At 44.5% G+C, this 115,343-nt stretch carries 100 protein-coding genes, 2 tRNA genes and 2 pseudogenes (1 of these 104 running past the window's edge); 33 read left to right on the top strand and 71 right to left on the bottom strand.

The window, feature by feature from the left end:
• The 4 genes from rpsB to C9991_RS01385 all read right to left on the bottom strand — a co-directional run.
• Positions 1-642: the 5' portion of a 30S ribosomal protein S2 gene (gene rpsB, locus C9991_RS01365; protein ID WP_106810845.1), read on the bottom strand. Its footprint begins 135 nt before the window's first position; the window shows 642 of its 777 coding nt (coding positions 1-642); its start codon is at positions 640-642; its stop codon lies off the left edge, out of view.
• 246 nt (positions 643-888) lie between these two features.
• Positions 889-1,275: a 30S ribosomal protein S9 gene (gene rpsI / locus C9991_RS01370; protein WP_106810846.1), complete on the bottom strand. Its 387-nt coding sequence runs from the start codon at positions 1,273-1,275 to the stop codon at positions 889-891.
• A gap of 10 nt (positions 1,276-1,285) precedes the next feature.
• Positions 1,286-1,747, bottom strand: coding sequence for a 50S ribosomal protein L13 (gene rplM / locus C9991_RS01375; protein WP_106810847.1), 462 nt, complete (start codon positions 1,745-1,747; stop codon positions 1,286-1,288).
• 704 nt (positions 1,748-2,451) lie between these two features.
• On the bottom strand, positions 2,452-3,477 hold the full coding sequence (locus tag C9991_RS01385) for an IS110 family RNA-guided transposase (RefSeq protein WP_106810849.1): 1,026 nt from the start codon (positions 3,475-3,477) through the stop codon (positions 2,452-2,454).
• A gap of 743 nt (positions 3,478-4,220) precedes the next feature.
• On the opposite strand from C9991_RS01385, the gene gdhA reads away from it, so the two are divergent.
• Together gdhA and C9991_RS01395 are read left to right on the top strand one after the other, a co-directional pair.
• A complete protein-coding gene (gene gdhA, locus C9991_RS01390) occupies positions 4,221-5,558 on the top strand; it encodes an NADP-specific glutamate dehydrogenase (protein ID WP_106810850.1) in 1,338 nt (445 codons plus the stop codon).
• 140 nt (positions 5,559-5,698) lie between these two features.
• A complete protein-coding gene (locus C9991_RS01395) occupies positions 5,699-6,193 on the top strand; it encodes a septal ring lytic transglycosylase RlpA family protein (RefSeq protein ID WP_232823219.1) in 495 nt (164 codons plus the stop codon).
• Between the two features lie 54 nt (positions 6,194-6,247).
• Here C9991_RS01395 and C9991_RS01400 read toward each other — a convergent pair whose 3' ends face one another.
• Together C9991_RS01400 and C9991_RS01405 are read right to left on the bottom strand one after the other, a co-directional pair.
• Positions 6,248-7,189 (bottom strand): glycine zipper domain-containing protein, encoded by a 942-nt coding sequence (locus C9991_RS01400; protein WP_106810852.1) that lies wholly within the window; start codon positions 7,187-7,189, stop codon positions 6,248-6,250.
• Between the two features lie 150 nt (positions 7,190-7,339).
• Positions 7,340-8,551 (bottom strand): glycoside hydrolase family 27 protein, encoded by a 1,212-nt coding sequence (locus C9991_RS01405; protein WP_106810853.1) that lies wholly within the window; start codon positions 8,549-8,551, stop codon positions 7,340-7,342.
• A gap of 105 nt (positions 8,552-8,656) precedes the next feature.
• Between C9991_RS01405 and C9991_RS01410 the strand changes: the two genes are divergently transcribed.
• Positions 8,657-9,412, top strand: coding sequence for a copper homeostasis protein CutC (locus C9991_RS01410; protein WP_106810854.1), 756 nt, complete (start codon positions 8,657-8,659; stop codon positions 9,410-9,412).
• 109 nt (positions 9,413-9,521) lie between these two features.
• A complete protein-coding gene (locus tag C9991_RS01415; RefSeq protein WP_106810855.1) occupies positions 9,522-10,217 on the top strand; it encodes an outer membrane beta-barrel protein in 696 nt (231 codons plus the stop codon).
• Here C9991_RS01415 and C9991_RS01420 read toward each other — a convergent pair.
• A complete protein-coding gene (locus C9991_RS01420; protein ID WP_157949333.1) occupies positions 10,194-11,123 on the bottom strand; it encodes a helix-turn-helix domain-containing protein in 930 nt (309 codons plus the stop codon). The two genes, C9991_RS01415 and C9991_RS01420, sit on opposite strands and share 24 nt — an antisense overlap.
• A 293-nt stretch (positions 11,124-11,416) precedes the next feature.
• On the opposite strand from C9991_RS01420, the gene C9991_RS01425 reads away from it, so the two are divergent.
• Positions 11,417-12,427: an aspartate-semialdehyde dehydrogenase gene (locus C9991_RS01425; protein WP_106810857.1), complete on the top strand. Its 1,011-nt coding sequence runs from the start codon at positions 11,417-11,419 to the stop codon at positions 12,425-12,427.
• A gap of 125 nt (positions 12,428-12,552) precedes the next feature.
• Here C9991_RS01425 and trxB read toward each other — a convergent pair whose 3' ends face one another.
• Positions 12,553-13,494, bottom strand: coding sequence for a thioredoxin-disulfide reductase (gene trxB, locus C9991_RS01430; protein WP_106810858.1), 942 nt, complete (start codon positions 13,492-13,494; stop codon positions 12,553-12,555).
• A 33-nt stretch (positions 13,495-13,527) separates the two neighbouring features.
• Entirely contained in the window at positions 13,528-14,076 is a 549-nt protein-coding gene (locus C9991_RS01435) for a glutathione peroxidase (RefSeq protein ID WP_106810859.1), read from the bottom strand.
• Positions 14,077-14,307: 231 nt separating this feature from the next.
• Here C9991_RS01435 and C9991_RS01440 point away from each other — a divergent pair, with 231 nt between their 5' ends.
• Positions 14,308-15,036 (top strand): hypothetical protein, encoded by a 729-nt coding sequence (locus C9991_RS01440; protein WP_106810860.1) that lies wholly within the window; start codon positions 14,308-14,310, stop codon positions 15,034-15,036.
• Positions 15,037-15,046: 10 nt separating this feature from the next.
• On the opposite strand, the gene C9991_RS01445 is transcribed toward C9991_RS01440, so the two are convergent.
• From C9991_RS01445 to C9991_RS01465, 5 genes are all read right to left on the bottom strand, one after another.
• A complete protein-coding gene (locus tag C9991_RS01445; protein ID WP_106810861.1) occupies positions 15,047-15,250 on the bottom strand; it encodes a histidine kinase dimerization/phospho-acceptor domain-containing protein in 204 nt (67 codons plus the stop codon).
• Between the two features lie 89 nt (positions 15,251-15,339).
• A complete protein-coding gene (locus tag C9991_RS01450; protein ID WP_106810862.1) occupies positions 15,340-15,624 on the bottom strand; it encodes a response regulator in 285 nt (94 codons plus the stop codon).
• A gap of 137 nt (positions 15,625-15,761) precedes the next feature.
• Positions 15,762-18,503, bottom strand: a complete 2,742-nt coding sequence (locus C9991_RS01455) for a substrate-binding domain-containing protein (RefSeq protein ID WP_232823220.1) — start codon at positions 18,501-18,503, stop codon at positions 15,762-15,764.
• Between the two features lie 505 nt (positions 18,504-19,008).
• The gene (locus C9991_RS01460) at positions 19,009-20,568 is read right to left on the bottom strand and encodes an OmpP1/FadL family transporter (protein ID WP_106810863.1); all 1,560 of its coding nucleotides are present in this window, start codon (positions 20,566-20,568) and stop codon (positions 19,009-19,011) included.
• A gap of 177 nt (positions 20,569-20,745) precedes the next feature.
• Entirely contained in the window at positions 20,746-22,797 is a 2,052-nt protein-coding gene (locus C9991_RS01465) for an HD family phosphohydrolase (protein ID WP_106810864.1), read from the bottom strand.
• Positions 22,798-22,920: 123 nt separating this feature from the next.
• Between C9991_RS01465 and gltX the strand changes: the two genes are divergently transcribed.
• Together gltX and C9991_RS01475 are read left to right on the top strand one after the other, a co-directional pair.
• Positions 22,921-24,438 (top strand): glutamate--tRNA ligase, encoded by a 1,518-nt coding sequence (gene gltX / locus C9991_RS01470; RefSeq protein WP_106810865.1) that lies wholly within the window; start codon positions 22,921-22,923, stop codon positions 24,436-24,438.
• Positions 24,439-24,450: 12 nt separating this feature from the next.
• Positions 24,451-25,665: a 3-deoxy-D-manno-octulosonic acid transferase gene (locus C9991_RS01475; RefSeq protein WP_106810866.1), complete on the top strand. Its 1,215-nt coding sequence runs from the start codon at positions 24,451-24,453 to the stop codon at positions 25,663-25,665.
• Positions 25,666-25,901: 236 nt separating this feature from the next.
• On the opposite strand, the gene C9991_RS01480 is transcribed toward C9991_RS01475, so the two are convergent.
• Positions 25,902-27,041 (bottom strand): AraC family transcriptional regulator, encoded by a 1,140-nt coding sequence (locus C9991_RS01480; protein WP_106810867.1) that lies wholly within the window; start codon positions 27,039-27,041, stop codon positions 25,902-25,904.
• Positions 27,042-27,116: 75 nt separating this feature from the next.
• The gene (locus C9991_RS01485; RefSeq protein WP_106810868.1) at positions 27,117-30,413 is read right to left on the bottom strand and encodes a glycoside hydrolase family 2 TIM barrel-domain containing protein; all 3,297 of its coding nucleotides are present in this window, start codon (positions 30,411-30,413) and stop codon (positions 27,117-27,119) included.
• A gap of 189 nt (positions 30,414-30,602) precedes the next feature.
• Here C9991_RS01485 and C9991_RS01490 point away from each other — a divergent pair.
• The 3 genes from C9991_RS01490 to C9991_RS01500 all read left to right on the top strand — a co-directional run bounded on the left by C9991_RS01490 (position 30,603) and on the right by C9991_RS01500 (position 31,717).
• Positions 30,603-30,684 (top strand) — tRNA-Tyr (locus C9991_RS01490).
• A 94-nt stretch (positions 30,685-30,778) separates the two neighbouring features.
• Complete coding sequence (locus C9991_RS01495) at positions 30,779-31,414, top strand: NanQ anomerase/TabA/YiaL family protein (RefSeq protein WP_106810869.1); 636 nt, start codon at positions 30,779-30,781, stop codon at positions 31,412-31,414.
• A 228-nt stretch (positions 31,415-31,642) separates the two neighbouring features.
• Positions 31,643-31,717, top strand: a tRNA-Val gene (locus C9991_RS01500).
• A gap of 478 nt (positions 31,718-32,195) precedes the next feature.
• On the opposite strand, the gene C9991_RS01510 is transcribed toward C9991_RS01500, so the two are convergent.
• Positions 32,196-32,585 carry an ISAon1 family transposase N-terminal region protein gene (locus C9991_RS01510; RefSeq protein WP_106810743.1) on the bottom strand — a complete coding sequence of 130 codons (390 nt, stop codon included), beginning with the start codon at positions 32,583-32,585 and terminating at the stop codon, positions 32,196-32,198.
• A 65-nt stretch (positions 32,586-32,650) separates the two neighbouring features.
• On the opposite strand from C9991_RS01510, the pseudogene C9991_RS01515 reads away from it, so the two are divergent.
• Positions 32,651-33,145: pseudogene (locus C9991_RS01515) on the top strand (IS982 family transposase); the annotation flags it as partial.
• Positions 33,146-33,410: 265 nt separating this feature from the next.
• On the opposite strand, the gene C9991_RS01520 reads toward C9991_RS01515, so the two are convergent.
• Complete coding sequence (locus tag C9991_RS01520; RefSeq protein WP_198643727.1) at positions 33,411-33,917, bottom strand: response regulator transcription factor; 507 nt, start codon at positions 33,915-33,917, stop codon at positions 33,411-33,413.
• 469 nt (positions 33,918-34,386) lie between these two features.
• On the opposite strand from C9991_RS01520, the gene C9991_RS01525 reads away from it, so the two are divergent.
• The 4 genes from C9991_RS01525 to C9991_RS01540 all read left to right on the top strand — a co-directional run bounded on the left by C9991_RS01525 (position 34,387) and on the right by C9991_RS01540 (position 37,532).
• A complete protein-coding gene (locus C9991_RS01525; RefSeq protein ID WP_106810871.1) occupies positions 34,387-35,205 on the top strand; it encodes a hypothetical protein in 819 nt (272 codons plus the stop codon).
• A gap of 308 nt (positions 35,206-35,513) precedes the next feature.
• Positions 35,514-36,020, top strand: a complete 507-nt coding sequence (locus C9991_RS01530) for a hypothetical protein (protein WP_106810872.1) — start codon at positions 35,514-35,516, stop codon at positions 36,018-36,020.
• Between the two features lie 170 nt (positions 36,021-36,190).
• The gene (locus C9991_RS01535) at positions 36,191-36,553 is read left to right on the top strand and encodes an ISAon1 family transposase N-terminal region protein (protein ID WP_007897329.1); all 363 of its coding nucleotides are present in this window, start codon (positions 36,191-36,193) and stop codon (positions 36,551-36,553) included.
• A gap of 10 nt (positions 36,554-36,563) precedes the next feature.
• Positions 36,564-37,532, top strand: coding sequence for an ISAon1 family transposase (locus C9991_RS01540; RefSeq protein ID WP_232823222.1), 969 nt, complete (start codon positions 36,564-36,566; stop codon positions 37,530-37,532).
• Positions 37,533-37,835: 303 nt separating this feature from the next.
• Here C9991_RS01540 and bamJ read toward each other — a convergent pair whose 3' ends face one another.
• Both bamJ and C9991_RS01550 read right to left on the bottom strand, forming a co-directional pair.
• Positions 37,836-38,471 carry a BamJ family beta-barrel-assembly machinery protein gene (gene bamJ, locus C9991_RS01545; RefSeq protein WP_106810873.1) on the bottom strand — a complete coding sequence of 212 codons (636 nt, stop codon included), beginning with the start codon at positions 38,469-38,471 and terminating at the stop codon, positions 37,836-37,838.
• Positions 38,472-38,518: 47 nt separating this feature from the next.
• Positions 38,519-40,060 (bottom strand): glycine--tRNA ligase, encoded by a 1,542-nt coding sequence (locus tag C9991_RS01550; protein WP_106810874.1) that lies wholly within the window; start codon positions 40,058-40,060, stop codon positions 38,519-38,521.
• A 206-nt stretch (positions 40,061-40,266) separates the two neighbouring features.
• Between C9991_RS01550 and C9991_RS01555 the strand changes: the two genes are divergently transcribed.
• Together C9991_RS01555 and C9991_RS01560 are read left to right on the top strand one after the other, a co-directional pair.
• The gene (locus tag C9991_RS01555) at positions 40,267-43,008 is read left to right on the top strand and encodes a DNA gyrase/topoisomerase IV subunit A (protein WP_106810875.1); all 2,742 of its coding nucleotides are present in this window, start codon (positions 40,267-40,269) and stop codon (positions 43,006-43,008) included.
• Positions 42,995-43,876, top strand: a complete 882-nt coding sequence (locus tag C9991_RS01560; RefSeq protein WP_106810876.1) for a DUF3316 domain-containing protein — start codon at positions 42,995-42,997, stop codon at positions 43,874-43,876. Before C9991_RS01555 ends, C9991_RS01560 begins: the two co-directional genes overlap by 14 nt.
• A gap of 55 nt (positions 43,877-43,931) precedes the next feature.
• Here the strand turns inward: C9991_RS01560 and C9991_RS16955 are convergent.
• From C9991_RS16955 to C9991_RS16810, 22 genes and pseudogenes are all read right to left on the bottom strand, one after another.
• Positions 43,932-44,168: pseudogene (locus C9991_RS16955) on the bottom strand (DNA translocase FtsK); the annotation flags it as partial.
• A 115-nt stretch (positions 44,169-44,283) separates the two neighbouring features.
• Entirely contained in the window at positions 44,284-44,586 is a 303-nt protein-coding gene (locus C9991_RS01570) for a hypothetical protein (protein ID WP_106810878.1), read from the bottom strand.
• A gap of 58 nt (positions 44,587-44,644) precedes the next feature.
• The gene (locus C9991_RS01575) at positions 44,645-45,841 is read right to left on the bottom strand and encodes a PM1201 family protein (protein ID WP_106810879.1); all 1,197 of its coding nucleotides are present in this window, start codon (positions 45,839-45,841) and stop codon (positions 44,645-44,647) included.
• A gap of 219 nt (positions 45,842-46,060) precedes the next feature.
• A complete protein-coding gene (locus C9991_RS01580) occupies positions 46,061-47,170 on the bottom strand; it encodes a hypothetical protein (protein WP_106810880.1) in 1,110 nt (369 codons plus the stop codon).
• A 286-nt stretch (positions 47,171-47,456) separates the two neighbouring features.
• Positions 47,457-47,660 carry a hypothetical protein gene (locus C9991_RS16585; protein WP_157949335.1) on the bottom strand — a complete coding sequence of 68 codons (204 nt, stop codon included), beginning with the start codon at positions 47,658-47,660 and terminating at the stop codon, positions 47,457-47,459.
• 29 nt (positions 47,661-47,689) lie between these two features.
• Positions 47,690-48,139, bottom strand: coding sequence for a hypothetical protein (locus C9991_RS01585; RefSeq protein WP_106810881.1), 450 nt, complete (start codon positions 48,137-48,139; stop codon positions 47,690-47,692).
• A gap of 2 nt (positions 48,140-48,141) precedes the next feature.
• Complete coding sequence (locus tag C9991_RS01590; protein WP_106810882.1) at positions 48,142-48,546, bottom strand: hypothetical protein; 405 nt, start codon at positions 48,544-48,546, stop codon at positions 48,142-48,144.
• 37 nt (positions 48,547-48,583) lie between these two features.
• Positions 48,584-49,120 carry a hypothetical protein gene (locus tag C9991_RS01595; RefSeq protein WP_106810883.1) on the bottom strand — a complete coding sequence of 179 codons (537 nt, stop codon included), beginning with the start codon at positions 49,118-49,120 and terminating at the stop codon, positions 48,584-48,586.
• 19 nt (positions 49,121-49,139) lie between these two features.
• The gene (locus tag C9991_RS01600) at positions 49,140-49,499 is read right to left on the bottom strand and encodes a hypothetical protein (RefSeq protein ID WP_106810884.1); all 360 of its coding nucleotides are present in this window, start codon (positions 49,497-49,499) and stop codon (positions 49,140-49,142) included.
• Between the two features lie 24 nt (positions 49,500-49,523).
• A complete protein-coding gene (locus C9991_RS01605; RefSeq protein ID WP_106810885.1) occupies positions 49,524-49,727 on the bottom strand; it encodes a hypothetical protein in 204 nt (67 codons plus the stop codon).
• Between the two features lie 12 nt (positions 49,728-49,739).
• The gene (locus tag C9991_RS01610) at positions 49,740-50,069 is read right to left on the bottom strand and encodes a sigma factor (protein WP_106810886.1); all 330 of its coding nucleotides are present in this window, start codon (positions 50,067-50,069) and stop codon (positions 49,740-49,742) included.
• 332 nt (positions 50,070-50,401) lie between these two features.
• Entirely contained in the window at positions 50,402-51,577 is a 1,176-nt protein-coding gene (locus C9991_RS01615; protein WP_106810887.1) for a VWA-like domain-containing protein, read from the bottom strand.
• 2 nt (positions 51,578-51,579) lie between these two features.
• Positions 51,580-52,644 carry an AAA family ATPase gene (locus C9991_RS01620; protein ID WP_106810888.1) on the bottom strand — a complete coding sequence of 355 codons (1,065 nt, stop codon included), beginning with the start codon at positions 52,642-52,644 and terminating at the stop codon, positions 51,580-51,582.
• Positions 52,644-53,486, bottom strand: a complete 843-nt coding sequence (locus C9991_RS01625; protein ID WP_106810889.1) for a hypothetical protein — start codon at positions 53,484-53,486, stop codon at positions 52,644-52,646. Before C9991_RS01625 ends, C9991_RS01620 begins: the two co-directional genes overlap by 1 nt.
• A gap of 16 nt (positions 53,487-53,502) precedes the next feature.
• Entirely contained in the window at positions 53,503-54,054 is a 552-nt protein-coding gene (locus tag C9991_RS01630) for a hypothetical protein (protein WP_106810890.1), read from the bottom strand.
• Between the two features lie 78 nt (positions 54,055-54,132).
• Entirely contained in the window at positions 54,133-54,705 is a 573-nt protein-coding gene (locus tag C9991_RS01635; protein ID WP_106810891.1) for a hypothetical protein, read from the bottom strand.
• A 97-nt stretch (positions 54,706-54,802) separates the two neighbouring features.
• Positions 54,803-56,080 (bottom strand): leucine-rich repeat protein, encoded by a 1,278-nt coding sequence (locus C9991_RS01640; protein ID WP_198643728.1) that lies wholly within the window; start codon positions 56,078-56,080, stop codon positions 54,803-54,805.
• A 252-nt stretch (positions 56,081-56,332) separates the two neighbouring features.
• Positions 56,333-56,782 (bottom strand): hypothetical protein, encoded by a 450-nt coding sequence (locus tag C9991_RS01645; RefSeq protein ID WP_106810893.1) that lies wholly within the window; start codon positions 56,780-56,782, stop codon positions 56,333-56,335.
• 20 nt (positions 56,783-56,802) lie between these two features.
• A complete protein-coding gene (locus tag C9991_RS01650; protein WP_106810894.1) occupies positions 56,803-57,267 on the bottom strand; it encodes a hypothetical protein in 465 nt (154 codons plus the stop codon).
• A gap of 13 nt (positions 57,268-57,280) precedes the next feature.
• Positions 57,281-57,559 (bottom strand): WXG100 family type VII secretion target, encoded by a 279-nt coding sequence (locus C9991_RS01655; RefSeq protein ID WP_106810895.1) that lies wholly within the window; start codon positions 57,557-57,559, stop codon positions 57,281-57,283.
• Positions 57,560-57,913: 354 nt separating this feature from the next.
• Positions 57,914-60,694 (bottom strand): FtsK/SpoIIIE domain-containing protein, encoded by a 2,781-nt coding sequence (locus C9991_RS01660; RefSeq protein ID WP_106810896.1) that lies wholly within the window; start codon positions 60,692-60,694, stop codon positions 57,914-57,916.
• Positions 60,694-61,974: a cell envelope integrity TolA family protein gene (locus tag C9991_RS16810; RefSeq protein WP_198643729.1), complete on the bottom strand. Its 1,281-nt coding sequence runs from the start codon at positions 61,972-61,974 to the stop codon at positions 60,694-60,696. The genes C9991_RS01660 and C9991_RS16810 overlap by 1 nt, the downstream gene beginning before the upstream one ends.
• 164 nt (positions 61,975-62,138) lie before the next feature.
• Here C9991_RS16810 and C9991_RS01670 point away from each other — a divergent pair, with 164 nt between their 5' ends.
• Positions 62,139-63,044, top strand: coding sequence for an IS982 family transposase (locus C9991_RS01670; RefSeq protein ID WP_106810622.1), 906 nt, complete (start codon positions 62,139-62,141; stop codon positions 63,042-63,044).
• 24 nt (positions 63,045-63,068) lie between these two features.
• Here C9991_RS01670 and C9991_RS01675 read toward each other — a convergent pair whose 3' ends face one another.
• The 4 genes from C9991_RS01675 to C9991_RS01690 form a co-directional block, all read right to left on the bottom strand.
• Entirely contained in the window at positions 63,069-64,385 is a 1,317-nt protein-coding gene (locus tag C9991_RS01675; protein WP_106810897.1) for an ATP-binding protein, read from the bottom strand.
• 282 nt (positions 64,386-64,667) lie between these two features.
• Entirely contained in the window at positions 64,668-64,889 is a 222-nt protein-coding gene (locus C9991_RS01680) for a DUF2795 domain-containing protein (RefSeq protein WP_106810898.1), read from the bottom strand.
• 129 nt (positions 64,890-65,018) lie between these two features.
• Positions 65,019-65,549, bottom strand: a complete 531-nt coding sequence (locus C9991_RS01685; protein WP_106810899.1) for a cob(I)yrinic acid a,c-diamide adenosyltransferase — start codon at positions 65,547-65,549, stop codon at positions 65,019-65,021.
• A gap of 78 nt (positions 65,550-65,627) precedes the next feature.
• Positions 65,628-66,200, bottom strand: coding sequence for a hypothetical protein (locus tag C9991_RS01690; RefSeq protein WP_106810900.1), 573 nt, complete (start codon positions 66,198-66,200; stop codon positions 65,628-65,630).
• Between the two features lie 384 nt (positions 66,201-66,584).
• Here C9991_RS01690 and C9991_RS01695 point away from each other — a divergent pair, with 384 nt between their 5' ends.
• Together C9991_RS01695 and C9991_RS01700 are read left to right on the top strand one after the other, a co-directional pair.
• Positions 66,585-67,142, top strand: coding sequence for a chromate transporter (locus C9991_RS01695; protein ID WP_106810901.1), 558 nt, complete (start codon positions 66,585-66,587; stop codon positions 67,140-67,142).
• A gap of 21 nt (positions 67,143-67,163) precedes the next feature.
• On the top strand, positions 67,164-67,736 hold the full coding sequence (locus C9991_RS01700; RefSeq protein WP_106810902.1) for a chromate transporter: 573 nt from the start codon (positions 67,164-67,166) through the stop codon (positions 67,734-67,736).
• A 129-nt stretch (positions 67,737-67,865) separates the two neighbouring features.
• On the opposite strand, the gene rodA is transcribed toward C9991_RS01700, so the two are convergent.
• The 6 genes from rodA to C9991_RS01730 all read right to left on the bottom strand — a co-directional run bounded on the left by rodA (position 67,866) and on the right by C9991_RS01730 (position 74,667).
• Positions 67,866-69,329 carry a rod shape-determining protein RodA gene (gene rodA, locus C9991_RS01705; protein ID WP_106810903.1) on the bottom strand — a complete coding sequence of 488 codons (1,464 nt, stop codon included), beginning with the start codon at positions 69,327-69,329 and terminating at the stop codon, positions 67,866-67,868.
• An 11-nt stretch (positions 69,330-69,340) separates the two neighbouring features.
• The gene (mrdA, locus tag C9991_RS01710) at positions 69,341-71,296 is read right to left on the bottom strand and encodes a penicillin-binding protein 2 (protein WP_106810904.1); all 1,956 of its coding nucleotides are present in this window, start codon (positions 71,294-71,296) and stop codon (positions 69,341-69,343) included.
• Entirely contained in the window at positions 71,293-71,796 is a 504-nt protein-coding gene (gene mreD, locus C9991_RS01715; protein ID WP_106810905.1) for a rod shape-determining protein MreD, read from the bottom strand. Before mreD ends, mrdA begins: the two co-directional genes overlap by 4 nt.
• A 65-nt stretch (positions 71,797-71,861) precedes the next feature.
• On the bottom strand, positions 71,862-72,722 hold the full coding sequence (gene mreC / locus C9991_RS01720) for a rod shape-determining protein MreC (protein WP_106810906.1): 861 nt from the start codon (positions 72,720-72,722) through the stop codon (positions 71,862-71,864).
• Positions 72,723-73,005: 283 nt separating this feature from the next.
• Positions 73,006-74,028 (bottom strand): rod shape-determining protein, encoded by a 1,023-nt coding sequence (locus C9991_RS01725; protein ID WP_106810907.1) that lies wholly within the window; start codon positions 74,026-74,028, stop codon positions 73,006-73,008.
• Positions 74,029-74,073: 45 nt separating this feature from the next.
• A complete protein-coding gene (locus C9991_RS01730; RefSeq protein ID WP_106810908.1) occupies positions 74,074-74,667 on the bottom strand; it encodes an IMP cyclohydrolase in 594 nt (197 codons plus the stop codon).
• A gap of 223 nt (positions 74,668-74,890) precedes the next feature.
• Between C9991_RS01730 and obgE the strand changes: the two genes are divergently transcribed.
• Genes obgE through C9991_RS01745 form a run of 3 tightly spaced genes read left to right on the top strand, consistent with a single transcriptional unit; the run spans position 74,891 to position 78,047 of the window.
• Positions 74,891-76,078, top strand: a complete 1,188-nt coding sequence (gene obgE, locus C9991_RS01735; protein ID WP_106810909.1) for a GTPase ObgE — start codon at positions 74,891-74,893, stop codon at positions 76,076-76,078.
• Complete coding sequence (gene pgeF, locus C9991_RS01740; protein WP_106810910.1) at positions 76,071-76,901, top strand: peptidoglycan editing factor PgeF; 831 nt, start codon at positions 76,071-76,073, stop codon at positions 76,899-76,901. The genes obgE and pgeF overlap by 8 nt, the downstream gene beginning before the upstream one ends.
• 15 nt (positions 76,902-76,916) lie before the next feature.
• On the top strand, positions 76,917-78,047 hold the full coding sequence (locus tag C9991_RS01745) for a M23 family metallopeptidase (protein WP_106810911.1): 1,131 nt from the start codon (positions 76,917-76,919) through the stop codon (positions 78,045-78,047).
• A 91-nt stretch (positions 78,048-78,138) separates the two neighbouring features.
• Here C9991_RS01745 and rplS read toward each other — a convergent pair whose 3' ends face one another.
• Positions 78,139-78,498 carry a 50S ribosomal protein L19 gene (gene rplS / locus C9991_RS01750; protein WP_106810912.1) on the bottom strand — a complete coding sequence of 120 codons (360 nt, stop codon included), beginning with the start codon at positions 78,496-78,498 and terminating at the stop codon, positions 78,139-78,141.
• Positions 78,499-78,724: 226 nt separating this feature from the next.
• On the opposite strand from rplS, the gene C9991_RS01755 reads away from it, so the two are divergent.
• Together C9991_RS01755 and C9991_RS01760 are read left to right on the top strand one after the other, a co-directional pair.
• Complete coding sequence (locus C9991_RS01755) at positions 78,725-79,495, top strand: 5'-nucleotidase C-terminal domain-containing protein (protein ID WP_106810913.1); 771 nt, start codon at positions 78,725-78,727, stop codon at positions 79,493-79,495.
• Between the two features lie 15 nt (positions 79,496-79,510).
• Positions 79,511-80,353, top strand: coding sequence for a bifunctional metallophosphatase/5'-nucleotidase (locus C9991_RS01760; RefSeq protein ID WP_106810914.1), 843 nt, complete (start codon positions 79,511-79,513; stop codon positions 80,351-80,353).
• An 83-nt stretch (positions 80,354-80,436) separates the two neighbouring features.
• On the opposite strand, the gene C9991_RS01765 is transcribed toward C9991_RS01760, so the two are convergent.
• From C9991_RS01765 to C9991_RS01795, 7 genes are all read right to left on the bottom strand, one after another.
• Positions 80,437-82,824, bottom strand: a complete 2,388-nt coding sequence (locus C9991_RS01765; RefSeq protein ID WP_106810915.1) for a glycoside hydrolase family 2 TIM barrel-domain containing protein — start codon at positions 82,822-82,824, stop codon at positions 80,437-80,439.
• A 24-nt stretch (positions 82,825-82,848) separates the two neighbouring features.
• On the bottom strand, positions 82,849-83,952 hold the full coding sequence (locus C9991_RS01770; RefSeq protein WP_106810916.1) for a glycosyl hydrolase 53 family protein: 1,104 nt from the start codon (positions 83,950-83,952) through the stop codon (positions 82,849-82,851).
• Positions 83,953-84,031: 79 nt separating this feature from the next.
• Entirely contained in the window at positions 84,032-85,087 is a 1,056-nt protein-coding gene (locus tag C9991_RS01775) for a glycoside hydrolase family 53 protein (RefSeq protein WP_106810917.1), read from the bottom strand.
• Positions 85,088-85,107: 20 nt separating this feature from the next.
• Complete coding sequence (locus C9991_RS01780) at positions 85,108-86,511, bottom strand: DUF5111 domain-containing protein (RefSeq protein ID WP_106810918.1); 1,404 nt, start codon at positions 86,509-86,511, stop codon at positions 85,108-85,110.
• A 90-nt stretch (positions 86,512-86,601) separates the two neighbouring features.
• Positions 86,602-88,185 carry a RagB/SusD family nutrient uptake outer membrane protein gene (locus tag C9991_RS01785; protein WP_106810919.1) on the bottom strand — a complete coding sequence of 528 codons (1,584 nt, stop codon included), beginning with the start codon at positions 88,183-88,185 and terminating at the stop codon, positions 86,602-86,604.
• A gap of 72 nt (positions 88,186-88,257) precedes the next feature.
• Entirely contained in the window at positions 88,258-91,230 is a 2,973-nt protein-coding gene (locus C9991_RS01790; RefSeq protein ID WP_106810920.1) for a SusC/RagA family TonB-linked outer membrane protein, read from the bottom strand.
• 564 nt (positions 91,231-91,794) lie between these two features.
• A complete protein-coding gene (locus tag C9991_RS01795; protein ID WP_106810921.1) occupies positions 91,795-92,190 on the bottom strand; it encodes a DUF805 domain-containing protein in 396 nt (131 codons plus the stop codon).
• 233 nt (positions 92,191-92,423) lie between these two features.
• Between C9991_RS01795 and clpP the strand changes: the two genes are divergently transcribed.
• The 3 genes from clpP (at position 92,424) to recQ (ending at position 96,565) form a co-directional block, all read left to right on the top strand.
• Complete coding sequence (clpP, locus tag C9991_RS01800; RefSeq protein ID WP_106810922.1) at positions 92,424-93,089, top strand: ATP-dependent Clp endopeptidase proteolytic subunit ClpP; 666 nt, start codon at positions 92,424-92,426, stop codon at positions 93,087-93,089.
• Positions 93,090-93,096: 7 nt separating this feature from the next.
• On the top strand, positions 93,097-94,326 hold the full coding sequence (clpX, locus tag C9991_RS01805) for an ATP-dependent Clp protease ATP-binding subunit ClpX (RefSeq protein WP_106810923.1): 1,230 nt from the start codon (positions 93,097-93,099) through the stop codon (positions 94,324-94,326).
• Positions 94,327-94,390: 64 nt separating this feature from the next.
• Positions 94,391-96,565 carry a DNA helicase RecQ gene (gene recQ, locus C9991_RS01810; RefSeq protein WP_106810924.1) on the top strand — a complete coding sequence of 725 codons (2,175 nt, stop codon included), beginning with the start codon at positions 94,391-94,393 and terminating at the stop codon, positions 96,563-96,565.
• A gap of 226 nt (positions 96,566-96,791) precedes the next feature.
• Here the strand turns inward: recQ and eno are convergent, their stop codons facing one another.
• The 6 genes from eno to C9991_RS01840 all read right to left on the bottom strand — a co-directional run bounded on the left by eno (position 96,792) and on the right by C9991_RS01840 (position 104,097).
• Complete coding sequence (eno, locus tag C9991_RS01815; protein WP_106810925.1) at positions 96,792-98,099, bottom strand: phosphopyruvate hydratase; 1,308 nt, start codon at positions 98,097-98,099, stop codon at positions 96,792-96,794.
• A gap of 592 nt (positions 98,100-98,691) precedes the next feature.
• Positions 98,692-100,140 carry an IS1182 family transposase gene (locus C9991_RS01820; RefSeq protein WP_106810833.1) on the bottom strand — a complete coding sequence of 483 codons (1,449 nt, stop codon included), beginning with the start codon at positions 100,138-100,140 and terminating at the stop codon, positions 98,692-98,694.
• 234 nt (positions 100,141-100,374) lie between these two features.
• Positions 100,375-101,178 (bottom strand): LicD family protein, encoded by an 804-nt coding sequence (locus C9991_RS01825; RefSeq protein WP_438269188.1) that lies wholly within the window; start codon positions 101,176-101,178, stop codon positions 100,375-100,377.
• A gap of 26 nt (positions 101,179-101,204) precedes the next feature.
• Positions 101,205-102,572: a bifunctional cytidylyltransferase/SDR family oxidoreductase gene (locus C9991_RS01830; RefSeq protein ID WP_106810927.1), complete on the bottom strand. Its 1,368-nt coding sequence runs from the start codon at positions 102,570-102,572 to the stop codon at positions 101,205-101,207.
• A 123-nt stretch (positions 102,573-102,695) separates the two neighbouring features.
• On the bottom strand, positions 102,696-102,899 hold the full coding sequence (locus tag C9991_RS01835) for a hypothetical protein (RefSeq protein ID WP_106810928.1): 204 nt from the start codon (positions 102,897-102,899) through the stop codon (positions 102,696-102,698).
• Positions 102,900-102,915: 16 nt separating this feature from the next.
• A complete protein-coding gene (locus C9991_RS01840; RefSeq protein ID WP_106810929.1) occupies positions 102,916-104,097 on the bottom strand; it encodes a phosphoribosylaminoimidazolecarboxamide formyltransferase in 1,182 nt (393 codons plus the stop codon).
• 104 nt (positions 104,098-104,201) lie between these two features.
• Between C9991_RS01840 and C9991_RS01845 the strand changes: the two genes are divergently transcribed.
• Positions 104,202-104,429 carry a hypothetical protein gene (locus tag C9991_RS01845; protein WP_106810930.1) on the top strand — a complete coding sequence of 76 codons (228 nt, stop codon included), beginning with the start codon at positions 104,202-104,204 and terminating at the stop codon, positions 104,427-104,429.
• A 51-nt stretch (positions 104,430-104,480) separates the two neighbouring features.
• Here C9991_RS01845 and C9991_RS01850 read toward each other — a convergent pair whose 3' ends face one another.
• The 3 genes from C9991_RS01850 to C9991_RS01860 form a co-directional block, all read right to left on the bottom strand.
• Entirely contained in the window at positions 104,481-105,218 is a 738-nt protein-coding gene (locus C9991_RS01850) for a LytR/AlgR family response regulator transcription factor (RefSeq protein WP_106810931.1), read from the bottom strand.
• Entirely contained in the window at positions 105,215-106,471 is a 1,257-nt protein-coding gene (locus tag C9991_RS01855) for a sensor histidine kinase (protein WP_232823223.1), read from the bottom strand. The genes C9991_RS01850 and C9991_RS01855 overlap by 4 nt, the downstream gene beginning before the upstream one ends.
• An 86-nt stretch (positions 106,472-106,557) precedes the next feature.
• Positions 106,558-109,968 (bottom strand): helix-turn-helix domain-containing protein, encoded by a 3,411-nt coding sequence (locus tag C9991_RS01860; protein ID WP_106810932.1) that lies wholly within the window; start codon positions 109,966-109,968, stop codon positions 106,558-106,560.
• Positions 109,969-110,108: 140 nt separating this feature from the next.
• Here C9991_RS01860 and era point away from each other — a divergent pair, with 140 nt between their 5' ends.
• The 3 genes from era (at position 110,109) to C9991_RS01875 (ending at position 113,110) form a co-directional block, all read left to right on the top strand.
• On the top strand, positions 110,109-110,990 hold the full coding sequence (gene era / locus C9991_RS01865; RefSeq protein WP_106810933.1) for a GTPase Era: 882 nt from the start codon (positions 110,109-110,111) through the stop codon (positions 110,988-110,990).
• Positions 110,991-111,323: 333 nt separating this feature from the next.
• Entirely contained in the window at positions 111,324-112,637 is a 1,314-nt protein-coding gene (der, locus tag C9991_RS01870) for a ribosome biogenesis GTPase Der (protein ID WP_106810934.1), read from the top strand.
• A 71-nt stretch (positions 112,638-112,708) separates the two neighbouring features.
• Positions 112,709-113,110 carry a hypothetical protein gene (locus tag C9991_RS01875; RefSeq protein WP_106810935.1) on the top strand — a complete coding sequence of 134 codons (402 nt, stop codon included), beginning with the start codon at positions 112,709-112,711 and terminating at the stop codon, positions 113,108-113,110.
• Positions 113,111-113,151: 41 nt separating this feature from the next.
• Here the strand turns inward: C9991_RS01875 and C9991_RS01880 are convergent, their stop codons facing one another.
• The gene (locus C9991_RS01880; protein ID WP_106810936.1) at positions 113,152-114,030 is read right to left on the bottom strand and encodes a carbohydrate kinase family protein; all 879 of its coding nucleotides are present in this window, start codon (positions 114,028-114,030) and stop codon (positions 113,152-113,154) included.
• A gap of 33 nt (positions 114,031-114,063) precedes the next feature.
• Entirely contained in the window at positions 114,064-115,275 is a 1,212-nt protein-coding gene (locus C9991_RS01885) for an MFS transporter (protein ID WP_106810937.1), read from the bottom strand.
• Between the last annotated feature and the right edge of the window lie 68 nt (positions 115,276-115,343).

The raw sequence follows: 115,343 nt of genomic DNA on the forward strand, positions 1-115,343 counted from the left end.
GAGAACTACGTTGATAGAATCCTTAGCATCGTCGTTAGCAGGGATGATGTAGTCGATATCGCGTGGGTCAGAGTTAGTATCTACCATAGCGAATACAGGAATACCAAGGCGGTTAGCCTCTTTCACTGCAATATTCTCCTTCATTACATCGATAACGAACAAAGCGCTAGGAAGGCGAGTCAAGTCGGCAATAGAACCGAGGTTCTTCTCCAGCTTAGCACGCTGACGTGTCACCTGCAGAAGCTCACGCTTAGAGAGCTTAGAGAATGTTCCGTCGTTCATGAGCTTGTCGATGTTCGCCATTTTCTTCACAGCCTTGCGGATTGTCGGGAAGTTGGTGAGCATACCGCCCGGCCAACGCTCGATAACGTAAGGCATGTTTACGCTCGCAGCCTTCTCGGCAACGATGTCCTTAGCCTGTTTTTTAGTAGCGACGAACAAAATCTTCTTGCCCGACTTAGCGATCTGCTTCAAAGCCTCAGCAGCCTCGTCAACCTTAGCTACAGTCTTGTGCAAATCAATGATATGAATGCCGTTGCGCTCCATAAAGATATAAGGAGCCATTGCGGGATTCCACTTACGACGGAGGTGGCCAAAGTGACAGCCTGCCTCTAACAACTGGTCAAAATTAGTTCTTGACATTTCTTTGTTTTGTTAAATTGTTTACTTTCCTTTGAGTTGAATTGAACCAGCCCACGAGTAACGATTGTTGAATTAGGAATTAAGAATTAAGAATTAGGAGTTATAATTAGTAACTCGTCATTCGTAACTCGTCATTCCATTTCGGTCTCGCGAGTTTGGATGCTAAACTTTGGAGATAGCTAAGCCACACATATCGTGCACGGTGTGCTATATATATAATAAGGTGTCTCAGCCAGAGTCCAAATATTAACGCTTGCTGAACTGGAAGCGACGACGTGCCTTAGGCTGACCTGGCTTCTTACGCTCAACCTCACGAGCATCGCGAGTGAGGAAGCCCTGTACCTTAAGTGTCTTCTTGTCCTCAGCGTCTACCTTAACGAGAGCGCGGGCAATAGCAAGGCGAAGAGCCTGGCTCTGGCCTGTAAAGCCGCCACCGTCGAGGTTGCACTTAATATCGTATTTTTCCTCTACACCGAGCAACTGCAGCGGCTGCTTAACCACGTACTGCAGAATTGCTGATGGGAAGTACTTAGCGAGTTCTACTTTGTTGATAGTGATCTTACCGGTGCCCTCTGTGAGATATACACGAGCTACGGCACTCTTACGGCGACCAATTGCATTAATCATTTCCATCTTCTATGCTTTATTTATACTGGTTAATATCAATAGCCTTTGGCTGCTGAGCCTCGTGCTTGTGCTCTGTTCCATCATAGATGTAGAGGTTGTCGAGGAGGCGACGACCGAGAGGACCCTTAGGAAGCATACCCTTAACGGCGTGACGGATAATCTTATCCATGCCATCAGGACGCTTGCGGAGCTCTGCAGGAGTATTGAAACGCTGACCTCCAGGATAGCCAGTATAGCGTGTGTAAACCTTGTCTGTTTCCTTCTTACCAGAGAAAACAGCCTTGGCTGCGTTGATGATGATTACGTTGTCTCCACAGTCTACGTTAGGTGTGAAGCTTGGCTTGTACTTTCCGCGGATTAATTTTGCTACTTTAGAGCAGAGACGACCTACTACCTGGTCTGTGGCATCGATAACCACCCACTCCTTCTTAGCTGTTTCCTTGTTTACGGAAATAGTCTTGTAACTTAAAGTGTTCATTGTTTAAATTAAAATATTACTACTAAAAAACATTCATTTTTTGCACGAGCGATTCACTAACCACGCCGCTTGGCCTATTCTTTAGCGCACGCTATTAACACTCTCATGCAGGGGACTCTAAGTGTATCCCCGATTAATCGGTCTGCAAAATTACTCATTTTTTATGACATGAAGAATAGAGATGTATAGAGGGATAAGAGTTTTATATTTATTTAACAAATTAAGACGTATACTATACTATTCAAATGTTCATCCGATATTTGGAGTGATACAAGCTGGAGTTTATCGTGGAAGTTGGCGTCTTGATGTTCGTATAATGGACGTACAATTTTACTTGTAGTTCTTTTGTATGCAGTTCCCACAGAATGCACAGACCACACAGAATCCTACGGGCTTAAGCTTTTCGAATCCACAGAATGGCCTACGCTTCGCGATGCAAGAATCCACAGAAATGATTGCTTGCGCCGCCATAGGCGGCGAACCATGCTTAACCTCAACGACACTATACAAGCAATCAATTCTGCTTTCTATGTTAAAATCCAAATGTTTTGACCATTATTTTCATTTTAAGCTGAGATTTTATATTCTGGGGTATAAAGCTGGCGGTTTCTGGCCATGGCAGTGACCAAATGCACGAGTTTGTTCTTCACATTGTTNTCTGCTTTCTATGTTAAAATCCAAATGTTTTGACCATTATTTTCATTTTAAGCTGAGATTTTATATTCTGGGGTATAAAGCTGGCGGTTTCTGGCCATGGCAGTGACCAAATGCACGAGTTTGTTCTTCACATTGTTCAGTGCAACCTGCTTCTTCTTTCCACGTTCCACGAGACGCATATAGTACCTTGCAATAACAGGATTGAAGTTCACGGCAGCCAGTGCAGCCTGCGTCAGCATGGACTTTATCTGACGGTTCGCCATATAGTGCACACGAGGATCTGAATGCACGCTGGTGCCCGAATCCTTGCCGAATGGGGCTATGCCGTAGTAGCAGGCAATCTTCCTTGAATCGTAGTTGAAACGACGGAAGTTGTCGGTGTATACCATCAGACAGACAGCATTCTGCGTTCCTATACCAGGCACCGAGGTCACGATGGTGAACACCTCGGTGAGTTCCTCGTCTGACTTGATGAGCTCGGCGATTCGCTTGTCTATTTTCTCTACTTCCTTGTTGAGTTCAGACACGATATGCCTTCCGCTCTGCGAGATCATTGTCTTGACAGGAGACTTCTCCATTGTGAGTTTCTTCTCGCCTCTGCGCACTTGAAAGCTGCATCTGTGTCTTATAACCATCTGACGATACAGAAACAGTTCGCGCAGTTGTGCAAGTGACTCGCTAAGTGGCTCGTACATAATGGCTCTGTCGTAATTCCTCATTGCGTATTCGGCAATCATCGAGGCGTCGGCGCGGTCCGACTTCAATCGTCTGAGACCTGATGCATCCTTGATGCTCTTGGCATTCTCAAGCCACATGTCGTAGCCTTTACCATAGAGAAAGTTGCACAGTCCCTTGCTGTAGTCGCCCGTATTCTCTCCACAGAAGAGCCACAGGGAAGAGTCGATGCCGTAGGAATTCTGCTCCACCCACTTGACCAGTTGCTTGTAGCCAGACACAGTTGTCTTGAACTCGTTAAACATTCGTGCAGCTGTTTCTGTCAGTCCATCTGCAAAAATGATAGCCACATCAACTTTTTCTTTCGAAAAATCAACTCCAATAAATAAATTCTTCATATCTTTGTACGATTTTAGTTATGTAGAATTGGTCAATAGTTGTATGGACTAACACTCTAACAAGGCTCAGAGCCGATAACTTTCTATCTGGTCTTTGCAACTATGTCGATGAGGTCCGAAACAGAACATAGTCTTCAGACTTGTGCGATCTTTGGTTTACCTCTTCGACAGACCGATTCTACCTTTTTACAACAAAGGTACGAAACTGTCTTTAGCAATCATAGTTTTACCTTGATTATTTAGCCTAATTGCTTTCTTCTGCAAACTTAGAGTGCCTTCTGTCGTATGACGCGCAGCGTCTATACGCTCTGTGGATTCCAAAACCTTAAGCCCGTAGGCTTCTGTGTAGTCTGTGCATTCTGTGGGAACTACAAGCAAAGTAGTTCAAGTACAAGAGCCTCTCCCCGATAAACGGCAATTTACACTTCTATCACTCCATATTCCGGATGAACCTATTTAAAATACTCAATAAGAATATTGACGACAAGCGCACACCATAAAAGGTAGAGACAAACACTTAAACAGCCGTAACAACCGAATCGGAGAAAGCACATATATAATAAGGTATAGGGATGCAACAGGTTTTTATGTTTACGCACACAATATTAGGTAGTATCTAAAAGTAAATTAAAAAAGCGAAAAACTCGGTTTTTTACTTGGTAGTAACAATCAAAAAAGCTATATTTGCGTTGTTGAAATGACACAACGATAATCTATATAAAACAACTAAAAAACCTTTTACTATGAATGTTGAAAAAATTATGCACGACCTCGAGGCTAAGCACCCGGGCGAAGCAGAGTACTTGCAGGCAGTTCGCGAAGTCCTTATCTCTATTCAGGACGTTTACAACCAGCACCCAGAGTTTGAGAAAGCAAAGCTCATCGAGCGCCTTGTAGAACCCGAGCGTATCATTACGTTCCGTGTGCCTTGGACAGACGACAAGGGCGAAGTGCATGTAAACATAGGCTATCGCGTACAGTTCAACGGTGCCATTGGTCCGTATAAGGGCGGCTTGCGATTCCATCCTTCTGTAAACCTCTCTATCCTTAAGTTCCTTGGATTCGAGCAGACATTCAAGAATGCCCTTACTACACTGCCTATGGGTGGCGGCAAGGGTGGTTCCGACTTCTCTATCCGTGGACGTAGCGACGCTGAGGTTATGCGTTTCTGCCAGGCATTCATGACAGAGCTTTACCGTCATATCGGTCCTGACGAGGACGTTCCTGCAGGCGATATTGGCGTAGGCGGCAGAGAGATAGGCTACCTATTTGGTATGTACAAGAAACTTACACACCAGTATCAGGGCGTGCTTACAGGCAAGGGCCTTGAGTTTGGTGGCTCACGCATCCGTCCTGAGGCAACAGGTTATGGCGCCCTATACTTTGTACAGCAAATGCTTGCCACACATGGTCTTGACCTTAAGGGTAAGACAGTGGCTATATCTGGCTTCGGCAACGTGGCTTGGGGTGCTGCAAAGAAGGCAACCGAACTCGGTGGAAAGGTGATAACAATATCTGGTCCTGACGGCTACATCCTTGACGAGGCAGGTATCGCAGGCGACAAGATTGACTATATGCTCGAGCTTCGCGGATCTGGCAACGACATTTGCCAACCTTACGAGGACGAATTCTCTGGCTCTAAGTTTGTTGCAGGCAAAAAGCCTTGGGAGGTTAAGGCCGATATATACCTGACATGTGCTACACAGAACGAGCTTAACGGTGCCGATGCTGACATGATTTTGGCACAGAAGCCATTGTGTGTTGCCGAGGTTTCTAACATGGGTTGCACAGCCGAAGCTGTTGACAAGTTTGTTGCTGCAAAGCAACTCTTTGCTCCTGGCAAGGCTGTAAACGCAGGTGGCGTGGCAACATCAGGTCTTGAGATGACTCAGAACTCAATGCGTCTGAGTTGGAGTGAGGCAGAGGTTGACGAGAAGCTGCACTACATTATGCACTCTATACACGAGCAGTGCGTGAAGTATGGCAAGCAGGCCGACGGCTACATCGACTATGTTCGCGGTGCAAACATCGCTGGATTTATGAAGGTGGCCAACGCCATGATGGCTCAAGGTATAGTATAACATTAATAAGGGTGTGTCAAGTCTCATTGGTTGAGCTTTGACACACCCTATTGCTTTATATCACCCCACATTTGCGCCCCACTCTTCAATGAAAACACAACCATATTGATATTATTATAGTGAATTTAAGTAGGATAATTTTGGCAACAGTTATTGCCCTCACATCACAGATAGCTATTCCCATCAGCGCACAGACGCAGAGGGGAAAGGCTTCCTTTTACTCTAAACGCGCCACTGGAGCACGCACAAGTAGTGGTGAGCGCATACACCATGACAGCCTTACCTGTGCACATCGTTCATATCCATTTGGCACATTGCTAAAAGTAACCAACGAGCGCAACGGTAAGTGGGTAATAGTAAGGGTTACTGACCGTGGTCCACATACACGCGGCAGAATAATAGACCTGTCGCATGGAGCGGCACGAAAAATAGGAATGATAGACCAGGGTATAGCGGTTGTTAAGGTAGAACGCTACAACAATAGCAAAATACCATATCTTCCGGAAAAGGAAGATATGCCAGAGATAGACTTCGAGGTAACCGAATATACCTTGCCGGAAAACGGCATACTCCACTTCCCCAAAAAGGGAAAACAATACAAGCAGTATGTGAAGACAGTGGACGATGACGACTGAAAAACACGACAATGAATATTCATCGAACAGCCATAGGCTATCACCGTGCGACAATTATCGCACAGTGGTAACTTTAACTACAGTGACATAAGATATAGGCTTGTCGTTTTTTTGCGCCGAAACAAGCAGGCGTATCTCTCCGTCCTTAATGCGACTGTCGGCCTTAACCGTAGCTGTATAGCGCAAGCCCTGACCAGGCATTATGTTCTCTACACGCACACTCGGCGATATATATATGCGCTTATTGGCCTCAACCTCAACAACTGTAGGCAAGAAGTCGTATATAGGAGCCTGTGTCTCGTTGTACATCTCGAACATCACCTTGCCCACTTCGCCTCCATGAAGCACATTAGGCTCTGCAGTATCTACAAACCGAACATTCTTGATTGTAATTCTGCTTACCTCGGCATTAGCCTTAGCACCATATATCTGCTCCACACGACTGGCATCAACCGACTCTTGCATGCCCTCGCTATGACTTGACTGTGCCGGCGAAGCCGACATATCAAAGTCGATACGATCGTCGCCCGAATTTGTGCTGTCAACCATCTGTGTAGGGTCAATATCGTTGGACGGTTGCTGATTATTGCTGTAAGGCTGTTCGTAAACAGGAGTAGTTGACCTACCTGTAGGCTCACCATTATCAGAATACGGCATATATGTATCGTCGGGCTGGGTATACGAATCGTTATACGACCTATCGCGCTGAGCCTTTTGGCGCTGTATACGCTGATTGCGTCGAGCCAAGTCATCGCTTTGGTCTTGATGCTGCTGTTTGTCGGCTGTATTGCCAATAACTGCACCCATAGCAGCACCACCTGCCATACCAACTATAGTGCCTACATCACTGCCATGCGGACCACCGACAATACCACCAATGGCAGAACCCAATACAGAACCGAACGAGCTGCCAGCATAGGCACCCGCTCCAGCTCCTGTAGTGCAACTGCTTGCAACAAGAGCCACACTCATTATAATAACAGAATACTTCTTCATAATAGTTCAGTTTTATATTGCAAAGATATTGTTTTCTGACATAAAAGACAATATTTAATCTATAAAAGTAATTTAAAACATTCTATAGAGAGCAATATGGAACAATTATAAAGAAGTATTCTACAATTTAAATGCAGCGATGTTGCTATATTACTTCAAACGGAACACCTTTGTCTCGTGAGCCTGCACCTTGCCCTTCCAGCTCTTGGCATTCTTGGCAATATCACGGTGCTGCCAAAGGTCGCGCACAGTATACTTGCCAGAAAGACCAAGCTTGGCAAAGTCGGCAGTAAGTGTAAGCGGAGCATCCGACACATTGAGCAGAGCCACAGCATAAGAGCCATCGGCAAGCGGTCGTACAAAGATTTGATGAGTATCAGTATTGACCTTGCGCTCGGCCACCTTTCCGAGAGGATCCTGGTTGATAGCAATAACCTCGCGGTTTAGCAATATGCGTCTATCCTCCTCGCTAACCTTGCGCATATCGTTGGTCATGGCAAGCGGCGACGAGAACATACACCATAGACTCATCTGTGTTTGGTATTCGGCCTGTGTACATCCCTTTCCGCCCAAAGCACTTGACGGACCACTGACACCATGCAAACCTACAACGAGCATATCCATATCAGGCCACTGACCCTTGCGTGCGTATGAAGAAAGCGGAGAAGTGATGTTGACGATATCGAGGATGCCCATGCCACCCTCATTAGTTACGTCCTTCCACATATCACGAACATCGTAAGTGGTACGCCAAAGTTGTCCGCCAACCTCCTCACACCATTCCTCGCACTGACGCTGTCCCCACTCGCAAATACCAAGAGCTATATCGCGTCCAGACTTTGACAGAGCATCAGCCATTGTACGATAGCGCTGGCGTGCAGTGGCACTGTCGATAGGAGCATTGCAATAGTCGTACTTAAGGTAGTCGATACCCCATGAGGCAAATGTACGGGCATCCTGCTCCTCGAACCCAAGACTTGCGGTCCATCCACCACATGTAAGCTGGGCAGCATCCGAGTATATACCAAGCTTCATACCCTTAGAGTGAACATAGTCGGCAAGTGCCTTGATACCGTTAGGAAACTTCTTTGGGTCGGGTATCATATTATTGTGAACATCGCGACCACCCTGCCACAGGTCGTCGATAAATATATATTTGTAGCCAGCGTCCACGTATCCGCCCTCCACCATGGCATCGGCAGTCTCGCGTATCAGCTTATCTGAAATATCACCCTGGAAGAGATTCCATGTCATCCAACCCATAGGAGGAGTGGGAGTAAGCTGATTGCGTGGTGTAGACTGTGCAGAGACTGACAACGAAGAGGCGAAAAGAGCCGCCGAAAGAATAAAAGATTTGTTCATAGTTATTAATAATATTATTTTGATTAGTTTTACGTTGCAAAGTTATTCAAAATATTTGCCATTCTCAACATAATTATGTATTTTCGTGAACAAAATCAATCCAAAATGCAAAACGAATCAAAAATATGTCTCTTTGAAGTATGCGCCAATGGTGTAGAGAGTTGTCTGGCAGCGCAAGAAGGCGGTGCCGACCGTGTAGAACTGTGTGCAGGAATACCCGAAGGAGGCACCACACCATCATACGGAGAAATAAAAATAGCACGACGTATGCTCAACACGACACGTCTGCATGTGATAATACGCCCACGAGGTGGCGACTTTCTGTACACGCCACTCGAAGTGGAACGCATGGAAGAGGATATACGCATGTGCCGCCAGCTCGGTGTAGACGGAGTTGTAATAGGATGCCTTAAGGCAGACGGCAGTATTGACATTGAGAACAACCAACGTTTGAAGGATGCGGCAGGCGATATGTCGGTTACATTTCACCGTGCATTCGACCGTTGTGCCAACCCTATGCTTGCACTCGAACAACTGTGTGAGCTTGGCATAGACCGTATACTGACATCAGGACAGCAACCCACTGCAGAGCAAGGCATCGACCTGTTGCGCAAGCTCAACAAGGCAGCAGCTGGACGCATAAAGATACTTGCCGGTTGCGGAGTGAACGAGAACAACATAAGCAAGATACACGAAGAGACAGGAGTTAACGAGTTTCACTTCTCGGCACGCATACCTGTAAAGAGCCATATGCAATATGCCAACCCCAACGTATATATGGGCGATAAGGATGCCGACGAGTCGACACTGATGTACACATCGGCAGAAAGGGTAAAGGCTACTATAAGTAAGCTAAAATAAGAAATGTGGGGTTTCCCTACTCTATTTTAGGGAAAATCCCTGTGATATTGTCGCATAAATTGCTACCTTCGCCGTTGAAAACAAAAGGAAACAATAAAAACAAGCAAAGATGAAGAAGATTTTACTGATGGCAATAGCAGCCCTTATGCTGTATATTGCACCTGCCAATGCACAGGCATACAAGAGTAGCCGCTACTACAACGACCGCACAGGACACCTTGACTACTCGCAGAACCATTACGACAGCTTCTTTGGCCAGAGAGCCAACTATTATGGCTTACGTATAGGTCCATCGTTCTCAACAGTCAATTCGGACGACCCTAATCTTGACGGTGGCAACTCGCAGACAGGTCTCAACATCGGTGCCGTTGTGGGATTTGCCCTTATCGACCAAGAGCCGCTCTACATCGAGACCGGACTATTCTATACCGAGAAAGGTGGAAAGAAGATGCTAAAAGACGGCAAGAAGATGACCTACGACCTTAACTACCTTGAGTTGCCAGCAGTGGTTAAGTATGCTATCGAGATAGACGACGACTTCTCTGTACAGCCTTTTGCAGGCTGCTATCTTGCATGCGGAATAAGCGGAAAGATACGCAACTATGAGGAGCGCAAAGCAGAAAGCTCATTCTCAAAACAATATTTCCAGAGATTTGACGGTGGTTTGCGCTTTGGTTGCGGCGTAGGTTACGACATGTTCTATGCCGACCTTACATACGATGTGGGCTTATCGAACATCTGCCACGATGAGTTCGACAAGTCGCACAACGGATGTCTAACACTAAACTTTGGTGTGAACTTCTAAAACCTCTTTTTTCATACTCTGTTGTCTACGGTATTCGGTAGGCGACACACCGAGATAGTTCTTAGTGAACTTACCAAAGAACGACAGGTTGGGGAAACCTAACCTGTCGGCTATCTCCTTAATAGACAGGTTGGAGTGCTTAAGATAGCGTTCAATAGCCTTAACCGTATACTCATGAATCCACTCAAGAGCAGTCTTGCCGCTGACCGACTTGGATATAAACGACAGATACTTGGGTGTAATGCACAATTCCTCTGCATACTTCTTGACCGAGCATGTCCTGCCCTCGTTCTTGGCAAGCAAATCAATGAACTTATGGAATAGCAAATTGGCCTGCTTCATAGTGCCACCGTCTCTGGTGTAATTGACATGTGGAGCAATAATAGCGCACAATTCGAACACGGCACATGTGAAGATGCTGTGCATAATCTCCTTGTGGAAGTATGCGCTGGGGTGCTGCACCTTATGCTCTATTATAGAATAGTACTTGTTGATGAGAGCCTGACGCTCCAAATCGAGATGTATAATAGGATTCTTTGCCACATACGACAGAAGGTCGAGAGCATCCTTTGTCATCGGGATGTTATGACGGATGGCATTATAGGAGAGTCCGATGATTTTCGACTCGAAGTCGGGCGTCATCATATAGTTGTTAAGATACGAGTTGGGCAGGCAAATCACCACATCGCCCTCCTCGGCAAGCCATGTCTTGTTGTCGATATCGCCCTGTATACGTCCTTTTTTACAGTATATCATCAACACCATATCCAGCTTGACCGTACCCTCAATAGGCTTAGCTCCAATTTTGTCAATTATCACTAAATCACCGTCAGAGTAGTCGGCTATACCCTTACCCAGGATAAAGTCGTAGTCTATATTCTGTTCTTTGTTATCGTTATTAGTCATACACTTCATTCTTTTATGCTTTGCAAAGATAGTCATTATTACCTTATAGTGTATGCCACAAAACACATATTTAATGTCCTATAATTCCGTTTTATATATTTCTAACATACTAAAGCACATATATAAGCCGTTTCGACTACTAACAAATTAGTATGCACTAATATAAAAAACACATAATAATTGTCACGTTATTATAGGAAAAATTGTAACTTTGCAACCAAATCCATAAATACGGATAACAAAGCGATTATATTCTAACATACAACAAATAACATTTTAAACAGATTTAAGACATGAATGTAGCTATTGTTGGTGCGAGTGGAGCTGTAGGACAGGAGTTCCTGCGCATACTTGCTGAGAGAGATTTCCCAATTGACAACCTTGTATTGTTTGGCTCAGAGCGTTCAGCCGGCAGCAAATATACCTTTAAAGGCAAGGAGTACGAAGTGAAGCTGCTCCAGCATAACGACGACTTCAAGGATATTGACGTTGCGTTCACATCTGCTGGTGGCGGTACATCAAAGGAGTTTGCCGAGACCATCACCAAGTATGGCGCCGTAATGATAGACAACTCAAGTGCCTTCCGTATGTGCGACGATGTGCCTTTGGTAGTGCCTGAGTGCAATGCAGAGGATGCTCTTAACCGTCCACGCAACATTATTGCCAATCCTAACTGCACCACAATTATGATGGTTGTAGTGCTTAAGCCTCTTGAGGCGCTTAGCCACATCAAGCGCATTCATATTGCCAGCTACCAGAGTGCAAGTGGTGCCGGTGCAGCAGCAATGGCCGAATTGCAGCAGGAGTACGAGGAGATTATCGAGGGTAAGCCAGTAACTGTAAAGAAGTTCCCACATCAGCTTGCCTACAACGTAATACCTCAGATTGACGTATTCACCGACAATGGCTATACTAAGGAAGAGATGAAGATGTTCAACGAGACACGCAAGATTATGCACAGCGACGTTCGTTGCTCAGCAATGTGTGTACGTGTAAGCTCATTGCGTTCTCACTCTGAGAGTGTATGGATTGAGACCGAGAAGCCTATCTCTGTAGAAGAGGCTCAAAAGGCTATCGCTGCAGCTCCTGGTTGTACACTTAAGGACGACCCTGCAAACCTTGTTTATCCTATGCCACTTGAGACAGCTGGCAAGGATGATGTTTATGTAGGACGTGTACGCAAGGACATTGCTGACGACTGCGGTTTGACATTCTGGCTATCAGGCGACCAGATTCGCAAGGGTGCGGCTCTCAATGCTGTGCAGATAGCAGAGTATCTGTATAAGGTTGGCAACTTGAAGTAACCAGAAGTAAATATACAACTAACGCCAATTATACGCTTATCATGAGCGCATAATTGGCGTTAATTGTTTAAATATATAATTGACGTTATTGCCTTATTCATTAATAAACATGTAATTGATACCAATTACATATTGCCCAAATAACGCTCTGCCTCCAATGCAGCCTTACAACCAGAACCTGCTGCTACAATAGCCTGACGGTATGTAGGGTCGGCACAGTCGCCTGCTGCAAACACACCCTCAACATTTGTTCGGGGTGAAGCACATACAGTCTTTATATAACCCGTTTCGTCGCACTCTACATATGGGCGGAATACCTCGGTATTAGGACGATGACCAATAGCAAGGAAGAAACCGTCTATAGGCAAGTCGTAGTGTTCCTCGTCTGCCTCGCCCTTGCGCTTAACAAGGTGAGCACCCTCAACACCATCGTCGCCATACAGACCCTCTGTATTGTGCTCGTAAAGAATCTCTATCTTATCGTTCTCCTCAACACGCTTGCGCATAACGTCTGACGCACGCAGATACGACTTGCGCACAATCATATACACCTTCTTGCACAATCCAGCAAGATATAGAGCCTCCTCGCATGCAGTGTCGCCACCACCAACTACAGCTACTGTGCGCTTGCGATAGAAGAAACCATCACATGTGGCACATGCGCTAACACCCTGTCCGTTATACTTCTTCTCGTCCTCAAGACCAAGATACTTGGCACTTGCACCAGTGGCAATAATCACGGTGTCGGCCTCAATCTCCTTACCAGTATCTGTTGTCAGTACATATGGCTTCTTCGAGAAGTCGACCTTGGCTATAGAACCTTCGCGAATGTCAGCTCCAAAACGCTCAGCCTGTTTGCGAAGGTCGAGCATCATCTGATTGCCGTCAACTCCCTCAGGATATCCAGGAAAGTTCTCAACGATAGTAGTCTGTGTAAGCTGTCCACCTGTCTGTATGCCGCAATACTCCACTGGAGCCAGATTGGCACGGCCTGCATATATGGCAGCAGTATATCCGGCAGGACCGCTACCTACGATAAGGCACTTTACGTGTTCTCTATTTTCCATTATTATAGTTTGCTTATTGGTTATGTATCGGAGTTACAGCAACTCCTCAATCTGCTTTGCTATGTTGTCAAGGCTTTCGGTAGGCTCAAAGCGGGCAACTACCTGTCCACGCTTGTTTGTAAGGAACTTGGTGAAGTTCCACTTAATGTCGCTTGTTTCCTTATAGTCGGGAGCATCCTTGGCAAGAATCTCCTCAAGCACTGGTGTAAGCTTGTGTGCAGGGTCGAAACCGGCAAATCCCTTTTGATCCTTAAGGAACTTAAACAGCTGATCGGCATCATCGCCGTTAACCTTAACCTTCTTAAAGCGAGGAAACTCGGTACCGAAGGTTGTCTTGCAGAACTGATGTATCGACTCGTCAGTGCCTGGGGCCTGTGAGCCAAACTGGTTGCAAGGGAAGTCGAGCACCTCAAATCCTTGAGCGTGATATTTCTCATACAACTTTTCCAGCTCCTCATACTGCGGTGTAAAGCCGCACTTAGTGGCTGTGTTTACGATGAGCAGCACTTCGTTGGCATACTCCTTAAGAGATACTTCCTTTCCCTTTCTGTCTTTAACAGAGAATTCGTATACAGTTCTCATTTTCTTATTTATTTGTGTTTATAAGTTTTCTTGTTCTTCTTACCTTATTATATATGAGCTACAAAATTAGAAAAAAATAATGAAAAACAAGAAATGAATAGGGAAAACCCTACTTTATAATATGGATTTTATCTATACTCATTCAAATTTGTTTTATTAAATTTGCAACATAAAACAAACAAGCACGTTATTATTAAAGCAAAAGTGCAACAATTTAAAACAAACAGTAATATGAAAAAGATTTATATTTACCTCACACTCTTTATGCTGGCTCTCTCGCCAGCTATGCTTACAAGTTGTGACAATGACGACCCTTGGTATGACGACTATTACGGTTGGTACGAAGATGAGGACGACCGATACAACAAGCCTTACGACCAAGGCAGCGACCAGTTAGTAGATATGGCACAGACGCTTAACGGTATGTGGAGAGGCGAAGCAAAGAACGTTGTATACGAGGACAACGTGGCATACGAGACCAAAATATTCGTCGACTTCACCTTCACACAATACTCGCGCAACTCAAACAATGGTGTTGGATATGAGACCGACTATGCACAGGCTTACGACAAAAACGGCAATCCGCTGTACAACCCAGACGGCTCACCTGTATACGACAATCAGACTATGCAGTTCAAATGGTACATCGACCCTCGCACGTACAATATATATATGGAGTATGTTGAATCGGGCGCAAAGTATCTACTCGACTTCAATGGCAACACTGACGACTCTGGTTTCATGCTTGGATGGAGCGACAAATATAACAAGGAGATATTTGATGGCGTAATGGAAGGCATCAACGTAGACGAGCGCGTATACTTCTCTTGCGACCGTGCAAACAACACACGTGCAACAAGCGACACTGCAACAACCAATACACGCAAGTTGTCGTTTGGCAAGGGCAAGGGTGTTAAGCTTGCTACAGAAGGTCTGAAGGCAGAGTTGCCCAAGAGATAAATACTTATAACTATACATGCTGTATATCCTCCAGCACATTGCCAACAATGTCAAGCATTTTGGCAGTGCTGGAGGATAATTGTTTGTAATACTCGGCTCTCTCCTCAGCAGTTGTTGAAGCATTGGCTTCTACTATGAGTTGCGCAAAACCAGCAACCGAGTTGAGTGGCTCGTTTATATCTGCGTTCATGTTCTGCAGCAAAGCCGTTTTCATACGGTCGGCAGCCTCAGCACGTTTGCTTGCATCCTTTAACTGGATATGCGTAATGGCAAGTTGGTTATGGGTTTCGCGCAGACGCCGTGTTATGCGTCGGTAGAAACCAAAATAGCATTAAGCGGTGTGCGTATCTCATGACTCATATTGGCACGTATGGCTCGTGTGGTTTCAAATCTGTTCATGTTAGGCATGAGGATATCCAGCAGAATGCAGTCGGGGTGCTCGTGTGTAAGGACGTCAAGTGCCTGCTGTCCGCTATTGGCGCTTATGACATTGAACTTTTGTTTTGCGAGCATTCCCTTAACCAGTAAGATATTTACTGGAACATCGTCCACAACGAGGACGGTATGTTGCGAATTGTCTGTTGCCATTGTGTTATAAAAAGTTTGGTATCTGTATTTTTTGGTATATCTATGCAAAGATATACCAAAATATTATTATGATAGAAAAAAAAAGAGACAAAAAACACTTATACACAGACTATTGTTCTCCAGTTCTGTTGATTTATCTAATCGCGCAACGCTCCCGGACTAACACCAAACTCGTCCTTAAAGCACTTGTTAAAGTAAGACGGCGAGGTGAATCCCACTTCGTATGCTATCTCAGACACTGCCTTGTCTGTATGTTCCACCATACGGCGTGCCTTTACAAGTCGTGCCTTGCGCAGAAGCTCTACTGGCGTCTGTCCGGTAAGTGCCTTCACCTTGCGGTATAGTTGTACACGCGACAAACCTATCTTCTCTCCCAATCGCTCGATAGAGAAATCGGAGTCGGAAAGGTTGTTCTTTATAATATCACGCAGACGTGTAACAAATCTTTGGTCTTGCTGTCCAAGTTGTTCCTCGTCAGCAGCCTCTTGTGCTCCACCCGAGAATATAGAGCGTAGCATAGTGCGCGAACGTAATAAATTGTCTATACGTGCAAGCAGCACCGAACCCGAGAATGGTTTGGTTAGATAAGAGTCGGCACCCTTGGCATATCCCTCCTCACGTTGCTCTGACAACGAACGTGCTGTAAGCAGAACAACAGGTATATGACTTGTAGCCGTATCTTCCTTAAGCCTTGCCGTAAACTCAATGCCATCCATAACTGGCATCATAACATCGCATACCACAAGTTGTGGCACATAACGGTGCGCCACCTCAAGTCCTTGTTTGCCGTCTGTAGCCTCAACCACATTATATTTCTCCGAAAGCAGCGAACGCAGATATGTCCTCATGCCATTGTTGTCGTCGATGATAAGTACAAGAGGGCGGTCGTTGTCAAAGTCCTCTGCATTGGTTATATGTTCGGTAAGCGTCTCTGCATTGGTATCAGCAGCAATATAGCTGTCGTCTATCATATTGCGATCTATAGCTTGCGATGTAGCAGGCTGATCCTTGGAAGCATCATATCCAGGCTGTGTATCGGGTATGCGCACAACAAAGGTAGTGCCTTTACCAGGCTCGCTTTCGGCATGCACATCACCATTATGCATGTCCACGTATGCCTTGACTAACGACAGACCTATGCCTGTACCGCCTATTGCTCCCTTTGCCTGATAGAAACGCTCAAACAAGCGTGGCAGTTCATCGGCACTTATTCCCTTGCCAGTATCAGCCACACGTAGTGTATAGAATCCATCCTTATGCTGCAGACTTGTTGTTATACAGCCTCCTTCGGGGGTATACTTAAGCGAGTTGGACATCAGGTTGAAGTAGATATGCTCCAACTTGTCGCGGTCGGCTATAACCATAGCCTCTGTATCTACGGCAGATGTATCCACCTCTATATTTATCTTGCGACGCATAGCCACAGCCCTGAAGTCATCTGCCCATGTTTGCAATTCGTTTTGCAAGGCAAAATTGTTTAGATGCAATGTCGCCTTATTGTTCTGTACCTTGCGGAAGTCGAGTATCTCGCCCACAAGCTGTATCAATATTCGTGTATTGCGCTGCACCATTTCGAGCATATTGCGCTGTGTTCCGCGCACAGTTGGATCTTCCAGAAGTTGTTCTACCGGACCAGATATAAGAGTTAGCGGTGTGCGCAACTCATGGCTTACGTTTGTAAAGAACTGTAGTTGCGTCTTTGTCATCTGCTCCATATCCTCTGTCATACGGCGCTGTTGTTCCATCGACTCCTTAAGCTTATTGTTGATACGTGCCTTGGTAAAGTAGGCACGTATAGAGTAGGCAAACGCTCCAATGAGCATCACCATGAATACAATCAGTATCAGCAGATAAAAGCGTTGCGTATTGAAGTCGTCAGCAGCCTTGTCCACACGCGAGCGCAGGGTGGACAAATGGTATTGCTGTCTTACGGTTTCATCGTTCTGCATAAGCAGCACACGTGCATTGTCGCTGGTAACAAGAGCCGACGATAGTTGGTTTTCGCGCTTATACTTCTTGCCGGTTAGTATGTTCATTGCCAGCTGCAACACCTCGTCGCCGCGTGTAGGATATATATACGATGCGAAGAGAGTGCCATCGTTTACAAGAGGCAGTCCGCCACCTTGCTGTGGCATAGCGTCGATACCGCAAAACTTTATCTTGCTGATATCCAATCCATGCTTCAAGGCTGCTCGTCTTGCACCCATAGCCATACGGTCGTTGTGTGCGAAGATACAATCGAAGGCATTATAAGGATGTGACAGCAAAGAGTCTATCACACGAAAGGCACCTTGTTCAGTCCAATCGGCATGTAGTTTCTGCACTATGCTTATAGCAGGACGTTGTGCCGCAACGCTGTCGAATCCATGCTGACGCTCAATAGCTGGCGATGATGTAGACAGTCCGCACAATTCAATAATTCTACTTCCTTCAGGCAGCGCACTTGACAGATATTCGCCCATCGTCTTGCCTATCTCGTAGTTGTCGGCACCAATATATGCCGTATACTGGTTGGAGCGTGTACGGCGGTCGAATATAATGACTGGTATGCCCTTCTCGTATGCACGGTCTATAGCAGGCGATATACTCACCTGACCTGGCGCAACGATAAGTAGATCGACGTCGTCATCGGCAAAGCGCTCTATCTGTTCGGTCTGCAAACGCACATCATCATTGGCCGACTGTATGCGCAGTTCCACATTATTATAATATAAGGCTGCGATACGCAGCTCCTCATTAAGTTTCTCACGCCACACGTCCTCAGAGCATTGCGACACGGCAATGACAAAGTGTTTCTTCTCACCATGACCGCAAGACACAAGCATGGCAAAAAGAACTAAAAGCACCGATAATCGCAACATATTGAGCATTTTGTTCATCTGATTTGTTTATTGGTTTAGGTTTGTTTTTGCAAATTTAGATAAAAATATTGAGTTATAAGAGGAATACGAAGGAAAACAAGCGACATTTTTTATATATACATATTTCATTTTATTATATATTTGTTTCCTGAAACATTCTTGCAACTCAAGGAACGATTATTTAAATTGTCTACCGCTCATTATTGCTAACTTTGCAATGTCAAAAGGAAAAATAATTGATATCAGGATATACACACCAGGCCAAAGATTAGTTATAAGATTTAAAGCTTCAAATTTTCAGCCCCATGCATGGGGAAATAGGTTCCATATTTAAGATTGTTGTTTTAGATTAAGTTGGTTATAGAGTTAGTTTAGGATTAGTAGACATTATGTGCCGGAGGTGAAGTGATTTCACTTCCGGTTCTTTTTTGTGGCTATAAAAAAGGGCAATCTTGCATCTCTGCAAGGTTGCCCCTTGAAATGAAATTATTTATGACATTTTAAATGGAATGGTTATGAAAGCTTAGAACTTAACATCCAATCCTACACCAAACACATTGTTGTTACGTGTATAGTCGGAAGTGTAGTTGTACTTGTTGGTACCAACGGTCGACTCCTCTGATGTCTTCTTGTGCTCGTAGAAGGTGTGGAAGTAGGCCACATTGAGCTTCATACGACTTGTAAGGCGGATAACACCACCAACACCTACCGAGTTGGAGCTTACAACAAACGACTTGTCGTCCATATACTCGTCGCTCAAGCCATAGCTTGTGCACTGCCAACCAGCACTTACAGTAAGGCGCTTGTTGATGTCGTACTCGGCACCGGCGTTGTACTCAAGAGTACCACGGTCGAGCTTCTTGTTACGGTTGTTGTATGATGTTGCGTTCTTGTCATCGAACCAGTGGAAACCAACGTTGATGCGAAGATCATCGGTTGGAGCATAGCCAGCACCAAGAGTGAGGTAAGCAGGGATGTCGCCAGCAATCTTCTTGCCATCCTCGTACTCGCCTACTGCTTCACCAAGAGCTGTATCAAACTTACTCTTAATGCCAAGCATTACAGCCTGCACCTTAGGATCGCCAAGGATTTTATTATCAACTACTACTTCTGGTACACCCTTAGCGATAAGCGCAGTGCGCAAGTTACCTGCGAGGTTACCAATAGATGGAGCCTGGTTTACCGACTTGTTCTTAAGACGCATACGTGTCTTAAACTCGTACTTAGCCGAGAAGTTCCAACGACCTGTCTTATAGTCGATACCAATGATTGGGGTAAAACCGAGTCCTGTCTGGTCACAGCTAAGAAGAATGTCGGCAGCATCGGTCTTTGAAGGGTCGAGAACTGTATAAAGCGGTGTATTACCTACCTTGATATCGCGAACATATCCATAGTAATTGCATGATGCATATACAGTACGCAAGCCGGCAAACGCGCTGAAGTTATCGCTCACCTTATAGGCAGCGCCAATAGAGATGCCATAGTAGTACTGACGGCCGTGCATATAGCTATCGTAACTATACTTGCCGTCTGAACCGAACATCTCTGAGAAGATATTTTTAGGATATGCAGCTCCCAATGCACCCTTAGCAGCTCCGTCTACAGCACCAGCTAGACCACAAGCGCCCATAGCAGTCTCACCTACAATCTTCTCAAACGAACCCAGTCCGTTGTCAAATGTACACTTGCCGCCACCGCCTGTCAATGCGAGGTTAGCCTGGAACGACCAGCGTCCCTTGTTGTATGCATATTGTAGAGAAGGGATAACGGGAGCGAAAGCCTCTCCCTTGAATTCACGTGGAGTAATAGGGTTGTTCACATTGTTTTTGAACAGATCGTAGCCGTTCTTGATAATACGGGTCTGGTAAGCCAACTGCCAGTTGAGAGACAAATGGTGTCCCTCGCCAAGAAATACAACACCAGCAGGGTTGTAATATACACCGTCAATACCAATAGAAGCCTCACGGCTCATCATACGGTTAAACGCTACATTCTGGTTTGTGTTTGTTAGCAGTCCTCCTGCAAACGATACGCTGCTTGATGCAATCGCTGCTGTCAAGCAAGCCATTTTTAACTTATTCATCTTAATTACCTTTAAAAAATTGGTTGCAAAGGTAAGTGAATTGTCCTATTCTTCCGAATAAGAGATAGGTTATTTAAGTTCTATTAACAGAATAATTAATAAAAGCTGCACAAACTAAAAGGTTTGTGCAGCTTTTTAGTTGATAGCTCTTGCTTTCAATGTTATATGCCACAACCCCTATTTCTTCATTTCCGGATAAGAGATACGGGTGTGGTATATCGACTTAAGACGTTCGATAAGCACAAGCTTGGCAAGGGCAATATCGCGGAATGTGATAGGACATTCCTTGAAATATCCATCAGCAACATCACCATCTATAATCTTGTTCACCAATTCGGCTATGCTCTCTTCTGTATACACTGGCAATGAGCGCGATGCCGCCTCTACCCCATCGGCTATCATAAGGATAGCTTGCTCGCGGGTAAACGGATTAGGACCAGGATATCTGAATGGAGCTGTGTCTACCTCCTCGTCTGGATGCTCGTTCTTATACTTTATATAGAAGTACTTGGTAAGGCCTGTGCCATGATGCGTAACGATAAAGTCGCGTATGATGGCAGGCAAATTCTCCCTTTCTGCCATCTTCACACCCTCGGTAACATGACTTATAACAATGCGCGCACTCTCCTTGTACGGCATATTGTCGTGCGGATTTACACCAGCCTGATTCTCGGTAAAGAACACTGGGTCTACCATCTTGCCTATGTCGTGATACAAGGCACCGGTACGCACAAGCAACGAATTGGCTCCTATCTTGTTGGCTATTTCTGCCGCAAGGTTACCCACGGTGATAGAGTGTTGGAACGTACCCGGAGCTACCTCTGAAAGGTTGCGTAACAATCCTCGGTTGGTATTCGAAAGCTCGAACAAGGTAACACTCGATACAAAGCCAAACATCTTCTCGATGATATACATCATTGGGTAAGATATGAGCAAGAACACGCCATTAACCACAAAGTGGTAGTACATATCGTGATCCATCAGCGTGAAGTCGTTGTCCTGTATCATCTGTAGTGCCAAATACACAAAGGCACTGCCCATTGCCACAAGGATTGCTGTCTTAAACACCTGTGCACGGCGTGTAAGTTCGCGCAGCGAATAGATGGCAATCAGTCCTGCTACAATCTGTATGATGATAAACTCGTACTGGTATCTAACCGCAGTTGTACATATCAATATCATGGTGATATGCGACACGAACGCTGTGCGCGAGTCCATAAACACACGCACAAATATCGGCGCCATGGCAAACGGCAATATGTAGACACTCATAAAGTTATGCCGCATCATAAGCGACACCACCACTGGGAATAGCGTTATAAGCGAGTAGAGCATGGCTATTGAACGCGGCTTATTGAAGTAGTCGCGGCGGAACAATGCCAGATACAACGTGAATAGCACCACCATAAGTGTTACGAATATTATCTGTCCGATGAAGGTGCTCGTTATCTCGCTTTGTGTTGCCGAGCGTCGCTTTATCTCGCGCTCAAACGAGTTGAGCACACGATAGGTGTAATCGTCCACAATGTCGCCACGGTCTATAACCTTCTGTCCGCTCATCACCATTCCACTTGCAGGCGGTATTGACGAGAGGAGGTCGTTCTTCTCGGTTTCCGACCGTTCCTTGTCGTACACAAGGTTTGGCTCAATGTAGTTGTTCAGGTTACAGCGTTGCAATATTGGGCGCACACTTGCTATATGCTCATCAAGAAACAACTGCTCGTAGGCAGACAGCGTAGAGTAGAAGTTGGAGAGAGGCACACCTTGCGCATTGTTGCCTATAACCACACGCACCATCGTAGTAGAGTCGCGATATATCTCGTTATACTCTGGCGTGTCCATTATACCTGCACTATACAGCTGACGCAGACGCTTTGCTATGATGTTGACATACTCGCCCGGCAAGCCTGGTATTCCGTTATGGAAGTCGGCAGTAAACTTGTCTATCTGCTTCTTCTCTACTGCCTGGTCGTAGTTGTAGTAGGGTTGATAGGTCTCAAGCAAGGAGTCTTCCTGAGCCTTTATGGCTTCATCGGTCTTGTAGATAGGAAAGTCGAACTTGGCTATAAACGAACCATACATCCACGGCTTGCCGATATCGTACTTAAACTTTTGGCTCTCGTAGCGTGGCAACGACCACACTATCACCGTAACCGTAACCACGATGAGTGCCAGACGGCTCATTAGGTTGCGCCAGAAGCGACCATTACTGTTGTCTAATCTATACATACGCGTAGTGTTTTTATATGCATTTTGGCTTTTCTTGCCCTTTGGACTGCAATATTACAAAAAAAATGTGAAAATCGGGAAATTTATAGTATCTTTGCACAGAAATAAATAACAAAATAAGTTATGTCAGATAGAAAAGTAAGGGTGCGCTTCGCACCAAGTCCTACTGGACCTTTGCACATCGGTGGTGTGCGTACAGCATTGTATAACTATCTTTTCGCCCGTCAGCATGGCGGCGACCTTGTATTCCGTATCGAAGATACAGACTCTCATCGCTTTGTTCCTGGAGCCGAAGACTATATCATAGAATCATTCCGCTGGCTCGGCATCAAGTTTGATGAGGGTGTATCATTCGGCGGCAATCATGGTCCATATCGCCAAAGCGAGCGCCGTGGAATATACAAGAAGTATGTCGAGCAGTTGCTTGAAGCCGGCAAGGCTTACATTGCCTTCGATACTCCTGAGCAGCTTGAGGCTAAGCGTGCCGAGATACAAAACTTCCAGTACGACGCACGCACCCGTGGTGAGATGTGCAACTCGCTTACTCTCTCTAAGGAGGAGGTTGAGCAGCGCATTGCCGATGGTCAGCAGTATGTTGTACGTTTCAAGATTGAGCCGGGTATCGAGGTTCATGTAAACGATATGATTCGCGGTGATGTCAAGATCAAGAGCGACATTCTCGACGACAAGGTACTGTATAAGAGTGCCGACGAGCTGCCTACATATCACCTTGCCAATATCGTTGACGACCACCTTATGGAGATTACCCACGTTATTCGTGGCGAGGAGTGGTTGCCAAGTGCTCCACTTCATGTTCTGTTGTATCGTGCTTTTGGATGGGAAGACACTATGCCTACATTTGCCCACCTGCCATTGTTGCTCAAGCCAGAAGGTAAGGGCAAGTTGTCTAAGCGTGATGGCGACCGCCTTGGTTTCCCAGTATTCCCATTGGAGTGGCACGATCCTAAGACAGGCGATGTATCTTCAGGATATCGTGAGAGCGGCTACTTCCCAGAGGCTGTAGTCAATTTCCTTGCTTTGCTTGGATGGAATCCCGGCACCGAGCAGGAACTATTCTCTCTTGACGAACTCGTAGAGCAGTTTGACATTCATAAGTGTTCTAAGTCGGGTGCTAAGTTCGATTTCCAGAAGGGCATATGGTTCAACCACGAATATATCTTGCGCAAGTCGAACGAGGAGATTGCCAATCTCTTTGCTCCTATTGTAGCCAACAATGGTGTCGACGAGACTATGGAGCGCATCACATTGGTAGTGTCTATGATGAAGGATCGTGTAAACTTCGTTAAGGAGCTTTGGCCATTGTGCTCGTTCTTCTTCATCGCTCCTACCGAGTATGATGCCAAAACCGTAAAGAAGCGTTGGAAGGAAGACTCAGCAAAGGTTATGGGCGAGCTTGCCGACGTGCTCGAGTCGATAGACGACTTCTCTATCGAGGGTCAGGAACCCGTTGTAATGAAGTGGGTTGAAGACAAGGGCTACAAGCTGGGCGACGTTATGAACGCCTTCCGTCTTGCATTGGTAGGCATTGGCAAGGGTCCGGGTATGTTCGACATATCGGCTTTCTTGGGCAAGGAGGAAACTCTGCGCCGTCTGCGCAAGGCTATCGAAGTGTTGAAGTAAGACACATAAAATATGTACAACATAGTAATATACCTATATTTAATAGGTGTAGCCATAGCCAGTCTGTTTAACGAAAAGGTTAAAAAGATGTGGCGGGGCGAACGACAGACCATAAAGCTGCTGCGCGAGCAAGTGGACCCTACAGCCAAGTATGTATGGTTTCATGCTGCATCGCTTGGCGAGTTCGAACAGGGGCGCCCCTTAATGGAGCGCCTTAGAGAACTGCACCCTGAATACAAGATTCTACTTACCTTCTTCTCGCCTTCGGGCTATGAGGTGCGCAAGGACTATAAGGGTGCCGACATTGTATGCTATCTGCCGCTCGACACAATACGCAACTCGCGACGCTTCTTGCGTACTGTGCGTCCTGTTATGGCGTTCTTCATCAAGTACGAGTTCTGGTACAACTACTTCCACATCCTTCAGCATCGTGGAGTGCCAGTATATAGCGTGTCGTGCATATTCCGTAAGAATCAGATATTCTTCCGCTGGTACGGCAAGCAGTATGCCAGGGTGTTACGTTGCGTCACCAAGTTCTTCGTACAGAACAAGGAGAGCCAACAGCTGTTGCATAGTATTGGCATCGACGCGTCAGAGGTTGTTGGCGACACCCGATTCGACCGTGTATTGCAGATACGCGATGCTGCTAAGCAACTGCCTATTGTTGAAGCTTTCAGAGGCAACCGCAAGACTTTTGTTGCGGGTTCGTCTTGGGGACCCGACGAGGATATCTTCATACGCTACTTTAACGAGCATCCCGACTGGCAGCTCATCATTGCGCCTCACGTCATAAGCGAGGAACATTTGCAGCAGATAATGTCTAAGCTCAACCGCAAAACGGTGCGCTATACACAGACATCACCCGAGGAGGCTGCCAATGCCCAATGTCTTATCATCGATTGCTTCGGCTTGCTGTCGTCTATATACAATTATGGTGACGTAGCTTATGTTGGCGGCGGTTTCGGTGTTGGCATTCACAACGTGCTTGAGGCTGCGGTATGGAATATGCCAGTATTCTTTGGCCCTAACAACAAACATTTCCAGGAGGCTCATTGGCTATTGCAGTCGAAAGGCGGCATAGAAATTAGCTCGTACAACGATTTTAAGGCTCAGATGGATGCCTTCGTTGCTTCGCCTGAACTTATAAAAGAACGAGGCATTGTGGCAGGCCGTGTGGTTGAAAAGCATACTGGTGCTACACAAAAGGTAATAGATGCTTGCTGGTAAAGCAAGCAGAATCATGAAAGATATAAAAGGGGTGTGTCAAAATAGAAGTTAAAGGAAGTTCTATTTTGACACACCCTCCTTTTTGTTTATAACTGAACTTTCGCAAGTTCAGAAAATTCAGTAGTTAAAGGAGTTAAGAAGTTCTTGCAAGCAAGCGGCAAAGCCGAGCGAAGCCAAATGCTTTTAATGCTATAAATCAGGATCGTCGCAAGTTTCATCCATATTTACAGGTATTCCTATAGTTGTTGTTGCCTAATACGGTCTCTCCACTGACTTGGCGAAAGCCCCGTTCTCTGTTTAAAGATGCGGTATATCTGTGTGTGCGATGAAAATCCGCACTCTGTAGATATGGTATCATTGTTATATTCGGGGTTGTTTTTTATTATTCGTATAGCTTCATTAAATCGTATATCGCTTAGCCATGTTCTGAAGTTGGTATGCTCCGAAAGATTGAAGTACTCGGTCAGCTCATACTTCTTGCAACCTAAGTTGGCAGCCAACGAGTATATGGTTACATTGCTGTCTTTGTACATTCCGTCTTCACACCATTTTCTTAGTGCCGTTTCTATCTGCTTCAAGCGCTCTGGTGATATCTGTTCGTGTGGAGCCAGTGGCTTAAGCTCTTCGTCTTTTATATCAGCGTTGTCTATCTGTTCTGCAAGTTCGTCTTGTTCGTTTAAAATATTGTCGTTAGGCGAGATATAATAGCCCAATGAAACGAAGCTATGAACTAAGAAGACGATAATGAGCAACATTAGCGGACCTACATATAATAATAAGGTGTTGAAGAGAATAACAATGGGCAGAAAGGCTGCCGAAATGTATAGCAGGGTTAGACTGGTCTGCGCATAACGCACGTATGGCATAAGGTCGGTAGCCGACTCCTCTAATAGCTTCTTCTTACGCTTTTGTATCTCATAGCGGATAGAATATATGAAGTAGGCCATACTTGCCACAAAGAGTGCAAGCATAACGTATAGCAAACTGCCTATACGTAGACTACCATTCTGTATTACTCCGCATACAAAGACTATGGCAATGAGCGCATAGGCCGCTGCTCCTCGCAAGCAGTAGCGAAGCACAATGTTTTGTGTGCTCTCCATATTGATGATGGAGAGGGCTATTATAAAAGATACGGGGGTATAGAACATTATATTGAACACCGCACCTACGTCTGCACCTTGGCCACGAAAGCCCAAAGTCATCTGCAAGAAATAGTGTATAGAGAACAGGAGCATTGCTCCACAAAGCAACCATCTTGATATCTCGTACCGCTGCTGCTTCCATCTTACTTGCAAACTTGCCATTGCCAGATGCAAAGCCAACATAGCAGTAATGGTGCAACATACCAGTTGCAATATAAATAATTGTGTCATGATATTTAGTTTTAAGAGGGTGTGGCAAAAGAGGAGTTATCCCCTCTCTTTGGCCCACCCTCTTAATTAATTTTCTTATTCGGCTGTCGGCTTAAAGCGCAACATTACCACATGCTCGCCTGTAGGGGTGAGGTATTGTGGCAGACATGAGTCGCCACCACAAGAGCGGTTGCCTATACCACGCTGCCAGAAGTCGAAGTGAGCAAATATCTGAGGCTTGCGTACAAGGTCGTATGGGTGCTTGCCACCATAGAACACGTCGTAGTCGAGCTGTGCATCGTCGATATGCGATAGCGAGAAAGCCAGCTGGCCTTCTGTCTGCACTCCAAGCTTAATGCCGTTGCCCGTAAGCTGCAAGTAGCGCAATCCCTGGCGATCGCCCATGGTCTGTGGGGCACTCAATTCCTCGAACATGCCGTCAACAGTTGTGTGATAGAGTCCGAGCAGCGAGCCACGCTGGCGGTCTATATAGTTAGACCAAGGACCCTTGGCATAATAGTCTACCTTCTCCATGCCTGGTGCAAACTGCATTGTAATGCCTACACGGCGGTTGTCGGCATTAGAGTTGTTGAAGGCTATGCGCATATCCACCGTACCGTCAGGGTAGATAGTATAGCGTATAGCATGAGTATCGACACTGTTGGCTACAGCTGTCTCAACCACAACATTCTTGCCTACCTTGCAAGGAGCCTTTACCAAAGTCTTCTTGCCAGTAATAGCACCACCTACAAGATTATCGTTCTTAGCCACACCACCAGTTGCTCCAAGCGACACATTATCGTTGGCTATACGGCGGAAACCGCTGAAGTCTGGACCTGTAGAAGGCTCTACAATCTGTGTACCGTTATATGTCCAATTGGCTATAGAGCCATCGGCGTCGAACGCAAGACTGAAGTTCTCGCCTGTAACAGTATTGCCCTTTACCTTAAGCTTGCCCTTTGCGGTTACTGCCGGAAGTGCCGCACGAGGCTGCTGAACAAATGTTGGGTCGGCAACCGACTTGGCTACGCCCCCTGCCGCATTAATGGCAAACTGCTGTGCCAACATCTCATATCCGCGTTCTGCCCATGTTGTAGCGTTCTTTAGGCAAAGGCTCAGCGTAACGACATATTCCTTGCCGTCGTCTGCCACGTCCTTATAAGGAATGTTTATAAAGGCCGATTGACCGGGAGCGCACGGGGGCAACACCAAGTTGCCTGTCTCTATGACCGAACCATTGGCAAGTACTGTATACTTAAGATAGAAAAGGTTGGCAATGTCGGTGAAACAATACTTGTTGCGCAATATAAGTGTATGTCCGTCGAGCTTATCAAAATCCACATAACGGTATACATACTTCACCTCTGTAAGCTTGGCTGTCCACTCTCTACCTGGTGTTATGATGCCGTTGCTCATAAAGTCGCCCTGGAAACCACGATATCCCTTGTTCATCTTGGTATAATCGTAGCCAGAGGTGTAATAGTGCAAACCTGTCTTTGGGTCTACAAGTGGCTGTCCAGCCTTTATACGACGTGTGTCGTAGATGCCCTGGTCTACCCAGTCCCATATACAACCGCCTATTATGCCTGTGCTGCCCTCTATAAGGTCCCAATATTCCTGCAGATTGCCCACAGCCTGACCCATAGCATGTGCATACTCGCATAGGAAGTAAGGTTTGCCGTGCAATCCGTCGCGCAGACCCTTTACCACATCTATCTTGCGATACATACTTGTGCCAAGGTCAGAATTGTTCTTGCCTTGCTCGCTGCCTTCGTAGTGTACAATAGCATCGCGTCCAGGCAACAGCTTCTTGACACAATCGTACGAAGCATCAAAGTTGCATCCGCCACCTGCCTCGTTGCCAAGCGACCAGAACACAACGCTCGGATGGTTGCGGTCGCGCAGCACCATGCGGCTGATACGGTCTACATAAGCGTTTCGCCAAGACGGAACGTTGGATATCTTCTGATAACCGTGGCATTCGATGTCTGCCTCGTCCATGCAATACAGTCCATAGTAGTCGAACATGGCATACATCTTAGGTTGGCGTGGATAATGTGATGTGCGCACAGTGTTGACATTGGCTTGCTTCATCAGCACTACATCCTTCAGCATTGTAGGCACGTCGATAGCGTGTCCGTATAGCGGATGTATATCCTGTGTGTTGACACCCTTGAAATACTCGCGCTTACCGTTTACATATATAAGGTTGCCACGACGCTCTACCTCGCGGAAACCATAACGTGTAGAGAACACCATCTCCTCGGCATTGCCATTTAGTTGGCGCACAATAACGGTGTACAGCGACGGACTCTCTGGCGACCATGCCTTAAGGTCCTTAAGGTTGTCTAAGTTTACTGTAATCTTGCGTGTAAGGTCAGCCGCATTCATTGCCACTGCCACCTGCTTGCTTGCCACACGCAGGTTGTTAGGGTCGAGAAGCTCTACCTCTATCTGCTTGGTTGTCTTCTTGGCAAGAGCGTTGTCTATGGTAAGCTCCACCGACATTGAACCAGCCTGGTATGTATCGTCAAGCTTAGATGTAATGTAATGGTCGGCTATATAGGTCTGCGGTGTAGCTACAAGATACACATCGCGGTGTATGCCTGCAAGGTGCCACATATCCTGACCCTCAAGATAAGAGCCATCGCACCAACGGTATACACGTACCGATACATTGTTCTCGCCTTTACGTACAAGCGATGTTACATCAAACTCTGCATCGGTGTTAGCTCCCTGAGAGTAGCCAGCATACTTGCCGTTTACCCAAACCACAATGGCACTGCACGCACCATCAAAGTGAAGGAACACGCGCTTGCCTTGGTTCCAACCCTCAGGCAGATTAAATGTGCGGCGGTATGAGCCTACTGGGTTCTTGTCGAAGTTATCATCAAAAGCCTCGATATGTGGAGGATTTGCCTTAAAGGGATATCCCACATTATTATATACAGGCACATCATAGCCTGCCATCTCCCAGTTTAGGGGCACCTTGATGTTATCCCAAGAGCTGACGTCAGCGTTGTCGGCATAGAAGTCGTTCTCTTCGGGCTTGCCCTTACGCCAATCAGGAGTGTAGCGGAATTTCCATTCGCCATTCAGCAAGAGATAATCGGCATACAGCGGTGTTGCCCATGCCAGACGATAGTGTTCGTCTTTCTGCATAAGTTTAGTAGACGAGTAAGGAATGAATGTAGCATGTGCCTTAAGCTTGCGATCCTCAAACTTTGTCTCGTCCTCCACCCAAGCATCAGTAAATACTGTAGCTTGCTGTTCCACGACATGTGTTTTGACTGCCTTGCGCTGTGGCTTGGCTACCTTAGATGTCGCGAATGCCGACGTGCTGACAACAAGTGCAGCTGCGGCAATAAACAATACTAATGGGTTTCTCTTCATTTTAATTTAGGTTTTTTTATATGATTTGTTTTAGTTTGAATTGCATTCGGTTTGCGCTATCTTCTGCAAAGATAGCTTAAATATCACACACGGGAAAGAAAAAAACTTGATATTTTAGAAAATAATTAAGCAAAAGTGTTGGAGTTTAAAATAAAATAACTACCTTTGCACTCGCTTTAAAAGAGCAACGGGTGGTTACCAGAGTGGCCAAATGGGGCAGACTGTAAATCTGCTGGCTATGCCTTCGGTGGTTCGAATCCATCACCACCCACATTTAAGATAATAATGAGAGAATTTAAAGAGGTGTGTCATTAGTGTGGCGCACCTTTTTTTCGTATTTACATTATACTAATAATTAAAACAAAATGAACAGACTACAGACAATGCTTGCGGCAGTCGCTATATCGTTTGCCGCATCTCTTACAACAATGGCGCAAGGCGTGTACACCAAGCCTTGCAACGACAAGAAACTTGAGAAGAAGGCCACTAAGTGGGCTGAGGCTGGCAAATGGCGGAATGGATTTGACGCTGCATCGCCCGATGCTACCGTCAACCTTCCTGAGTTTTACACCCAATACAAGAAGAATCCGCAGTGGAAGCAACTGTTTGCATGGCTTGCAAAGACCGATCTCTTGGCTTTACCAGCTGGTCAACATCCCATACCTGGCACTACCATGAAGGCTAATGTAGAAGATGGCGAGAATGGAGACCTTGAGAAAAGAGGCACCGAGAGCCATCGTCAGTATGTCGACTTCCAGTATGTAGTTAAGGGTAGCGAGCGTTTTGGTTTGCTCGACCACGTTACAAGCAAGCCTAAGGGTCCTTACCGCCCCGACATCATCAACTATACATACGAGGTGGACAAAACCAAGTTTGTTGACTCAGAACCCGACAAGTTCTTTATCTTCTTCCCTGGCGACTGGCACATTGCCAAGATTAAGACCGACAAGGAAGACCAAAACATACGAGTTGTTGTGGTGAAGGTTGAATACAAGGAATAATAATCTTCAACATATAATGAGGGGGTGTCAAAATAGGCCCCCTCTTTTTCGCCCCAAAACCTCATACAAGAGGGGATAAATAGCCTAAAAAGCAAGGAAAACCATATTTTTTGAAGTTTTTTTGAAAAAAGTCTTCAAAACATTTGGTGGTTACAAATAAATCCACTACCTTTGCACTCGCTTTAAAGAACTAAGCAATATTACAAAAGCAATACCGATAAGGTTATCGGGCGTTTAGCTCAGCTGGTTTAGAGCATCTGCCTTACAAGCAGAGGGTCGGCGGTTCGAATCCGTCAACGCCCACACAATGAGCGGACAAGTCATACAGACTTGTCCGCTTTTTTATTGTGCTGAATTGACAAGGCCTTGTATTATGGGATCAAATAATATTGTTGTGTTTTTAACAATCCAATATTATTGTTTATCTTTGCGTCATGAATAGAACTCAGCCCATAGATTACAAGTCCGTATTGTCCTTGTTTCTTNCATATTCAGAAGTGCTTCCGGTATATGCTTCAAGGCATTGATAACGTCCTCTGACTTAACACCCTTGACAATTGCAACCAGACATTGATCTTTTCCGTGTCTGTCCCTGTTGGTGACGATTGTGCGCAATTCACCGTTAGACATAGAGGTCTCGTCTATTGCCAAATTACGACCTACGTTGTCAGGAAAGACAAGCCATTCATCGGCATGTTCTAGTTCTGACCAGGTACGATAGTCACTCAAGACATCCTTGTATTGTTTATCCAACGTATTGGAGTTTACATGGTAGTATTGCTCAAGCGTACGGCAGGTCGTCGGGGATATGTCCATACGTCTCTTTTAAAAAAGCCGCAAACTCTTTCGAGTAGCGGGTTCCTGATTCGGTAACACTAATACGGTCGACAAATGTCTCTCCTGTTTCCTTGTTTCTCCATCTACGACGACGAAGTACAAGAATCACTTTATGGTCACGAATCGGAAAATCAGTTATGCGTACAGCATCCATAAAACCTTTGGATTCGTAGTCCTCAGATTTTTGGAGATAAGCATTCATACGCTCGTCTAGATAGATGGTCATACTCATTGAGTCAATATCAGACTCATCTGTTTCTATCTTGACGATATCGAAATTGTCCAGTATTTCTTTGGGAAGAACTATACGGGCTAATTGTTCAAGCATGTTCATAATGCAAAGATACAAAATACTATGAAACAAAAAAAACATCCACAGTACTTTTCCACTGAGCCATTAAAGGTATTGCTCAAAGAGGCAAATGTTCTATGGGATGGTTTTTCGGTTTTAAGCTTCACCTAATATGTAATGAAAAAGGAGAATTGCTTAACTTTATGATTACTCCTGGTGACATTGACGACCGTAAGCCCTTGGAATATAAAGCATTTGTCGATTTTATCTACGGCAAACTTGTTGGAGATAAGGGATATATAAGCAAGAATCTATTCGATAAACTTTTCGTTGATGGAATACAGCTTATTACGAAACTAAAAAGCAACATGAAAGGCTCTATTATGAAAATATCAGACAGGCTCTTGTTGAGAAAACGGGCTATCATTGAGACCGTAAACGATGAACTTAAGAATATCGCACAGGTGGAACATTCCAGACACAGATCTTTTGATAACTTCATTGTCAATACTCTTGGAGCTTTGGCTGCATATTGTTTCTTCCCTAAGAAACCAACAATTGCAGTCCAAAGGACTATAGATAGACAATTAACCTTATTCTAATTCGTCGAACTCACGTTATATTACGTTCCAGACATTAGTATTACGATTGTAAATGGTAACATATTTGCATGCATCGTTAGTTGTAGCCCTGTGTCGTCACAATTAATCACTCCATATTCCGGATGAACCGTAAAATAGTTACCATCAGGCTCTTTTGACGCAGTGAAATCCTGTCAACTCATATTTACTAGTCTGTATAATATGTCTACCTATATAAGTATAAGACAGTATCACTAATTCAAGCATGCCTTTTCCAAAAATTAAACTATAACAAGTCATAATCAACAACATAGGAAATGGCCTCAGAAATGTTCAAGACGCCTAGTTTTTTGAAAATTGCCTGCTTATGTGATTTTATTGTTGCTTCTGATAGATGCATAAAAGATCCAATTTGCATAGCACTAAGACCTGTTGTAGATAGTGATAATATCCTTGATTCAATCTCTGTTAATTCTGTATTAGTAGAAATATCCCAACATCCGTTATTATATTGATAATGAAATTTAGAACGCTTCATCTTTATAATAGCATTTCCTGTGTTTGCTCTAGAAGGAAATGTAAAAGCACACAATGAAAGCCAAACATCCCCATTGACATCCAGAGCATAAGGCGTTATTGTTCTATGTAACAGAGTTTTATTGCCATTTATAAACATGCATAAATCAGTATGTAATATGCATTGTGTTTTTTGCTCATTGCTTAAAGTCTTCAGGAATGAGTAAAATGCACTATCTATTTCTCTAATTTCCTTTATTTGTACTTCTGAAAACATATTCTTGACACAATAGTCTATGTCTTTCACAACGTTGTCATTCGAGAAGGGAAAATCATCTGGAACATATGGTAGATAGCCGTCGTGATAGTCTATCAATAATATTCTATTACTCACAAGGCAATCCATAGCTTTTGCAGACTTAATATAAAATGGGAGAAGGTCGGCAGTTTGATCAGAGATACAGTCTGCGTAATTTATTGTTGTTATGAAGTTCACTCTTTTCATGGTGCAAAGTTAATAATAAAGAGCGAAATACAACAACAGTTTGATACTAAAGTATGAAAAATAAGAGAAAAACTTCACTTATTTACATAAAACTATGTACGTTTGCTAATTTTAATCTATCTTTGTAATCGTTAGGTATTAGTAACCCTCATACATAACCTGAGCACAACAGATATTGTGTCGTTTAAGTAGATTCGTGAAAACCTGCATTGTTATGTTCTTTTTCTAAATCATATCACTAATGAAAAAGGTAGTTTTTTATTTCGTGAGCTTGTTACTCGTTTTCGCGAGTGTTAGTTGCTCATCTGAGACAGAATCTGTTGTGGCAGAAGAATCTGAAAGTAATCAAGAAGCAGTGTCTCTCCTAAAAGAGGATATTGCAGCTATCAACAATGCGTATCTCCCACAGCAATCATCAAAGGGAGTACGACGTATGCCAAAATGGTTGCGATGGATTATCAGTGCGGCAGCAGATGCTGGCGGAACTTTGCTAAGTGGAGATCTTAGTACAGGTATAAGTGCGTCTACTTTAATTTGGAATGTTACAAAAGAAGAAAAGTCTGTAGCAACTGATAAAAATTTTAAAACCGAGAATATAGGCTATATAGAGCCAAATTCTTTGGGAGACATGCACAATAGAATAACAAGGGAATTGTATGAGAAATATGGCGATAAGGTAGATACCATGTCTATTCAAACTATAGTTGAACGTGTTGCAGAAGTAAGTCATAAATCGATTTCTAGCACAGAGAAGGAGAAAATGATACGTATGTTAACAGTTGTAAAGGATAATTTCGATACAAATTCGTCCATATCTGAAAATATCAATCGTCTAAAAACGTTAGCTGATACACAAGACAAGAAAGATGCTTTGGAAATTAGCGGAATGGTGCTGGATGGTTTGCAGTATGTAGAAGATGCAGATACTACCTATATAAAGCGTATTGACCGAACTATCACAGACTCAAATATAAATCCTAATTTAAAAAGGATGGTAAAAGATGGAGTGTCTGTTGCTAATGCGAGTGCCCTTCTTTGGAATGGAGATGCTGTACGATAATAACATTTGTGAACAACATTTACATATAATACATATAAAATGCCAGTAAGCCATCTTGATTGTTGTGAAATAATATATAGTCACATAGCAACACTTTTGTGTTTATTATTCATACAGGTGTCTTATTGGCATTATTATAAGCTTTAGTATTTGAATGTGTTACACATGAAGATTTTTGACTTTTTAAGTATCAAGCAGAATATAATTAATTATAGAAGATTTTCTCTGTTAACTCCCATTAATAATGAGAATTGACTAGTATACCTATAACGAAGTATTGTGATTGATACGTATAAAGATTTAACAAGATGCGAAAAATTATTCTAATATTCTTTATATCTGCGTTCCCTATACTGGCCTTTTGTCAGACCGGAAAGTTTAATCTTGGTATCTTTACTCAAGGCGGTGGTTTCAATAAAGAGTTTACGCCTTATGAGGTAGGATTCGTCTTAGACTATGAAGTCTTGAAACGCTTTTCTGTTGGTATACAAGCAGAACACAATATTTCATTATTCAAAGAAAATAATATCCAGTCATATGCAACAAATGAAGTAATTCAAGGTCGTATTGGTTATTCGGCATACCATAGTGCAGAAAGTGATTTGTCTGTTTTTCTTGGACTTGGATGCCCTGCAAAATGTCATAACGACTGGAACTATATGTTCTATGAGGCTGGCTTGAAGTTTAAGTTAATGGCATGTCACAAGCTCAAGCCATTTATTAGACTCTCTGTAAGAGAATATGATTCTCACACTAAAGACATAAAAAGTAATCTACGTCTAATGGGATCTCTCGGATGTGAAGTTACTCTTTAAGACAATATAATTATGGCTGGCAGCCGTATAGTTTTTATAATATGGACTATGCGGCCGCTTACTTTTTAAATTGTGTTCTACCCAGGTTGGAAGATTATTTGATCCTTAATTGGGATCAAATAATATTGTTGTGTTTTTAACAATCCAATATTATTGTTTATCTTTGCGTCATGAATAGAACTCAGCCCATAGATTACAAGTCCGTATTGTCCTTGTTTCTTCCCGCAGGACTCCTTGACTATTTCGACATAACAGAAGCTTCCAACATGGGAGATTATTTTATGTTGGTCTTAGTTGAGAAAGATATTGTGCCTGAAAACTTACAAGACCTTCCTTTAATTTCCAATGGTTTCCACAAGCCAATAACAGTTACAGACTTTCCCGTCCGTGACCATACCATGTATTTCAGAATAAAGCGACGCAGATGGCTTGACAAGTCTACCGGCAAGAGCTACAGTCGCGATTGGAATCTTGTTGCATCTGGAACCAGAATTACCGCTGAGTTCGGAGCTTTTTTAAAAGAATTACCTTGATACCCATGCAGTGAGCATCAAGAGTGTAGCAGAGTTTACGCATTTGAAGGCAAATGTCCTAAATGACTACTACAAGAACCATCTGAGTGGATTTCACTCCTGGAATCAGAAAAAACATTCAGAGGAGTTTACGCTTTATGCCTGCAATCTCGGTGAACATCTTGCCATAGACGAGTCTTCACTGAGCAATGGAGAATTGTACACAATTGTGACCAATAAGGACGGGCATGGAAGGAAGGGTACGCTGGTTGCAATGGTAAAGGGAGTGAAATCAGACTTTATAATCAAGAAGTTACAGCGTCTTCCTGTCGGCAAACGTGCAATGGTCAAGTCTGTTACTATGGACATGTCAAACTCTATGTATAAGATAGTACGTAAGTGTTTTCCCAATGCAGAGCAGATCGTTGACCGATTCCATGTGCAGAAACTTATGTATGATGCTCTTCAGGACTTACGTATAAAGCACCGTTGGGAAGTGATGGCGGAGGATAATCGCATGCGTGCTTTGTACAAGGAGAAAGGGCTTGAATACAAGCCTGAAATATTAAGCTGTGGAGACACTCTTAAGCAGCTTATGGTAAGATGCAGCAGGTTGCTTGTAAGAAAGCCGAATGACTGGACCGAATCACAGGCAGAAAGAGCCAAGGTTCTGTTCAGTCGATTTCCGGACATGAAAGAGTTTTATTATCTTGCTTTAAGATTGGGTAAGATATATTCGGATTACGATAACAAGGACGTGGCACGACCCAAACTCGCATTATGGTTTAATCAGGTTGAGCAATGGAACTGTGAAGAGTTTAATACAGTCATCAAGACGTTTCAAAACCATTATGACAGAATACTGAATTTCTTCAATGACAAAAGAACTAACGCCAGTGCAGAATCGTTTAACTGCAAGCTAAAAACATTCAGGGCTGAATTCAGAGGAGTGAATGATCTGAAGTTCTATCTTTATAGGGTAAAACAGTTGTTTGCATAAGAAATACAGATTGTTAAAAACACAACAATATTATATGAGCCGTATTATGGCGGCTCAAAAAGAATATATATTACTTGGCAAAGTAACATAATATAATTGGCAAAAGAATATATATTACTTGGCAAAGTAACATTATATACTTGGCAAAGGATTATATACCACAATCCACCTTACATCTGCTTATAAGCGCAAAGCCCGTTTTGGTGGTGCGTATAGAAAAGAGTATAAAAGCAAAAAGGTGTACAGCTACTCCCAATCAAGAGTAGCGGCACACCTTTTTATATTATAGCATGCGACTCAGCCTTATTTTACACGACGTGCCACAACCTTAGGTTTGTTGTTGGCATGGCGATAGTGCACAAGCTCCATGTCGAAGATAAGCGTTGAGTAGGCAGGAACGCTGCCACTTGCCTTGTCATTATAGCCAAGCTGATAAGGAATGTATACGCGCCACTTGTCACCAATGTGCATGTACTGCAATACTGTGCTAAAACCATTGACAATATTGCCACCTACAGCAAAAGTACTTGGCTTGGCAGTAGCCTCATCAAAATCGCCTGTCCACGACTGGTCGAACAAATAACCGTCGCTATAGCTTTCGGACGGAATAAGTCGACCACTATAGTGCACATCAACCGTATCGGTATACAGAGGACATCCGGCTCCAGTGCCTTCCTTCAATACGTTGACAAGCACGTGGTCGTAGCTATGTGTAGCTACATTGCCCTCGTACGACCATTTGCGCAGAATCTTCCAGTCGGTATTGCCGGCATCAACGAGAGCCTTCACCTCATTGTACTTCTGGTCGAAATACTGTTCGTTGCGAGTCTGCCAATCGTTAAACTCCGTATCCTCTTCGTTGCTTTCGCTGCACGACACAAGCGCTGACGACAGCATCATGACGAGCAACGAAAGAAAATATAAGCTGAATCTCTTCATTTAAATGTATTGTGTCAAATATATGTTATTATGCTGCAAGCCAAAGCTTACTGAAGCTTCTTCAAGAGGCTTGTGATGCTAACCTTGTCCTCGATGATGTCGCGAAGCTGGTCTATGCTTACACGCTCCTGCTCCATAGTATCGCGGAAACGCAAGGTTACGGTGTTGTCCTTCAGTGTGTCATAATCCACAGTTACGCAATAAGGAGTACCTATAGCGTCCTGACGACGATAACGCTTGCCGATAGTATCCTTCTCATCATAGTGAGTATTGAAGTGGAACTTGAGATCGTTTACAATCTCGCGAGCCTTCTCTGGCAGTCCGTCCTTCTTTACAAGTGGCAACACAGCGAGCTTGGTAGGAGCGAGTGCCGGTGGCAAAAGAAGTACAACACGTGTCTCACCATTCTCGAGCTGCTCCTCACGATAAGAGTGACACATAACCGAGAGGAACATACGGTCGACACCGATAGAAGTCTCGATTACATACGGAGTGTACGACTCCTTGGTCTGTGGATCGAAGTACTTGATTGAACGTCCTGAGAACTTCTCGTGCTGAGAAAGGTCGAAGTTGGTACGGCTATGTACACCCTCTACCTCCTTGAATCCGAACGGCATCTTAAACTCGATGTCTGTAGCAGCGTTGGCATAGTGAGCCAGCTTCTCGTGGTCGTGGAAACGATAATTCTCTGCACCGAAGCCGAGAGCCTGATGCCACTTCATGCGCAACTCCTTCCATTTCTTGAAGTATTCGATTTCGGTACCTGGCTGTACAAAGAACTGCATCTCCATCTGCTCGAACTCGCGCATACGGAAGATAAACTGGCGTGCCACAATCTCGTTACGGAAAGCCTTACCAATCTGAGCGATACCGAAAGGAATCTTCATACGGCCAGTCTTCTGAACGTTGAGGTAGTTAACGAAGATACCCTGTGCAGTCTCCGGACGTAGATATATCTTGTTGGTACCATCGGCTACCGAACCCATCTCTGTAGAGAACATAAGGTTGAACTGACGAACGTCGGTCCAGTTCTTTGTTCCGCTTATTGGGTCAACAATGCCCTCGTCCTCGATAATTTGCTTAAGCTCTGCAAGGTCTGGACCCTGCATAGCCTCGGTGTAACGCTCGTGCAAAGCGTCGCGCTTCTGCTGATGCTCGAGCACACGACCATTAGTAGCACGGAACTGAGCCTCATCAAACGAATCGCCGAAACGCTTGCGTGCCTTGGCAATCTCCTTCTCTATCTTCTCGTCGTACTTGGCTATCTGATCCTCGATAAGAACATCGGCACGATAGCGTTTCTTAGAGTCGCGGTTGTCGATGAGAGGGTCGTTGAAGGCATCAACGTGTCCACTTGCCTTCCATATTGTAGGATGCATAAAGATAGCAGAGTCGATGCCCACGATATTCTCGTGAAGAAGCACCATGCTCTTCCACCAATATTCCTTGATGTTGTTCTTAAGTTCAACGCCGTTCTGTCCGTAATCATAGACAGCGGCAAGACCGTCATAAATCTCGCTGCTTGGGAATACGAAACCATACTCTTTGCAGTGACTCACGATTTTCTTGAAAACGTCTTCTTGTGCCATTGTTATATGTGTTTTATTATTCTGAAATTCTGCATTAAATTGCTTATAGGATGCAAAGATACGCTTTTTTGACTGATTTCGTAACGTTATTCAAGTTAAATGTTATGAAACTCAGCCCCGAAACACGTCTACATGCTTACAATTTCCATTTTTTTTAGTACCTTTGCTATTGACTATTAGCATAAAACAACGCACACGATATATTTATGGATGACGAGATAAAAGACATAGAGCAACATTCCGACTACAAACCGGTGAACCGATTCGACGCTTCTGCCGTACATCATCTTAGCGGTATGTACCAAAACTGGTTTCTGGACTACGCCTCATACGTAATCCTTGAACGTGCCGTGCCACATATCGAGGACGGTCTAAAGCCAGTACAGCGACGCATATTGCACTCGATGAAGCGTATGGACGACGGACGATACAACAAGGTGGCCAATATTGTGGGACATACTATGCAGTTTCACCCGCATGGCGACGCTTCTATAGGCGACGCATTGGTGCAGATGGGACAAAAGGACTTGCTTATTGACTGTCAAGGCAACTGGGGTAACATACTTACCGGAGACCGCGCTGCGGCTCCACGTTATATAGAGGCACGATTGTCGAAGTTTGCACTCGATGTGGTATTTAATCCAAAGACTACCAACTGGCAACTCTCTTACGACGGACGCAACAAGGAACCTATCACCTTGCCAGTCAAGTTTCCGCTCCTTTTAGCACAGGGTGCGGAAGGCATTGCCGTGGGCTTGAGCAGCAAGATACTGCCTCACAATCTTGTCGAGATATGCAACGCAGCAATACACTATCTGCGTGGCGAGGAGTTTAGTCTTTATCCCGACTTCCCTACAGGTGGCTCTATAGATGTATCGAGATACAACGACGGACAGCGTGGCGGAATGGTAAAGGTGCGTGCAAAGATTGAGAAGCTCGACTCGAAGACTATTGTCATTCGCGAGATTCCTTTCTCAAAGACCGCCACTACCCTTATCGACTCTATACTTAAGGCTATAGACAAGGGCAAGATTAAGGCTAAGAAAGTGGACGACAATACGGCTGCCGAAGTGGAGATTCAGGTACATTTGGCTCCTGGAGTGTCGTCGGACAAGACAATAGATGCCTTGTACGCATTCTCCGACTGCGAGATAAACATATCGCCAAACTGCTGCGTTATCGAGGACAACAAGCCATGTTTCCTTACCGTCAGCGATGTGCTGCGCCACAGTACCGATACTACAATGGGACTGTTGCGCCGTGAGCTGCAGATACGCAAGGCCGAACTTGAGGAACAATTATTCTTCTCGTCACTGGAGCGCATATTCATAGAGGAACGCATATACAAAGAGAAGAAGTTTGAGCAGGCCAAGTCGCAAGACGAGGTTGTGGCTTTTATCGCCTCCAAGCTTGAGCCTTTCAAGAATCAGGTGTTCCGTGTGCCTGCCGGAAACGCAAGCACTGGCAATGCCAACGTGTACGAATATACATTCCACCGCGACATCACACGCGACGACATTCTGCGTCTGCTCGAAATAAAGATGCAGCGCATACTGAAATACAACAAAGACAAGGCCGACGAACTTATAGCACGCATCAAGGCAGAACTTGCCGACATTGAGCACGACTTGGCTCATATGATTGACGTAACTGTGCAATGGTTTGAATTCATACGCGACAAATATGGCAAGGACCATCCACGCCGCACCGAGATAAAGAGCTTCGACACCATTGAGGCATCGAAGGTGGTGGAGGCTAACCAAAAATTGTACATCAATCGACAAGAGGGATTTATCGGAACCGGACTTAAGAAGGACGAGTTTGTGTGCAACTGCTCCGACATCGACGACATAATAGTGTTCTTCAAAGACGGCAAGTACAAGATGGTGCGTGCAGCCGACAAGATATTTGTAGGCAAGAACATTCTGCATGTGCAAGTGTTCAAGAAGAACGACAAGCGCACTATATATAATGTAGTATACCGTGATGGCAAGGCAGGTGCCGCATTTATCAAGCGTTTCTTTGTGCCTACAATGACGGTGGGCAAGGAATACGACCTGACGCAAGGCACGCCTGGCTCGCGTGTACTATACTTTACAGCCAACCCCAATGGCGAGGCTGAGGTTATAAAGGTTACGCTTGAGGCCAACCCTAAGCTAAAGAAGATATTCATCGACAAGGATTTCTCCGAGATAGCTATCAAGGGACGTGCATCAAAGGGCAACCTTGTAACACGAAATCCTATTCATCGTATAGGCTTGAAGAGTCATGGTCATTCAACCCTTGGCGGACGCAAGGTGTGGTACGATCCCGATGTAAACCGCCTAAACTACGACGAGCATGGAAGACTATTGGGCGAATTCTTCGACGAGGACTCTATATTGGTGGTTTTGGACGACGGCAACTTCTACATCTCTACATTCGATGCCAACAATCACTACGAAGACAATATCAAGATAATAGAGAAGTGGAACCCCGACAAGGTATGGACTGCCGTGCTGCTTGATGCAGACAATTCGGGCAATCTATATCTAAAGCGATTCCGCATGGAGGCAACCAAGCGTCCACAGAACTATATAGGCGAAAATCCTAACAGCAAGTTGCTGCTGCTAACAGATACACCTTATCCGCTTATCAAGGTGGACTATGCGCCCTCAACAGCACCTGATGGAACAGAAACGCAACGTCCGCCAATAGAGATTGATGCCGAAGAGTTTATCACCGTTAAGGGATTCAAGGCCAAAGGCAAGCGCATTACAACACTGGATGTGGCCGATGTAAAGGAACTTGAACCTAAACGACATCCAGAACCCGAATCGGACAACGACGAAAACGAAGACAACAACGAGCCCGAAAACCTTGACCCTGATGCAGGGAAAAGCCAGCAGCAGGTGATAGACGAAATGACAGGACAACTCAATATCTTTACAGAAAATGAAGATCTCTAAGCTTATAAGCATAGCTGCCCTATTGTTGGGCGGTGTTGTTGCGGCAGCCGCTTCAAACGGAGACGGCTGCCACAACAGCATTGGCATACAACAACCGCAATACAAAACCAATGCCCTGATGATTGGTGTTGGCTATACCAATATTCTTGACACATATCTCTCGCCAGAGAAATATCGTGGCACCAGCCTAACCTTTCTATCGCACACGCGTCGCGAGAACGACTCTACTGCCTGGGTTAACCAGTTTCAGCACGAGGGCAACGTTGCTTATGCCGACAATCGTTCGGGCAATGGCGGCGAGATGGCAGGCAATTATACATTCCGCTATTCGCTGTTGCACAAATGGACTATCAGCCTTTGGCGTCGTCCGCTGCGTATGCTTGCTGGTGGAACAGCAGCGGCAAACATCGGATTTGTATACAACACACGCAATGGTAACAATCCTGCCAATGCACGTCTTTCGCTTAACATAGAGCCAACCATAGGTTTTGACTATCCCATTGGACGTGCAAGTCATACACGAGGCATATCTATGCATCCCGGAGCATGTGCCCACTTTCCACTTATCCTGCATTACGAGGCTTCTGCCCCACTCTTCGGATTGATGTTCTCGCCAAACTATGGACAGTCGTATTACGAGATATTCAACCGTGGCAACTACGATCACAACTGTGTGCCCACAACCTTCGGCTCCACTCCATCCTTCCGCCAAATGCTTACACTCGACTTGCGTCTTGCCCACACCACATGGCGCATAGGATATATGGGCAACTACGAGCAGTCGCATGTCAACAATCTTAAGACGCACACCTATACACACTCTATAGTAATAGGTGTGGTCAAGAGGTTCAGAACGGTGAAGGAATAGATATGTCTTTGTATGCTTCTTCGTTAGTCAGAATGTTACTGATTTTAGTTATTCGGCGCAATGCCACAAGCAGATTCTCCAAGCTGTTCTCATCTTGAATCTTCACTTCTCGCGGCTTGCTTCCCTGTGCCGCGCCCACGATTCCAGCCTTTTCCAACTGGTCCATAATTCTGACTGCACGGTTGTAGCCGATAGACAAGCGCCGTTGAATCAACGAGGCAAAGCCCGACCGCATTGTTACGATTATGCGTGCAGCTTCCTCGAACAGAGGGTCGAGCGAACTGCTATCTATGACATTTTCTGAGTCAAGACCCTTTTCTACATGCATATCCATCATTTTATTTTTCTCCATTATTTTGTTTTTTTTATTATAGAATATTCTTGTAATTATAGCATAAAAGCAATGCTCATGTCATCTTTGCTGACTGTCCTGCTGTAATGATACGCTTCTGCTCTTCAAGCCACATTTTATAGAAGGTGATGGATGTGAGCTTCTCCAGAATGATGCATTCCTTTTCAGCATACTCGTGACCCTTTTCTTCGATAAGCTTACGCGAGGTAGAAGTGCTGGGTGCCTCCATCTTGCCGTAGACTTCGGCATAAGTGTCCGAGTAGCGTGAAGCAAATTGTGAATTGCTCCACCGCTTGGTGCCGACAAAGTCTTTTATCTTGTTCTGGAGAATGTCATTGAATGTTATCTTCTTTGGCATATCATTTACTATTTGTCAAACATGCTCTTATTTAATGAAAATCAGGGAATAATGATTCTTATACGGGGATGGATACTCTTGATATTTTGCCCAAAGTCTCTTTATCAGCAATACCGTCAATGGTGTTAATCTGATAGTTACCATGAAGCACTTCCTCCTCTTTACATGTAGGTTCATCCATTTCTATAGATTTCCAGTCATAGCTGTTATACTGATATAGCTTAGTAATGATTTTCTGTATTGTAGCTTTGAATGCTGAAGCCAAAGTTCCTTCTTCGTCTTTGTCCAACAAGTGGTTTGCCCATGCTGGAACTATAACGATATTCCAAAGGTTTGTAAAGTAACGAGGATCAATAGCATGCCCCCATATGTGCGAAATGATGAAGTTTCTGAAGTGCTTTTTGTTTGTTGTTGTTCCAAGGTCATACCCAGTACGATCCTTAATCAATTGGCACACTCTGGCATTGCCATTGCCACCTCCACAAGTGTTTCCACCACATTTTGTATTCTTACCCCTTGCTCCTTCTTGATAGATAACACAGAGACGCTGAGATTCTTTAGAAAGCTTGAAATAGACTTTGCCTAATGTTTGGTCACACTCATGTACACCATCTGCTGCGTCTGTCGAGTCTTCTTTCGAAGTGTATCGTGCAGGGAGATACTTGACAAAAGATTCTTTTTTATCTTTAAAAGCAGGATCTACATCCTTTTGTTGGCAAATGTATTCTTTAATCTCTTCAAACCTTTCTACCACAAGCTTAGGCGAGAAAAAGTAAGACGATTCTATTGCCAACTTTATAAACCGCTTTGTACTAATATACTCTATTAACGAATCCATACCATCTACTTTTGGATTCTGCGATTTGTCTATTGATTTGCGTACAGAGTCTATGTTGTTTAGAATTTCATTAAATCTCGCATTGTCCTCTTTGCTCAATCTTTTTTTACCATAAATTTTAGTTTCAACGAACTGTCTATATTTCTGGAGATAAGACAAGCGGTTAAGAGTGGTCTTAAGATTGTTTTGGTTTTTATTTTCAATAAATGCTTTCCACTCTTCGAAAAGTGCATTCACGTACAAGCGATCATTTTCTTTTGCAAAAACACCAATAAGATCAAAAAACAAAAACTCTCTACCATCATTACAGGTATATTTGTCTTGTGGACAATATGCTCCAGCTGACTTTATACCCAGATTACGCAACCATTCCTCGTATTCTTCTCTAAAAATAAATTGATTAGCGTCTTTTGCCATAATAAAATAATTTTATAAGTAAGTATTCATATTTATCTTTATATATGAACGGCAATCTGTAGGAGGGTATGGCATCACTGCCATACCCACTCTGCCATGATTGTACAGCCTATTTAGTGGGCATGGCAAGGATGCCATACCCTCCTACTATATGTAAAGATAATTCTGAACTGTTACTAAGTTAATAATATTTATGCTTCGTCTTCAAATGCCATTGATTTAAACATCTATGTAACCAAAAGTTCCCCATGTTGAATCTATTGTGCCTGTCTCTTTGTATATTTCAAAAAACATGCTGACGTAATGTTTTCCGAGATAATGTTTTCCGAAACGGTGTTCGAGCAGTTGCTTGTCTTCAGGACGAACTGTAAGCGAGCTTATCTGATGTCCTTCCCATAAGTCATTTTTCTCGAGGGTCATATCACTAGAGACAACAGTTTCCTTGAAGGTGCTTAGCTTCCGGGCTTCTGCCAGGTGCTGCTGCGCCCCCTCTACGTCATGACTTATCAGACAACTGTGGATGGCGTTAATATAGCCTCTGCCTTCTATAGCCTTGAAAAGCTCGCGATAGTACACAAAGTCGTTCTGGCTATTATCCAGCACACATGCAAAGATGCGCTCTTTCCATGTGTCGAATGTTGGCTCGGCATAGGAGATGTATTTTGGATGTCCAAAGTTCTCTATACAGCTGTTATTCTTGCATATCACTACTACATGCTTTCCTGAAGCTGCAAGCAGTTTCTCTGACAGTAGAATAATCTGATCGAAACCGTTTTGCAATCCTGTGCCATTATAGCATACAACAAATGCCTTCTGTGGCAAAGCTGTCATATGTGGGATTTGTGCCTCGAAGTCGACCAAAGCGTTCTTATCCACCATTAACTCCTTCACCTTTCCTTCGCCAAAAAAGCCCTCGCCTATCCTACTTATAGCATCGATATATGTAATGCTATCTCTTCTTCTGCAAAACGCCACAAGTGGCTTTCGACGTGGAAGCAGGAAGTATTCCTCAAAAACCATTTCGTAATTATATGGTGTGAAGATATGCAACTCGTCTTCTGGCAAAAGACAGTTGAGGTGATTTTCTGTCATATCCTTGTCTTCCACAGCTACTTCTCCGTTAAGACATTTCTCCGAGAATTCGCGGAAGAAGTCTCTATCAAGCAGCTTCGATACTTTCAGCAGCAAGTCGGTGTCGAGACTTGTCTTTCCGAATATCTCGTATGTGGCAGAGCTGGACTTGCACAGTTCTCTGGCAAAGGCAGCTACTGAAGGGTACTTAGCCTTTACCTCTTTCAGAATCTCTTGTCCTATATGATATTTCTCCATTGAATTGTATTATTATATTTTAATTATGTAAGTATTCATATTTATCTTTATATATGAACGGCAATCTGTAGGAGGGTATGGCATCACTGCCATACCCACTCTGCCATGANTCATATTTATCTTTATATATGAACGGCAATCTGTAGGAGGGTATGGCATCACTGCCATACCCACTCTGCCATGATTGTACAGCCTATTTAGTGGGTATGGCAAGGATGCCATACCCTCCTACTAAAGATAATTCTGAACTGTTACTTATTATGCCTACTGTTTCATACCGCGTTGGTCAGAACCATTTGAAATCCTTGTCAAACAAGTTGGATATTGGTTTGAATAGTCTGCACAGGATAAGTCCGACGACTATCAAGCATATACGCACAACTATAGATCCGCTCATCGTAAATCCGAACCAAACAAGGTACAGCGGCGAGCACATAACGGCTATGGTTATCAGCATCATTAGTGATGCAAAGAATGTTTTTATTCCCATGTCTCTATTTTTTTATCCTTTTAAATGGTTTAAGGAACAACGATGTAGTCGCTATGCAGACCATGGAAATACTTGCGGTAGGCATCGTTGGTGGTGTAAATGTCGCCTTCATTGTCTTCCGTAATGAAATATACTTTCAGGTCTTTATAGTGATTTTCAACCAGAATCTTGAAATCTGTGATGAATGCGACTTCCTCAGCTTCTATTTCGAGAACTCCGTTTTTAAGGTCACAATGGAGAATGTTACCACAAAGATTGCGGTCGCCATAGTCTATACCGAGTGCTAAAATAATGTTGCCTTCCCAACCTGGCTCCTCGTCATCTTCCATGGCGGGGCGTTTCTTGTCGGCAAATTCTTTGTAGAGATTGTATATTTCTTGAAGGTTCTCTTGTCTGCCCTCTATTTTATATACCACTCTTATCCAATGCAACTGTGACTTGACAAAAGTCTCCCAATCTATTGTTATGTCTTCTTCCATCTCTAATCAATTTTAAAGTTGTACAATGGTCGCAGACTGTCACCGACTATCTCGAAAGCCACAATGTCGCGAGCGTACTCGTTGCTTCCTACTTTAGCAGAGAGGAAGAACACGTAGGAGCGATTGCCGTATTCATCGTCAAGACTCACTATCTTCTGCACTTCATGGTGGCTGTAATCATCATTAGGATGGGCAAGTTGCAGCAAAGGTCTATGCTCCTCGTGCAGCTTGCCATCTTCTGATTTGAATTTAACCACACAATCTATGTCGGGTGCGGTTCCGCCTTCGCCTGTATTATACCAGATGGCTGTCACGAGACTGTCGTCAGAGACTATTGTATGGTAAATCTCGGTAGAGTCAGACTTACCATAGCTCTTATCGAGACTTGTATCGGAAGACTTGTTCAAACATGAAGAGCATATAGACAATGCCAACAAGGCTATGCTACAAAGCTGGAGTATCCTTTTCCCATTCCTCATAGTTTCCATTAGACATATATTCCCGTTTTAATTTTTCGTCTTCAAAATCACTCGTAAACATACATTCTGCCAAAACCTCACCATCCTCTGCGTATTCGGGGTCGAATACAAGTCCTGGGAGAGTAAGCGGTTCTTCTTGTTCATATATGTACGAACCGATATAGACGTATTCCTTTGGAGGTTCTACCTTATCTTTATCTAAAAATACATCTCTTTCGCGTGCAAAATCAGAGTACTCATCTTCGTATCCTTCGAAATCGTTTAATTCCCACACAAAGCAAAGCTCGTACATCAAACATTCGAAGAAGAAACGTTCGTTGTTTGCTTCTACAAAGTGGCTATGCGTATCCTCTTGATAAAACATAGGATATAACTTCGGCTCAAACATCCAATTCTTACTTACTTCTTTGACAGTTTCCAGAATTTGCTCTTTGATGAACTTGCTCCAAAGGCTGGTAACGCCATAGGCATAGTCTTTCTTTACTTTCAGATATATTTTCATTTTCTTTTCGTTTAGACCTTTATTCTGATGGAGGAAAAATCTGATTGATTACGATTTTATTGCTGTCGTCAAGATACGCTCCGTCTATATCATAAGAAATAGAGAAAAAATCATCACCTTCATCACTTGAATAGCAACCTATTCTTTCCCAAAATTCCTCGTGGAAGGCTTTCATTATTTTCTCATATAGGTCGGGAGCCTTCTCCTGCAACCAAGGGTCGAACTTCTCCCAATAATCTTCTTCCTCCATGTCTTTGAGAATTGTATCTTGGGCTTCTTTCCATAATGCCAGCAACTTCTCAGCTTCCTCGTCAGAGAATTTGACAGTAGCTCCGTTATTATCCCAATTTATATATATTTCTACATTAATCTCTTTCATTGTCTGTGATTTTGTTTAGTTACTTTATGATTGATTACTTGCCAGCCACTCTTTTGCAAGAGTGGTGGCAAAGCCGTAGAAGTCTTTCTTGTGAGCATCTGACCGTAGCTCTTCGTTGTTTTGAAGAAACTCCAGCAGTTGTTCTCTCAACTCTTGGTCCTCAGTCCTTTCAAGAACCACTTTGATGAGTGTAAGTGCACCGTCGTCACCCCAATTTTTGCGTATCATATTCTTCGTCGTTTAGTTGTTTTCTTTTTTACGAATCTCTTGCAGAATAGCTTCGCGCATCCACCATACGGCATACGAGGCAAACTTGAAGCCACGCGACTTGTCGAACTTATGGCTGGCACGTAACATTCCGTAACGACTGGCTGCAATGAGTGCTTCGTCAGAGAGTCCCTTGCCCACATACTGCTTTGCAACAGCCTTGACAAAGACAGAACCGAGTTCTGCCAACTCGTTCTCCGCATTGGAGTCGCCCTGCTGGATGAGGTCGATAAGACGCAAAGCCTCATCGTTGTCGATGATAGGCTTCTTTTCACTGTTTGTTGTAGAATTGTTGTTCATCATGTCTTTAATGTTTTTAGTTGTCGCGCGAAATTTACCCTGTTTTTCTGAAATAAAAAAATCAGACCATAGAAAATCAACAAAAAATCAACTTTTTGTTACTATCATATCTTATTCAAATATAGCCTGGATAATACAACCGATAATCATAAACGCGAGTTGTATGATACTTATCAGTATGTAGCCGCCAAACACAACTATCAAAATTCCGCATAGAAAGAGAAACATGTCTCATGTCTTTTTTAAAGTTTTGCCTACTCCCTTTACAGCGTTTCGGTTTTCTCTGTTATTGTCAGACTGCAATTATACCATGGAGATAAGATGTGTTTTGATAATCAGATATTCTGTATGTAACATAATCTCCCAATTTCTTTTAGTTTGTCACTATTATAACTATTCTTTATCAATGCCCACAGTATGGGCACACGGAAAAATGGAGGGAGCGTAGGTGTAGGAGCTTCGCCATCTGTCAAGATGATGAGTCCTTGGTAACGTGTCTTGCTCTGTGCAACATAGTCTATGACACATTGAAAGTCGGTACCACCACGTCCTATAATCTTTATACCACCCTTCTTTGCTTTCTTCAACGACATTGTCTCGCCATTGATTTCGGTGTCAACCATTACGACATCTATGGTTTCTATGCCATACTTGAAGAATCTATTGATTACGCCAAAGAAGTCGCTAAGCATATCGTTTGACACCGAAGCGCTTGTGTCTACTGCTATAAGCAAGCGTGACGTGAGTTGGTGTACACTGCCCATATAGTCGAAGCCGAAACGGCGACTGGGTCGCATACGGGTAAGTCGGCGCTTACTGCTGATTACCTCAGTACGAAACAACTGCAACACACGCCGATAGTCTATTTTTACTTTGGTTGAGGCGATGATGCTTTCAATCATGTTAGCCGATATGCTTCCCCAATGTTTATTGAACATAAGCGTGTCTATCATCTGGTTGATTTCGGCAACTGCCAATTCGTCTTCCTCCCATAGTTGGACAGAGTCTATGTCTCCACGTTCGGCACACCCCTTTACCTTTTGGGGGATTCGAGCCTTTGACGACTTTTGTTTGTTCTTATCCCCAGCAGTTTGCATCTGTTGCGCTTTCTGCAGCAATTTTTCTATTGCCTTGGCATAAAACTCAAAACACTCACCACGTTCCAACTTATAATCCTTGGGAGAGTCGAGTCGAATAGTCCATTTGCGATAACTGTCGCTAACCACGCAGTTGCTTCCTGCCACAATGGCTTGTGGCGAACAACCGACAGGCTGTCGTGAATAAGGATGTTTGAGAAGAATGCGTATGCACTCTACCTTCAAGTGGTCGCGCAACATCTCTTCGGTCATATCCTTGCATAGTATGGGATTGTACTCTATCCTTCGCTGTCCACTACGCATAGGGCAATTCATGTCTGTATTGGCTACGATATTATGCGAACACATCACCATAAACAGAGCAGGCTCCGTCAAGAACCACTCCAAACTTATCTTCTCTATCCTGCCTGTCATACTTACAGATTCCTAATAAACTCGATAACCTTTTTATATAGTTCTGGTGTCTTGGTGGATATGAACACTACAGCCTTGGGGTATTTGGAATCTGTGATGAGGTTGGTGAAATTGGCAAAGGCCTCCTTCTTTTCGTTGTTAAGTAACCAGGCGGTATAAGCCGTAAGATTGTCGGCACTTGTCGACGAGTCTTTATAGTCGTGTAATTGTAGACAACGGAATATGCCCTCGTTGATAACAGCTAAATGATGAAGTTGCAGACTCTTAAGCTTTCCCCTGACTTTGGCAAAGTCAACGAGCACACTCTTGCCATAGATAATGTTTTTCTCAGCCACCGACGCATAGAAAGCGGTTGTAGCAGCAACACCAATGATACCAGCAACAAACTTCTTGTAGTCGTCCAGACTGTCAATGCCCTTTATTAAATCAGACACCTTCTTCCATGCACGGCGGTCCGGACTCTTCTCCAGTCCCACATACTCATCTGCTTGCTTGATGTTTTCATCCAACCAGTCGGCATTGTTGCTGATAAAGTATATCACTCGCTCATCCAATCCATTCTCTTGTGCCCACAACAACCATTCTGCTGTAGTAGGACGAAACTGATAGATATTGAAACGACTTACAAGTGCAGGATCCAGGTCGGTAAGCTGATATTCGTCGCCTTCATTTACGGCAGATATTATCACGCTACCCTTTGGCAGTTGCCTACCGGCAAGTTTGCGGTTGAGCACAAGGTCCATTACCGTCTGTAATACTTCCGGTCGTGCACGATTCAATTCATCAAGGAACAACACAATCGGTTCACCATCCATTTGAAACCAATATGGCGGCATAAAGTCGGTCTTTCCTGTCTGCTCATTCTTATTGGGCAGACCTATCAAGTCACCAGGGTCAGACATCTGTCCAAGAAACAATGTCACCACCTTCATACCACGCTCCGCATAGAAATTGGTAAGGATTTCACTCTTGCCTATGCCATGCCTACCCGTAAGCATAATGTTCTGGTCTGTAGGCATGGCCGTGAGAAGCCGCTTCAGTTCGTCTATTGATATAGAAATGTTCATTATTCTGTCTGTTTTGTCAGCTTCTGTTGCTTGTCATAAACATCGTACATGGTAAAGATACTCTTCACTATGGTTTCCCAATCGTCTGTCGTATACGACATAGTGAGTTGCATGCAAACCCATTGTCCGAGTCTGATTGTACACGACATCTTGTCGCTGTTTTGTTCCACTTTACCTTCTGCTATATTTAATGTGCAGTCGCGTTCTTTCTTCTTATCATCAAAAAGAGCCTTGAAGGTAGATCGGGCTATCTCCTTTATATTATTATTGCCATACAACTTCAGCACGAGTTTGTCAAACTCTGGTTTCAATTCCGAACCTGCCTTCTCGTCAATCATCTTGAACCAGTCTGCTATCTCTTTTGCTGTTGATACATAGCATCTTAATGGAATGTAGTCATGAGAACCTGGGCAAAATACACTATGAACATCAGTAATGCCCGTATATACCACTACACTATCTTTTTTTTTATTGACGGATGCGATAAAGACGTATTCAGAATTCTTCATCTTCAAAGTATAGTCGTATCCAACACAGTTTCCATATCCACGTTCCTTGTAGGGCTTTAGTTTCCCGAAACCTTTCATCTCGGCATTGAATTCTTTAAAAAACTTATTTATACCTATGATTTCTCCTTTACCACTTAGGTGAGAATTAGGTTGATAACAATTCCACACAAGCGGATCATAGGATTTTCCTACAGCTTCTTCCAGTATTCCCAATCGGTGATTAAGCATGTAGTTGAAAACGTAGTATTTAAAAAAAGAGTTGGGCTTTCTGCCTTTCTCCAATGCACTCATAAGACTGCATTGGAATGCTTCTTGATTGAATAAGTATCCCATTTTTCAACATGCTTTTTTAATGCCAATATTCTTTTGTTACCTCATCAGCTTCCTCCTTTGTCATTGCTTTATCGATGTTGTTGGCTACGAATCTATAGAAGGCACGATAGTCTGGCTCATAAAGCTCTGTAACTTTGGTCCATTCCTGAGGGAAATCATCAGGGCCATGACCATAACCAATATTATCTACAACTGCGGCTACACAGATTTCATCATCGTCATCAAGTCCGATGCCAAATATTGACACTTCTGTTCCGTCACCATCATCGCCTTCACATTCGTCTTCCCAATCAGGCACGGCAATGTAGCGCTTGTCACCTTTCTGCTTGAGAAGACTGATAATTTCTTTGTATGCTTCTTCAATAACATAGTTAGAGAAAAGCGAGAAGAAGTCTCTTTTCAGTAACTTAGAAATCTTTAACAACAAGTCTGTTTCAAGACTTGTCTTATCAAAAATATCTTCAATCTCAGAACTTGCTAAATGCAAATTCTTTGCAAAATTCTCAATAGTGAGGCCCTGCTTTTGAACCTCTTGTTTGATTTCTTGTCCAATATGAATCTTTGTCATAAAGTATGATTTTATATTTTAAAAGCCTACTCCCTTTCCAGCGTTTCGGCTTCCTCTGTTATTATCTCGACAACTGCATCATCGTAAATCAACCTCATACTCATTGAAATAGATGAAGCCGTCCTTCCAATGCTCACAGTTCCACTTGTGGATGTCATCAACAGTAAGAGTGTCACGTTTCAAGACACGTGCGAAATAGGCTAATGCCTCATCCATACTGTTGAACCGCTCGTAACCACACAAAACCGGCTCTTTCAAATGAAAGTCCACACTGACGCGTGTCGGGAAATATTTCCCCTCTGCATCATTTGTTGCATAAGTCTCATCGCAATAACTTTCCACCATATAGTATATGGTCATACCTTCATAGTGGCTTTCAAGCGGATGTCGGAAGTCTGCCGTCACCCAATCTTCCTCGGCTTCAATACTCAATGAATTATCTACGAACTCACATTTTATAATGTTGCCCCGAAGATATTGTTCTTTGGTATCTACTCCGAGACTATACACCATACTTGCATAAGATACAGACTTGTCTTTACCCTCTTCAAGCAGTTTCTTGTTTAGAAGCGTCCTATACTGGTCATATATATCTTGAAGGTCATTTGGTTTGCCTTCAATGCGATAGTATACTGTGGCCAAATACTCCATAAAGCATGATTCTTTTTTTTATGTGACTTTCTTTTGTAGCGCATAGTCAGAACAGCATATCCCTTTCCAGCGTTTCGGCTTCCTCTGTTGTTACTTGTTATTTTGTCACTTGCTTACCCGTTTTGTCAATGGTAATCCAATCACCTCTTAGAGGCAAGACTTTCACAAATCCTTTTACGGTGAATTTCTTTACATCAACATACTGACAAGGAATTACTTCTTCTCCTTCTTCATTCACGAAGCCCCAAAGATTGTTTAACCTGACACCTGCATATCCATTCTTAAATATCCTTGCGTCTTCATACTTGTTGCAAGGAACGACAACTTTGCCAGTCATACTGACTAATCCCCATGTGTCATCCTTGTTTTCCTTGACGTAGGCGTATCCATTTTCCATGTCAGACACATCACTATACTTACAAGGAATTATCTCTTCTGAATTCATGTTAATCCATCCATATTTGAAATTCCGCTTAGCTCGAGCTATTCCGCCCTCTTCAAAGGACCAGAGAAAATTATATACGCACGGGCCCAATAATTTTGTTACGCTATTATATATTCCGTATTTTATATCGCATATCTCGCCTTTTGCGTATCGAGTAATCCTGTACAAGAAAATTCCGTGTCCTATACATTTTGGATAGAAATCTCCTACAAAGTCATACTTTGCCTGTAGTTCTGCAGCAATCAGTTCCTTTTCATCTTTTGTAAGCGCGTTGAATTCACCAATAGGACCTGTCAATGACGGATTCTCAAACCCAATCGTCATTAGTGAAGTGCAGCCAGCAAACGCCATTCGCTCCACAATCTTCACATTCTTGTTTAGATATACAGACTCCAGATGCTTGCAACTTGCAAAGGCTTTGTCATAAATACAGCATTCGCAGTCATCACTTATCACGATGTTGAGACTTTTCAGTCCGGAATTTCTGAACGCAGACTTGTCGATAATCTTCAGGTGACTTGGAATATTTATCTCTTCCAAAGCTTTGCAGTCAGCAAAGGCTGCTTTCCAAATCTTACCCAAAGTTTCTGGCAAGGCAATTTCCTTCAGATTTTCACAATGAGCGAAACTCTCTATTCCGATGAAATCTACTCCAGGCATTGTTATCTTGAAGAGCTTTATGCAGCTTGCGAAAGCTCTTGTGCCCAAGTCGGTAACTGATGCTGGCAATACCACCTCATGAAGATTGTCAAGTCCTTGGCATGCGTCATCGCAAATAGCCTTCACACCGTCTTTCACTTCAAGGTACTCTGGATTGCCGAGTACTTTCAACAAGCGAAGTCCATCCTCGCTGTAGATTGGTCCAGAAACCTTGTTGCGTCTGGCTTTCTTGATTATTGCTTGATCTTCTTTTGTCAATCTTGTATTCATATCTTCTGTAGTATTCATATGATTTAAGTATGTGTTCATATTTATCTTTATATATGAGCGGCAATCAGTAGGAGGGTATGGCATCCCTGCCATACCCACTCTGCCATGATTGTACAGCCAATTTAGTGGGTATGGCAAGGATGCCATACCCTCCTACTTTATTCTGGTGCAAAGGTATATGTTTTTATGCCTTTATCCTCTATAGTCATTATCGGACAAACAGGAATGGAGTGTCGGAAAAACCGGAAAAGCCTATAATTGCTCGTCTATGCTGGCTGACTCAATGTTACAGAGATAGGGACAGCGGCTCATGGCAATGTCCTCCACATAGTGGGTGTCTTCGTTGGGTCGCATCACGAAACGTTCGTGTGTAAGCACATCGGGTACGTCTGGCTTGCGTCCATAAGCGGTACAAAGCAAGCATCCCCTAATTTCGGGGTCTGTGGCAAGCATGCGTGTATCCTCTACTACGGAGCGCAGCTGCTCCACAAGTTCGTTTATCTCGCTCTCCAAAGCCTTAAGCTCGTTGCTTTTCTGCCGCATCTCGTTTACATAGTTGCGATAGAACATCTCCAGTTGTTCAATCGACTGCGTGCGGTAAGCGTCGGCATTATTGTCGTGCCATACGTTGAAGAGCAAGATGTTAAGGCGGTCGAGAAACTTGAAGTTCTCGTCAAAATCGGATATTTGTCTAAAAAACATACTGTTGTAGCTCCTCCCTTCTAACGTGTCTCTTTATAAGCCTCAAGCGCCGTGATAGTGCGGTTCATCTGATTCTGGCAACTGTCGGTCATGTTGATTACTTGCAGACAGAAGTTCTTGGTGTGCTGTTGGGCATTCTCCAGTTCGGTGTCAAGCTGGCGTATCTTGGCTTTTATGCTCTTCATAATATCCTCGGCCTTACTGATGTTTGCCTTGCAGTCCAAGTCGGTCTCGCCTATTTGACCTCGCGCACTTGGGCATTTGTCGAGAGCATAGTCGTAGCGTGATATTACAGAGTTTGCCTTATCCTCCACAAAATCCATAAACATCTGAGCCTCACGCTGCCTTTCGTTCAGGTCGTCCTTTATCTTGTCTATCTGTCTTGCCACAAGCAGCCCCACAGCACTTGTTCCAGTCTTGAAATCGTTTAGTTTGGAACAATACGCCCTGAGCACCTCAATCTCCTTTACATTTATGTCGTCCATAGCTCGCTTGCGGTTATCTTACGTTTCTGTAATCCTCAAGAACCCTTGCAAGGCGGTCTATATGGGCCGAGAATTCGCGCATCTCCTGAGATAGGCGTTCAATCTCGCGGTTGCGTTGGTCAAAATTCTGCATAAACTGTGCTGCCTTGTCGTCGTTCCACGATTCGCACACACGGTGGCACTCTGCATTAAGTTTTTGAAACAGATTGGTGCAGGCCTCGGCAGCCTGATTAAGTTTAGCGCCGAATTGGCGAAGTTCGGCAAGGTCTTTTACGCCAGCATCGTATGCCATAGTCTTTATTTTTTTTGTTAGTTTTTAATTATTTACCTTTACAGTTGAAATACCTATGTCTGTATTATAATATAAATCTCCGTTCCGTGTCACCGAATGTACGTTCCGTGTCGCCGAATGGCCGTTCCGTGTCACGGAATAGAGATTTATATTGTTTTAGCCAACAAATTTTATAAGTAAGTATTCATATTTATCTTTATATATGAACGGCAATCTGTAGGAGGGTATGGCATCCCTGCCATACCCACTCTGCCATGATTGTACAGCCAATTTAGTGGGTATGGCAAGGATGCCATACCCTCCTACTATATGTAAAGATAATTCTGAACTGTTATGCCCGATTAGAACGGCACACTAACGAATTAGTTTGTCTATCTGTTCTATAGAGGGCATAACATATGGTGTAAGCAGACTGTACCTGTTGCCGCTCTCGTTATAGTAGTAGGCTCTAAGTCGATCGGCATTGTCCTCAAGCGCTGCGGGGCTTATCTCGTCAGGAAGACGAAGATTCAACACATCTTGCTCGCCAGAGCGCAACAGAATGATATGCGCGAAGTGGCTGTATATAGTTTTAGCCCCTACATAACCATTTTCGTTGCCTATATAGTAGTTGTCCATGCGGTCCATCTGCATTACGGTGTGCACGGCGTTCTCGGGTCCGCGTTCAAGTATATATTTCAACGCACTTGCCACGGTCTTGATGTCTTTCAGGCCGTCGGTCTCGTTTACCGGATTGCTCAGCATATTCATCATGGCCAAGGCATCGTCGAACGACATATTGTCTGCCGATGACATTCCGTTGGTTTCGTTGGGTTTGGTGTTGGCGTCAATATCGAGAGACTCGTCAAACTTTAGTTCGCGGAAGGTCTCCTCGCCCAGTATAACGAGCACCGTGGGGCGTGCCGTGCCTGCGGCAATATCCTTGCACAGGCTGTAGAGCGTATGCTTGCGTTGGCGCGGGGCAACGATACGGCAGAGTCCACTTTGCTCCAAACTGTCGAGTATGTGCATATACGGCTCCTCTTCATCGCACTTCAAGCAGTCTATCACCACAAACTGGCAGTCGAGACCTTTCTTTCTTGCCGACGCTATCATCGACACAAGTGTGTTGATGGTTGTGCGTGTTACGTACTGCTTGTCGTTTATGCCAAGAAGCAGCATATTCTCGCCAGCCTCGTCGCGCAAAACTATCGACAATGGCGTTTGGGATATGGCTATGCTCTGTCCAGGCGACGCCACAATGTATCTTCTGCCTTTAGTGGCGAGAGCATCAATTGTGTCGCCGGTCATAGCATACTGCAACGAGCCGCTGAAGTATATCTGTCCGTTGGTTTCGTATTTGTCGGCCTTCTGCCTTGCCTTCTCTATAAGGCTGTCTTGTTGCTCGCCCTTGGCAATATAGTCGAATGTGAACATAAACTTGCCGTCGGCACCCTGATAGTAGCATTGGCCCTTGCCCTTTTCCATTTGTGCCACTACCCTTTCGGTTTCATTCTGCTCGTGTTCGGGTACAAGTCGGCGTGCATCGACAGGAAGGCAAGGCAGTATGTAATGCTCGCCTATCTGGTTGAGGATATCTGAACGCAGTTTCGGCGCATTGGTCAACGATTGTGTGGCAAGCAGCAGATGCACACCGTATGCACGTCCTTGCTGGGCAATGAGTGCAATGGTGGCAATCATCTCGGTCTGCAATTTTGTGTTCTTTGCATTATCTGTAAAGAGCGTCTGGCACTCGTCTGCTACCAGTATTATTTGTGATATATGGCTGTCGGCAGACATCTTGTTGTACTCGTCTACATCGCTTGCTCCTGCCGCAGCCAATATCTTTTGGCGCTCTTCCATCTTCTGCTTCAATTCGTGTATAACCTCGTAGGTTATGCGCTCGTCGGCACGGTCGACAAGTATTACACGCGAGTGCTTGATGTCGCGGTAAGGATTAAACTCAACACCCTTGAAGTCCATAAGGTATAGCTCTACGTCTTCGGGACTATACTTGGCTATCATGTTGATGATGATGTCGTGCAGGAAGCGCGACTTGCCCGAACCTGTCTCGCCTATTACAAATGCATGGTAATGGCCACGGTTTACATCTATCTTGAAATCTACGGTCTCGCCGTCGGTAGTCTTGCCTATCGGAGCCTCGATGGCAGATGTTGTGACGGCGTATTCGGTCTTGTCTATCTCTGGCTCGTCTATCTCTGGTTCATCTTCCGTTTGCAAGCCATTGTTAAGATATTCGATACACTTGCTGCGGAAGTCGGAATCTTTGGCTAAAGACAAATTGGCTAACGACAAAAAGACTTCTGTATAGTCAATTTCATCTTTAAGGGTAGTATATCCATTAATAAAACAGAATTTGTCTTCGTCAAGTATACCAGGATCGTATACACCTTCTTCAACCTTATAATCATTGAGGATAAATACGGTGTGAATATAGGCGAATGCCCCCTTTTCTATTATCTGTCTGTAAGCATTGCCAATCTTATTGTAATCGTTTAAGAAATCAAGAAATACGACAAAATCATATATATTATCCGACAGTTCGCCACGAAGTCGCTGCGCCATCTTTGTCTTCAACGATTCTGCCAAACCTTTTGCCGACTGTACATCACAATATATATTGCATACAGAACGGTCGAAGTTGTCGATAAAGAACTGTGCCTTGCATGAGAAGTTAAGGTCGATGAAGTGGAGTCTAACCTTGCCAAGTGGCATCGACAACAGTACAGACATGAGCAGGTGGGTCATCTTCTTTTGTGCAAATTCTTCCCAACCATTTATACCATAGATTGTCGCTCCTGGCGTTTCAGAAAAATCCACATACTTAGGCAAGCATACCGCAATATTCTGAATGCCAATGTTGCAAGTGGTATCAGTATAGATAGGTGGCATAGTTGTGCGTTTGGAAGCCGCACTTGCTATATTTCTAATTACCTCATCCTGCAAATCGGCTTTAGGTAGCCTGGGCAGTATAATAGGGTCTATATTGCTAATGCGCTCAGCAAGTTGCTTGAGCTCATCAACAATTTCTCCCCTCTCTATGTCGTACGCCTCCTTTGTGTCAGCCTTTATGTTGCGTATTCTATGCTCTAAGTATTTCACGAGCATATCTATTGCTGCTATTGTCTTTGCCATCAGTTTTCCTCCTTAATATAAACGAAACATGCATTCTTGTCCTGTTTCTCGTACACCTGCAAGTGTACAAGAGCGTGAATGTTCTTGTGCAGATACTCAAATACTATCTTTCCAGAATAGTAAGAATTTAGGTTTTCCAAGAATGTTCCCAATTCCTTTTGTGGCACAAAATCATTATCGTCGAAATCTGCTTCAGACGATTTGTTTACTACAGCATTCCATATTCGCTTAGTAATAGGGTTAGCTACATAATGTATTTTCTTTTTCTTTCCAAATATGATGCCGTCCTTATACTCACACTCCTTGATGTCGCTGACAAAGTCTTCTATCAGAGACTTATATGAATTATGCTCGGCCTCTTCCTTAGCTTTGCGCTCGGCATCTTCTTTGGCTTTGCGCTCGGCATCTTCTTTGGCTTTGCGTTCTGCCTCTTCCTTGGCTTTACGTTCTGTTTCTTCCTTGGCTTTACGTTCGGCTTCTTCCTTGGCTTTGCGTTCAGCTTCTTCCTTAGCTTTGCGTTCGGCTTCTTCCTTGGCTTTGCGTTCGGCTTCTTCCTTAGCTATACGCTCTGCTTCTTCCTTGGCTATACGCTCTGCTTCTTCCATAGCTTTGCGTTCAGCTTCTTCTTTGGCTTTGCGTTCAGCTTCTTCTTTGGCTATACGTTCAGCTTCTTCTTTGGCTTTGCGTTCTGCCTCTTCCTTGGCTTTACGCTCTGCTTCTTCCTTAGCTTTGCGTTCTGCTTCTTCCTTGGCTTTACGCTCTGCTTCTTCCTTGGCTTTGCGTTCGGCTTCTTCCTTGGCTTTGCGTTCGGCTTCTTCCTTGGCTATACGTTCAGCTTCTTCCTTGGCTTTACGCTCAGCTTCTTTACGTTCAGCCATATTCCTGCATTGGTCTATTTCCTCCTTAAAACTATAATAAGGAGTTACTCGCAAAGGCTCTTTATTATATTCAATGTCCATATCGACCATCTTAAACAGCTCTTTGGTTTTGGCAGTATCTCCATTTTGGATTTTGTCGAGCAAATCAATAATATTTGTGCTTCCTTCTACATTATGCCATTTGCAGTCTGTATTTCCTGCATCAGAGCCTGGGTCAAAGTTGTCACAAAAATAACGATCAATAACGGAATATGGATAGTAGTCACAAAAACCGTAATGCTCATTTAACGTATTCAGTCTAACATAAGCCTGATATAATTGCCATATAGCCCCACCATTATTAACCAATGCCTTGTTTAATAATCCTATATGATAGCCATATGTTAAATTAGCGAATTCCATAATCAAATATTTTAGTAAGTGTGCAGAATTGTTTATAGAAAGAAAGATGCATAAGTAATTAACGTGAGTTCGACGAAATATAAGTGTCTAAAAATTTGGTGATTAGCGAAAATTGTTGTAACTTTAATGTGCTAAAAATCAAAATTTTACAAACAATAATCGCTATGATCACCGAGGACAAAGTTACTGAAATTTTCTGTATTGCGGATGACTTCTGCAAAGTTTTTGATGCCCAAATGGAAAAATACACCATAAAAAGCAATTTAAAACGCAAATATCATCGTGAATCGACCATGTCAAAGGCTGAAATTATGGTTATCGTTATACTTTTCCACAGTTCAGGCTTTCGTTGCCTGAAACATTTCTATAAGGAATATGTATGTGTTCATCTTCGACATTTATTTCCAAATGTAGTATCATATAACCGTTTTGTGGAACTTCAGAAGACCATTGCCATTCTGTTGGCTATCTTTATAAAGAAGGTTCTTTTGGGAAAATGTACCGGAATAAGTTTCGTAGACAGCACACCTCTTCGTGTATGTAGAACCCAAAGAATCCATATTCACAAGACATTTAAAGGCATCGCACAAAAAGGCAAATGTTCTATGGGATGGTTTTTCGGCTTTAAGCTCCACCTTATATGTAACGAAAAGGGAGAATTGCTTAACTTCATGATAACTCCTGGCGATATTGACGACCGTAAACCATTAGAATACAAAGCGTTTGTGAATTTCATATACGGCAAGCTTGTAGGAGATAAAGGATATATAAGCAAGAACCTGTTCAATCGACTTTTCGTTGATGGAATACAACTCATCACGAAACTAAAAAGCAACATGAAGGGTTCTATTATGAAAATATCAGACAGGCTCTTGCTTAGAAAGAGGGCGATCATAGAGACCATTAACGACGAACTTAAGAATATTGCACAAGTGGAACATTCCAGACACAGATCATTCGATAACTTCATTGTCAACACTCTTGGATCTTTGGCTGCTTATTGTTTCTTTCCTAAGAAACCAACAATTGCAGTTCAAAGGACAGTAGATAGACAATTAACGTTATTCTAATTCGTCGAACTCACGTTAATATTATTATTTGTTCAACCATTTCATTGCCCACTCAGCTAAGGGCGAAGGACAAGCCAACATTCCGCAGTTTTGCTGTAAATTGAGAAACGAGAAACGTATGCGGTTCTTGGGCTGGTAACGCTCGTTATAAACAACAATACTTCTACCACTGACACAATTTTCGGCCTTTACCTCTACAGGGATTATCTCATCCTCTCGCTGTAACAGAAACTCAATCTCTGCCTTTCCTTCCGAAGACCAATAGTAAGGCATTGAACCATACGATGGCAACAGGCTTTGCAGCACTGCATTCTCCGCCATTGCGCCTTTAAATTCCGTGTAATTGGCAGTCGGGTCAATGACAATGCTTCCCGGTAGTCCGGCCAATCGTCGCAACAGTCCGCAATCACTGGCATAAATCTTGAATATGTCTGGTTCTTCGTAAGCACTTAAAGGCATTCCCGGTTTCGACACCGCATTCACGCGATATATCATACCAGCATCTTCAAGCCACAGCAAAGCGTCTTCATAATCACGACTTCTTGCTCCTTTCTTTATAATCTTATATATGAACTTTCTATTTTCCTTGGCAAGTTGAGATGGAAGTGAATGCCAAATAGCATGGATACGCGGTATCTCGCGAGGTTCTGCATACTTGGCAAAGTCAAGCTCATACAAATCTAATATGCCTTGCAATATGTCGTCAACAGCTTGCATGCCTTGATTTTCAAGCATACTCACGGTAGCTTCTGGCATTCCTCCAGACACCATATATCTGCGGTATTCAGACTTCAACTTGTCAAGTATAATAAGAGGCAATTTCTCTGGCTGTTCTATCTGTTCAACAAAATTGAATGTCTGGGAATCGCTGGCTCGCAGATACTCTTTGAACGTAATCGGATACATACGCATAACCTGCACCTTTCCTACTGGTACGGTCATTCTCCTCCTTTTAACAGCCACTCCTAACAGCGAACCTGCTGCAATAATATGCCATTCGGGAGCATCTTCACAAAAATACTTTAACGAATTGAGCGCTTCTTCACATTCTTGTATCTCATCGAATATGAGTAGTGTCTTGCCTGCAACAAGAGGCACTTGGCTATAAAGGGCGAGTTCCTTTATTATGCGTGCAGGTTCCTTTGACTCAGTGAAGGCAGACAGTAACTCTTTCTGGCGGTCAAAGTCAAATTTCGCCGTATAGTCGAAACATTCTCTTCCAAACTCCTCCATAGCCCATGTCTTGCCAATCTGACGGGCACCTTTCAGCAGGATTGGCTTATGCTTTTCAGCATCTTTCCATTCCTTGAATTTATTTATTATGTCTCTTTCAATTCTCATATTCGCACCGATTACTTCTGTTTTGTGCCAAATACGACACTTTTCCGAACTTGTCAGGTGCAAATATACAATATATAGAGGAATACTACAACTTTTCTGAAAGTTATTTTTATTTATTTTCCAATAATAACGAATCAGCTCATTGCATTAAATCCTTAGAGACACGGCCTTATCGTAAGGATAATCAAGTAGTACGTAAAAAGCGGTATAGGAATCATGCTGTCATATTCCCATACCGCTTATATTCAACGCCTTAAGCTGAAATACACAGCTCATCGGCGATTAGTATTCGTCATCGTTCCAAAGGAAATCGTCCTTTGAAGGATAGTCGGGCCAAAGGTCCTCGATGCTATCGTAAGCGTCACCCTCGTCTTCTATCTCTTGCAGATTCTCAAGCACCTCAAGTGGCGCGCCAGAACGCATGGCATAATCTATAAGTTCGTCTTTGGTTGCTGGCCAAGGGGCGTCTTCCAGTTTGGAAGCCAATTCAAGTGTCCAATACATAGTTGTAAGTTTTTTTTAATCTGTTCTACAAATGTTTTTCCAACGGGCTTAGTTCTTAAGGCTGCTGCATATGTGAATCGTTTAACAGCCATGCCCCGTTTTTCGGCTGCAAAAATAGCAATTTTTATGTTATTTGCAAGCAATATATAGTTTTTTTTCGGCTACACCCTCAATAAAGTTTAAATATAGCGCCAATGCGAAGAAATAATCGCTTAATCTATTTAGATATTGCGTATTTAAGGGGTTGAGCGCATAGCTGTCGTATACACATAGCAAGCTACGTTCTGCCCTGCGACATACAGCTCGGCACACATGTGCCTGTGCTGCAGCCTTGCATCCACCTGGCAATACAAATGTGCCAGGAGGCGTAGTTTGTGCTTGTAGATTGTCTATCTCATGCTCAAGCATTGCCACATCATCGGTTGTAGCACCGCCTGTGGTTGATGCAGATATTGAGGTGCCTATATGGAACAGGCAAGTCTGTATGGAGATGAGCTGTGGAGCAAGGTTGCTGGCAGTAAAGGTGTGCAGCAAACCAATGTGGGCATTTAGTTCGTCGAGGTCGCCACATGCAGCTATGCGTATATCGGTCTTAGGCACACGCTTGCCGCTGGCAAGAGATGTGGTGCCATGGTCGCCCGTCTTGGTGTAGTATTTCATATTGATGGAGCTTTTGCACGTTGTAATAGATTGTTATCTTGTTTAGAAGGATTGTTCTCCTTAGAATGGTTGTTCTCTTTAGAAATTTACGATGTAGCAAGTCTTGAACCTGTCGGTATCGAAGAAGGCAACGCCTGCCCAATAGAGGTCGTAGCAAACGCTAACCTTGGGATTGTGGAGCAACCCTTGCCATATGCGCTGTGCCATTGTGTTCTGGGCTATATCCTCCACTATCAGTATGGTATGGCTGTCGGTATGACTCAGCAGATGTTCGACATAAGCCTCGCATCCATCCACGGCACACACCCGGGCTATCTCAACGGTATTTATATCCGCATCCTGCCTATCATCTACACGTGTACGCTGGCATGCGCGTCCTACATATGAGGCAAGCAATGGCGTATCGGTTCCGTTGCTGAGCATGCGGGAAGCCTGACGATAGTTGGCTATGCGGAAGTACAGCTCCATACGCTTGCGCACAAGCCACGGCAACGAGGGGTGCTTGTGACGCAACTCATCGTAGCCGTAATAAGGATAATGCTCGCACAAAACATATCGTATAAAGCGGTAGGCCGACGGTGACTGTACCCCAAAGCCTCGGCTGTGGGACATACGGCGCAACCAAACAATATAGCGTTTCAATTTATTCATAGCCACAAAATTAGGCAAAATATGCGAGAAAAACAATAGAACATGGCTGTCTTTAGGCAAAGTTGCTGTAACTTTGCACCCGGTAAAGAAAGATTGTTAAATATCTAACTGATTTTTCGCATATCAAGAAGTTAAAGGAGTTAAGAAGTTAAGGAGTTAAGAAGTTAAGAAGTTAAGGAGTTAAGGAGTTAAGCCGTATGTCTTGCTGCTTAAAAACTATGCCAAAAGACTATTGGCCGTTCGCTCGACTTTGCCGCTTGCCTTAGCAAGAACTCCTCAGCGAGGAGTAGGGAGCGAAGTTCCCTTGAGCTTTACGAAAAACTTCTTTAACTTCTTTCGCTTGCGAAACTTGAATTAATAATAAGCAACAGAAAAGTAGACCGTATGCTTTGGAAATTTTTTATTACCTGCAACAAGATTGGTGCCTTTACTCTGGGTGGCGGCTATGCCATGATTCCGAGTATGGAAAAGGAGTTTGTAGACAACCATAAATGGATGGACAAGCAGGAATTTATGGACATTATGGTTGTGGCGCAAACCACACCGGGTATTTTCGCCATCGACATGGCAAGCCATATAGGCTACAAGCTGCGTGGCATTTGGGGTGGCATAGTGGGTGCAATAGGAATAGCCTTGCCTTCTATCATAGCCATACTTGTTATAGCCATGTGTTTTCACAACTATAAGGACAATCCATGGGTTGAGCGTTTCTTCATGGGTGTAAGACCTTCGGTTGTGGCTCTTATAGCCGCGCCTGTGTTTAAGATGGCAAAGACTGCCAATATTGGATGGAACAATGTGTGGATTCCGGTGCTGGCATGCTTGCTCATAAGCAATCCCTTTAGCAACAATCCCGCGTATAAGGTGTCGCCTATACTTATAATAATACTTGCTGGTGTGGCTGGATGGCTGTACGGAAAATGGAAAAGGAAGAATAACTAAAATAGGAAAGGTACAATATATATGATATTTCTAAAGCTGTTTATTATCTTCACTAAGATAGGAACTTTCAACTTTGGTGGCGGCTATGCCATGCTGTCGCTTATACACAACGAAGTGGTAGTTAAGAACGCATGGCTAAGCAATGCCGAATTTACGGATATTGTGGCTATAAGCCAGTCGACACCAGGTCCTATAGGCATTAATGCCGCCACCTATTCTGGATATGTTGCTGTATTGAACCAGGGCTATCCCGAATGGGCAGCTGTGCTCGGCTCTATTCTTGCATCGCTCTCTATAGTGTGGCTGCCGTTTATTATAATGATTCTGATATCACACTATCTGATGAATCATAAGGACTCGAAAATTGTGAAGGACATCTTTGCTGGTTTGCGCCCTGCCATCATCGGACTAATTGCCGCAGCCGCTGTGCTGCTTATGAATAAGGAGAACTTTGGCGACTGGCATACAGAGCCAATGACGTTTGGCATTAGCGTGGCTCTGTTTGCTGCCACATTCTACTTTACAAGGTTCAGAAAGGCTAATCCTATATTGGTGATGCTGATTTGCGGAGTGGCGGGATTGCTGATATTCTAAAAAAACAACGACAATTATACGGACCCAAACGTTGTATATCCGTATAATTGTCGTTTGTCGTTTTGAGGCTATTCCAAATAACAGAGTGGCAATTGTCACCCTTTTATCCTTGGTTCATATTGCGCCCTTTTATCCTTGATTCATATTGCGCCCCGCATCTATCCTAAGGAATATAAACATAAGTAAGGTAAATCCCCACAACGACGAACCGCCATAACTGAAGAACGGCAACGGTATGCCGATAACCGGCGTAAGACCCAACACCATGCCCACATTGATAAACACATGGAATAAGAATATCGATGCCACACTATAGCCATACACTCTGCCAAACGTAAATGGTTGGCGCTCGGCAAGCTTCATAAGTCTTAATATCAGGGCAAGAAACAGCAGAAGCACACTTGCCGAACCTACAAAACCTTCCTCCTCGCCTACGGTACAGAATATAAAGTCGGTATCCTGTTCGGGCACAAACTTAAGCTTGGTTTGTGTGCCATTGAGGAATCCCTTGCCTTTAAGGCCACCCGAACCAATGGCTATCTCGCTCTGATGTACATTGTATCCTGCACCTGCAAGGTCCTCGTCAAGTCCTAACAGCACATTGATACGCACACGTTGGTGTGGTTCCATTACATTGTTTAGCACGTAGTCGGCAGAATAGAAGAATACTACCGAGCCTATGGCAAATGTAAGAATCATATAATAGCTCATCAGACGGGTGCGCAGCGCATTGAGCAGCAAATAAACAAACATTGCCACACACACACCAAGCTGCACCCATGTTACGTCGAAACGTATAACGTAGAGCGAGAAGAGCATTGCCACAAGCGTAATACCTACACTATAACCTATAATGCTCATAGCCTGTCTGCGCTCATGAGTGTACACATAAACCATACAGGCCGTGAATATCTGCACAAGCAAAAGCACCACAAACTTACCTACAGAGGTTGGAGTATCGAGCAACAATACACTCTCGTACTTGATACCTACTACAAAGTAGAACACCATTGCTACACCCGTAAAGAGTATACTGCCTGGCATTCCCTCGCGATAAAGCACAAGGAAGAAGGTAAGGTATACCAAGGCCGAACCAGTCTCGCGCTGTCCTACAATGCAAAGCATTGGAATAAAGATTACGGCACATGCTGCGGCAAAGTCCTTGAGGCGATGTATGGAGAAGCCATAGGCACTCATAAGCTTGGCAAGGGCAAGGGCTGTAGCAAACTTACCAAACTCGGCAGGCTGTATACGTATAGGTCCAAGGACAAGCCAAGAGTGGGAGCCCTTGATGTCGTGCGGATTAAAAATGGTGGCAAAGAGCAACAACAGCAACACACCATATATTATATAGGAGAATGTGTCGAAGAATCTGGTATCCATCATCAGTATTACAAATCCCAGACAGATACTAGTTCCTATCCACACTATCTGCATGCCCGAGCGTGTGCCGAGGCTGAAGATATCGTTGTCGCCAAACGTATAGCTGGCACCGCAGATGCTTATCCATCCGAATATCATCAGCGCTATATAGATGCCTATAGTTATCCAGTCGACTTGCGACCAAATGCTTTGCGGTTTATTGGTTGGCATAATAATCTTAGTTATTCTTTAGCCGGAGCTTCTTGGGCCTCCGGCACAATCTTATCAACAATCTTATTCTTCTTGGCTGGCTTCTTTGTAGCAGTTGCCTTTTTTCCTTTCTCCTGTCCGGGGAATCGCGAACCGTAGCCTATACGACGATGTTGCATAGCTTCGGCCTGTATCTCAGACGATGGTGAGAGCTTGCCCATAATGTATTGTTCCATCATCAATCCGCCAATAGGCACACCAAAGTCGGCACCCCATCCACCATTCTCCACATATACGGCAATGGCTATCTTTGGATTGTTCATAGGGGCAAAGCCCATAAATACAGAGTGGTCGCGTCCATGGTTCTGAGCAGTACCAGTCTTGCCGCATGCCTCGAATGGCAAACGCGAAAGCATCTTACATGTTCCTTTCAAAGCCGACGACCTCATACCAGCCACAACATAATCGTAGGAACGGCGCGAAGCCTTGGTATAATGGCGATGTCGGTAGAGAGTGTCAAGAGGCAATCCCTCTACCTTGCGCACAACATGAGGCACATAGTAGTAGCCACGGTTGGCTATGGTTGCTCCAAGATTGGCTATCTGCAATGGTGTTAGCGTAACCTCGCCCTGACCAATGGAGATAGAGATAATGGTTAGTCCGTTCCACGAACCACGATAGTTGCGGTCGTAATAGTCGGCATTAGGTATCATGCCACGCTTCTCGCCCGGAAGGTCGATGCCAAGGCGATAGCCGAATCCCATACTAACCATATAATCGCGCCATACATTCATTGCCTCATAAGGGTTTTTGTATTTTGTGCGGTTGCCCATCATATAATACAAGCCCCAACAGAAGTAGGCATTGCACGATGTGGATATGGCATCAACTAATGCTATAGGCGCCGCATGCGAGTGACATCCCACGTGCAAACCACGACAGTAGAAGCCATGACTGCAAGGAAAAGCTGTTGAGGGCGTGATAATACCCTCGGTCATATAGGTAAGCGCTTGCGATGTCTTGAAGGTTGAGCCAGGAGGATACATACCCATAATTGAACGGTTGAGCAATGGTTTCCAAGCGTCTCTCGACAGCAGACGATGGTTCTTAGAACGCGAACGACCAACCATTATGCGAGGATCATAACTTGGCGAGCTTACCATAGCGAGCACCTCGCCAGTCTGAGGGTCAAGAGCAACGATAGAACCTATCTTTCCTTCCATAAGTCTCTCGCCCAAAGCCTGCAGTTTTTCGTCGATACCTAAGGTAAGATCGCGTCCTGCAACTGGCTTGCGGTCGTATTTGCCATTCATATAATTGCCCTGAATGCGTCCACGAGCATCGCGAAGTAGTATTTGTACTCCTTTCTCGCCACGCAGTTCCTTCTCGTACGACTTCTCCACACCAAGCTTTCCTATATAATCGCCAGGCTTGTAGTAGTCGTCATCCTCAATGTCAGAAGGCGACACCTCGGCAACATCACCAAGCACATGAGCAGCTACACCCGTCTGATATTGGCGTATGCTACGGTGTTGAACATAGAATCCGGGGAAACGGAACATCTTCTCCTGAAATATGGAGAAGTCCTCGTTGCTGAGCTGACTCATAAACATTTGCTGCGTGAAGCGCGAATAGCCAGGATTCTTAGAGTAATCCTTAATGTCGTTCATACGTTTTATGAAGAACTCCTTTGTTATGCCGAGCGCTTGGCAGAATTCGGTTGTGTCGATACGTCCCTTTGCCTCGTTCATAACAACCATAATGTCGTAGGCAGGCTGATTGTACACCATAAGTCGACCATTGCGGTCGTATATGGCACCACGCGACGGAAACTCCACTTTCTTCAAGAAAGCGTTGGAGTCGGCATTTTTCTTATAGTCATCGCTCATGAGCTGCAAGGTGAAGAGGCGTATTATATATACTGTAATGATAGCTATAGCCACTCCACCTAAAACATAGCGACGTTTTTCGAGATTGAAATCTGTCATCTTCTATTTCGAACGTTTTCTATTACCAATATCAATATGGCGGTAAGCACGGTACTGCCCAATATGCTTGTAACCAACTGCATCCAGTTGTAAAGGTTGAATGCCTCAAGCGAGAAGAAAGCAAGGCACATTAAGAAAACCAGTATGACTGTATAGCTGACATACTTGGACACGCCTAATGTTCGGAACGATGGTGTAAGGTCTTCGGCGCTGTCGCGTGGCACAAAAAGCTCAAGCAGATATGGCTGCAACATACCCACAAATGTCATTGAGGCAGAAGCCACACCCGGCGTATTTGAGAATATGTCGATAGCAAGTCCCATGGCAAAACACCACAACAGCGTAGCCCACTTGCCTTGTCCACGCTGCATAGGCAGCACAAAGTAGGCATACAGCAATGGGGTGGCACAGCCAAACAAGCGTATGTGATTAAGTACAAGCGCCTGTATCACGACCAATATGATGAAGAAAACTATGTTTCTGATGAAGTTCAAGTTCATATATATATTTGAATAGGATGAGACATTTGCGGCATAAGCCTTATGGTTATTGCCGTGGCTATACTCTACTGACGAGCCTTGAGCGAGTCTTCGGCAGCACGCAGAATCTCAAGTTTCTTGTCCATCTCGGTGTCGTTGATTACACAAACATCACGCAGACGTGCAAAGTCGGTAGATAGCGATATCTTGAGTCGATACGACATACCATTGTCTGAATTGTAGACATGCTTGATGCGTCCTACTACAATGCCGGCAGGAAATACCGATGAGTAGCCAGAGGTAATAATATAGTCGCCAAGCTTGAAGTGAGCATGACGTGGGATGTCGTCTATGTAGGCATATTCGGGCGATCCGCCTGTCCAATGAAGATAGCCAAAGTAGCCACGTCCCTTTATAGAGCAGCTTATGTTAGACTGCTGACTAAGCACAGGAATCACTACCGAATAGTGTTCGCTTGTAAGATATACTATGCCCACAACACCCGTTCCACTAACTACGCCCATATCCTTCTTTACACCATCGGCAGAACCTCGGTTTATGGTTATGAAGTTGTTGGCCTTGTCAAGCGACGAGCTTACCACTTGTGCAGGTATTGTCTGGAAACCTTGCATCACCTTGTGTTGCATACGCTCTATCAGCGTGGTGTCCTTGCTGGTCTTGCGCACTTGTTCTGTAAGCATTGCCACCTCTCGTTCCAGGTAGAGATTGCGCTGGGTAAGTTGTCGGTTAACGTCGGTAAGCTGGAAATATTGCGTTACAGCAGAGTTCCACTCAAACACCTTGCCACTAACGGCATTAGCCGACGAAAACCATACACTGCCCTGATAGCTATTGTAATGGAAAAGCAAAGCAAAGCTTGCCACTTCGAGCAGTAGGAAGACAAACCAATGGTTATGGCGTGCAAGAAAATCTAATAGGTTGCGCATTTTTTAAAAGTAAAAGGGTAAAAAAGTAAAAAAGTAAAAAGGTAAAAGAGAAAACAAGTAAGGCTACAACCTAAAGGTCTATCGCCAAGCAAGACTACTAAGCCTCGCAAAGCAACAGCATAAGCTATCACCAAGCAAGACCACAAGCCTCGCAAAGCAACAGCATAAGCCATCACCAAGCAAGACCACAAGCCCAGCAAAGCAACAGCATAAGCTATCACCAAGCAAGACCACAAGCCCAGCCTTTTTACTTTTTTACTTTTTTACTTTTTTACTTTTATATTTATCTCATCAAGAATGAGAAACGGTCGATGTTCTTCAGAGCCACACCTGCTCCCTTTGCCACACTGTGCAATGGATCCTCGGCGATGTGGAACGGAATATTGATCTTGTCGGCAAGGCGCTTGTCAAGACCACGCAACAAGGCACCGCCACCCGAGAGGTAGATACCATTCTTAACGATGTCGGCATAAAGCTCTGGCGGTGTATTCTCGAGAGCCGAGAGTACAGCGTTCTCAATCTTGGCTACGGTTTTGTCTATGCAGTGAGCTATCTCCTGATAGCATACAGGCACCTCCATAGGCAATGCCGTGATGCGGTTAGGACCATGTACTACAAAGTCTTCTGGAGCCTCGTCGCCAAGTTCGGTAAGAGCAGAGCCTACATGTATCTTTATACGCTCAGCCATACGCTCTGATACCTTTACGTTGTGCTGACGTGACATATACTCTTGAATATCAGCAGTAAGGTCGTCGCCTGCGGTACGTATTGAGTTGTTTGATACGATGCCGCCCAATGAAATAACGGCAATCTCGGTAGAGCCACCACCTATATCAACAATCATATTGCCCTCTGGAGCCTCAACATCAATACCGATACCAATAGCAGCTGCCATAGGCTCAAAGATAAGATATACATCACGTCCATCTGCATGCTCGGCACTATCACGCACAGCGCGAAGCTCAACCTCTGTAGAACCAGAAGGAACACCAATAACCATACGGAGTGACGGTGAGAAGAAGCGGCTTCCAGTGTGAACCATCTTTATAAGGCCGCGCATCATTTGTTCGCAAGCAGTAAAGTCGGCAATCACTCCATCGCGGAGTGGTCGTATAGTGCGGATGTTGTCATGAGTCTTCTCATACATCATCTTTGCCTTTGAGCCGACAGCAATCATTTTGTCAGTGCGACGGTCAAGTGCCACTACCGAAGGTTCATCAACAACAATCTTGTCATCGCTGATAATAATGGTGTTGGCAGTACCAAGGTCCATCGCAATGTCCTGTACGAAAGAAAAAAATCCCATTTAATGAATTTTGAATTGTGAGTTTTGATTTTTTAATTCCTAATTCTACTTAGCAAACCACTCATGAATAGCTGTATCGTAGTGGCTGCTTACACCGAAGGCGCGCTCAGCAAACATCTTGCGATCGGCAAGGTCGGTAGTAGCACCCTTCTTGTTGAGGATGTCGAGCAACACAGGATACTCGGCTTTGCTCGGAACAATAACAACATCCTTGAAGTTCTTTGCTCCGGCACGGATGAGCGAAATACCACCTATATCAATCTTCTCTATGATGTCGGCTTCGCTTGCTCCGCTTGCCACGGTCTGCTCGAATGGATAGAGGTCTACTATAACAAGGTCGATTTCAGGAATGGCATACTCAGCCATCTGCTGAAGATCGCCCTCGTTGTCGCGGCGTGCAAGTATACCACCAAAGATACGTGGATGAAGTGTCTTGACACGACCGCCAAGAATTGACGGATAAGATGTGACACTTTCTACAGCCTGACACTCATAGCCAAGCGACTCGATGAAAGCCTGTGTGCCACCAGTTGAGAGAAATTTAACTCCTTCTTCGTTGAGCTTCTTCAAGAGCTCGTCGAGGCCGTCCTTGTGGAATACCGATACAAGCGCGGTCTTGATTTTCTTTGTTTCAGCCATAAAACTTTTACTATAATCTTTTACCTTTAAACAAGTTTCATTATTTTAAAGTGCAAAGATAGCAAAAACAACGGATATTACATATTAATTAAAGTGAAAATAATTAGGGTAAGCCTTTTTGTTGACATAAAATACCCTAATAGCTAATAGACAATACTTATTTTTCATTTTTTTGTTGTATCTTTGCAAAATTCGATAACTTTTTCATCAGAATACAAAGACAATGGCAGAATCAAATTTCGTTGACTATGTGAAGATATATTGCCGCTCTGGCAAGGGCGGCCGTGGCTCTATGCACTTGCGCCACGTTAAGTACAACCCTAACGGAGGTCCAGATGGTGGCGACGGTGGACATGGTGGCAGCATATACTTACGCGGCAATCATAACTACTGGACTTTATTGCATCTTAAGTTCCAGCGACATGTCTTTGCCGAACATGGAGGCAACGGCGGACGCGACAAGTGTCATGGCAAGGACGGCAAAGATATATACATCGATGTGCCATGCGGTACAGTGGTGTACAATGCCGAGACTGGCAAGTACGTATGCGATGTTACATACGACGGACAAGAAGTATTGCTTCTTAAAGGAGGCCGTGGAGGATTGGGCAACTTCCAGTTCCGTTCGGCTACCAACCAAACTCCACGCTATGCACAACCTGGCGAACCTATGGAGGAAATGACTATTATTCTCGAACTTAAGCTTCTTGCCGACGTTGGTCTTGTTGGTTTGCCTAATGCAGGCAAGTCAACATTGCTTTCCGCTGTATCGAGCGCACGTCCAAAGATTGCTAATTATCCGTTTACCACTCTCGAGCCATCACTTGGCATTGTAGACTACCGCGACCACAAGTCGTTCGTAATGGCCGACATCCCAGGTATTATTGAAGGTGCAAGCGAAGGCAAGGGACTCGGACTGCGATTCTTACGACACATCGAGCGCAACTCGCTATTGCTCTTCATGGTGCCTGGCGATACCGACGATATAAAGCGTGAATACGAACTGCTGCTTAACGAGCTACAACAATTCAATCCTGATATGCTGAGCAAACACCGTGTATTGGCTATCACAAAGTGCGACTTGCTTGACGAAGAGCTTATAGAAATGCTTAAGGAAACATTGCCCAACGACCTGCCTGTGGTCTTTATTTCTTCTATAACAGGCTTGGGCATACAGGAACTGAAGGATGTGCTGTGGCGCGAGCTTAACTCTGAGAGCAATAAGTTACAGATTATAACATCCGAAGAATCGCTTGTTCACCGCGACAAGGACATGACACGATTTGCCGAGGAACTTATGGCTGAGGGCGAGGACGATATTATCTACCTCGAAGACGAAGACATTGAGGACATCGACGATATTGAGTACCTTGACGACTTTGAGTACGAGGAGGACCCTAAGAATGAGTAACAAGCAGCCTGTTCTCAACTATTACGAGCTGTCAAGTGATGTTACTGCATTCTCTACAACCCGTCATGGAGGTGTGAGCGATGGCAATTATGCCTCGCTCAACATCAATGAGTATTGTGGCGATAGCAAGGACAACACCGACACCAACCGACAACTGCTCGCCACCGAACTTGACATAGATGCCAATCGCATCATAATGCCACACCAAACACATGGTGTGGAGACTCGCATCATTGGCAAAGAATTTCTCTCCCTACCCAAAAGTGTAAAGAAAATGTTACTTGAGGGTGTAGACGCTGTAATGACAGATATTCAGGGCATATGCATTGGCGTGTCTACAGCCGATTGTATACCAGTGCTCTTATACGACGAGGAACATCATGCGGCAGCAGCCATACACGCTGGTTGGCGCGGTACACTTGCCCGCATTGTACACAAGACAATACAGGAAATGCGCATAGCATATCAAACCGAACCCACTAAACTAAAGGCCGTCATCGGTCCTGGTATATCGATAGAAAACTTTGAAGTGGGCGATGAGGTATACAATGCGTTTGACCAAGCTGCGTTCGACATGAACTCTATTGCCGAAGAACGCATCAAGCGCAACCCAAATGCCGATGATCCTTCAAAGCTGTTTGAGAAGAAATGGCACATCAACCTGCCACTTGCCAACCTCCAACTGCTAACACACAACGGTGTGAACGAGGCTAATATCATCAACACCGACATCTGCACATACGACAATGCCGACAACTACTTCTCGGCACGACGCCTTGGCATCGAGTCGGGACGCATTTATACTGGTATAATAATAAGATAAGAATAAAACAGGAGAATGAAAATACGCAAACTACTATTAATGCTTGCCCTTCCTGTGGTGCTAACCACAACAGCATCGGCTCCCGTAAAGCAGCAGTTTACAGCCGCCGAACAACAGCAAATAAGCATTGCAACACCAGGATTGTTCACACGTTCGGATGCCTTCAACGTAGACTTTAGTTTATTGAAGGCTTCCGAATACTCGTTTCCGCTACCAGTAGGCAAAGCTGTTATGCGCAAGAACAACTATATGGAGATTACAACCACTGAGGGTGATGCTGTAAAGGCTATGTTTGACGGCACCGTACGTCTTTCCCGTAAACAGTCTGAATTGGGCAATGTCATCGTTATCCGACACCGCAACGGCCTAGAGACTGTATATGGCAGCAATGCTCAAAACCTTGTAAACGTTGGCGACCATGTGCGTGCCGGACAAACAGTTGCTATTGCCGGAAGCAGAGATGGAAAGATTTTATGCGACTTTGCCATAATGGTGAACGGTTGCAGAATTAATCCTTCTACTATTATCGATATAAAGAGCCATCGCCTGCGCCGTCAAACCCTATTGTGCGAAAAAAATGGCGAGTTTGTTAACGTGAGCATCCTAGGTGACAAAACTGATATCGAGGAGAGTAAAAGCGATATGAAACTTGACGATGCTTTTGCCAAATCGGCCACATTCAAGTGGAATCTTGAGAAGATGGAAAAGGAACGTTGGGCTTATCCATTACCTGGCGCAAAGGTTATAAGTCCATATGGAGGCAAACGACGCCATGCTGGTGTAGACCTCAAGACCAAGCCTAACGACGAGATTGTAGCTGCCTTCGATGGTGTGGTTACACGCTCTTCACCTTACTCTGCTTACGGCAACTGCATAGTGATACATCATGCCAATGGACTTGAGACGCTATACTCACACCAGTCTAAGAACCTTGTAAAGGTAGGCGATAAGGTGAAGGCGGGTCAGGTTATCGGACTTACTGGACGTACTGGACGTGCCACAACAGAACACTTACACTTTGAGACTCACTTCAAAGGACGCCGATTCAATCCCAACCTAATCTTCGACCACACATCGCGCAAGCTACAGCAGTCTACCATTACGTTGACAAAGAATGGTGGCATAACATCGAAAAAGAATAAATAATTTACTTCAGGCGTATAGACACAAAAAGGGACTCTGCATAATACAGAGTCCCTTTTTATGTCTTTTACTTTTGGTTCTACCCAAGCAAGTATTAGTCGTTGTTAACAACACGACGCTCAGCGATACGAGCCTTCTTACCTGTAAGATTACGGAGGTAGTAAAGCTTAGCGCGACGTACCTTACCATGCTTGTTAACCTCGATGCTGTCGATGTTCGGCGACTCAATTGGGAAAATACGCTCTACACCTACAGTTCCAGACATCTTGCGAACGGTGAAGCGCTTCTTGTCTCCGTGACCAGAGATCTTGATTACAACACCACGGTAGAGCTGGATACGCTCCTTAGAACCCTCGATAATTTTGTAAGCGACTGTGATTGTGTCACCAGAACGGAACTCTGGGAACTTCTTGCCGGTTGCAAATGCTTCCTCAGCAACTTTAATTAAATCCATTGTAAATCTGATAATTAAATTTGTTTATCGTTCTCGCGCAACATAACTGGGCAACACTTCTTCCCGTCATCGGTTACGCCGAAAAGCGGGTGCAAAGTTACTACTTTTTTGTATAACCGACAAATATTTAACGAGTTAAGTGACATTGAAACATAAAAATAACCTCCATTCTGTGCTTATGAGCAAAAAATTAATACCTTTGCAGTTAAAATAAATAATACAAACAATGAACAAACAATTTGTTATACTATCGCTTGCCACGGCCGCGCTCTTAGCTACATCATGCGCGCAGCACCAATACTCGATGGCAGACGTACAGCGTTCACGCATCGTTATCGACCAACGCTACGATGCCAACCCTGATAAGGAGGCTACAGCTTTCCTTGCGCCTTACAAACAGAAGGTAGACGAGATAATGTCGCCCGTTATGGGTGTGGCTGCATGCGATATGCCACGATTCCGACCAGAGAGTCCTTTGTCCAATCTACTTGCCGACATCCTTGTATATAGCAGTACAAGGTTTGGCGAGAAGCCCGACTTTGCCGTTTACAATATGGGAGGCATACGCGCCTCGCTTAGCAAAGGCAATGTAACACGTGGCGATATTCTTGACATTGCTCCGTTTGAGAACAAGATTTGTTTTCTTACACTTAGCGGCACCGACGTTATGGAATTGTTTGGCCAAATGGCTATGGTTGGAGGCGAAGGCGTTAGCCACAGCATACGTCTTGAGATTAGCAAAGACGGCAAGTTGTTGTCGGCATCCATCAACGGCAAGCCTGTAGACCCTAATGCCTCTTACCGTATTACCACTATCGACTATCTGGCACAAGGCAACGACCACCTCGAGGCTTTCAAGAAGAAAACCAACTTTGTGTCGCCACAGAACGAGGAGAATAATGCACGTTTCCTTATCGAAGAATATTTTAAAGATATGCACGCCGAAGGCAAAGCTGTTGAGGCTAAGGTTGAGGGACGTGTAAGTGTTAAGAAATAAGATGTTTGAATTTATATGAAAAAGCTATTACTTATAATTTCGCTCTTCTGTATTGCCACTACAATGTCGGCTCAGAAGACCAAGACGTTGGAGATTCTTCACACCAACGATACGCACAGTTGCATATTGCCTCTCAACCCTAACCTTGCCGATACTGTTGTGGCAGGACGAGGTGGTTTCTTACGCCGCATTGCTATGCTCAACGAGGAACGCAAACAGAATCCTGACTTGTTGCTGTTCGATTCGGGCGACTTCTCTCAGGGCTCACCTTTCTATACTATGTTCAAGGGCGATGTTGAGATTGGACTTATGAACCGCATGAAATATGATGCCGTGACAATAGGCAACCACGAGTTCGACTTCGGTATGGAGAATATGGCTCGCTTGTTCCGTATGGCTGAGTTTCCTATCGTATGCGCCAACTACGACTTCACTGGCACACCTGTCGAGGGTACCGTTAAGCCTTACATTATCATCAAACGTAACGGATTGCGCATAGGTGTCCTTGGCATCTGTCCTCCATTAGAGGGACTGGTGGATGCCACTAAATGCGAGGGCGTGAAATATCTCGACCCTATAAAGACAGCCAACGATGTTGCTCATATGCTCAAGCATAAGGAGAAGTGCGACCTCGTGATATGCCTGTCGCATCTTGGTTGGATTATGAACCAGAACGTGGATGACCATAAGATGATTGCAGCCAACCACGACATCGACATTGTTCTTGGAGGACACTCGCACACATTCTTCCAAACTCTGCAATATATAGAAAATGCCGATGGCAAGAAGATTCCCGACGACCAGAATGGCAAGAGCGCCATATTCGTGGGCAAATTGCTGGTTAAGTTGACTAAATAATTAATAAGAAACAGAAGAAAAACATCTGCCGCGTACTAATAATAAAAGGCTATGGCGCAAATGTCATAGCCTTTTATTATTATTTATTCCACCTTAATAGGCAATGTCGCCATAGGCAAACCATCTGCCGATACACTAAGCATAGCTGTACCATGTCTTAATCCTTCTACAACCACAACCAATTCGCCACTGAATAGAGGCATCTCTGTAGAATTGAAAGCTACAAGCGAGGTTGCGTCACCATTGCAGGCTGCACGGAATTTGCCCGCTCCCGACACATTGAACTTCATATTGTTGGTTGCCGTAGGACACGGTGTGCCATTCTTGTCAACCACCGATACTGTTACAAACGAGAGGTCTTCACCTTTTGAAGATATGCTGTTGCGGTCGGCTTTCAGCACGATACGGGCAGGAGCGCCAGCTGTGCGTATTATCTTCTCGCCCTTGGCGGTTCCGTCATAGTCGTAAGCCACCACCTTTATCTCGCCCGGCTCATACTTCACATTGTTCCAACGCAAGCGATAGCGGTCGAGACGTGTGTTAGGATTCTTCAATATCCTACCCTGACTCTTGCCATTTACAAACAGCTCTGCCGATGGCCATGACGTATAGCAGTAAACTGGAGTTGTCTCTCCCTCTCTGCCCGGGAATGTCCAATGTGGCAATACATGCAGTGTTGCGTCGTCCTTGCGCCAATGAGAGCGATACAAATAATAGCGGTCCTTAGGCAATCCGGCAAGGTCGCAGATGCCGAAATAGCTTGAACGCGAAGGCCAATACTCGTCATATGGCGAAGGCTCACCAAGATAGTCGTAGCCTGTCCATACAAACTCGCCAATGGTGTAGTCGCGGTCGTCTTGCATTCGCCAATCATCATCTGGCAGATTGCTCCATGGACAATATTCCACATCATAGCTTGAGCATTGTCCGTCGGTATATGTCTTCGAGTCGGAAGCCTCAACAGGGAACTTATACACGCCACGTGAGCTTACTGTCGAAGCTGTTTCCGAACCAAGGAGGAATCCCTTAGGCAACTGCTTGATGTTATTATCATACTTATGCACACGATAGTTGAAACCAGGCACATCCATCACTTGGGCAAAGCCCGACTTCAAGGCATCCTCGGCACGATCCATACCTTGTGTCACTGGACGTGTAGGGTCAAACTTATGGCAAAGGTCCTGCAAGTGTTTCGAGATGTTTCTGCCTTCCTCGCTCCACTGCTCTGGTATCTCGTTGCCAATACTCCACATCACTATTGACGGATGGTTGCGGTGGTTGAGCACAAGATTTTCGATGTCCTTGTCTGCCCAATCCTTGAAGTTGAGCGCATATCCGTTCTTGCATTTAGGATAAATCCACATGTCGAAACTCTCTGCCATCACCATCATTCCCATTGAGTCGCATACTTCCATCTGCCATGTTGAAGGCATGTTGTGAGCCGTACGTATAGCGTCGCAACCCATATCCTTCATAGTGCGAATCTGACGTATAAGTGCTGCCTTATTTACTGCGGCACCAATCGGACCGAGGTCGTGATGCAGACACACGCCCTTTATCTTACGCGAAACACCATTCAACTGAAAACCGTCATACTGTGCCACACGCACTGTGCGTATACCTACCTTCTGCTGTGTCTGGTCTATGAGCTTTTTATTGCGATACAGACGTGTGACGAGCTTATATAAATAAGGTGTCTCTGGCGACCAAAGTTGCGCATTATCCACGGTTAGCGTCTTCACAACATTTCCCTGAGCATCAAAGTCACCATACTTAAACTGCGCCACTACCTTGCCTGTGGCATCCACAAGCTGATTTTCTATCGACAGTGTCTTGTCTACATTATTTATATTAGTACAGATGCTAACCTCAGCCTTGCCGTTGCCTATCGACTCTGTACGGAAATAGCAGCCCCACGGATTGATTGTTGCGGCATCGGCATTGGTTACAAGTTGTACCGGACGATATAAACCACCGCCTGGATACCAACGCGAACTCTCCTCGCGGTTGTTAAGGCTTACGCTTATCTCGTTCTTTCCTTTCTTTAAATATGGCGCTGCATCCACACGGAAGGCATTATATCCATAAGCCCAATGTCCGGCAAGCTTACCATTAATATATACATGAGGATCGGCCATGGCACCGTCAAACTCAAGGACAGCTGTCTTAGGCAACTTCTTCAAGTCAATTGTTGTCTTATAGAAGCCACGTCCTATCCAAGGCAGAGCACCCGAACGTCCCGACTTTTCTGTCTTCTCGGTCTCACCATTCTGCTCTATGGCAACAAACTGCAAGTCCCATTTCTTGTCGAAAGGTCCATTTATTGCCCAGTCATGTGGAATGTTGACAGGCTTATAATTTACGCTGTCGCGCGAGAACTGCCATGTCTTCAGATTTAATGTGTTGCGCTGGGCCGAGGCAGTAAGAGCCGATGTGGCAAGCGCAAGGGTTAGTAATGTCAATTTATTCATATCTGGATTTTGTTTGTCACATTATTAATCGTTATTGCTTCGATAGTCGGCAAAGTTTTTCATTGCCTTCACCACCTTTCCTGTGTGGTTGTTGAAGAGTCCACGGTTTATCCAACTGCCAATGGCTTTCTTTCCGCTTTCGTTCTCTTCGGGGAACCACCAGTATAGACCCGTTACTTTAGGATGTTTCTTAAGCATATCCACAAGTTCCTTCGTGAATTGCGCCTGACCATCTTCTGATATAGCATACAGGTCGGAGTGCTCATCGTTCGACTTTGCCCATTTGTCGTTGTCGTGAGAATAATAGAATGCAGTCTCTACTATCATAATATCCTTCTTCGGGAAATCAACAGCAAGTGAATCGAGTGTTCGCGATAGGTTGGGTATATCTTTATGCCACATAGGATAGTAAGACAATCCTATTATATCATAGTCTACATTATGGTTGCGCAGGCGCATATAATAGTTCTTTGTAGCGTCCCAATCTCCAGCATGCTCAGTATGTATAATAATACGTGCATTAGGGCACACCTCGCGACAAGCACGCACACCACTCTTCAGCAAATCAGTTAGCACATCCCAATTCTTTTCGTTAAAGGGGTCGGTCTTTGCCGTAGGCCAAAGCATACCGAAGGTTATCTCGTTGCCCACTTGTATCAAGTCTGGGGCACAACCGTTCTTTTTAAGATGTCTCAAGGCATTTGCGGTATGCTCGTAAACCGAATCACATAGTTGGACTGGTGAGCATTTCATCCATGCTTTAGGAGTGAACTGCTTGCCAGGGTCTGCCCAAGTGTCGGAATAATGAAAATCGAGCATCAGGTTCATACCTGCTTTCTTAATCTGCTTGCATAGCGGAGTGATATAGTCGAGATCTTGGCAAACACCCTCGTCTTTATTTTCTGCTGGAGCATCTGCTGGATTGACAAAGAGGCGCACACGAGCCGCGTTCCATTTATTGTCTTTCGCAATATCAAGCAATGGTCGAGCCTTGCCATTAGCGTCAATAAACTTTGTTCCTGCCTTTTCGTAGGTAGGAAGAAGTGAGATGTCACCGCCAAGCAGACGTGTCTGTGCTTGGGTTGTCGAGAATGACAATAGGAGTAAAAATGATAGAATAAACTTCATTGTTTTATTGTTAGGTAATGTTTAGGTGGCTACGACAATTGTCTGCCGCAGCCACCAGTAACAACTCTCTCATAACCTTTTATTTCACCACATTGCTGCCGAACGCGTCTAATACAGCAGTAGGTTTGCCGTTAGAGTCGAACGCTCCCTTATTGTAGCCGTTCCATCCTCCGTAGCATTCCGGTTCCCAGTAGAATATGCCCAGGCATTCTGTCTTTGCCTTGCATCCGTCTACCATTTTCTTCATCATTGCATTAGCATTATCCGAGTCCCAAGGCATGCCTATCTCGCATATCATAACCTTAGTATTATAGCGCGAGGCGAGTGTCGATATGTTTGCAAGACAATCGTCGGTTGCCTTCTGCCAGTTGTCGTCCTCCGGATAGAGCGACATGCCTATAACGTCCCACTTGGCTCCAGCTGCCTTCAATCCGTCAAACATCCAGGTGAAGGCACCAATCTCATTGCCCTTATCGATGTGTATGATACACTGCGCTTCGGGATAAACCGACTTGGCAGCATCATATCCAGCATTGTTGAGGGCGGCATAATTGTCAAACTTATTGTTGCTAACAAGACCGAGCGGCCAAAGCATGCCCACACGTGTCTCGTTGCCTATCTGTATCCACTCCACGTCAATTCCGTTGTCCTTAAGATACTTAAGCACATCCTTGGTATGGTCGGCTACGGCTGTCTTCATTTTCTCAAGGTCGTCCTTATAGTCGTTCCAAGCAGCAGGAATATTCTGCTGTCCTGGGTCTGCCCATGAGTCTGAGTAGTGGAAGTCAACCATTATGCGCTGACCAAGATTCTTGGCACGCCATGCCTTTAACAGCACATCTTTCTTGTTGCACCATCCGTCTGAAGGGTCTACCCATACACGAAGACGGATAGAGTTGACGCCGAGGTCGCGCAACAGAGCCATACAGTCTTGCTCAGTACCCTTGGCATTGTAGAACTTCTTGCCTGATGCCTCCATCTGTGTTAGCCAACTTACGTCGGCACCCTTGGCAAAACCAGTCATGTCGTAGGTTGGTTCTGTCTGTGGAATTGTATCGTTGTCGTCGCTGCACGAAGAGAACGTGAAAAGCGCCAAAGCAGCGAAGATAAGCGGTTTAAGGAATGATTTCTTCATAATTTATTTTTCTTTTATTGTTATTTCACCACGCTGTAACTCCATTTCAAGGTCTTCAGGTCGACTGTTACTGTCATGGTCTCGCCTGCCTTTACACCATCGTCAAACCATATGTTCCATGCTCCGGCATCCGAAGACAGTGTATAGAGGTCGCTTGGATCGGAACCATATACTACAGAGTTCTCGCGGTCTACAATCTTGAAGTTCTCCCAATCGGCGGTCAGAGTATATGTTCCGCTGTAGGTTGTGTCGCCTGTCTTGGCTAGACGTGCGAGGTCCAAAGAAGCGTCATCCTTGTTCACCATGAATAGTTCTGCCGGATATTTTGTCTCAGGCTCGTCTGTTGCAGTGAAGTCTACCTTGCCCTCAACCACCGAATATGTAAGATATCCGTTGCCATCGGCAGCAACAATCACTGTATATGTACCAGCCTTGGCTATGTTTATTTCTGTTGATGCAGAAGCCTGCGACAGTTTTCCGTCGGCAGCCGCAAAGTGCAGAGTCTTCTCCTCGGCATAGTCGGTGCGTGTAGTCTTGTTATATTCCTTTGCATCGGCATCAATTGTCACCTTCTCGTTAGCTGCAGTAGTTGTGATATAATAGCCCCATTGCTGACGCTTATTATAGTATGTCATGTTGTTGCCGTTAGCGCGTAGCTGCGACAGTAAGGTTGCGCTCCACTCCATCTCCTTTGTGTCCACCTTTACAAACCACGCTCCAGTTCCGTCAGCAAACCAGCAGTTCCATGCATCGCTTGCACTTGATATCTCGAAGGCATGACCGTCTACTGCATAGTTGCCCCAAGTGTCGCCAGAATATTCGTAGAACCAGCAGTTTAGCCAAGGAGTTGCGTTCATATAGCCAGTATATACCCCGTCAGCCTCGGGCGAATGCAGGTAGGCAATAGTATCGGTCTTGTTAAAGGCAAGCACGGCAAGCTTGGTCATATCCACAAAGTAAGGTGTTACGGTTACTGTACACACATTGCTATATTGTGGCTCCATGTTGTCGCCCTGCATCGACTTGATGCGGAAATATATCTGTCCGGCAGTATTAACATTGATGCCAAGGCTCTTGGCAAGTGTGTTGAGCTCGGTACCTGTATATGCTTTTGACAGCGATGTAACTGCTGTTGATGTTGCGTTGGCGAAGTTCTCCGAGGCTGAAGCCTCAACATATGTCTTAAGCAAATCGCCCGTTACAGGATTATTAACATCGCTCGACAGCAAGGTAGGATTCTTCCATCCAAGCTGCAACACTATCTTGGCACGCTGACTAATATCAAGTTTTACGTCTGATGCAGTGGCAATAAGCTCCGAAGGCGCCATGCCATCTACATAAACTGTGTCGCCGTCGTTGTCGCAACTTGCGCAGAACAACGCTACACAAAGGTATAGAAATATCTTATTGAATATCTTGTTCATAATTACTATTATTGATTTAGATTATGTAAACGATTGCAACACCCATGCCACTCCCCTTCATATGGGGAGTAGCTAAGGTTTGGCTCTCTATTAATATCCCTTGTTCTTCAAGTTTGGATTGGCTGTAAGGTCGGTCGACGGTATTGGATAGTAGTTGTACTTATTGTCTACAGCCATACCATCCTTGGTTCCGCCTTTCCACTCCCATATATAAGAAGAGGTGGTAAACTGACCAAAACGAATAAGGTCGGTGCGGCGATAACCTTCCATATAAAGTTCACGGGCACGCTCGTCTATGATAAACTCCTTGGTTAGCTGACTCTCCTTTATGTTTCCGCTTGCGTCGCCATAGGCACGTTTGCGAAGATCGTTGATATACTGAAGTGCCTGTTCGCGGCTTCCACCGTTGCCTCCACGTACTACGGCCTCGGCATACATCAGATATACATCTGCCAGGCGGAACAATGGGAAATCGGTTGCAGCTCCATAAGATGCTGTATTTGATGCCGCCTCACCGTTATCCTTCAGGTTGGTCCATTTGGTAAATAGATATCCATCCTGCTGATTGGTAAAGTCGTCGATATATTGCTGCTGTCCGTCTGTGAAGAACATGTAGCGATGATCCTTATCTCCATCGGCAAACTTTGCAGTCAAGTTGCCACGCGAACGGAAGTTGCCCCAAGGCGAAGCCACGCCAAGGTCGGCTGCATTCTGCGAATTGGATGTGCTGCTTGTCGAGCCACAGATAAGATATGTTGTAGATCCATAGGTCATCAAGTGGTCTGGGTCTTGCGGCAATGCAAAGATTATCTCGTTGGTACGCTTGTCGTTGTCGGCGTTAAAGAGCTGTGCATAATCGCTGTTGAGCGAGTAGCCCTGTGCTATTGCCTGCTTGCAAGCCTCTACACACTCGGTATACTTGGCTGTACCGATATAAGTCTCGGCATTGAGATAGAGCTTTGCAAGCAATGTATAGGCAGCTCCCTTCGATGCCTCACCGTAAGGACAATCGTCTTTTGATGCCATATTGTCAACACATGCTTTAAGCTCCGACTCGATATAATCGAATGTTTGCTGCGGTGTGTAGCGTGGTGGAACATAAGAGCCTATAGGGTCGTTCTCGGTTACAAACGGTATGTTGCGGTAGAGGTCGAGAGCATGATAGTAGAACAAGGCACGCATGAAACGCGCTTCTGCCTGATAGCGGCGCAACTTCTGCTGGTCGGCATCCGAGAAAGAAGATATCTTTGAGTCGGAACAGTTGCGCAAGAACTCGTTGCACAATGTGATATTGTAGTATATGCGATAGTACATATCGCTCACCCATGTGTCGTTGGCGTCCCACTTCATAAAGGATATATTGGTCATATCGTCGCCCGTAAGCCACGAGTATGCCATCTCGTCGGTTGGTCCTTCCTGAAGGTTGATGTACATACGCATATAGTTCTCGCCATGATTTGATGAGAAGTCTGTGCCAGAGCTTTCCTGGCCTGTTGCAGTCATCGAGGCATAAATCTTGCCAAGTACCGACTCATAGTTCTGAATATTGGTATACACTTGCTCAGAGGTGGTTTCGTTGTGTGGATATTGGTTTAGGTCATCGGTGCAAGCTGTGTTAAGTGTCAGCAGCGATGTTCCCATCATCACACCATATAATATATTCTTTAGTTTCATTATGTTTCTTTTTAATATATGTTTAAAGCATTAGGATTTTTCACTTTTCCCTTTTCCCTTTTCACTTTTCCCTTAGAACGTCAGTCCCAAGCTCAGTGTGTATGTTCTTGGTCTTGGATAGAAGCTGCTGTCTACTCCGTTTGGCACCTCTGGATCGGCACCCGAGTAGTTGGTTATGCAGAATACATTCTGCACCATAGCCGATAGCGACAACGAGCACCACTTGGTTATCTTGCCAAAGTTGTAGCTCAAGTTGATGTTGTCAAGCTTAAGGAACGAGCCGTTCTCCACATAATAGTCTGAAAGATACTGGCGTGTCTTGAAGCCTGTCTTCATATAACTGCGGTTGAGATTATTTAACTGCAATCCGTCGGCCCAAGTCTCCATCTCCCATGCTCCGGTGTTCATAGCTGTAGAATTGTATACATAGTTGCCTATGTTGGCGCGGAAACTCATGCCGAGTGTCAATTGCTTGTAGCGCAAAGATGTAGATAGACCCATGATGTAATCGGGCATCGGCGAGTGATAACGATAACGGTCCGACTCGTTTATTACGCCATCGTTGTTAAGATCGGCATATGCTCCCTCGATTGGCTTTCCGCTGCGGTCGTACAGCTGCTTGTATACGTAGAACATATTAGGTGTATAGCCCTCGGTTAGCACTTGAATCTGGTTCTGGTCCTTAACCGTTGGACCTACAATCATATTGGTCTCGCTGTCGCTCTTAACCAATGAAAGGTTCTTAACCTTCATCTTCTGCCAAGTGAAGTTGTACGAAAGATTCCACTCCCAATCCTTGGTCTGCACTGGTGTGGCATTGAGTGTAACCTCAATACCATGGCTGTCCACATTGCCCACATTCGTGGTGATGGTCTTGCCAAACTGTGTGCCAGCTGCTGCTGGAACTGTTGCTATAAGGTCCTTTGTCTTGCGTGTATAGTAGTCAAACGAACCTGAAATACGGTTTTTAAGGAATCCGAAGTCGAAACCTACGTTCCAAGAATCGGTTGTCTCCCATTTAAGGTTAGACACATATGCCTCTGGACGATAGGTGTTAATCCATGTTCCATTGACATAAGCCTCGGCTCCCGATGCGCTGTATGTATAAACAGGCAGATAATTATAATTGCCGCCTACCTCCTGCTGACCGGTTACACCGTATGATGCACGCAATTTGAGGTTGCTAAGTATCTTGTTGTCCTTAAGGAACTTCTCGTTGCTGATGGTCCAACCCAAGCCTACTGAAGGGAATGTACCCCAACGATAGTCGCTGCCAAAGCGTGAGCTGCCGTCACGACGCATGGTTGCTGTAAGGAGATAACGTCCATCGTACGAGTAGTTTACACGTCCATAGTATGACAACAAAGTATGACGATAGTCCTCTGCCTTGTGGGTTTTGAGCTGCGAGCCAGCCATATTATACTCTACTGTCTCTGGCGATGTCGACTTCCAATACTGATAATCGTAACCTATTGTTGCGTCGACATTGCTCTTTGTCTCCTCAAAGTAGTGACCGTAGTTGGCGTAAACGGTAAGCAGATTGTTCTGCTTCTTCTGTGGACCGTAGTTGTAATTGTATCCGCCATCAAAGTAGTTGGATGCCGCATAGTCGGGTATGCGTGTGTGTCCCTTGCCTTCTGCCACGTCGGTGCCAACTGTTGCATGCAGCTTTACATCTGGAAAGAAGTGGAGCTTGTAGTCAACATCAAAGTTGCCTATAAATCGCTTTACATCGCTGCCAGCATCATACATGTCGACAAGTCCACGCGGATTGCGCTGTCCGGCTGATGTATTGATAGGGTTGCCGCTTGCATCTAACGACTCGGTATAACCGCCAAGCTTGTCCGAACCAGAATATACTGGCAATGTGGGGTTGAATGTAGCCGCTGCCCAAATAGCATTGCCGTTGTAGAACGAGTTCTTGGCTATAGAGCCCTTGGCATTGAGTGTAAGCTTTAGGTGGTCGTTAAAGAAGCTGGGGTTGAGCACAAGATTACCGGTAAAGCGCTCCGACTTGTCGCCGCGAATGATACCATTCTGGTTGGCATAACCTATGGATGCACGGAACGGAAGTCCCTTTACGATGTTGCCCGAAAGCGACAGATTGTTGTCGGTAGATAATGTTGTGCGATATACCTCGTCAAACCAATCGGTGTTGGCATTGCCAAGCAAAGCCTTCTGAGCATCGGTGCCCTGGGCATTTATAACATTGCGAAACTCGTCGGCACTCAATACATCCACCATCTGTGCACGTGTCTGCATGGTGTTGGTAGACGAGAATTGTATGTTGAGCTTCGAGTCGCTGCCCTTCTTTGTTGTTATAAGAATAACACCGTTGGATGCTCGCGAACCATAAATAGCCGTAGATGCAGCATCCTTTAATACAGTCATCGACTCGATGTCTTGCGGGTTAATCATGCTAAGGAAATTGTCGGCACCCGATATGCCACCAAGCTCCAAAGGCACACCATCTACAACTATAAGCGGGTCGTTAGATGCATTCAACGAGGCACCACCACGTACGCGAATAGTGCTTCCTGCGGTTGCCGAACCAGAGTTCGACATAATCTGCACACCCGAAACCTTACCATTAATAAGTTGCTCGGGCGATGATATAGAGCCTTTGTTGAAATCCTTGGCCTTGACAGTGGCAACCGAACCCGTAAGGTCGCTTTTGCGTGTAGTACCGTAACCAACAACCACCACCTCGCCTATCTGCTTGTCGTTAGAGTCGAGCTGTATGGTCATAACACCGTTCTTTAGTTGCACGGTCTTGGCTACATATCCTATATATGATACAGAGATTTGCTTGGTTCCTTCGGGAACTGTAAGCGAGAAATTGCCGTCTATATCTGTAACGGCTCCAGTTTTGCCACCATCGAGCATAATAGTGGCGCCCATAAGAGGTTCTTGATTGTTGGCATCCACAACGCTGCCCTTTACAATGCGGTTCTGCGCAAATGCCGACAAGCTTGATGTTGCAAGCAGTCCGGCAAGAAGTAGCGCGAAACGTCCTGTGGATTTGTTTCCTTTTGTTTGGTTCATGTTCAAAACGTTTAGGTAAATTATGGTTTGGTTTAAATTTTGTCTTTTACTGAAAATGGTTGTCTTAAAGAACAACCTAAGCTGATCTTGTTTTCTTACTCTTGAAGATTTGAAACGGATAGGTTTTTATTCGGTTGCAAAATTACAAGCATTGACTAATATGGAGCGTCACAAATTAGACAAAAGACAAAACAAAACGGACAAACACGCGGCTAAACGCCCATAAACAAAGGATTTGGCAAATATGTAAAGGCTTTTGGAAGAAAAATTTTTATGCCTAACACTGAACTATAAGCAAACAAGATATGAACAAAAAAGCACGAGGAACCCTCATCGATAAACCGCAATTTATGGATGAAAAGCTTGGATAAGAAGAACGGGGAAACAAGAGGATTTATTTGCTCCCAAAGTAATATAATATTACTTGCACATTTAAATATATATTACTTTGCATTTTAATATAATATAACTTTGCATTTTAATATATATTACTTTGCATTTTAATATATATTACTTTGGGACAGCATATAATGTCAGTAAAAAATAGTCTATAAAACGGCTTTATTATTTTTCTGGCTCTGGTCCGTAAGCATTATCGCCAGGATTGCTGCCAGTGGCAAAGTATACTATAAGAAGAATAGCTCCAATGATAGGCAGGAACATCCAGAAGAGGTTGAATCCCGAACGTCCGGTATCATGAAGACGGCGCACCGAAACTGCCAAGCCGGGTATAAACGCAGCAATGGCGTAGATCCAATAAAGAATGGTGCCAACCATATAGCCACCAGTAGCTCCGTCTAAGCCCTTGAAGATAGCACCGATAATAGAGCATACGGCAATAAGGGCAAAGCTCATGATAATATTGAACAAATAGAAGAACCAATACTCCGAACGTGTGGCTCGACCACTAAATGTTGCATACTTTGAAAAAACTGATACAACTGCTTCTTTTAATCCCATAGATTTAAATTTTTAAAGGTTTATAAATAAATTTGACAGCAAATCATTAATATTGCTTGCACAAAGTTACATATTTTTTTTAATACCCTTATGCAAAGAATAAAAAAATATATGGTAAGATTATAAGCGAACCGACTTTTTTTTGTATCTTTGTATATAGATAGTTGCTGTTTGGCCTTCTATCATTACTTATATATATACAACATACAGAAAAACAATAAGAAAAACAAGATATGAACGACTTTAGAAAGTACGCAACACAGCACCTTGGCATGAACGGTTTGGTGCTTGATGACGTGATGAAGGCGCAGGCTCAGTACCTCAACCCTTACATCCTCGAGGAGCGTCAGCTCAATGTTACACAGATGGATGTGTTCTCACGATTGATGATGGACCGTATCATCTTCCTCGGTACCGAGATTAACGACTATACAGCCAATACACTCTCGGCGCAACTCTTATACCTTGACTCGGTAGATCCTGGCAAGGATATCTCTATCTATATCAATTCGCCTGGCGGAAGTGTTACAGCTGGTCTCGGCATCTACGACACTATGCAGTTCATTACATCCGACGTGTCTACCATGTGTACTGGTATGGCTGCATCTATGGCTGCCGTATTGCTCGTGGCTGGTCAGGAAGGCAAAAGATATGCCCTAAAGCATAGCCGCGTGATGATACACCAGCCTCTTGGCGGTGTACAAGGACAAGCTTCGGACATTGAGATTGAAGCAAGAGAGATTCAGAAGTTCAAGAAGGAACTCTACACCATTATCTCCGACCACTCGCATACTCCATTCGACAAGGTTTGGGCCGACTCTGACCGCAACTACTGGATGAATGCAGAAGAGGCTAAGGAGTATGGAATGATTGACCAGATAATGATTAGAAAGAAATAATATAGCAATGCCAAAGAAAGTATGCAGTTTCTGCGGAAGAGCAGAAAAGGATGTCAACTTTATAATTACCGGACTCAACGGCTTTATCTGCGACCAATGCGCACAGCAGGCATATCAGATTGTGGTTGAGGCTGGGCTCGGACCCGATGGTGGCAAGCGTAAGCGCGGCGGAAAGTTTGATGTGGAACTTGCCGATGTGCCTAAGCCTACGGAGATAAAGGAATATCTCGACCAATACATCATCGGACAGGACGAGGCCAAGAAGTTTCTGTCGGTTGCAGTATACAACCATTACAAGCGCCTGTCGCAGCCTGACGACGAGTCGGGTGTTGAGATTGAGAAGAGCAACATCATTATGGTGGGCTCTACTGGTACGGGCAAAACTCTGCTCGCACGCACTATAGCCAAGTTGCTAAAGGTGCCTTTCACCATTGTAGACGCAACTGTGTTTACCGAGGCTGGCTATGTGGGCGAGGATGTAGAAAGTATTCTCTCGCGCTTGCTTCAGGTTGCCGACTACGACTTGCCGGCTGCCGAACGCGGTATTGTATTTATTGACGAGATTGACAAGATAGCACGCAAGGCCGACAACCCAAGTATCACTCGCGATGTTAGCGGCGAGGGTGTGCAGCAGGGTTTGCTAAAACTGCTTGAGGGAACAATGGTGAATGTGCCGCCAAAGGGTGGACGCAAGCATCCTGACCAAGACTATATACACGTAGATACTCGCAACATATTATTTATATGTGGCGGTGCATTCGACGGTATAGAACGCAAAATTGCTCAGCGTCTTAATGCTCACACCGTTGGCTTTAACTCTGTACAGAACGCAAGAAGCATTGACAAGAGCGACCTTATGAAGTATATATTGCCGCAGGACCTAAAATCATTCGGTCTTATTCCGGAGATTATCGGTCGTCTACCCGTGCTTACATACCTCAATCCTCTTGACCGCGAAGCCCTGCGACGCATCCTTATCGAGCCTAAGAACTCTATCATCAAGCAGTATAAAAAACTGTTCGAGATGGACGGCATACAGCTTAACTTCACCGACGACGCACTCGACTTCATCGTGGATAAGGCTGTAGAATACAAACTTGGCGCTCGTGGACTGCGCTCTATCGTAGAATCGATTGTTATGGACGCTATGTTCGAACAGCCTTCAAAGAAGGTGGACAAGTTTGACGTTACACTCGATTACGCTAAGCAGCAACTTGAGAAGTCGCATCTAAAATAGAATAGAAATCCTCTCCACCCCGCTGGAGGGAGTGGAGAGGATTTAGCTTTTAAATCTTACTACTATGACTGGGACAATTAACCTCAACGAACAACTAAAACATTACTTCGGTTTCGACTCGTTCAAAGGCGAACAAGAAGCAATAATACGCAACTTGCTTGAAGGCAACGACACATTTGTGCTAATGCCTACAGGTGGCGGCAAGAGCCTTTGCTATCAATTGCCATCGCTTATTATGGACGGTACGGCGATTGTTATATCGCCGCTCATAGCTCTTATGAAAAATCAGGTCGACGTCATTAACGGCCTTAGCGAGGAGCCGGGAGTTGCCCATTATCTCAATTCCTCACTCAACAAGGCTGCCATACAGCAAGTATACAAGGATGTTCGTGAAGGACGCACCAAACTGTTGTATGTGGCTCCCGAATCGCTGAACAAGGAAGACAACCTTGAGTTCTTCCGCTCTTTCAAGATTTCGTTCTATGCCATTGACGAGGCTCACTGTATTTCGGAGTGGGGACACGACTTCCGCCCCGAATACCGAAACATACGCCCAACAATACAGAAAATAGGCAACGCTCCCGTCATAGCCCTTACTGCCACTGCCACAGACAAGGTGCGCATGGACATTAAGAAGAGCCTCGGCATTACTGATGCCAAGGAGTTCCGCTCGTCCTTTAATCGTCCTAACCTATATTACGAGGTAAGACAGAAGACTAAGGATATAGATAAACAGATTATCAAGTTTATTAAACAGCACCCCGGAAAGAGTGGTATTGTATACTGTATATCACGCAAAAAGGTGGAGGAACTGGCGGCTGTACTGCAAGCCAACGAGATTAAGGCGGCTCCTTATCATGCTGGACTCGACTCGGCAAAGCGATCGCAGACACAAGACGACTTCCTTATGGAGCGCATCGACGTTATTGTTGCTACCATAGCTTTTGGCATGGGCATCGACAAACCCGACGTACGATTCGTTATACACTACGATATTCCAAAGAGTTTGGAAGGATATTATCAGGAGACAGGACGTGCCGGACGCGATGGTGGAGAGGGTATGTGCATAGCCTTCTACTCGTATAAAGACTTGCAAAAACTTGAGAAGTTTATGGAAGGTAAGCCTGTTGCCGAGCAAGACATAGGCAAACAATTGTTGCAGGAAACTGCTGCTTATGCCGAGTCGTCGGTATGCCGACGCAAGATATTGCTGCACTACTTTGGCGAGGAATATCCTAAGGACAACTGTGGCAATTGCGACAACTGCCGACATCCTAAGGTTAAACGCGAGGGCAAAGAGGCTTTGCTCATAGTGCTACGCTCTATTCTTGCCATGAAGGAGGGATTCCGTCAGGATTATGTCATCGACTTTGTTAAGGGACGTGCTACTGATGATATTGTATCGCATCACCATGACCAGCTCGAGGAATTTGGCATGGGCGAGGATATGCCTCCTAAGACATGGAACCCGGTTATACGTCAGGGTATGATTGCTGGATATATACACAAGGACATAGAGAGTTATGGATTGCTTAAGGTTACGGCTGCCGGCAAGCGATTTGTGAAGAATCCTACTGACTTTACATATGTGGAGGACACCGACTTTACCGAAACTAACGACGACGTAGAGGAGGAGCATGGAGCATCGGCACTGGATCCTACACTATATAGTATGCTGCAAGACCTTCGTAAAAAGACGGCTAAGAAGCTTAATCTACCAGGTTATGTCATCTTCCAAGACATATCACTCGAGCAGATGGCCACTCTATATCCGGTTTCTGTAGAAGAACTTCGCAACATTCAAGGCGTTGGCGTAGGCAAGGCTCGTAGATACGGCAAGGAGTTCTGCGCACTTATCAAGCGCTATTGCGACGATAACGAGATTGAACGTCCTGAGGAGATGTTTGTCAGAACCGTGGCTAAGGACTCGATGACTAAGGTTAAGATTATTGGTTACCTGGACCGTCGCATGCCGCTTGACGACATTGCATCGGCTCTGAACCTCGACTTCGACGACTTGCTGGACGAGATTGACGCTATTGTATACTCGGGCACTAAGGTAAACATCGACTATTTCCTTGAGGATGTAATGGACGAGGATCAGGTGGACGATATATACGAATACTTCCGCGAATCGGATACCGACAATATCGACGACGCTATGGACGAGCTTGGTGACTACGAAGAACGCGATATCCGCCTTGTCAGAATCAAGTTCTTGTCGGAACAGGCCAACTAAAGATGGTTAATCTGGAAGACTTAACCTATCACTTATCTAGCACTAAAGTATCACAAGGCAAGCAAGCGTATCCGCAATGCAAGTGTTGATATATAGAAATAATTAATAATTCCTCAGAAGCAATTGAGTGCTTACGTTTGAATATATAAAATATGGGCATGTTCAACCATCACGGTTGTTCATGCCCATTTATTTCGATTATGATTTATTCAATAATTAATCACGTCTACTTTAGTTTTTTGTAACCGTAAGATGCGTTATTTCCCAACTGTTCTTCGATACGGATAAGTTGGTTGTACTTTGCCATACGGTCGGTACGGCTCATCGAACCAGTCTTGATTTGACCAGAGTTTGTTGCCACAGCTATATCAGCGATAGTAGTATCCTCGGTTTCACCAGAACGGTGTGATGTAACAGTTGTATAGCCATGGCGATGAGCCATCTCTATAGCATCCAAAGTCTCAGTAAGCGAACCTATCTGGTTCACTTTGATAAGGATAGAGTTAGCAGCACCCATTTTGATACCTTTCTCCAAGAACTTCACGTTCGTCACAAAGAGGTCGTCACCAACTAATTGGCAACGGTCGCCAATGGCAGCTGTAAGCTTCACCCAGTTGTCCCAATCGTTCTCATCAAGACCGTCCTCGATGGAATCAATAGGATATTTGGTGATTAGTTCTTCCAAGAACTTTATTTGCTCTGCAGCTGTGAGTTTCTTGCCGTTGGGATCCTTCTTCTTACCGTCCTTCAGCTGGCGATAATCGTAATACCACTCACCATTCTCTTGAACAGCAAACTCGCTGGCAGCGCAGTCCATTGCTATCTTCACATCCTTTCCCGGCTCATAACCAGCATCCTTGATTGCCTGACAAATGCTCTCAAGCGCATCCTCTATACCATTGAGTGCCGGAGCGAAACCACCCTCGTCGCCGACAGCAGTAGAAAGTCCGCGGCTCTTTAGGAGCTTGGCCAAGGCATGGAACACTTCTGCACCCATACGGATGGCCTCTTTCTCATTAGAAGCTCCGACAGGACGTATCATAAACTCCTGGAAAGCGATTGGCGCATCAGAGTGAGCACCTCCATTGATGATGTTCATCATAGGAACGGGAAGGGTGTAAGTGTTGCAACCACCAATATAGCGATACAACGGCATGTGGAGATACTCGGCTGCAGCATGAGCCACTGCAAGCGATACACCAAGAATAGCATTGGCTCCCAGGTTTGACTTGGTCTTGGTGCCGTCCAGCTCTAACATCTTATGGTCGATAGCACGCTGTTCCAAGGCTGAGAAACCGACCAAAGCCGGCGCAATCACGTTATTCACATTCTCTACAGCCTTTAATACTCCCTTGCCACAATAGCGGCTCTTGTCGCCATCACGAAGTTCCAAAGCCTCATTCTCACCTGTTGAGGCACCAGACGGGACTGATGCACGACCAACGATGCCAGACTTTAATGACACCTCTACCTCTACTGTAGGATTGCCACGAGAATCCAAGATTTCTCTTGCATGAACTTTTTCAATAATCATAATACAATATTATCTTTACAATTATAAAACTTTTATATAAACCGCATGAACACAACATCGGCCGCATAAATACGATTCTTTTCTGAGTGCAAAAATAGTAATCATAAGAGAAACCACCAAATTAGGAGCGTCATCAAAAATAGGTATTCCACTAATAATACCGAAATGTAGGTATGGCATTTCAAAATATCCACAAAATAGATATCTTTGCATTAATACAAAATAATTCAGTAACTTTATAAGATGCCTCGTAGCATCTGCCACCAAACTTGCTTGCTCGGCGAACAGGAGTTCGCCGTTCCATAGGTGGAGCGTCGCCGCCTCGGCGACGTAAGCAACACGGTGTTTTGTGGTTTTTTGTTAAAGCCCTGCCATATAGTCACACTTGCGTGGTACAGTTCGGAGACGAGGGCACTGAAAAAGTTAGCCCTTTAAGACTTTATTCCACTCTTTTAAATAAAAAAGCAGATTGCATTAAACATTATGTCGGTTTTGCAATCTGCTTTTAATTTGCTTTGATATGGTCTAATATACAGCCTTATAGAGGATGTAGGGCACTTATGTCACAAGTGTATAATTCTTCTAATTATTCTTAGCTTAGTCTCAATATTCTTTTGATATTTACGGCAAATATTGTCATTGCACCTTGCATTTGCATACAATCTAGCCCATACGACAATGCCTTATCATAGCCGTATACCTGTTTTAACTCCGAATTTTTTGCCTCTATCTTGTATCTCTGGCGGGCTATTTCTTTAAATTCTTGTGTCTTCTGAAACTCCAGTTGTCTTTTATGTTCTCCTTTCTTGATAGGTACACTATAGGTCTTGCTTTTAGCTCCATCCTTGTAGCATCCGTTTCTTCGTGAGCAAGTCTTGCATTTATCCACATCAAAGAAATAAGTCATGGATTGATTCCAGTTCCTATTCTTTCCCATTATTACTTTTCTGATTGCCATATGGCCAGCAGGACAAACAAACATGCCTGCATCCTTGTTGTAATCAAAATTGTCTTCACTCTTTCTAAATCCACTACTAATAGACGGATGTAATTTGGACACCAAACGAAATCCCCTCTCTTCATCTTCTGCCAGTTTGAGGTTCTTGCAGCCAGAATATGCGGTATCACCAACAACCGTGTCAACCTCCATTCCGTTCTTTCTGCTTTGCTCAACAAGCTCTTCCAACTGAGGCCCGTCACCCTTCTCGCCAGATGTGACTGTGGCAGCAGTTATGATACGCTCATCACTCATTGCGATGTGAGTCTTGTAACCGAAGAACGACGTGTCTTCTGTCTTATGCCCAACACGTGCGTCTGTATCCTTTGAGGTTGTATAGTGGTCTTCTATGTCCGCAAGCGTCTCCTTTAGCATATTTAGTCGCTGTTTTACTGCGGGCACTTCCGAAAGGCAGGAATCCGAGGTGATATGATTTAGAAGGTCCTTGGTATAATCCAACTCATGAACAAGGTCATCGTCTTCATTCTTAGCCGGAAGTGTTTCCTTTATATTATCATCCATGGCATAAAGCGCCTTGCGGAGTTGCTTCGAACGGAGTTTCAGTATCTCAACTGGTGAATACGGATTTGACCTGGCTTTTGTATGAGTCGAATCTACAATAATAGTCTTTGATGTGATGATTCCTTTCTCTATTGCTATCTCTACAGTTTTTTTGATAAGCAGGTTCATAAGATCCGTGTCTTTCAGGCGTAATCTGCGAAACTTACAAAGACTGCTTGGATTGATAACGCCTTCCTCAGGAGTCATATCAAGAAAATACTTAAACGACATGTCATAACGGGAACGCTCTACAACATCCACGTCAGATATATCGTATATTGTCTTCAATAGAAGATATTTGAACATACGAATGGGCGATTCAGCTGTACGGCCGTTATCAGGACAATATTTATTGACCAGTTCCTGATAGACAAAGCTGAAGTCTATCAGGTTATTAATACGGCGGAGAAGGTTGTCCTGGGGGACGACTATATCATAAAGTGAGCTATATTCACTGAGTGGAAGTTGTTGTTGTGACAGCATAAGTACCTTGGATTTTATTCCTTAAAGGTACAAAAAAATCTGCACATAGCCAAATTATGTGCAGATTATAATTGATAAATATATCGCAAGGGACTTTTTCAGTGCCCTCTTCGGAGACCGTACCTCCTACGATTTCTTAGGTTCATCACACCATATTCTGGATGAACCAGAAAACAGGCTTACCAATCATGACAGATAGCATGGTAGATAAGCCCATTATTTTAGATTATTAGTTTAAATCAAATCGGGCATAATAAACACCGAATGAACCACCTGCTTCTCCTTTGGCGGAATCTGCATATAGTTCTTATAGAGATCGGTTAGATAGGCATCCGGATTGGCTGGAGCAGCAAAGGGTTTACCCTCAAAGTTGATAGTAGACAGCGGGAAGATAGAGTCTTTGCGGTGCATAATGCCGTAGCCATTGTTTATAAGGATATTTGACATATATGTGTCTTTGCCGCGAGTGGCAAATGCAATCTTCCAAAGCAATTTGTACCACAGATATTTAGCACCAAAGAAGAAGAACTCGAAGAAGGCTCGCCACGAATACTGATGCGAGTGATGCAGTATGGAATAACACTTAGACATGCCCTTGCCATACTTCTTGCAGAAACTCTTCGACACATTGGGATAGTCAATCATCGGGAATATGTCGACAAACAAACCCTTTGAATAATCCTTCGAGAAATCCTCATTGCCCTCAACATAAAAGGAATTAAGGTCGCGTACCTTCATTATAGGCTCGCGTGTCTGCTCAGTTTCTGGTGTTTGCAGACGCAATCCCTCACGCAGTTCTCCTGGTGCAATCTCGGCAAAACGTCGTGCATCGTCTAAAGGCATAGCAATATCTATGTCGTCGTCCCATGGTATAAATCCCTTGTGACGCACAGCACCTAAGAGCGATCCACCGTCAAGCCAATACTTGATATTATGGTTACGGCAGATGCGGTCTATTTCTTCGAGTATTGTCAGTTGCTTAAGCTGAGCGCGGCGCAACTGCTGTTGCTTGAATTGTTCAAGATAATTCATCTTTATTCTCTTGTCTTAAAAATATCGCCCTATCAATCCTTCTGTCTTCTTACATCTATAACCTGACCCGTGCAATCGGATGCCAAGGTCTGAAGTGTTGCCTCTGCCACCCTCTCTGGCATAAGCAGCGAGTCGTCGGGTTCTATACCAAAGTTCTGCTGACGCATAGGAGTTTTTGTGCGCTCAGGGTTGATACAGTTAATCTTAATACCATCTCCATCCCACTCTTGCGCAACTGCCTGTACAAAGTTTACGATAGCCGCCTTGGTAGACGAGTATATGCTGTAGAACGCCCTACCCCTTGTATACGAGCTTGATGTAAAGAATATCAGCTTGCCCTCTGTTTGTTTCAGGTACGGATAGGCCTCAAGAGCCACGTTCACAGTGCCGAGATAATTGGTTTGTATCGCATTCTGTATTGTTTCGTAATCCATTGTGGCAAGCGGTTCCTTATTGAGCACACCTGCTGTGCACACAACATAGTCGATATGGCCTGCTGTCTCATGTGCATCGGTCATTGCCTTTGCCACACTGTCGCGTTGTGCCACATCCACCTTGTTCTCCGAACGCGAATACGAGAAAACAGTGGCTCCACTCTCGCGCAACATATCTACCACATATTTGCCTATGCCGTAGCTTCCGCCAAACACTACAGCAACCTTGTCGCGGAACACGTCTGACACATGTTCTGTATTCTCGGGCTCAGTGTTCTTGAGTTGAAACAACTTGTCGAGCATATAGGTATCCTCGCGGTATGTAAGCTTCATATTGCTCTCCTCACCACGCACAACAAACACAGGTTCATCGGTATACTTGCGCACAACACCGCAGTCGTCGGTTGTCTTGAATTCAGGATCTTTCAATGCACGCTCGTAAGCATCGGCAATAACTTGGCGGTCGAAAGCCTGTGGAGTTTGACCGCGACGCAAGCGCGAACGGTCTGGAATGGATGTTATGCAGTCGTTGCCATCTACCTCGATAATAGTATCTGCAGACGGGATGGCTACGTCAATGGCACGATGAGACGCTAAGGCATCTATCACGTCATTTACGATACGCTGGCTTACAAGCGGGCGTACCGCGTCGTGGAAAATTAGGTTGACGTCCTGGTTAGCGTATGCCTGTATGGCAGAGAGCGATGAGTCGTAACGCTCTTTGCCACCTTTGAGTATCTTCTTTACCTTATGCCACTTGTTGCGCAAGACAATATTCTCGAAGTCGCTTATAAGCATAGGGTTTGCCACAATAGCAATCTCGTCGATATGCTGATTGCGCTCGAACACATCGACAGTGTGCTCTACCACCATTTTGCCTGCCACCTTAAAGAACTGTTTAGGTGTAGACATTCCGAGGCGTGAGCCTACGCCACCGGCAAGTATAACGGCTATATTTCTTTTCATACGTTCCTGTTGTTAAGTACTTATTTGCAAAGGTAAGAAAAATCCCGGCAAAACATCAAAAGTTATTGATGTTTTGTCGGGATATGTCATTATTCAAATACTGCACAAGTTATACTTGCGACATTACTTTTTGTGCCTATTGGCACGCTGCTCGCGGTATTTGGCCTTTTGCCTTGCCGATCCGCTGCCGTGGGCACCGGTGATGTATTGCTTCTTCTTTGCCTTTGTCTTCACTTTGCCGTCGTCTGTCTTCGCCGAAGAAGCACCGCCACGTCCCCATGAAATGCCATTGGCAATGATTGCGTCGATATCGTCGCCTTTGCTCATAGTTGTATATATTTAATTAATGGTGGAACAAACGTACACCTGTAAACGACATTGTTATACCATACTTGTCGCATGTTTCGATAACATTGTCGTCACGCACCGAGCCGCCAGCCTGAGCTATATACTCAACACCGCTCTTGTGCGCACGCTCAATATTGTCTCCGAACGGGAAGAAAGCGTCTGAACCAAGAGCTACACCACGGTTCTGGGCTATCCAAGCCTTTTTCTCCTCCATGGTCAATACCTCTGGCTTCTTCTTAAAGAATAGCTGCCATGTACCATCACGCAGAACATCGTCATGATCCTCAGATATATATACGTCAATGGTATTATCGCGGTCGGCACGGCGTATACCGTCAACAAATGGAAGGTTCATTACCTTCGGGTGCTGACGCAACCACCATATATCAGCCTTATTGCCAGCAAGACGTGTACAGTGAATACGGCTCTGCTGTCCGGCACCAATACCAATTGCCTGACCATCCTTAACGTAGCATACAGAGTTAGACTGTGTGTACTTAAGTGTGATAAGTGATATGATGAGGTCGCGAATAGCCTCAGGAGTGAAATTCTTTGCCTTTGTAGGTATGTTCTCGAACAATGCAGGATCGTCGAGCTTAACCTCGTTGCGTCCCTGCTCAAATGTTACACCGAACACCTGCTTGTGCTCTATTGGAGCCGGAACATAGTTGGGGTCTATCTTTATCACATTGTATGTGCCCTTGCGCTTTGCCTTGAGTATCTCAATAGCCTCGGGTGTGAAGTCGGGAGCAATAACACCGTCGCTCACCTCACGCTTAATGAGTGTAGCTGTAGCTGCGTCGCAAGTGTCGCTCAATGCAACAAAGTCGCCATACGAACTCATGCGGTCGGCACCGCGAGCACGGGCGTATGCGCAAGCAATAGGTGATAGTTCAATCTTTACGTCGTCAACAAAGTAGATTTTCTTAAGGGTGTCGCTCAATGGCAAACCTACTGCAGCTCCTGCAGGAGATACATGCTTGAACGATGCAGCTGCTGGCAGACCAGTTGCAGCCTTAAGTTCCTTTACAAGTTGCCACGAGTTGAGAGCGTCGAGGAAGTTGATGTAGCCAGGACGACCGTTAAGTACTTCGATGGGGAGTTCGCCTTCTTCCATATAGATACGTGAAGGCTTCTGGTTCGGATTGCATCCGTACTTAAGTGCTAATTCTTTCATACAGTGATTATAAGAATGAAAAATATGTCTGCAAAATTACTATTTTTCCATTAAAAAGCCGTACATTTGCCCCGAAATATTACATTATCAGTAGGTTGTGAATTATGAATTACGCACTGAAGAAACTTTTTGATGCGGCTGAGCACAAACTTGAGCTCATTCCGCAGAAGATGATTGCCCTCGAAAAATTGTCTAAATACATCAAGGGCACAGAGAAACCTAAGCGTGAGATTCTTGATAAAATCTCGCTGCTTGTGGGATATCAGGATTGGGAAAAGTTTAAAGAAGCCCTGCACGGAGAAACTGACGGACAGGACAACTTTAAAGAATAGTATGGAATCATCCCAAATAAGATTGGGACAAGACCCACTATCCCTCTGCTACTATCTGCCAAGATACTTGTCGGCAAGATATGTCGATAACGACTCCTTATATATGTCGCCAACGGGCAGATAAGTATCTGCATCCATAACGATACGGTTCTTGGTAACCTCCATCACCTTCTTCATATTGACAATATACGAGCGGTGAATACGCAAGAAATAGGCGGGCAAGCGTTCTTCAAGCTTCTTCATACTGAGAAGTACGACTAAAGACTTTTGTCCATCAAGATGTATTTTTAGGTATTCTGCCATTCCTACAACGTATCTTATGTCATTGATATCGACCCTTACCACACGATGGTCGGTCTTAAAAAATATGGTGTCGTCCTCGTTCTCGGATTGTATAGGAGCGGTATGTGCAACCGATGGCATTACATTCTCAAGTTCGTAACGCTTCTTTACACGTTGGGCAGCACGGCGAAAATCGTCTAAACTAAATGGTTTAAGCAGATAGTCTACGGCATCTACCTTATATCCGTCTACCGCATACTCGGAGTAGGCTGTAGTGAACACAACTATAGGAGGTGCCTGAAGCGAGCGCACAAAGTCCAAGCCGTTGATATCGGGCATATTGATATCAACAAACAAAGCGTCTATCTGTTCTTTCTCCATTATCTCACGAGCCTCAATAGCACTAAGACATTGTGCTACAAGCTCAAGGAATGGTATCTTTGCTGTGTAGGCGGCGAGCTGCTGCAAAGCAAGAGGCTCGTCGTCGATAACGAGTGTTCTTATCATTTTAGATTCTGTTTTTGTTGGTTATTGTTTTGCATATCGGTTGACAGTTGTCTACCATTAGCTTGAGTGATGGGTGACGTTAGTGGTAAGTCTAGACTTACCTCATACTCGCTCTCACCATCTTCGATATTGAGTGTGTATGTATCATGAAACAGAAGGTCGAGTCGACGGCGCACATTCACCAATCCCATACCACCTTCTTTCTTCTCTTTCACCGTAAGCTGTTGCTTACTATTGCTGCATACAAACTTCAGACGGTCGTCCTTCACATCTATTGTTATGTATACAAACGACTCGGTAAGATAGCTTATACCATGCTTGAAGGCGTTTTCCACGAACATGATGAGCAACAGTGGAGGTATCATCTTATCGGGTAGATTGCTTGGTGCCGACAGACGGATGCTTACCTTATCTGTATAACGCAATCTCATGAGTTGCACATAATTGTTGAGGAATTGTACCTCGCGTGGCAATGGTATTAACCTATTGCTTCCCTCGTACAAGATATACCGCATCATCTTAGAAAGCTCCACTATGGTGGTCTTGGCACGTTCAGGGTCGATGTCCACAAGAGCATGAATATTGTTGAGCGTATTCATAAAGAAGTGTGGATTGACCTGATACTTAAGATACTCCAATTGACGCTCCAGGTTGTGCTTGTCTATCTGCGCCATAAGTTTGGAGTCTTCTTGCGACTTGAAATATAACTTAACACCAAGATTCATACCAATAAGCAATATTCCACCAAAGGCAGTTACAAGTTCGCCAGGTCCTAAGAAAGGGAAAGGCTCGTAAGGTCGCAGATATGAAAATCGACGAGGATAACGCTGACCTTTAGCTTGTTCTTTAGATGCATCATCAAACATCTCTTCGGGTTCATCTTCAGGTCTAAAGTCTGGTATATTGTCTCGGTATAACACCCTTTCGTGCCTGCTATATCGAGGCAATCGGTGGTGATGAAACTCGGGACGCATAAACCACAGCGTAACCATTGCCACAGCTACAACAGTAAAGCTAAGTACAACATATAATATGGTGCGTCGTTTTAGGATGAGCAAAGGGGCAAGCAGAAAGTTGTGTACGGCAAACAAAACAAGCCATACAGTATAGAATTTCCATGCACTGAATATCTCGTACCATGAGAACTCGATATGTGGATTGGATGACATTCGCATATATAACCCCATCACTGGAGATATATATATCAATATCCACATCAATGTATAAATGAAATGTTCCTTGCGGTAATTCATCTTTGTCGTTTTAGATGAAGCAAATGTACGCATATTATATATAGTATAGAAAAATATTCAACGAATAGAAAAGTTTGTTATATGAACTAATGCTTGGCTGTGCTCCATGCTGTTGGTGTTATGCCATAAGCTTTTTGGAAACACTTGGAGAAGTAACTCGAGTTGGAGAATCCTACCATGTACATCACTTCGGATACAGAGAACCTGCCCTCTCTTAACAATATGGCAGCTCGCTGCATACGTATCTGGCGTATAAACTCAACCGGTGTCTTGCCCGTCATCTGCTTAACCTTACGGTACAGCAACTTAGAACCAAGTCCTAAGGTTTCCTGCAAACGTGTAACATTGAAATCGGAATCGGCCACATGAGCCTCAACAGTTTCGGTTATCTTGGCAAGCAAACGTGCATCGGCACTGTCGATGTCGGGTGTTTGTGTTGCAACTGTTGTATCCGATACAGATGCATTGTGTGCCGTTGATGTCTGCACCGTGGCAAATGCAATATTAACTACAGTACCTTTATCATCGCTTTCTACCATGGCATGTCCACTGTTATGCTCGGCATACTCGTGTATTATGGCAAGGGTGTTGCCACCTGCTTGCTGCTTGGAACCTGTTACATGGAAGTAGCGGTTGAATACAAACGGCATGTCGGCCTTAGCTATAATCATACCGGGTATGCATATACCTACCGATGTTTTGCCTTCGGCTGAGCTTACGCTAACAGATATTGGCATGTCGGCATTATGGTTGTCGGCGGCAAAGACTATCAGTTCGTCTAACACAGATTGCATACCAACCACATCAATACATACAAATGCCGTTGGCGCATCAGTGTGATATTCTATGTCAAGTGACTTGCCATATCTTTGTCGGGCATCATCTACTGCACGCCTACAGAAGTCGGCTATGTCTACAGTTATCATTGCAGGCTTATCGTTATTAGATATGGTCTGTACATCGAGAGCCTTATACACCAACGAGTTCATATTTACAACATCACGGCGCATCTTTTCAAGAAGGCGCACGTTATTGGTGTCGTTCTCATCATGAAGCATACCAAGTATAGAGCCGAACAATGAGCCAAGTGGTTGCTTAAGTTGTCTGGACAAATTGTCGAAGAAAGCCGAACGAGCCGCTGATTCTTGCATAACTTGCTGCTTGGCTTCGCGCTCCTCACGTAGACGTCGACGTATCATATAGAAGTTTACCGCCCATGCTATCAATGCCATAACTATAATCAGATACAGCAACTTTGCCCATAACGAGAGATACCACGGTGGAAGAATCGTTACATGCAATTGATAAACCATACCTTCGGCCTTGCCCAAGCCATCAACCTCGCGCACTTCAAGTGTGTACTTGCCCGAAGGCAACGCGCTATAGTTTATTTCCTGTCGCTCTCCGTGCATATACTGCCATTGATGGTCAACACCCTCAAGTCGGTAAGCATACATACGCGGTTGTTTACCCGACATTGGAAGGTCGGACAACATGAACGATAGATTGTTCTGTCGAGCCGTAAGTGTTATCTCAGACAGATAAGTAGGCGCTCCATATTCGGATATATATGGTTTGCCATCAACCATCAGAGCCGACAAAAGGAATTGCGGACGCTTGGTCTTGGGTTGTAGATTATGAATGTTTTCTGTAGGAACAGCAACTATAGCATCGTTGCCTCCAAGCAACACATGACGTGAAGTACGATCGTACCATACTGCAAGCGGTCGGAATCCAGGAATAGAGAAGCATGTAGACGTGCCTTTCGGATTAAGTATACAGCAGTCTTGCCCCATAAATATCCATATATTGCCTTCTACCTCGCACAGCATGGCACCATCTGTATAGCCCTCAATGCAGAAACTCTCTGACTTTCCGTTGGCTCCAAAACGTCTTATCTCGCCTTGCATTGCAGCCCACACATTGCCATTATTATCGGTGCATATGTTGTTTACGTTTTGATCTTTGCCAACAATATGCTCCACATGCAATGTGTTAATATTGATACGGTCTAATCCGCTGTCGTACATTCGTGCCCACACATATCCATGTCCATCGGTCACAAGTTGCCATACATGTATGCCTTGAAGTTCCTTCAGAAAGTGGCGATCGGCAATTATTGTTGGATTTGTTGCCGTCAATAGTTTATGCTTGTCTATAACAAATACGCCACCCATATACGAGCTTATCCAGTATCGTCCCTTTCCGTCGTCCACAATATCATAAGCCCATGCCGTGTTATAACGGTTAGAATGGTCGGTAACGACAATGTTTCGCATCTGTCGTGTAACAGGATTGTATATGTTAAGTCCATGGTCGGTACATATTATCACCGTACCATTGCTGTCAGAATAGACACGTCTAACACGGTTGTGCGACATATAATGTGTAGGCGAGTTCTGACGATACCACGTTACATCGCCATTATTGTCAGGCATAAAACCTTTTGTGGCATTATAGCTTATAAGTCCATTTGTTCCGCCAAGCCACAAACGTCCGTCTGGGCTTCGGTATATAAGGTGAAGACAGTTACCATCGCCCGTTTGGGTTATGTCGCCAAGCGGAATATAATTGAAGAACTTATATCGTTTGATGTCTGATACACCCTGATCGGTTCCAGCCCATATGTTACCCCAACAATCAGTAAATACTGCCCATACAATATTGTTGGCAATAGAACGTTGCGATCGCGAGTCGTGTAAGGCATGCGATACAATAGTGCCGTTAAGCTTGTTGTATGTATATAGTCCGTTATCAGTTCCGGCATAAATCAGGTTGCCGTAAGCAGATAGCGACTTAACCGAATTGCCCGATAATGCCGGTACAGCCTCGAGATGCTTTCCGTCATATTTATATAGCGCACCCTCGGTTCCTATCCATACGGCATTGCCGTCACTAAGAAGAGCGTTGACAAGTGGTTGCATTCCATTGCCTATGCGTATAGGCAATGCTGCCTTGCCGTGGCGAAATAGTGTTAACCCTGATATTGTACCAACAAGCAAACCATACTTTGTGGCAAGCAGCGAGTATACATTATGCAATGTCTTGCTCTCTATGCGTATATCGCCCATCTGCATATTACAGCTAAACAGACCTTGAGCTCCGCCAAACCACAGCCGACCATCATAATACGTCACGGCACGAATATCGCCTTTTGCCTTCTCAGGTTGCGCTTCATAGCGTCCGTTTCTTATATTGTATACAATAAGTCCACGCTCTGTAGCCATATACAGTTTATTATGCTGCATATGTATTGAATGGATGCGTGTGTTGACAGCCGAGCCATCTGTAGCGATGTTATGTGGTATAGTGCGGTAGCCATCATATGAGTAGAGTCCGTTGTCGCTGCCAAACCACAATATACCTTGTTCGTCTTGTGCAATAGAACATACGGAAGAGGCGTCGGCAATACTGACATTGTCGAACTCCTGGGCTGTAACATTAGATGACAACAGCAGTGCAAAAAGCGCTACGATTGCTGTATATAGATATCTCATTCTTAGTTTTATAGGTAATGTATATGCAAATATATCTTTTTTTTCTCATACTTCACACTATTATTTCAACTTTTTGCTATTAATAATTATGTATATGTAAAAAAATAACTAACTTTGCATAAAGTACTTTTTTTGAATATATGCACAAAGCAGGATTTGTAAACATAGTTGGCAATCCTAATGTAGGCAAGTCGACACTGATGAATCAGCTTGTTGGCGAGCGTATAAGTATTGCCACATTCAAGGCGCAAACAACGCGCCATCGTATCATGGGTATTGTCAATGAAGACGATGCCCAGATAGTATTCTCAGATACACCTGGTGTGTTGAAACCAAACTACAAGCTTCAGGAATCAATGCTCGCTTTCTCGGAATCTGCACTTCAAGATGCCGATGTACTGCTATATGTTACTGATGTTGTGGAGAACCCAGAGAAGAATATGGACTTCCTTGACAAGGTTAAGAAGATGACCATACCTGTGCTCTTGCTCATTAACAAGATAGACCAAAGCGACCAGAAGACTCTTGGCGATACTGTAGAGAAGTGGCATACGCTATTACCTAATGCCGAGATTCTACCAATATCTGCAAAGAACAAGTTTGGTGTCGACATGCTTATGCGACGTATCAAGGAGTTGTTACCCGACTCTCCCCCATTCTTCGACAAAGACCAGCTGACAGATAAGCCTGCCCGCTTCTTCGTATCGGAGATTATACGCGAGAAGATTCTACTCTACTATGATAAGGAGATTCCTTATTCGGTTGAGGTTAAGGTGGAGTCGTTTAAGGAGACCGACCGCAACATCGACATCCATGCTGTTATCTATGTAGAGCGCGACTCGCAAAAGGGTATCATCATCGGACATCAGGGCGTAGCTTTGAAGAAGATGTCGACAGAGGCACGCAAGTCGCTTGAGAAATTCTTCGGCAAGAGTGTGTATCTACACACATTTGTTAAGGTTGATAAGGATTGGCGCAGCTCGAAGAGAGAGTTGGATAACTTTGGGTATAACCCGGAGTAAGAGTTTTGAATTTTGAGTTTTGAATTTTGAGTTTTGAATTTTGAATTATCGGCTACGCCGATTAGGAATTAATCTATTAGGAGTTAAGAATTCGTAACAGAACAACTCATAATTCACAATTGCCGAAGGCAACAACTCACAATTCAAAACTCAAAACTCCCAAATGCGACAGCATAGCTGTCGCATCCCCTGAATAGAAAAGAGGGGATACTCTTGCCAGAGAGGCAAGGGCCGGAGTTGGTCAGCTTCGGAAAATGTATTAACAAGGATGCAGAGACCACATCCAATCCCGCCCGTTGATGGGAGGGAACAAATGACTTATTTAAACAAAACATGGCAAATTTAGTAGCAATAGTGGGACGCCCTAATGTGGGAAAGTCTACACTGTTCAACCGTCTAACCAAGACACGTCAAGCTATCGTAAGCGATACAGCTGGTACTACACGCGATCGTCAGTATGGTAAATGCGAATGGAACGGACGTGAATTTTCTGTTGTAGACACTGGTGGATGGGTAGTAAAGAGCGATGACATCTTTGAGGATGCCATACGCAAGCAGGTTATCGTGGCTACAGAAGAGGCTGACCTCGTGCTCTTCCTCGTTGATGTTCAGACTGGACTTACCGACTGGGATGAAGATGTAGCACAGATTCTGCGACGCACTAAGCTTCCTGTTATCCTCGTGGCTAACAAGACCGACAACAACGACCAAATTTACGATGCTGCCGAGTTCTATTCATTGGGCCTTGGCGAACCACAATGTATATCATCGGCAACTGGTAGCGGCACTGGCGACTTATTAGACCTTGTGCTCTCAAAGCTTAAGGCAGACGTTAAGGACGAAGTTGAGGACGGTATTCCACGTTTCGCCGTGGTAGGTAGACCTAATGCAGGCAAGAGTTCTATTATCAATGCATTTATTGGCGAAGACCGCAATATCGTGACAGAGATAGCAGGTACAACACGCGACTCTATCTATACACGCTTCGACAAGTTCGGATTTGACTTCTATCTTGTAGATACTGCTGGTATCCGACGCAAGAACAAGGTGTCTGAGGATTTGGAGTTCTATTCGGTTATGCGTTCTATCCGCGCCATCGAGAATTCGGATGTATGTATCCTTATGATTGATGCCACACGAGGAATAGAGGCTCAGGATATGAACATATTCCAGCTTATACAGCGCAATAACAAGTCGCTTGTTGTGGTTGTAAACAAGTGGGATCTTGTTGAGAATAAGGACCAGGCTGTCATCAAGACATTCGAAAACGCTATACGTCAGCGTATGGCTCCATTCGTTGACTTCCCTATAATCTTCGCATCTGCCCTTACCAAGCAGCGTATATTTAAGGTGCTCGAGACTGCCAAGCAAGTTTACCTCAACCGCAAGGCACATGTAGGAACATCTAAGCTCAACGAAGTTATGCTTCCCTTGATTGAGGCTTATCCGCCACCATCAACCAAGGGCAAGTACATCAAGATTAAGTACTGCACACAGTTGCCTAACACACAGATTCCTTCGTTTGTGTTCTATGCAAACTTGCCACAGTATATCAAGGAGCCTTATCGCCGCTTCCTCGAAAACAAGATTCGCGACAACTGGTCAATGCACGGATGTCCTATCAATGTATTTATACGACAAAAGTAAAACATATATAATAAGGAGGCTATGGCATTGCAGCCATAGCCTCCTACGTTTTATATAAATAAAAAAAGGAAATGCGAAATTCTTTTTTCTTTCTCCTAACTCTCTTCATCCTGTCTTTTGCCTCATGCAGCAAACCTATTGAGCCAAAGCCTGAAGAGATAGCCGGACGCGCAGCCAAAGCCTATTACGACTACCTTATACAAGGTAAGTATGATGCCTACGTAGATGCTTTCTACCGACCAGACAGCATACCAGCCAGCTATCGCGAACAACTAATTGTTAGTGCCAAGCAGTATGTATGGCAGATGAAAACCGACCATGAGGGGCTTATGTCTGTAGATATAGCCGGAGCTAAAACCGATACTGCACGCCATATAGGCAGTGCATTCCTTGTACTAAGTTTCAAGGATAAAACCAAGGAAGAAATTGTTGTACCATTGGTACTTAATAAGGGCAATTGGATGATGCGATAGTATCATCCGATTGCCCTTTTCTTTATATATTACAAATAACCTTAAACGTTCTTCACTTCCTCTGGCAATATCGGCATTGCTCCGTTTTGTGTGCAAACATATGCACTTACATGTACGGCTCGCTTATGCGCATCTGTCACCGGCATACCAGCAAGTATCGAGGCACAGAATGTACCTGTGAACGAGTCACCTGCACCAACAGTATCAGCAACCTCTACCTTAGGAGTTGGCTGGAATGACATAGAGCCTGGTGTAAATACATAACTGCCGTTCACTCCGCAAGTCAATACAAGCATATCAAGGTTGTACTTGCCAAGGATAAGCCAGCACTTGTTCTCGATATCCAAACCTGGATAACCGAACATACGACCGATAAGTACCAATTCCTCGTCGTTGATCTTAAGCACATTGCAACGCTTCATGCTCTCGCATATTACCTCCTTGGTGTAGAAGTTCTGACGAAGGTTGATGTCGAATATCTTCATACAGTCCTTAGGAGTTGAATCAAGGAACTTGTATATCGACTCACGGCTCACTACATTGCGCTGTGCCAATGAGCCCCAGCATACAGCACGTGTGTTCTCTGATATGGCCTTAACCTCATCATTAAATGGAATATTATCCCAAGCCACATTCTCCTTGATGTCGTATGTCGGTATACCCTCATCGTCAAGCGTTACCTGGACAGTACCTGTTGGATAAGGTACACGCGGCATACAATACTGTAGTTTTTTCTCTTCAAGCTGCTCTATGGTCTCATCAGCAAGTTTATCCTCACCAAGTGCACTAACAGCGATAGAGTTCAATCCGAACTGTCCTGCATGGAATGCAAAGTTTGCAGGAGCGCCACCTAATTTCTTTCCCTCAGGAAGCACATCCCAGAGTGCCTCACCAAGTCCTACTACATATTTAGTATTCATTATATTAGTTGTTTTTATTGATTAACTTTCGTATTACTGTTTAACTTTCGGAATATAAGAGAGCAGATAAACTACACCTACAGCCATTACCGCTGCTGCCCATATCTGCGGATACTGTGAGCCTGCTTCTTTAGCGGCATCGCTTGCAAAGCCCATAAAGAGCGGGAACACTGTGCCACCGAACAAGCCCATAATCATAAGACCTGATACCTCGTTCTTCTTCTCTGGTGCAGAAAGCATAGCCTGAGAGAACACGATAGAGAACACATTTGAGTTGCCATATCCTACAAGAGCGATGGCAGCCCAAAGTTCCCACTTCTCTGTACCAAACACAAAGCCCACCATTGACAATGCCATCATAAGCACAATGATAGTGAAGAATGTGCGGATATTGAGCTTGCGCATAAGGATTGAACCAGTAAAGCAGCCCAAGGTACGGAATGCGAAGTATATAGATGTGGCATACTCAAACTGGCTAAGTGTGTCGCCTGCACCTCCAAGACGTTCAAACAGAATCTTCGGAGCTACAGCATTTGTGCCTACATCAATACCAACATGACACATGATACCAATAAACGAGAGAAGGATAATTGGCGATCCAAGCATCTTCAGACAGTCTACAAAGCCAGATGCCTTGCCCTCAATAGGCTCTTCCTCAATGTTAGTCATACCGAGCCATAGTGTAGCTACCATACCAACAATAAAGAACAAGAGGAACAATATGCGCCAACTCAATCCAAAGATAGGAGCTGTTGTTGTTGCGCCCCATGCTGCTATAAGCGGAGCTATGAACGAGGCTATCGCCTTAACAAACTGTCCGAAGGTAAGTGTTGAAGCCAAATGACCCTTTACAAGCATCGTAACCAACGGGTTGATTGAGGTCTGCATAATGGCATTGCCTATACCAAGGAGCGAGAATGATATGTACATAAGCCAAAGCTGGCTCTCTTTGGTAGGCATAAAGCTATCGAAGAGTGGCAGGAACACTGCCAATGTTGTTATCACAATAGAGAGGAGTACTGTCTTCTTACGACCAATCTTATTCATCAGCATGCCCGTAGGCACAGAGAATATAAGAAACCAGAAGAATACAAGCGAAGGAAAGAAGTTGGCTGCCGAATCAGAAAGTCCAAAGTCTTCCTGCATGTTGTTCGACACTGAGCCGACTAAGTCGACAAATCCCATAGTGAAGAATGTTATCATCACTGGGACAAGTGTGAGTTTACTTGAGTTTGAATTGCTCATTTGTGTATTTACATTTTAGTTATTAGTTGCTTTGTGATATTTTCACTGCTGCAAAGTTACCGGTTATG

Origin of the sequence: Prevotella merdae (genome assembly GCF_900290275.1) — a bacterium.
GTDB lineage: Bacteria > Bacteroidota > Bacteroidia > Bacteroidales > Bacteroidaceae > Prevotella > Prevotella merdae.

Bases quoted from the DNA above. Each gene is read 5' to 3' on its own strand.
- rpsI (WP_106810846.1), bottom strand. From the start codon at position 1,275: ATGGAAATGATTAATGCAATTGGTCGCCGTAAGAGTGCCGTAGCTCGT.
- rplM (WP_106810847.1), bottom strand. From the start codon at position 1,747: ATGAACACTTTAAGTTACAAGACTATTTCCGTAAACAAGGAAACAGCT.
- C9991_RS01385 (WP_106810849.1), bottom strand. From the start codon at position 3,477: ATGAAGAATTTATTTATTGGAGTTGATTTTTCGAAAGAAAAAGTTGAT.
- gdhA (WP_106810850.1), top strand. From the start codon at position 4,221: ATGAATGTTGAAAAAATTATGCACGACCTCGAGGCTAAGCACCCGGGC.
- C9991_RS01400 (WP_106810852.1), bottom strand. From the start codon at position 7,189: ATGAAGAAGTATTCTGTTATTATAATGAGTGTGGCTCTTGTTGCAAGC.
- C9991_RS01405 (WP_106810853.1), bottom strand. From the start codon at position 8,551: ATGAACAAATCTTTTATTCTTTCGGCGGCTCTTTTCGCCTCTTCGTTG.
- C9991_RS01410 (WP_106810854.1), top strand. From the start codon at position 8,657: ATGCAAAACGAATCAAAAATATGTCTCTTTGAAGTATGCGCCAATGGT.
- C9991_RS01415 (WP_106810855.1), top strand. From the start codon at position 9,522: ATGAAGAAGATTTTACTGATGGCAATAGCAGCCCTTATGCTGTATATT.
- C9991_RS01420 (WP_157949333.1), bottom strand. From the start codon at position 11,123: ATGACTAATAACGATAACAAAGAACAGAATATAGACTACGACTTTATC.
- C9991_RS01425 (WP_106810857.1), top strand. From the start codon at position 11,417: ATGAATGTAGCTATTGTTGGTGCGAGTGGAGCTGTAGGACAGGAGTTC.
- trxB (WP_106810858.1), bottom strand. From the start codon at position 13,494: ATGGAAAATAGAGAACACGTAAAGTGCCTTATCGTAGGTAGCGGTCCT.
- C9991_RS01435 (WP_106810859.1), bottom strand. From the start codon at position 14,076: ATGAGAACTGTATACGAATTCTCTGTTAAAGACAGAAAGGGAAAGGAA.
- C9991_RS01440 (WP_106810860.1), top strand. From the start codon at position 14,308: ATGAAAAAGATTTATATTTACCTCACACTCTTTATGCTGGCTCTCTCG.
- C9991_RS01445 (WP_106810861.1), bottom strand. From the start codon at position 15,250: ATGAAAACGGCTTTGCTGCAGAACATGAACGCAGATATAAACGAGCCA.
- C9991_RS01450 (WP_106810862.1), bottom strand. From the start codon at position 15,624: ATGGCAACAGACAATTCGCAACATACCGTCCTCGTTGTGGACGATGTT.
- C9991_RS01455 (WP_232823220.1), bottom strand. From the start codon at position 18,503: ATGAACAAAATGCTCAATATGTTGCGATTATCGGTGCTTTTAGTTCTT.
- C9991_RS01460 (WP_106810863.1), bottom strand. From the start codon at position 20,568: ATGAATAAGTTAAAAATGGCTTGCTTGACAGCAGCGATTGCATCAAGC.
- C9991_RS01465 (WP_106810864.1), bottom strand. From the start codon at position 22,797: ATGTATAGATTAGACAACAGTAATGGTCGCTTCTGGCGCAACCTAATG.
- gltX (WP_106810865.1), top strand. From the start codon at position 22,921: ATGTCAGATAGAAAAGTAAGGGTGCGCTTCGCACCAAGTCCTACTGGA.
- C9991_RS01475 (WP_106810866.1), top strand. From the start codon at position 24,451: ATGTACAACATAGTAATATACCTATATTTAATAGGTGTAGCCATAGCC.
- C9991_RS01480 (WP_106810867.1), bottom strand. From the start codon at position 27,041: ATGACACAATTATTTATATTGCAACTGGTATGTTGCACCATTACTGCT.
- C9991_RS01485 (WP_106810868.1), bottom strand. From the start codon at position 30,413: ATGAAGAGAAACCCATTAGTATTGTTTATTGCCGCAGCTGCACTTGTT.
- C9991_RS01495 (WP_106810869.1), top strand. From the start codon at position 30,779: ATGAACAGACTACAGACAATGCTTGCGGCAGTCGCTATATCGTTTGCC.
- C9991_RS01510 (WP_106810743.1), bottom strand. From the start codon at position 32,585: ATGAACATGCTTGAACAATTAGCCCGTATAGTTCTTCCCAAAGAAATA.
- C9991_RS01520 (WP_198643727.1), bottom strand. From the start codon at position 33,917: ATGTTTTCAGAAGTACAAATAAAGGAAATTAGAGAAATAGATAGTGCA.
- C9991_RS01525 (WP_106810871.1), top strand. From the start codon at position 34,387: ATGAAAAAGGTAGTTTTTTATTTCGTGAGCTTGTTACTCGTTTTCGCG.
- C9991_RS01530 (WP_106810872.1), top strand. From the start codon at position 35,514: ATGCGAAAAATTATTCTAATATTCTTTATATCTGCGTTCCCTATACTG.
- C9991_RS01535 (WP_007897329.1), top strand. From the start codon at position 36,191: ATGAATAGAACTCAGCCCATAGATTACAAGTCCGTATTGTCCTTGTTT.
- bamJ (WP_106810873.1), bottom strand. From the start codon at position 38,471: ATGAAGAGATTCAGCTTATATTTTCTTTCGTTGCTCGTCATGATGCTG.
- C9991_RS01550 (WP_106810874.1), bottom strand. From the start codon at position 40,060: ATGGCACAAGAAGACGTTTTCAAGAAAATCGTGAGTCACTGCAAAGAG.
- C9991_RS01555 (WP_106810875.1), top strand. From the start codon at position 40,267: ATGGATGACGAGATAAAAGACATAGAGCAACATTCCGACTACAAACCG.
- C9991_RS01560 (WP_106810876.1), top strand. From the start codon at position 42,995: ATGAAGATCTCTAAGCTTATAAGCATAGCTGCCCTATTGTTGGGCGGT.
- C9991_RS01570 (WP_106810878.1), bottom strand. From the start codon at position 44,586: ATGCCAAAGAAGATAACATTCAATGACATTCTCCAGAACAAGATAAAA.
- C9991_RS01575 (WP_106810879.1), bottom strand. From the start codon at position 45,841: ATGGCAAAAGACGCTAATCAATTTATTTTTAGAGAAGAATACGAGGAA.
- C9991_RS01580 (WP_106810880.1), bottom strand. From the start codon at position 47,170: ATGGAGAAATATCATATAGGACAAGAGATTCTGAAAGAGGTAAAGGCT.
- C9991_RS16585 (WP_157949335.1), bottom strand. From the start codon at position 47,660: ATGGGAATAAAAACATTCTTTGCATCACTAATGATGCTGATAACCATA.
- C9991_RS01585 (WP_106810881.1), bottom strand. From the start codon at position 48,139: ATGGAAGAAGACATAACAATAGATTGGGAGACTTTTGTCAAGTCACAG.
- C9991_RS01595 (WP_106810883.1), bottom strand. From the start codon at position 49,120: ATGAAAATATATCTGAAAGTAAAGAAAGACTATGCCTATGGCGTTACC.
- C9991_RS01600 (WP_106810884.1), bottom strand. From the start codon at position 49,499: ATGAAAGAGATTAATGTAGAAATATATATAAATTGGGATAATAACGGA.
- C9991_RS01605 (WP_106810885.1), bottom strand. From the start codon at position 49,727: ATGATACGCAAAAATTGGGGTGACGACGGTGCACTTACACTCATCAAA.
- C9991_RS01610 (WP_106810886.1), bottom strand. From the start codon at position 50,069: ATGATGAACAACAATTCTACAACAAACAGTGAAAAGAAGCCTATCATC.
- C9991_RS01615 (WP_106810887.1), bottom strand. From the start codon at position 51,577: ATGACAGGCAGGATAGAGAAGATAAGTTTGGAGTGGTTCTTGACGGAG.
- C9991_RS01620 (WP_106810888.1), bottom strand. From the start codon at position 52,644: ATGAACATTTCTATATCAATAGACGAACTGAAGCGGCTTCTCACGGCC.
- C9991_RS01625 (WP_106810889.1), bottom strand. From the start codon at position 53,486: ATGGGATACTTATTCAATCAAGAAGCATTCCAATGCAGTCTTATGAGT.
- C9991_RS01630 (WP_106810890.1), bottom strand. From the start codon at position 54,054: ATGACAAAGATTCATATTGGACAAGAAATCAAACAAGAGGTTCAAAAG.
- C9991_RS01635 (WP_106810891.1), bottom strand. From the start codon at position 54,705: ATGGAGTATTTGGCCACAGTATACTATCGCATTGAAGGCAAACCAAAT.
- C9991_RS01640 (WP_198643728.1), bottom strand. From the start codon at position 56,080: ATGAATACAAGATTGACAAAAGAAGATCAAGCAATAATCAAGAAAGCC.
- C9991_RS01645 (WP_106810893.1), bottom strand. From the start codon at position 56,782: ATGTTTTTTAGACAAATATCCGATTTTGACGAGAACTTCAAGTTTCTC.
- C9991_RS01650 (WP_106810894.1), bottom strand. From the start codon at position 57,267: ATGGACGACATAAATGTAAAGGAGATTGAGGTGCTCAGGGCGTATTGT.
- C9991_RS01655 (WP_106810895.1), bottom strand. From the start codon at position 57,559: ATGGCATACGATGCTGGCGTAAAAGACCTTGCCGAACTTCGCCAATTC.
- C9991_RS01660 (WP_106810896.1), bottom strand. From the start codon at position 60,694: ATGGCAAAGACAATAGCAGCAATAGATATGCTCGTGAAATACTTAGAG.
- C9991_RS16810 (WP_198643729.1), bottom strand. From the start codon at position 61,974: ATGGAATTCGCTAATTTAACATATGGCTATCATATAGGATTATTAAAC.
- C9991_RS01670 (WP_106810622.1), top strand. From the start codon at position 62,139: ATGATCACCGAGGACAAAGTTACTGAAATTTTCTGTATTGCGGATGAC.
- C9991_RS01675 (WP_106810897.1), bottom strand. From the start codon at position 64,385: ATGAGAATTGAAAGAGACATAATAAATAAATTCAAGGAATGGAAAGAT.
- C9991_RS01680 (WP_106810898.1), bottom strand. From the start codon at position 64,889: ATGTATTGGACACTTGAATTGGCTTCCAAACTGGAAGACGCCCCTTGG.
- C9991_RS01685 (WP_106810899.1), bottom strand. From the start codon at position 65,549: ATGAAATACTACACCAAGACGGGCGACCATGGCACCACATCTCTTGCC.
- C9991_RS01690 (WP_106810900.1), bottom strand. From the start codon at position 66,200: ATGAATAAATTGAAACGCTATATTGTTTGGTTGCGCCGTATGTCCCAC.
- C9991_RS01695 (WP_106810901.1), top strand. From the start codon at position 66,585: ATGCTTTGGAAATTTTTTATTACCTGCAACAAGATTGGTGCCTTTACT.
- C9991_RS01700 (WP_106810902.1), top strand. From the start codon at position 67,164: ATGATATTTCTAAAGCTGTTTATTATCTTCACTAAGATAGGAACTTTC.
- rodA (WP_106810903.1), bottom strand. From the start codon at position 69,329: ATGCCAACCAATAAACCGCAAAGCATTTGGTCGCAAGTCGACTGGATA.
- mrdA (WP_106810904.1), bottom strand. From the start codon at position 71,296: ATGACAGATTTCAATCTCGAAAAACGTCGCTATGTTTTAGGTGGAGTG.
- mreD (WP_106810905.1), bottom strand. From the start codon at position 71,796: ATGAACTTGAACTTCATCAGAAACATAGTTTTCTTCATCATATTGGTC.
- mreC (WP_106810906.1), bottom strand. From the start codon at position 72,722: ATGCGCAACCTATTAGATTTTCTTGCACGCCATAACCATTGGTTTGTC.
- C9991_RS01725 (WP_106810907.1), bottom strand. From the start codon at position 74,028: ATGGGATTTTTTTCTTTCGTACAGGACATTGCGATGGACCTTGGTACT.
- C9991_RS01730 (WP_106810908.1), bottom strand. From the start codon at position 74,667: ATGGCTGAAACAAAGAAAATCAAGACCGCGCTTGTATCGGTATTCCAC.
- obgE (WP_106810909.1), top strand. From the start codon at position 74,891: ATGGCAGAATCAAATTTCGTTGACTATGTGAAGATATATTGCCGCTCT.
- pgeF (WP_106810910.1), top strand. From the start codon at position 76,071: ATGAGTAACAAGCAGCCTGTTCTCAACTATTACGAGCTGTCAAGTGAT.
- C9991_RS01745 (WP_106810911.1), top strand. From the start codon at position 76,917: ATGAAAATACGCAAACTACTATTAATGCTTGCCCTTCCTGTGGTGCTA.
- rplS (WP_106810912.1), bottom strand. From the start codon at position 78,498: ATGGATTTAATTAAAGTTGCTGAGGAAGCATTTGCAACCGGCAAGAAG.
- C9991_RS01755 (WP_106810913.1), top strand. From the start codon at position 78,725: ATGAACAAACAATTTGTTATACTATCGCTTGCCACGGCCGCGCTCTTA.
- C9991_RS01760 (WP_106810914.1), top strand. From the start codon at position 79,511: ATGAAAAAGCTATTACTTATAATTTCGCTCTTCTGTATTGCCACTACA.
- C9991_RS01765 (WP_106810915.1), bottom strand. From the start codon at position 82,824: ATGAATAAATTGACATTACTAACCCTTGCGCTTGCCACATCGGCTCTT.
- C9991_RS01770 (WP_106810916.1), bottom strand. From the start codon at position 83,952: ATGAAGTTTATTCTATCATTTTTACTCCTATTGTCATTCTCGACAACC.
- C9991_RS01775 (WP_106810917.1), bottom strand. From the start codon at position 85,087: ATGAAGAAATCATTCCTTAAACCGCTTATCTTCGCTGCTTTGGCGCTT.
- C9991_RS01780 (WP_106810918.1), bottom strand. From the start codon at position 86,511: ATGAACAAGATATTCAATAAGATATTTCTATACCTTTGTGTAGCGTTG.
- C9991_RS01785 (WP_106810919.1), bottom strand. From the start codon at position 88,185: ATGAAACTAAAGAATATATTATATGGTGTGATGATGGGAACATCGCTG.
- C9991_RS01790 (WP_106810920.1), bottom strand. From the start codon at position 91,230: ATGAACCAAACAAAAGGAAACAAATCCACAGGACGTTTCGCGCTACTT.
- C9991_RS01795 (WP_106810921.1), bottom strand. From the start codon at position 92,190: ATGGGATTAAAAGAAGCAGTTGTATCAGTTTTTTCAAAGTATGCAACA.
- clpP (WP_106810922.1), top strand. From the start codon at position 92,424: ATGAACGACTTTAGAAAGTACGCAACACAGCACCTTGGCATGAACGGT.
- clpX (WP_106810923.1), top strand. From the start codon at position 93,097: ATGCCAAAGAAAGTATGCAGTTTCTGCGGAAGAGCAGAAAAGGATGTC.
- recQ (WP_106810924.1), top strand. From the start codon at position 94,391: ATGACTGGGACAATTAACCTCAACGAACAACTAAAACATTACTTCGGT.
- eno (WP_106810925.1), bottom strand. From the start codon at position 98,099: ATGATTATTGAAAAAGTTCATGCAAGAGAAATCTTGGATTCTCGTGGC.
- C9991_RS01820 (WP_106810833.1), bottom strand. From the start codon at position 100,140: ATGCTGTCACAACAACAACTTCCACTCAGTGAATATAGCTCACTTTAT.
- C9991_RS01830 (WP_106810927.1), bottom strand. From the start codon at position 102,572: ATGAAAAGAAATATAGCCGTTATACTTGCCGGTGGCGTAGGCTCACGC.
- C9991_RS01835 (WP_106810928.1), bottom strand. From the start codon at position 102,899: ATGAGCAAAGGCGACGATATCGACGCAATCATTGCCAATGGCATTTCA.
- C9991_RS01840 (WP_106810929.1), bottom strand. From the start codon at position 104,097: ATGAAAGAATTAGCACTTAAGTACGGATGCAATCCGAACCAGAAGCCT.
- C9991_RS01845 (WP_106810930.1), top strand. From the start codon at position 104,202: ATGAATTACGCACTGAAGAAACTTTTTGATGCGGCTGAGCACAAACTT.
- C9991_RS01850 (WP_106810931.1), bottom strand. From the start codon at position 105,218: ATGATAAGAACACTCGTTATCGACGACGAGCCTCTTGCTTTGCAGCAG.
- C9991_RS01855 (WP_232823223.1), bottom strand. From the start codon at position 106,471: ATGAATTACCGCAAGGAACATTTCATTTATACATTGATGTGGATATTG.
- C9991_RS01860 (WP_106810932.1), bottom strand. From the start codon at position 109,968: ATGAGATATCTATATACAGCAATCGTAGCGCTTTTTGCACTGCTGTTG.
- era (WP_106810933.1), top strand. From the start codon at position 110,109: ATGCACAAAGCAGGATTTGTAAACATAGTTGGCAATCCTAATGTAGGC.
- der (WP_106810934.1), top strand. From the start codon at position 111,324: ATGGCAAATTTAGTAGCAATAGTGGGACGCCCTAATGTGGGAAAGTCT.
- C9991_RS01875 (WP_106810935.1), top strand. From the start codon at position 112,709: ATGCGAAATTCTTTTTTCTTTCTCCTAACTCTCTTCATCCTGTCTTTT.
- C9991_RS01880 (WP_106810936.1), bottom strand. From the start codon at position 114,030: ATGAATACTAAATATGTAGTAGGACTTGGTGAGGCACTCTGGGATGTG.
- C9991_RS01885 (WP_106810937.1), bottom strand. From the start codon at position 115,275: ATGAGCAATTCAAACTCAAGTAAACTCACACTTGTCCCAGTGATGATA.